Origin of the sequence: Limnohabitans sp. 2KL-17 (assembly GCF_003063415.1) — a bacterium.
In the GTDB taxonomy this organism is placed as follows: domain Bacteria; phylum Pseudomonadota; class Gammaproteobacteria; order Burkholderiales; family Burkholderiaceae_C; genus Limnohabitans_A.
Genome location: NZ_NESK01000019.1, coordinates 1 through 86634, shown reverse-complemented (window position 1 = coordinate 86634; position 86634 = coordinate 1). Strand labels below are relative to the sequence as shown.

The following is an 86634-nucleotide window of genomic DNA, read 5'->3' as shown; positions in this document are numbered from 1 at the left end:
GGCTTACAAGTGGGCCAAGGCGAACAAAAAACGAAGGGAATATCAGAATGCGAAAGGAAAATCAAAAAAATCAAAACCATGCGGGGCGAAATTGCGCTCGCGAATGGGGTATTTCAGCAGCCTGTTAAGCGCAAAATGCCTTTGCTCAAGGGGTTTGCCAACACAACCCGACAGCACTGCAAGCACGCCAATGTTGGTTTGTATGCTTCATCAAACGGCCTGCAAACCATGGAACCACTGATGGCGTTCCACACCCACTGAATGAACACTGTCCACAGCCTCGGCCCCCATCCATCCAGCCAAGAGGCAGGCACTGAAATACGTCCAGAAGATTACGTCATCAAAGCGGGGGCATTGCAAACTGCCATCTTCAACAGCGCCAACTTTTCCAGCATTGCTACCGATGCCAAGGGGGTGATCCAGATTTTCAATGTGGGTGCTGAGCGCATGCTGGGTTATTTGGCCGACGAAGTGATGAACACCATCACCCCGGCTGAAATCTCAGACCCCCAAGAACTGATCGCTCGAGCGCATGCCTTGAGTGTTGAGTTTGACACCCCCATCACGCCGGGCTTTGAAGCCCTGGTTTTCAAGGCTTCGCGAGGCATTGAAGACATTTACGAGCTGACCTACATCCGTAAAGACGGCAGCCGGTTTCCGGCGGTGGTTTCGGTCACCGCTTTGCGAGACATCGACAAAGTGATCATTGGTTATTTGTTGATCGGCACCGACAACACGGCACGCAAACAGGTTGAAGCCGAACAAAAGAAGCTGGACCAGCGCTTGCGCGACCAGCAGTTCTACACGCGGTCCCTGATCGAATCCAACATCGACGCCTTGATGACGACCGACCCTGCCGGCATCATCACCGACGTGAACAAGCAAATGGAGGCGCTCACGGGCTGCACCCGCGATGAGTTGATCGGTGCGCCCTTTAAAAGTTATTTCACCGATCGGGAACGGGCCGAGGCAGGCATCAAGCTGGTGTTGAGCGACAAGAAAGTCACCAATTACGAGCTGACCGCTTGTGCCCGTGACGGCAAGAAAACAGTGGTGTCGTACAACGCCACCACTTTTTATGACCGCGACCGAAACCTTCAAGGGGTGTTTGCAGCGGCGCGAGATGTGACCGAGCGAAAACGGTTTGAGCAAGCCTTGCAAGAAACCAATGTCGAAATGGAAAGTGCCAAATCTGCCGCCGAAAAGGCCAACTTGGCGAAATCCGACTTTTTGTCGGGCATGAGCCACGAGCTGCGTTCCCCTCTGAACGCCATTCTCGGCTTTGCGCAGCTGATGGCCACAGCCGCGCCGCCGCCTTCGGACGTTCAAAAGGAAAGCATCACCCAAATTCTTCAGGCCGGCTGGCACCTGTTGAAGCTGATCAACGAGATTTTGGATCTGTCGGTGGTCGAGTCTGGCAAAGTGTCTTTGTCGCTGGAACCGGTGGCTCTGTCCGATGTGTTGTCGGAATGCCAAGCCATGATGGAAGCGCAGGCGCAAGAACGGGGAATCACGCTGAGCTTTCCACATTTTGACCAACCCAGCTTTGTGTGGGCAGACCAGACGCGGCTCAAACAAATCGTGATCAACCTGCTGTCAAACGCGATCAAATACAACCACCTCCAAGGTCAAGTCACCGTGGATTGCAGTGCTGTCTCTTCTGAACGTGTTCGCATCAGTTTCAAAGACACCGGCGCTGGCTTACCCCCTGAAAAAATGGCCCAACTGTTTCAGCCTTTCAACCGCTTGGGCCAAGAAGGTGGCAGCGTGGCAGGGACTGGCATTGGTCTTGTGGTGACCAAACAGTTGGTTGAATTGATGGGCGGTGTGTTGGGTGTGGACAGCGCGGTGGGCCAGGGCAGTGTGTTTTGGGTGGAGCTGAGCAGCACCCCAGCGCCAGCGCTCAAAGCCAAAACGTTCGATCAGACATTGCCCAAGCCGGCCCTGGAGCCGATGGATGCACCAGTGCGGACCCTTTTGTACATTGAGGACAATCCGGCCAATATGACATTGGTCGAGCGCTTGATCGACCGTCGCCCCGATATTCATTTGCTGAAGGCGATCAACGGCACGCTGGGGATAGAGCTGGCGCGATTGTCTTTGCCAGACGTGATTCTGATGGACATCAACTTGCCGGGGATCAGTGGCATTGATGCTCTCAAGGCGTTGCGCGATGACCCCATAACAGCGCATATCCCAGTGGTCGCCCTGAGCGCCAACGCCATGTTGCGTGACATTGAGATGGGGAAAAAGCTGGGCTTCTTTCGCTACTTGACCAAGCCCATTGTGGTCGAAGAATTGCTGAACACATTGGACTTGGCACTTCAGTTGGCTCAGACAACCGCCAACTTATATCAAACAATCGATGAGCCCTTGGTCTAAGGCTGTCACCGCCCTCACCATCAGGCCAATAGGCGCGCATCACACCCGCTGCCGGAGTCTCGCATGATCCAACACTCTGACATCCTGAAAGCTAAGCTGCTCATCGTCGACGATCAAGCTGCCAACGTGCTCCTGTTGGAGCGCATGTTGAGCAGTGCGGGTTACAGCGCGATAACTTCAACGAAAAATTCGACCGAGGTGCTTGAGTTGCACCGCCAAAACGCTTACGACTTGATCCTTTTGGATCTGAATATGCCGCATATGGATGGCTTTGAAGTGATGGAAAGCCTCAAAGGAATTGAGGGCCAGGGCACGCTGCCCGTTTTGGTCATCACCGCCCAACCCAACGAAAAACTGCGTGCCTTGAAAGCCGGGGCCTTGGACTTTGTGAGCAAGCCCTTTGACATCGCAGAGGTTTTGGCCAGAGTTCAAAACTTGTTGCAGGTGCGCTTGCTGAATTTAGAGACCAAAAAGCTGTACGAGCAAGTATTGGCGGCGCAAGAACTGTCCGACATGTTGCTGCACAACGTCCTGCCCCATGCGATTGTGAAACGACTGAAAGGGCGGACTAAATTCACAGCCGATCACCTCAGTCAAGCCATTGTCGACAGTTACGCCAATGTGACGGTTTTGTTTGCAGACATTGTGGGTTTCACAAGCTTTTCTGAAGGTGTGAGCCCCGAGGTGTTGGTGGAGGTTTTGAACGACCTTTTCACGCGTTTTGACCACATTGCAGAGCACCGCGGGTTAGAGAAAATCAAGACGATTGGTGATTGCTACATGGCGGCTGCAGGCTTGCCCACGGTAGTGCCTGACCACGCCGACCGTGCCGCGCACATGGCGCTCGACATGCTGGACGCTATCCAGGACTTCAATTCAACACGTCAGCATCCGCTCAACGTCCGAATCGGCATCAGCACGGGCGCAGCAGTGGCGGGTGTCATAGGCAAGAGCAAATTTCTCTACGACCTTTGGGGTGATGTGGTCAATACGGCCAGCCGCATGGAGTCACACGGCATGACCGGCCGAATTCAGATGACCGATGCTACGCACCAAGCCCTGACCCATCCTTTCGTCTTTGAATATCGCGGAGTCATTGAGGTCAAAGGCAAGGGCGAAATGGCCACTTGGCTTTTAAATGGCCGCGCTTTGGGGTGACTGGCTGACTTCAATCAGTCGTCAAGCAGCACCATCTAGCCCCAGCCACCCACACTTGCCGCCACACGCTGTTGCCTTGCAGATCTCGCCACGTGATGGTCTTCGTGGATTGGGCGCTGTCGGCGCTTGGAGCTCTCGGTGCTGGGGTTCGGTCCTCGGCAACATCGGCACATGGTTAAGGGCCTTGGTTTACGAAGTAAAAAGCACTTTGGGATCCGCCGGCACTTGTCCAGGCAGCGTCACCGTCACCGCCAAACCGGGTGTCGCATTGCGCACAGAAAAAGTACCGCCATGAGACTGGGCCACAAGTTTGCACAAGTACAGCCCAAGGCCCACACCGCCTTGGGCGCGAGTGCGTGCGGTGTCGGGGCGAAAGAAGGGTTCTGCCAGATGCTGCAACTGGTCATCGGGTACACCCGGGCCATGGTCACGCACTTCAAGCTCAATGCCTTGTCCCGCTGCGCGAAGGTGCAATTCGGTCGGAAGTCGTGCATCAGCGCTATGGCGAATGGCATTTTCCAGCAGGTTGCGCAGCAACAGGCGCATGCGGGCTGGGTCCAGCGGTAGGAGCGGTAATCCGGGGTCTGCTTGCAAGCTGATGAGGGGCCAGGTGTCAGGGGGCACTGGGTGGTTCGCCAACACCTCTGCCATCACCTCTTGTGCAATTGGGGCCAAGGCCACCCGCTCGCGTTGCAATGCGGCGTGCTCGGAGGCCAGGCGCTCGCTTTCCAGTAAATCGGTGATGAGCTCAGCCATTTCCTTCAAGTCGCGCAGCAGGGCCTGTCGCTGAGGGCTCACCTGGGCGGTTTCGGGCAGCAGCTCGGTATTGAGCCGGGCCCGGGTGAGTGGGCTGCGCAGCTCGTGGCTGATGGCGAGCAGCAAGGCCCGTTTGCCTTCGAGCATGCGTTGGATGTCACGTCCCATGGTGTTAATGGTCAGGGCAAGCTCGCTCAACTCGTCGTGCGCCTTGCTGCTGCGTTCTGGAATGGGCTGGCTGAAGTCGCCCGAGCCAAATCGGCGTGCGCCTTCTCCAATCGCTTCCAGCGGCCTCAGCAGGCGTCGTACATACAGCCAGGCCAGCAGCGTCAACAAGAGCAGCGCCGCAAGCGCATAGCCAATGAGGTGGGGCCGGCGCTCAAAGCTGTCTTCGTTGATGCCGAACACAATCGTGTGGCCATCGGTTGTACGGCGCTTCAAGACGTGTTGCCAATCTTGTCCGTCGTCATCGCTTTTGCGCTGCCATGGGGGCTGGCGCTGATCGGGGTGTGAAGCCCAGCGCACCTGCGGACCATCGATCTGCACAGTGATCGGCAAACGCTCGGTGAGGGACAGAGCACGCGCTACGCTGGGCTGTCCATTGGGCGTGATGTCTCCCGCCAAGTGGTCGACATAGTCCATCAGCAGAGGGCGTGCTGCTTCGCGCCAACCCACTGAAAACGCTTTTTGTGCGCCCGTGAAAAATACAAAGCTCATGGCCGCTGCCAACAGCAAAAATACCAGGACCATGCGCAGCTTGATGGAGTGTGCCACCCGGTTTTTGGTGCGCGTCCAGGACGAAAAAGAGGTGTTCATGCAGTGGGGCTTGCGCTCAAGTCTTAAGGCGGGGCAGCGCGAGGGCATAGCCCGCATTGCGCAGGGTTTTGATGCAGTCCAGCGGCTCCAATTTTTTGCGCAGGCGGCTCACCACAATGTCTACCGCACGGGTGTAAAGGTCGGCCTCGTGACCACGCAGCTGGTTCAGGATGTCGTCTCGGCTGAACACTTTTCCAGGCTCGCGTGCAAGCACGAGCAGCAGCTCGAACTCTGTGCCGGTGAGCTCAAGCGCCTCGCCTGCCCGGGTCACACTGCGACGTGCAGTGTCGATGTCCAGACCTTCAAAATGCAAGCTGGGCAAGTCGCTGAGGTTGCTTGTTTGCGCCATGCCGTTGGACTTTTGGCGGCGCAGTACGGTTTGCAAGCGCGCCACCAGTTCACGCGGCTCAAAGGGTTTGGGCAGGTAATCGTCAGCACCCAGTTCCAGACCTACCACGCGGTCCATCACATCACCGCGCGCAGTGAGCATGACGATGGGTATATCGCTTTCTTTGCGGATGGTGCGGCAAAGTTCAAAGCCGTCCATCTCGGGCAGCATCACATCCAAAATCACTGCATCAAAAGACTGATTGCGCAACAGGGCCAAGCCCTCGCTGGGGCGCGTGGCGTGGGTGAGTTGCAGCTCAAAGCGCTGAAAATAAGTGGCCAGAGGTGGGCCGAGTTGCGTGTCGTCGTCGATCAACAAAATGCGGTTCATGGGCTTATTCTGACAGGCCTTAGCCATCCGAAGCTGCGCGGTTCGTCGCCTTCCAAGAAGGATGATCCGACGGCGCGCAGCCCGGTTGCAAGATTGTTTTCTCTGGGTTGCCGCTGCTTTCAGGCCCCAGCAGTCAGCCTCGGTTCCACCAAGCGTGGCCGCGTTTGTCCAAGCGCTCGCGCACTTGCTTTTGTTGCGTGGCGTTCAGACTGTCATAAAAGTCGCCAAAGGCCTTCAGGATTTTTGGGCCGTTGCCCTGCATCACTTGCATTTTTTGGTCCATCAGGGCTTGTGCCCTGGTGCGGTCAAATTTGTCACCAGCCATCAGCGCTTTGAGGTCAGTGCGCGGACCTGCACCCTCGCCCCGAAGGGCGTTGCTAGAAACAATCATCTCGTCTGCCAAAACACCTAACTTTTGCTTTTGATCGGCGTTGAGTTCGAGTTTGCTGCCGATCTTGTCCATGGCTTTGCCACGTACCTCGGTGATGCGCTCATCGCTCCAGCCCTTGGCATGCTCGCGGTGGCTGCCACAAGCGGCTAGACCACCCAAAATCAAGGTGACGGCTGTGATGCCAAAGAGGCTTCGTTTGATCCAGGGTTTCATGACAGTTGTCCTTTCAAAGACGTGTTGAACATGACTGTCATGATGTCCAGCCCAAGCGCCTTTGGGGTGTCAGTAAGGTTCCTGTTTGTGTCGTTTTGTATCGGCCAACCTTGATTTCCTACGTGCTCTGATGGATCAAATGATCTTCTCAGGACGGCTTGCAATGCTTGCTGGCGTGCCAACGATCATTGCCAAGGTATGGTCAAACCCAAGCTTGCCGCCACACGCTGTCGTCCAGCAGGTCACGCCAAGCCATAACCTGAGTAGCTTTTGAAAACTCTGATTCGATCTCCACCAACTCAATCGGTTCTTATGGCAAGTCAGGTCGGATAACGCATGTGACCCGATAGTCAGCTCAGATCCCGTTTGCGGGCCTCGAATTCGGCTTTATCAATCTCACCGCGTGCGTAGCGCTCCTTTAGGATTGCCACCGAGCGATCTTCGCCGCACGGGTCGGTTGGGGCCCTGCCAATGCGCCATCGGGTGGCCAACAGAACCACGACAACGGCAACAACGACCACGAGCACCCAACCAAGCAGCCCGAACCCGAACATGTGGCCGCCGCCCCAACCCATCATGTGTTCGTAAGCCATGATTTTCCGATCGCCAAATCAGCGGCTACGCCAGTGACGGTTCAGTTTTTCGCGCTGATCTTTCGTCAACACAGCTTCAAGCTTTTTGCGTGTGTTCAGTTGCAACTCGAACATCGCTTTCTGGGCATCAGCCATCGCTTGGAAAGACTTTCGTGTCTCAGCTTCGTCCAATGGGCCAAGTCCGAACATGCCTTGCATATGGTGACCGTGTCCGTGCACCGTTCCCATGAGCTGCCACATTGCCTTGGAGGCCTGCTCGTGGATGCCCGCGATGGCTTTGTGCTGCTCTGGGGTGAGGTCCAAACCTGCGTAGGCAGCGTTGTCGCAACCGGAGATCATGCCTGGGCCCATGCCGTAACCGCCACCGTAGCCGCCCATCATTGCGGCCCCCTTGCCGTAAGGCTGGGCCATTGCGGCACTGGTCAACATCACAATTGATGTAAGGCCCGCGAGAGCATGTTTCAGTTTCATCATTTACCCCTTTGTTGATCATCCGGAATCGACCCGTGCCCATGACCACGTAAATGTGACGAGATAGATCGACTTGATAGGACAACCGGAAAGGATGCCTTAACCATCAAAGCATCGTAGGATCAGAAAGGGGTGTGGTCAGTGAGCAAGCGTACATTTGGGCGTGCCGCATCAGATTTAAACGGTTCAAGACCGGGCCAAAAATTCTTGCAGTCAAGCCCCCGTACCCTTAAAACCTTTCAAACCCAACCCTGCTGCCTCACACTGAGATCCTGCAGATCTCGCCTTGCAATCTCATGCACAGTTGTTGAAAAAAACCGATTCAATTTTTACCCGTTCAATCGGATAGGCCGGCAAGTCGGGTTGAATCACTTTCGAAGAAGCTTTCAAAGTGCAAAAGAATTTTTGCCCAGTGCATGGCTTGGGTTGACATGGCTTGAGGTCAGGGGCTTGCGCGTTGGCAGTCATCGGTTTTTTTGGTTTTGGCGATCTAATTGCGTAAAACCTCAAATTCATTCAGACTGCAAGCTTGGGATGTCCTCGGGAAGTGGTGTTTCACGTCGCTTGATTTCCCTGACCGAACTGGTCGACCTGATTGCGAGCATGAAAATGAGCAAACAACACAAAATTGTCATCGTGGGTGGTGGCGCTGGCGGTCTGGAACTCGCGACCCGGTTGGGACATTCCTATGGCCGACGTCAGCGCGCGCTGATCACGCTGGTCGATAAAAATCGCACCCACATCTGGAAACCCAAGTTGCATGAAATCGCTTCGGGCAGCATGGACCTGGGCGACCACGAAGTGGATTACATGGCCCAGGCCCATTGGAACCACTTCACCTTTCGAATTGGAGAGATCAAGGGGCTTAACCGCTCCAACAAAACCATCGAGCTCGCGCCTTATATGGATGAGCAGGGCCGAGCTGTGACGCCCTCCCAAAGCATTCACTACGACACACTCGTGATTTGCATTGGCAGCTTGAGCAATGACTTTGGCACCCGGGGTGTCAAAGAGCACGCGTTGAAGTTGGAGACGCAGCATGATGCCAAGTCGTTTCATTCCAGGATGGTCAATGCCTGTATCCGCGCACACAACCAGGCTGGGGTGATTCACAAACGCCAATTGCATGTGGCCATCATCGGCGCGGGCGCAACGGGTGTGGAGTTGGCTGCAGAGCTGCACCGAACCACGCGCGAGGTGGTGGCTTTTGGCCTGGACCGCATTGATGTGGACAAGGACATCAAAGTCAGCTTGATTGAGGCGGCTGATCGCATTTTGCCGGCCTTGGTGCCACGCTTATCGCAAGCCACTGAGCAACTTCTCTCGCGTCTGGGTGTTCAAGTGCTCACCAACTCCAAAGTGATGGAGGTCATGCCCACGGGCATTCGCCTGGCCGATGGCCGCGAGATCGAGTCCGAACTGGTGGTGTGGGCCGCAGGCGTGAAAGCGCCTGATTTCTTGAAAGACTTTGGTGGGCTGGAAACCAACCGGATCAACCAGCTGGTGGTCCATGACACACTTCAAACCACACGCGACCCCGATATTTTTGCATTGGGTGATTGCGCAGCTTGCCCCTGCTCGGATGCCGATGGCGGCCGGGCAGGCATTGTGCCGCCGCGTGCGCAAGCAGCGCACCAGCAGGCCACCCATATGTGGCAGCAAATTCAACGTCGACTGGCCAACAAGCCCCTAAAGTCTTACCGTTACAGAGACTTTGGCTCACTGGTGTCGCTGGGCAAGTTCAGCACGGTGGGCAACATGATGGGTGGCTTGATCGGCAAGAGTCTGATGATCGAGGGTTATTTTGCCAAGCTCATGTACCTTTCTTTGTACAAACTGCACGAACTCGCCATTCACGGCATCCTCAAAACCACCCTCTTTACCCTATCGCGCATGATCACCAAACAAACCAACCCAACGGTGAAGTTGCATTGAGCTTCACCTCTTGCAACAATTCCATTCACCACCAGCGCTTGCGCACATGGGTTTGTTGCTGGCAGTTGCTGACGTGAAGTAAGACACTGTCACTGCTGCCGGCTTAGGGTCCGTCAAACCCAACCCTGCCGCCACACGCTGTCGTCCTGCAGCTCGCGCCAAGCGATGACTTGGGTGGCTTTGGAGAATACGGCTTCGATTTCCACCAGATCGATTGGGTCGGTGGGCTGCTCAGGTTGGATCACCCGACTGACCAAAAAGTGTTTTTGCTTGGCCACAGGTTTAACAGCAGTCCACTTGCTCAGCAGCAGTTTTTTGGGGTTCAGAGGGTTCATGACTATGTTGAGTGTGTGTCAGAGTAGCTGATGAAGGAAGATAAAAACGCCATGATGGTGATATCGATTGGGACATTGATCGTTCATGAGCCTGATTGGCAGTTTGCCTCACGCTGGGCCTGGAGGTTAGCTATAAATTTCAAGTTCAGGTTACCCCGGATGAGACATCCAATGGCTGAAGCTGCAGTAAACGGCTACTTACAAGCCGCTGCAAAGTGGGTGTGACACGTAAGCCATCTGCTTTAAAAAAGGGTGTGAAAATCTAAAGTATGCTGATTTCGTTGTGAAATCATGTGTTTGATTTGTCAATTTTGAGGTCCTCCATGCTCAACCGTCGCCAATTGATTCAAAGTGCCGTCGGCGTGGGATTGCCTGCCACCACGTTGTGGGCGCAGACCAGCTATCCCAGCAAACCCCTCAAGATCGTTGTACCGTTTGGTGCCGGCGGAGTGGCCGATCTGACCGCCAGGGCTGTGGCCCAGAAATTGGCCGAAGGCTTGGGCCAGCCCGTTGTGATCGACAATCGACCCAGTGCAGGAGGCATCGTGGCGGGCGAGATTGTGGCAAAGGCGGAACCCGATGGCTACACCTTGTTGCTGATGTCTAACGGCACCGCTGTGAGCGCAGGATTGTTCAAGACCTTGCCCTTCAATCCTCGAAGCGACTTTGCACCCGTCTCTTTGTTGGGCTTGTTCGACATGGCGGTGGTCGTGCCCGAAAATTCTCCTTTCAAAACCTTGTCTGATCTGATTGCGTTTGGCCGTGCCAACCCCGTTAAGCTGAACATAGGAACCATCAATATCGGCAGCACACAAAATTTGGCCGCAGAATTACTGCGCACGCAGGCCAACTTGATTGCTCAGATCGTGCCCTACAACGGCACACCCGCTGTCATCAACGCACTGCGCGGTGGTCAGATTGATGCGGCTGTGGAGATCTTGGGCCCTATGAAACCCCAAATCAACGCCAAAGCCGTTCGATTACTGGGCGTGATGGGTGAAAACCGACCCAAAGACATGCCACAGACTCCCACTGTTCGAGAACTGCCTGGCCTGAGTAACTTCAACGTGTCCTCTTGGAACGCGCTGGCGGCACCGGCCAAGACACCCAAAGCCGTAGTGGATCGCCTGAGCCAGGAAGTGGCCAAAGTGCTGGCCCAGCCTGAGATGGTGCAACGCCTTGCCGGGTTCAACGTGCAGGCCAAAGCCAGCAACCCCACTCAATTGGCGCAACTGTTGGACAGCGACATCAAGCGCTGGAGTGATGTGATCGCCAAGGCAGGGCTAACGCCGCAGTAAGTCGGCGGTGGCAACCCTCACAAGTCTCAAGTTGAGCACAGCCGTCAAACCTACACATATGCCTGCTGTCCATGTGCGGCGTAACAAAATGTCTCGACGCTTGTGTGAGCGGATAGAACTGGCCCGTGCACAGCAGGCTGGCAACGAATTTGCACCAGTCAAGCTGCGTTCGTATGTGGACAAAGACACGGGCTTTCGTCGGCAGGTGGAATCGACCAAACGAGTCAAGCTATGGTGGTTTACTGCTGACAACGGCAAGCTGACCATGAATGTTCGCTACGGTGCTCGCGTGATCGAACTGGCAAAAGGCAAAAATTCAATCGAGATCGGAAGCAATGATCAACTGGTGCCCACATTGGAGTTGATCTTAAAGGCAGTGGAAGCAGGGGAGTTGGACGCACAAATTGAAGCTGCCGCTATCAAGCTCCGCGAAGGCTTTGGCAAGTGACATGTGGTTGCACGGCAGCAATCAAGCTGTCGTGTGAGCATGAAATTCGAGCCTAGTTACTGACACCCAAGCCAATGCCTTATAGATCAAGCTTTTGACACAAAGCCATGACCAACAATCTTCAAGTCATCACAGACAACTACATCGATACACGCATCATCAAGCGGGTGGCCATCAACGGCGTGGAATTTGATGAAGAGCTCCTAGCTGGACTTGTTGCCAAGCACATGAGCCAGCGAGGACACCTCAAGCAGCCAACATTGACAACGGCGTTTGAGATCTACATGCATGAAAAGTCAGCGGCAAGTCGTAAGAAGTTCCGTGATAACGCCACGCGAGATTTCAATTACTTTCTGGCCCAGTTTGGTGACTTGACCTTGCAAGAGCTGCGGCATTCACATGCCACCAAGTATCGTGACGCACAGATAGCACGGGGGCTGAATCCCACATCTGTTCGCAAGCACTTTGCCACGCTGAATTCCATGCTGAACTTGTCCTTTAAACATTTGGACATTGATCGCCTGAGCCCATTTCGTGGTCTGCACATTCCAGGGGAGGGCGAGGTCAAACGCTATATGCGCAAGATCACTCCCGAGCTGCTGCAATCGGTCAAGAGCCGCTTGTTGAACCGCAGAACGCCATACAAGCTGCTGGCCTTGGTTCAGCTGAACACAGGATTTCGTTTGTCCGAGCCCTTGTTTGCCAGAAGAGATGACTTGGTGCTGGACCATGAAATTCCGCATTTGTGGATTCGCAGGAACAGTCTGTCCGACAGAAAAACCAAGTCCAGCGTCCGCGCAGTTCCGCTTGTGGGCGTGTCATTGCAAGCGGCTCGGGAATTGCATGACTTGTCAGTGTTGGCCAGCAGTGAATGGCTCGTGCCGCGATATGCCAAAGAGAACGGCAACGCCAGTTGTTCCGCTATCATCAACAAGCATCTTCGTGATTTGGAGTTTCGCAGTCACATGTTCAGGCACGCCTTGATCGACAGGCTCAAGGCCTGCAACGATGTTCCCACTCGCCTGGCGGAAAGTATTACTGGACACTCAAGCGGCGGGTCTGACTTCAACACATACGGCACAGTGGGTTACACGTTGGAGCAAAAGCGTGATGTGCTCATGCGAGTGTTGGTTTGAGGTATGTGTGGTTGCCTTGTAAGACACTTTCACGGCTGTTGAGCTAATCAAACCCAACCCTGCCGCCACACGCTGTCGTCCTGCAAGTCACGCCAGGCAATCTCCTGCACAGTCTTAGAAAACACCGACTCAATTTCCACCCGCTCAATCGGGTCGGTGGGCAACTCAGGTTGAATGACTCGGCTGACCAAAAAGTGCTTTTGCTTGGCCACGGGTTTGACCGCCGTCCACTTGGTCAGCAGCAGTTTTTTGGGGTTCAGCGGGTTCATGGCCTGCTTTGCATTTCCCGTGTCACCGCCTCGGCCAGATCAATCACCGCCATCGCGTAATAACTGCTCCAGTTATAGCGTGTGATGGCATAAAAGTTTTCGGTGCCCGCCACGTAGCTGGGCGCGTTGCTGCCGTTGCGCAACTCAATCAATGCCAGTGGCCCCTCGTGTTGCAGGGCCGCCCCCTCTAGCGCAGCACCTTTACCCACAAAACTGGCTACGCTGAAGGTGGGCAAGATGTCCGGGGCCATCAGACTGTCCATGTCGGTCTGGCCTGGGGTCAAGATCACAGGGTAATGCGTGGGCATGCCGGTGCGCCACTGGAAGGCCTTGAAGTAATTGGCCACCGAGCCGATGGCATCGGCGGGGCTGCCAAACAAGTCGATGCGGCCATCGCCATCAAAGTCGATGGCAAATTTGGTCCAGCTGGATGGCATGAACTGTGGCAGGCCCAAGGCACCAGCGTAACTGCCACGGATGGCCAAGGGGTCTACACCGCTGCGGGATGTCAATTGCAAAAATTGCTCCAACTCGCTGCGGAAAAAAGCCTGGCGTTCAGTGGCTCTGGGGTGGGCCAGTGGAAAATGAAAGGCCAAAGTGCCCAGTGCATCCACCACACGAAAGTTGCCCGTGTTTTGGCCATACAGCGTTTCGACGCCAATGATGCCGACGATGATCGATGCCGGCACGCCATATTCCCGTTCGGCGCGCTCGAGCGTTTTTCGGTGTCTGAGCCAGAACTGCAGTCCCGCCTGAATGCGCACCGGCTCAATAAAGCGTGCACTGTAAGCGCCCCAGTCCTTGGCCACAGGGCTGGCAGCTGGAAGCACCAGCTTTTCCACAAAGGGCAGGCGTTGGGCCTGGTCCATGGTTTTCTGTACCCAACCTGGGTCGAGTTGCAACCGACTCGCTGCATCCTGAGCCCACAGTGAGACTTCAGGGTTCTGGTTCAGGCGGGAACCCGGTGCCGCATGGATTTTTTTACTGGTTTGTTTGCGGCTGGCCGTTGATTGCGTGGTTTTTTTCTTGAGCTTCTTGTTCGCTTGCTGTGTCTGTTTGTCTGGCTTGGCTTGGGGGCTTTGCGCATGGGCAGTGGTCATATGTGCCAGTCCAAAAGCCAGACAGAGCAGACCATTCAAGATGGCCTTCAGACCTTGCAGATTGATTTTGTGCGAGGGGCGTAAGAAAAAATTCATGTGGCGTTTAGTTTAAGGGTGCCGGGGCCTGCGTGCTGCCGTGGTCTGCGTGCCTAGGGGTCTGTGCTTGCCGTGATAAGCTGAAACCCATCAATGGGCAGTAATTCTAAAAAATAACAAGGCTCACATTGAGCTGAGCATGCAGGAAGACAAACCGTATGGGTGCCACAGGTTATTTCACACATCCCACTTGCTGGAAGCACGAAATGGGCGCAGGGCATCCCGAATGCCCGGAGCGTCTGGGTGCCATCGAAGACCGGTTGCTGATCAGTGGCGTGGACATGGCTTTGCAGCGCAGAGAGCCGGGACCCGCGGCATTGGCTGACATCGAATTGGCCCATGGGCGCATGCACGTGGCGGCCTTGCGAGGCCTAGGTGATGTCTTGCGCGAAGACATGGCTGCAGGCGGCCCCTCGCACACCGCACTGGACCCCGACACGCTGATCAATGTCCACACCTGGGAAGCGGCTTTGTTGTCGGCAGGCGCTGCCATCGATGCCACCGACGCCGTGCTGGCAGGCGAGCTCGAAAACGCTTTTTGTGCTGTGCGCCCCCCTGGGCACCATGCCTGTCGAGACAAGGCTATGGGCTTTTGCTTTTTCAATAATGTGGCCATTGCCGCCAAATATGCGCTGGAGCGCCATGGCCTGAAAAGGGTGGCGATTGTGGACTTTGACGTCCACCACGGCAACGGTACCGAGGACATCGTCGCAGGCGACGACCGCATCCTGATGGTGAGTTTTTTCCAACATCCGTTTTACCCCGAAGGCGGCTCGCAATCAACAGCGGCCAACCTGGTTAACTTGCCCGTGCCGGCTTACACCAAGGGCATGGATATCCGAGAGCTGATCGACACGATGTGGATGCCCAGGCTGGAGGCGCACCGACCCGAGCTGATTTTCATCAGCGCTGGTTTTGACGCGCACCGCGAAGATGACATGGGGCAGATGGGCCTGGTGGAGCAGGATTACGCTTGGATCACCCGGCGAATCAAGGATGTGGCACTGCGCCACGCCCAGGGCCGCATCGTCAGTTGCTTGGAAGGCGGCTACAACCTCAGTGCCCTGGGGCGCAGTGTGGAGGCACACCTGCGTGTGCTGGCCGATGTTTGAAAAAATCACCCTTGTCTGCCTCTGAAAAGGGCGCCAGCCTTTGGGTTTGGGCACAATCAGGCGCATGACCGATTCCATTGCCCCAACCCCAACAGATTTGCTGTTGCACCAGCGTGATGCCCGCGGTGTGCACCGGCTGACCCTGAACAGCCCGACCAGCTTCAACACCCTGAGCGAAGCCTTGCTCGATGCGTTGCAGCAGGCCCTCAGTTCGATTGCGCAGGATCAACAAGCACGTGTGGTGGTGTTGGCCGCTACAGGCAAGGCCTTCTGTGCCGGGCACAACCTCAAGGAAATGCGCGCCAGCCCCGAGTTGGGGTATTACCAAAAGCTGTTTGCACAGTGCACCCGCATGATGCTGTCGATCCAGAATTTGCCTGTGCCCGTGATCGCCCGTGTGCAGGGCATTGCCACGGCAGCCGGTTGTCAGTTGGTGGCGCAATGCGATCTGGCGGTGTCGGCCGACAATGCCAGCTTTGGCGTCAACGGCATCGATGTGGGTTTGTTTTGTGCCACGCCCAGCGTGCCGCTTGTGCGCAACATGCACGCCAAGCAGGCCATGGAAATGCTGCTCACTGGTGGTTTCATCTCGGCTGAAGAGGCGCGAAGTCGGGGACTGGTCAACCGCGTGTGTGCAGCCGCCGAGCTGGATACGCAGGTCGATGGGCTGGTCAGTGCCATCCTGGCCAAGCCGCGAGAAGCGGTGCGACTGGGCAAAGCCCTGTTTTACAAACAGCGCGAAATGGGCACGGAAGCGGCTTACCAGTTGGCAGGGCAAACCATGGCCTGCAACATGATGGACGACGTGGCCCAAGAGGGCGTGCAGGCGTTCATCGACAAAAGGCCTCCCTCATGGCGAACATGAAATCCCTCAACATTGCTGACCCGCTGGCTTGGCTGGATGCCTTGGTCCGAGCTGAGTCCATACAGGTGCTGGCCGCATTTGCAGTCTGCGTGGCTTTGGCTTGGCTGGCCGTCTGGCTGGTTCGCCAGGCATTTGCAACACAAGAGCTGTCGGTTTTGCTGGGCAAGCGCTTGATCGATGGGGTTTTGTTTCCAGCCGTTTTGTTGGGCCTGACTTTTGCGGCTCGCACGCTGTTGACGGGTGACCACCCGGTGGCCTTGTTCGGTATTTTGTTACCTGTTTGCATTTCCTTGGCCTTGATCCGATTCGGGGTCAAGGTGCTGCAGGTGGCATTTGGTGCGGCCCCGTTTGTGCGTGTGCTGGAGCGCACCATTTCCTGGATCGCCTGGTTGGCCGTCGTGCTGTGGGTCACGGGCATCTTGCCTCTGGTGTTGGACGAGCTGGACCAGATTCGCTGGAAGATCGGGGGCAGCATGTTGTCGGTGCGCACCCTGATCGAAGGGGGGCTCACGGCTGTTGGTGTCTTGATCATCACGCTGTGGGTTTCTTCGGCACTCGAGTCGCGCTTGCTCAGGTCGGCCACGGGCAGTGACTTGTCTTTGCGCAAAGTCATCAGCAACACAGTGCGGGCCTTGCTGATGTTTGTGGGCTTGTTGCTGGCGCTGTCTTCTGCTGGTATTGACCTGACCGCCTTGTCGGTGCTGGGCGGCGCGGTGGGCGTGGGCATCGGTTTTGGCTTGCAAAAGCTGGCATCCAACTACGTCAGCGGCTTTGTGATTCTGGCCGAACGCAGCATGCGCATCGGGGACATGGTGCTGGTGGACGGATTTGAGGGCCGTATCACCGACATCAAGGCGCGTTACACCGTCATCCGGGCCTTCAATGGCCGCGAATCCATCGTGCCCAATGAAATCTTGATCATCAACCGGGTGGAAAACCTCTCCTTGATGGACCCCAAGCTGGCGCAGACCACCGTGGTGTCGGTGGCCTATGACAGCGATGTGGACCTTGTGCAGCGTTTGCTCATTGAAGCCTGTGAAAGCGAGGATCGGGTTCTGAAAGACCCCGCCCCGAATGCTTTTTTGAGCCAGTTTGGCGCCGATGGCCTGGAGTTCACAGTGAGTTACTGGATCGCCGACCCGGAAAACGGGCAGCTGGCTTTGCGCTCGGCCATCAACATCCTGATTTTGGCCGCACTGCGCCAGCACAAGATCGAGATCCCTTACCCGCAGCGGGTGATGCACATGGTCAATCCATCATAGAAGGCAACCACAGACTGATGGCCGGAAAGGCCAGCAAGATGCCCAAGGTGATGACCAGCACCAGCACCAGGGGCCAGACGCCACGGAAAATGGCACCCAGGCCAACGTGGGGCAGCAAAGTGTTGAGCACAAACAGGTTCATGCCCACGGGCGGCGATATGAGGCCTATCTGAATCACCATCACGATCAGCACGCCGAACCACACGGGGTCAAAACCCAGTTGAACCACAATGGGAAAGAACAGCGGAATGGTCAGTAAAACCATGGTCAGCTCCTCCATCACGGTGCCCAACAAAACATAGATGAGCATCATGGCGGCCACGATCATGATGGGCGAGAGGCCCAAGCCGGTGATCCAGTCCTTGAGCTCAAAAGGCAGGCTGGTGTAGTTGACGAAGTTGGCAAAAATCGTCGCTGCGATCAGAAGTGTGAACAGCATGGCCGTTGTTCGCGCCGACTCAACCAAGACCTGCATCAGTATTTTCAAGGACAGGGCTTTGCGTGCCAGTGCAAACAAAAAAGCGCCCATGGCCCCCATGCCTGCGCCTTCGGTGGCGGTGAAAAAGCCGCCATAAATCCCGCCCAGCACCAACACCACCAAGAGCAGTACGCCCCAGATGCCGCGTACGGCTTTGAGTCGTTCACTCCAGCTGAATTTCTCACCAGCGGGCGCATGTTCCGGGTCGTGCCAAGTCATCAACACCACCGCCAGCATCATCAGGCAGGCCGTCAAAATGCCTGGTAAAACACCGGCAGCAAACAGTTTGCCAATGTGAGTTTCGGTGATGATCCCGTAGATCACCAAAATCGTAGAGGGCGGAATCATGATGCCCAGTGTGCCGCCAGCAGCAATCACGCCGGTTGACATGGCGTCGCTGTAGCCCATTTTTTTCATGGATGGGTAAGCCACTTTGCTCATGGTTGCGGCCGTCGCGATGGACGAACCACAAATGGCACCGAAACCTGCACAGGCAGCGATGGTGGCGTGAGCCAGGCCGCCCTTGCGGTGCCCGATAAAGGTGTAGGCGGCATGAAAAAGCTCATGCGCCAAGCCCGCGCGAGCGACAAAATTACCCATCAAAATGAACAATGGAATCACCGACAAGGTGTAGGCAAAACCCGTTTCGTGCACGACCTGGGCGGTGCTGGCTAAAGCAGGTAGCCAGCCACGCGTCAATCCAATGCCCATGATGCCGACCAGACCCATGGAAAACGCCAAGGGCATGCGCATCAGGGCCAGTACGAAGATGGCCAAAAACCCAAGCAGTGCTTCGGTCATAAAGTGCCTCCCTCGGAAGATTCATCTTCAGTGGGCCAGAAAGCTTTGGCCAGGTGCACGAGACCTGTCAGGCCGCAAAGTACGCCCATGCCTTGAATGAATGGGGCTTTGGCAATTTTGAGTTGTGCAGTGGTTTCTCCGGCGGCGGCAAAGTCAGCGCCTGTGGACCACATCAAATAAGCCAAAGCGAGCATCAATGCAGCACAGGCCAATTGAATCAGCTCTTGCTGGATTTTTTGCACATAGCGGGGCAACAACACGTCCAAAGAGTCAAACACCACATGTTCCCCTTTGAGCGAGACCAAGGGCAAAGCGCCGAAGATGACGACCACCATGAGCAATTCGGTGACTTCCAATGAACCGGGGATCGACTGTGACCAGATTTTTCGGCCACTGACATCCAGAAAAGTCAGCACCATGATGGCAAACAAGGCCAGAGCAGAGAGCATTCCGCAAATGGTTTCAATTTTTTTTTCAACTTGCCGTCCATAAAAAAACGGTATTTGCTGGTTGGGCAAATACCGCTGGGGTTTCCCATTCACCAGGCGATTGACCTGGGGAATGCGCGATTACTTTTGCTTTTGCAACTTGGCAATTTCAGCACGGAATTCTGACAAGGTGCCAGATGGGTCTTTCAAACCTTTGGCTTTGGCACCTTGAGCCCAATCCCGCTCCAGTTTGCTGACACGAACGGTAACACCGCTGACGAAGTTGTTGTCGGCTTTGATGACTTTCACGCCATTTTTCTGCATGTTGGTCAAAGCCAGGTCATCCACACGGTCCCAGGCTTTGCCAAAGCGCCTGGCAACGGCTTCACCCGAAAGCTCGTCCACGATTTTTTTGTCTTCGGCCGAGAGGCTGTTGTATTTGGCCGGGTTCATCATGAAGACAAAACTGGTGTTGTACAGACCGCCAGGAAACTGGGTGGCGTGTTTGATGATCTTGTCGATCTTGAAAGAGTCTGTGGATTCGGCAGGGAACAGCGTGCCATCCATCACGCCGCTGGAGAGCAATTCGTAGGATTCGGGTGCAGGCTTAAGAGTGACGTTCATGTCAAGAGTTTTAGAGATCTCATTGACCATACCGCCGCCCACCCGGAACTTCAGGCCCGAGAGGTCTTCCACGCGGGTGATGGGTTTTTTGGTATTGAACACGATGCCTGGGCCGTGGGTGAAATATCCCAGAACTTTCACGCCTTGGTGCTCGGCAGCGAACTCGGGGTATTTGCTGGCAATGCGGTTGAAAGCCACCGACAAGGGTTCTGCCCGGTCACCCAGAAAAGGAAACTCAGCGATTTGCGAAAGAACAAATCGTCCTGGCGTATAGCCGTGGACGGTGAAAGACACATCAACCAATCCATTTTTCACAGCATCGAAAGTGCCTGGAGCAGGCGTGACAGCCCGGGGCAGGATGTTGCAACGAACACGGTTAGATGTTTTGGCTGCCAAGTCATCGCACCATTCTTTTTGAGACATCGACAGCCCGTGCGTGGGGGGCACCCAGCTTGACACGGTCAAGACTGTTTGTGCTTGAGCAAGTCCAGTGAAGCTTGCTAGGGCCATAGCGGCTGCGTAAACCAAAGAATTTCTCATCAGATTGCTCCAGTTAATTGTTACAAAACATCATCGTATTACGGATTTTTCGACGCCAAATTTAATGGTAATCCTGATTCACCTACCGATTGGTCGGTGAATTCCCGGGGGTAGGATGTTGTAAATCTAAAAAAGTACGTTGTAAAATTCGAACGACCGTGCTTTTTTGGTGCGTTTGTACCTTTTTAAAAGTCTTTTGATGCACAATTGACGTTTACGTAACGTCAACGAAATCGTGGCGTTTTAAGGCACTTGCGTTTTGATATCAATGGAGATGTTTTCATGAAAATTCTCGTTCCCGTCAAGCGGGTGGTGGACTACAACGTCAAGGTGCGCGTCAAGTCTGATGGGTCGGGCGTAGACATCGCCAACGTCAAGATGAGCATGAACCCTTTTGACGAAATCGCCGTGGAAGAAGCTGTGCGCCTGCGAGAAAAGGGTCTGGCCACCGAAGTCATCGCTGTGTCTTGTGGCGTGGCCCAGTGCCAGGAAACCCTGCGCACGGCCATGGCCATTGGTGCGGATCGCGGCATCCTGGTTGAAACCCCCGCTGACCTTGACTTGCAGCCCTTGGCAGTGGCCAAGTTGCTCAAGGCATTGGTGGACAAGGAGCAGCCCGGTCTGATCATCTTGGGCAAGCAAGCCATTGACGACGATTGCAACCAGACGGGCCAGATGCTGGCGGCGCTGGCTGACCTGCCGCAAGCCACCTTTGCCAGCAAGGTCGAGATCGTGGATGGCAAAGCCCAAGTCACTCGTGAAATCGATGGTGGCTTGGAGGTGCTGTCCATCAGCCTGCCCGCGGTGGTGACCACCGATTTGCGCTTGAATGAGCCGCGTTATGTGACGCTGCCCAACATCATGAAGGCCAAGAAAAAGCAGATCGACAACTACAAACCCGAAGACCTCGGCGTGGATGTGTCGCCCCGTATCAAGACCCTCAAAGTGGTGGAGCCTGCCAAGCGCAGCGCAGGCATCAAGGTGCCCGATGTGGCCACCCTGGTCGATAAATTAAAAAATGTTGCAAAGGTAATCTGACCATGACCGCACTCGTTATTGCAGAACACGACAACGCTTCGATCAAGGGCGCCACCTTGAACACCGTCACTGCCGCTGCCGCTTGCGGCGGAGATGTGCATGTGCTGGTGGCTGGACACAATGCTGCCGCTGCTGCCGCAGCCGCTTCCACCATCGTGGGCGTGTCCAAGGTGATCCACGCTGACAACGAAAGTTTGGCGCATGGCCTGGCCGAAAACGTCGCCGCACAAGTGTTGGCCATTGCTGGCAACTACAGCCACATCCTGTTCCCAGCCACAGCTGCGGGCAAAAACGTGGCGCCCCGCGTAGCTGCCAAGCTCGACGTAGGCCAGATCAGCGATGTGACCCAGGTCATCTCGACCGACACGTTCGAGCGCCCTATTTACGCAGGCAATGCGATGGCCACCGTGCAGAGCACCGATGCGACCAAAGTGATCACCGTGCGCACCACTGGTTTTGATCCCGCTGCCGCGAGCGGTGGCCATGCCACTGTGGAAGCTGTTGCGGCCCTGGCTGACAGCGGCAAGAGCGCGTTCACGCGCAGCGAGATCGCCAAGAACGACCGCCCTGAACTGACCGCAGCCAAGATCATCGTGTCTGGTGGCCGGGCCTTGGGCAGTTCGGAAAAATTCAATGAAATCATGACGCCGCTGGCCGACAAGCTGGGCGCTGCCATTGGTGCCAGTCGTGCGGCAGTCGATGCCGGATACGCTGCCAACGACCTGCAAGTGGGTCAGACCGGCAAGATTGTTGCGCCGCAACTGTATGTGGCTTGTGGCATCTCAGGTGCGATCCAGCACCTGGCGGGCATGAAGGATTCCAAGGTGATCGTGGCGATCAACAAAGACCCTGAGGCCCCGATCTTCAGCGTGGCCGACTTCGGCCTTGAAGCCGACTTGTTTGCTGCTGTGCCTGAGTTGACTCAGTCGCTCTGAGCTGTGCCGCAGGCCACCACCTGCATGGCGCATTCAACCTTTCATAAGACGCACGGAGATAAATCATGAGCTACATCGCACCCTTGAAAGACATGCTTTTCAACATCGAGCATCTGGCCCGCATTGATCAGATTGCGCAGATTCCCGGCTTTGAGGATGCCGGGCTGGAAACCGCGCAAGCCGTGCTCGAGGAGTGTGCAAAGCTCAACCAGGACGTGATCTCGCCCCTGAACTGGGAGGGTGACAAAAACCCTTCGTTTCACAACGGCAGCGGCGTGACCACCACACCCGGGTTTAAGGAGGCTTATCAGCAATATGCGCAAGGCGGCTGGCAAGGGCTGCAGCATCCCACTGACTTTGGCGGGCAGGGCTTGCCCAAAACGATTGGCGCGGCCTGCGGTGAAATGCTCAATTCGGCCAACATGGCTTTTGCCTTGTGCCCATTGCTCACCGATGGCGCGATCGAAGCCTTGATCACGGCGGGCTCGGACGAACTCAAAGCCATTTATCTGGAAAAATTGATCTCAGGCCAATGGACTGGCACCATGAACCTGACCGAGTCTCAAGCCGGATCCGACCTGGCCGCAGTAAGAACCCGGGCTGAACCGCAGCCCGACGGCACATTCAAAATTTTCGGCACCAAGATCTACATCACCTACGGTGAACACGATATGGCCGAAAACATTGTGCATTTGGTGCTGGCCCGGGTGCTGGGCGCACCCGAAGGCGTGAAGGGCATCAGCCTGTTTGTTGTCCCCAAGTTCATGGTCAAGTCCGATGGCTCGCTGGGCGATCGCAACGATGTGCATTGCGTGAGCATCGAACACAAGATGGGCATCAAGGCCAGTCCTACTGCCGTTTTGCAATTTGGTGACCACGGTGGTGGCGTTGGCTTTCTGGTGGGGCAGGAAAACCGTGGCCTTGAGTACATGTTCATCATGATGAACGCTGCCCGCTATGCGGTGGGTGTGCAGGGCATTGCGATTGCCCAGCGCTCGTACCAGCGTGCTGTGCAATACGCTCGCGACCGCGTGCAAAGCCGCCCGGTCGATGGCAGTTTGCCTGCCGCTGGCCCGATCATTCACCATCCGGATGTGCGCCGCATGCTGATGACCATGCGCGCCTACACCGAAGGCTGCCGCGCCATGGCTTCCACGGCGGCGGCTGCCTACGATGCTTCGCACCACCATCCCGATGCCGAGGTGCGTCAGCAAAACCTGGCCTTCTACGAATTCATGGTGCCACTGGTCAAGGGCTACAGCACCGAGATGAGCTTGGAAGTGACCAGTCTGGGCGTGCAGGTGCATGGCGGCATGGGCTTCATCGAAGAAACCGGTGCAGCCCAGTACTACCGAGACGCGAAGATCCTGACCATCTACGAAGGCACAACCGCCATCCAGGCCAATGACCTGGTAGGCCGCAAAACCTCCCGCGACGGGGGGCAGACCGCCAAAGCCCTGGCAGGCCAGGTGGCACAGACCGAGGCCAATTTGATGGCGTCGCCCAATGCCGATGCGCAGGCGGTGGCCAAACGCCTGAAAGCAGCCCGAGAAGCCTTCATCGATGTGGTCGAATTCGTGGCCGGCAACACCAAAGCCCATCCGAATGATGTGTTTGCAGGCAGCGTGCCCTACCTGATGCTGGCGGGAAATCTGATGGCGGGCTGGCAGATGGGCCGGGCCTTGCTGGTGGCGCTCACGCCTGAAGCGAAGGCACAAGACGCCGATTTCATGGCTGCCAAAGTGACCACAGCCCGTTTTTACGCTGACCACATCCTGTCCAAAGCCCCAGGCATCCGCGACAGCATTGTCGAAGGTGCGACCAGCGTGACAGCGATGGCGCTCGAGGCGTTCTGACCGAAGCTTGTTCAGACCTGCGTGTCGGCATTTTTGAGGTCGACACGCAGACCATTTCAGTCGCAGTGTCCCGATGCTGACAAGTATTTGCATATCGGCTCCAGACAATCACCCATCTCTCTGAGGTTAAACATGTCCAAGCTCCCTCCCGTTTTGTCGAATCTGCCATTTCCGGTCATCGCATCGCCCCTGTTCATCATCAGCAACCCCAAGCTGGTGATTGAACAATGCAAGGCGGGTGTGGTCGGCTCCATGCCTGGATTGAATGCACGTCCTGCTGCCCAATTGGACGAGTGGCTGGCCGAGATCACCGAAACCTTGGCCGCCTACAACAAGGCCAACCCTGACAAGCCCGCTGCGCCGTTTGCCATCAACCAGATCGTGCACAAGAGCAACGACCGTCTGGAGCACGACATGGCCATGTGCGTGAAGTACAAGGTGCCCATCATCATCACCTCGCTGGGTGCGCGTGAAGAAATCAATGCCGCAGCGCACAGCTATGGCGGCGTGGTGCTGCACGACATCATCAACAACAAGCACGCGCGCAAAGCGATTGAAAAAGGTGCTGACGGCTTGATCGCTGTGGCCGCAGGTGCAGGCGGTCATGCGGGTGTAAAAAGCCCGTTCGCGCTGATTCAGGAAATCCGTCAATGGTTCGATGGCCCGGTGGCTTTGTCAGGCTCTATTGCCTCAGGCGATGCCATTTTGGCGGCCCAAGCCATGGGTGCAGACTTTGCCTACATTGGTTCTGCCTTCATTGCCACCCTGGAGGCGCGGGCGGCAGAAGATTACAAGCAAGCCATTGTGGACAGCAATTCCGATGACATCGTCTACAGCAACTTGTTCACCGGCGTGCATGGCAATTACCTGGCACCGTCCATTCGAGCAGCAGGCCTCGACCCTGACAACTTGCCTGAATCCGACCCGACCAAGATGAACTTTGGCGGCGACGCCAAAAAAGCCTGGAAAGACATTTGGGGTTGTGGCCAGGGTATCGGTGCCATTACCGCCATACAGAGCACAGCAGAGCTTGTGGCCAAATTCAAGCGCGAGTACCAGGCAGCGCGTGCAAGGTTGGCACTTTGATGATCGGGTCGGGATCTGAAAACACTGGATTCCACGGTTGAGCAGCGCCCTTCGGGGCGCTCTTTTTTGCCGGATGCACTGAAGGCTGCAGGTTGCATCCTGATCGTTTTGCACCATTTGGCCTTTTACGGCCCCATGTCGGATGTGGTGATGCTGGCTTGGCCGACATTGATCGGCTGGTTTTATGACCACGGGCGATTGGCTGTCCAGGTGTTTCTGGTGTGCTCAGGCTTTTTGATGGCCGCTGCATTGACGCCCGCCCAATCACTCGGTTGGTCGCAGGCTAGGAAGATGGCTGGGTGGCGTTACATGCGGCTGGTGATCCCGCTGTTGGCCGCTTTGAGCGTGACGGTGCTCTTGTCTGAATACTTGCGGGCTGATCACGTGATTTCGCATCTCTCGGCGACACCCGACTGGCCCACTGCATTGGCCCATCTTTTGCTGCTCCAGCATGTGTTGGATATCGAGGCCCTGTCTGCTGGTATCTGGTATGTCGCGATAGATTTTCAGCTTTATTGCATCGCTTTGCTGACGATGCTTGGGGCCTCAAAAATGGTGCTGCGTTACCCAGGACTGAACCTGGACAACGTGCGTTGGCAACTTTGGCTGGGTTTGACCTTGGGGTCTTTGATTGTCTGGAATCTGAACGACGATCTGGATGACTACGGCGTGTATTTTTGGGGCTCTTACGGCATGGGCATGCTGGCGTACAGTGCTCGGCAAAGTCGCATGGTCCTCAAGGGTTGGTGGGTGTTGGTGGCGTTGGGTTTGTTTGTACTGTGGGTGGATCCACGTTGGCGGATTGCCGCAGCCTGGGGCTGTGCTTTGCTGCTGGCGGCAGCGCCACAACCGTGGTTTTCAGGTGAAAGGGTGACCCTGGGCATGCGCCTCGCCGTCCAGTGGCTTTCCAGGGTGTCTTATTCGGTGTTTCTCATCCATTACCCTGTCAGTCTGGTGGTCAGTGCCGTGGTCACGGCTTACTGGCCCGAGGCGCTGACAGCCAATGCAATGGGGATGGCTGTTTCTGTGCTGATGTCTGTCTGGGCAGGCTACATGCTCAACAGCTTGACAGAGCGCCAACCGCAAAATTTCAGGCACTTGTTTGTGTGGAGCCTGATCTTCATGGCCAGTGTGGCACTGGCCATGAGTGGGTCATGATGCTGCTTTGACCTTCTCGGTGATGTAGGCCAAAGCCTCTTCGACCTGGTCGATCAGAATCAGGCACAAATCGCCAGGCGACAAGCGGGACAGCGCTGTGTCGATCGCATTGAACTCCCCCTGAATGTCTTGTACATGGGTGGTTCTTGCAGCACCCTGCAAACCTTCGCGCAGCAATCGAATGACCTCGCCATCTGCGCGCCCACGTTGGCAGGCATCCTGGTAAAGCAAGACTTCGTCGAAAGCCTGACCCAGAATTTTGGTTTGGTCGCGTATGTCCTGATCGCGTCTGTCGCCAGCGCCGCTGATGACCACCAAGCGTTTGTGGGCCGGCATGTTGTCGACCGCTTGCACGAGGGCCTGTATGGCGTCCGGGTTGTGGCCATAGTCCGCGATCAAGGTAGCACCGCGGTAGTCAAACACGTTGAACCGACCCGGCACACCTCGAATGTCGCTGATGAAAGTGGCGACACCTTGGGCAATCGTATCCCACGGCACACCCACTGCCCAGGCAGCACCAATGGACGCCATTACGTTTTCAGTCTGAAAGCCGATTTGGCCTTGCCGGGTAATGGGCACCTGGGAAAGCGGAATGCGGAAAATCTGTTTGCCTTTTTGAGCCACGATCTGGCCGTCTTCTGTGAACACCACACGTTTGCCTTGGGCGCGGTGAGTCGCCAAAACGGGCTGGTTGGCATCCAGCGCAAAAAAGGTCACATCGCCAGGGCAGTGCGGTGCCATCATGGCCACGGCAGGATCTGCTGCGTTGAGCACGGCCATGCCGTTGTGCTCTACGTTGAGCACGATCACGCGTTTGAGAACAGACAAGTCTTCCAGCGTCGTGATGTAGTTCAGGCCCAGGTGATCACCGCCGCCCAGATTGGTCACGATGGCCACGTTGCATCGGTCAAAGGCCAAGCCTTCGCGCAGCAGGCCGCCACGGGCAGTCTCGAACACCGCAGCATCCACATCGGGGTGCATCAACACGTTACGTGCACTGCGGGGGCCGCTGCAGTCACCCGAGTCGGTCTGGCGGCCGTTCACATACACACCATCGGTGTTGGTCATGCCAACGCGCAAACCTTTGGCTTTCAGCAAATGGGCCGTCAGACGCACGGTGGTTGTTTTGCCGTTGGTGCCTGTGACTGCAATCACAGGAATACGGCCTGTTGCGCCGTTGGGGAACATCTGGTCGATCACGGCATTGCCCACATCGCGGCCCTTGCCATAAGAAGGACTGATGTGCATGCGCAAGCCCGGGGCCGCATTGACTTCGACGACGCCCCCGTTTTGGTCTTCCAGTGGGCGCAAAACGGATTCACACACCACGTCAACGCCACAAATATCCAGCCCTACCATCTGAGCCGCTTCAATGACTCTGGCGGCGACTTCAGGGTGCACATCGTCGGTCACATCTGTGGCACTGCCCCCCGTAGACAGGTTGGCGTTGTTGCGCAAGATGACCCGGCGCCCCTTCTCGGGCACCGATTCGGGTTCGAGATCCTGGGCATGCAAGCGGCCAATCGCAATGTCGTCAAACCTGATCTTGGTCAGCGAGGTGGAGTGACCCGTGCCGCGGCGGGGGTCAGCGTTGACCAGATCCACCAGTTGGCGCACCGTGTGTTTGCCATCGCCCACCACCAAGGGGGGCTCACGGCGAGCCGCAGCAATCAGTTTGTTGCCCACCACCAGCAGTCGGTAATCGTGGCCCGGCAAAAATTTCTCGACCATGACGGTGCCGTAACGCTCGGCAGTGGCATAGGCTTTGTCAAAAGCTTCACGCTCGGTGATATTGACGGTGACACCTTTGCCCTGGTTGCCATCCTGCGGCTTGACCACAACGGGAAAGCCCACTTCCTTGCCGATGGCCCAGGCTTCTTCGAGGGTCTGTGCTGGGCGGCCCAAGGGCACGGGCACCCCGGCTGCGTGCAGCAGCTTTTTGGTCAGGTCCTTGTCTTGGGCGATGGATTCGGCGATCGCACTGGAGGCGTCAATTTCAGCAGCTTGAATACGCCGTTGTTGAGAGCCCCAGCCAAATTGCACCAAGCTGCCATCGGTCAAGCGTCGCAAGGGAATCCCTCTGGCGACAGCTGCGTCTACGATCGAGCCTGTGGAGGGACCCAGGCGCACATCTTCGTCCAGTTCATGGAGTTTCGCCAATGCGCTTTCCAGATCAAAGCCTTGACCGACTGTGGCAGCCCTGCAAAGTTGTTCGGCCAGTTCAAGCGCCAAACGGCCTACAGCCTCCTCGGAATACTGCACAACGACTTGGTAGACGCCCGACTCTTCGGTGGCGGTGGTGCGACTGAAGGTGACAGGGCAGCCCGCGTGTGCTTGCAAAGCCAGTGTGACTTTTTCCAGAGCATGCGCCATCGACGGCGACTGTCCGGGACGGCTGCCGTCAATGGGCCCGACCTCCGGAAAGATGCGCCGCAGTCGCTGCTCGATGGGGTGGTTGGGCAAGAGGCTGCGTTCGGCCTCAGGACATGTGACGATCGCCTCCATGGCCGTGTGACGGCTCCACAAATTGGGGCCGCGCAGTGCGCGTATTCTTGACACTTCCATGAAGCATTGTTCCTGTGATGAGCTAAGGCCGAAGGGCTTGTCGAATATCAATGAGAGTTGTTCTGGCCAAAGCTTTTGACACCGGCACGGATCAAATCCATGCTGATGTCCAGGGCCCATGCAACGCTGGCGGCGACCAGCATGTCATCGGAAGTGAGCCGACCTTCCTGCAACAGGCGCGAAACTGCGGGGCGCTTGTTGGACAGGACGAGGGCTTCACGTTGACCTTCACTCAAAACCAACTGCCCATCACGCCAGAAGGCAATCCGTCCGCCTTCCGTCCAATGGGCCAAAAGGCGAGGGTTTTTTTCGTCGTCGGCATAAAAAATCACGCTGCCATCGCAATAGCGGCTCAGATCGGCCACTTGGGGGTCAGCGGCATTCAGCACGGCTGTGCCACTAGGCAGAACCACGTCAATTTGCGTGCGGACATAGTCCGGCATTTTTTCGTCATTACCGGGGTATAAATCCTCCAGACCCTGGGCCTTGGGCATGCGCGTGATCACGCCAACCTGGCAGCGGTCATAAGGAAAACCTTCGGTCAGCAAATGGCGGATATCGCTTTCAAAAACGGCTGTTTGAACCGACCGGTTGATCAGCAGTCGTTGGGCATTGTCCCAGTCCATGCCACCTTCGCTTTGCAGTTTGCGCTGGTTCATGAACAAGCCGTCTGCACAGGCCAGGCCGGTGTACAGACCCTTGAGGTGCAAAAGCCAAGCCACCAATTGGGCAGGGCGTGTGGTATCCCCATCGCCGATGAGACCAATCACCGGAATCCGCCCGGTGTCCGTGGGTTTGAACAAATGGTTGGCAATGGCTTGCCCAACAGGTCGCGGCTTGCCTACGGCGGGCTTCAGGTGCATCAGCAAACCCGGGCCTGCATTGACCTCGACAATCGCGCCCCCTTGCGCAGCCAGCGGCCGGGAAATGTCTTGTGCAACCAGATCGACACCGGCGATGTCCAGGCCCACCACGCGTGCAGCCAGCACGGCTTGCGCGGCCAATTCGGGATGCACTTCATCCGTGACATCCAGGGCCATATTGCCAGTGCGCATGATGAGCACGGACCGGCCTTTTTCTGGCACGCTGTCGGCCGTCAGGCCCTGGCGCTTGAGTTCCAGTACCGAGGTGGTGTGCTCTTCCAACCGGATGGTGTCAAGTGGGTAATCTTCTTCTTCGCCACGGCGGGGGTCGGAGTTGATCTGAAGCTCGATCAGCTGCGCAATGGTGTGATCACCATCGCCCACCACGCTGGCAGTCTCGCCTTTGTTGGCAGCAGCCACATGGTCACCCACCACCAACAGGCGGTGCTCTTCACCCAGGATGAATCGCTCCACCATGACTTCGCTGCCCTCTGCCAGGGCAATGCCGTAAGCGGCTTCGATGTCTTCTTGTTTAGTAAGCTCGAGTGAAACGCCACGCGCGTGGTTGCCATCGGTGGGTTTCACGCACACGGGCAAGCCAATGTCTTGCGCCGCCTCCCAGGCCGCAGCAGGGCTGTCTACGATTTGGCCTTGGGGTACGGGAACGCCGCACATGCTGAGCAACTTTTTGGTCAGGTCCTTGTCTTTGGAAATGCCTTCGGCAATCGCGCTGGTGCGGTCGGTTTCGGCTGTCCAGATGCGGCGCTGCTGGGCGCCATGGCCAAGTTGCACCAGGTTACCGTCGTTCAGACGGATGGCGGGGATGCCGCGGTCACTTGCTGCGTCCACGATGCTGGCCGTGCTGGGACCGATGCACAGGCTGTCGACCATTTGCTTGAGTCGGTTGACTTCGGCTTTGACGTCGAAGGGGCGGTCTTCGATGGCGGCCAGGATCAGGTCACGGGCGGTCTCCAGCGCGCTGCGGCTGACGGCTTCATGGCGCGTGCGGATCACCACTTTGTAGATGCCTCTGGGTCCTGCTTCGCGGGCTTTGCCAAACCCGGTTTGCATGCCGGCCTGGGTTTGCAACTCCAGGGCGACGTGTTCCAGAACGTGGCCAGACCAGGTGCCCTCTTCAAGGCGTTGCAAAAATCCCCCGCGTTCGCCCACGCTGCAGCGGTGCTCGATCATCCCCGGCAGCCATGCCGTCAAGCGTTGGTTAAACCCCGGTAAGGTGTTGGAGGGAAAGTCTTCCAGGGCACCAATGTCGATCAGCGCCTCTATGACAGGGCGGTATGTCCAAATGTTGGGCCCGCGCAAATGGGTCATGCGCAGAAATTGGATGGTTTTGGCGTTCATGAATGAAAAGGGCGGCTATACAATGATCGGCCCATCATGGCGCTGGTGGATTGCTCTGAATTCAAAAAATACATGGGCAGTTCATGTGCAGTCATGGGCTACATCAGTGGTTGTTTTTTGTCTCGTCGGCCGTCACGGTCGTTCGAGTCGTTTCCGGTTCATCCCTCATGACATCAACTTCTTCTTTGGCCTGTGCATCCCGTCAGGTGCTTCCCGACGCTTGGCAGGTTGAAGTCCATTCTTGTCTGCTGCCTGAAGAAAACGCAACAGCCTGGCTGGAGGTTGACCTTGACGGCAGTTTGCAATTCGCCAAAAGTGCCATCATTTTGACCGATCAGCGGGTCTTATCCCGGGCTGAGGGTGAAAAAAACTGGTCCAGCTGGGCTTTGCAGCCGGATTTGTCGCTCAAGCTCACTGACCATGCGGGTGTGGGTTGCCTGGCATTGACCTCCCCTCAGGGACAATTGGTGGTTTGGCGCTTCACTCTGGGGCTGCAGGCTGCGGTGGCCCGCTGGGCGGCGCAGTTTGAAAGTCAGATGGTGCAACTGGGTCAGCCATCAGAGGGCCGCCCTTTGCAAAATGTGCTGTCCGGCTCGATCTGTCCGGTTTGTCAGGCCGTGATGTCCGATGAAGATGAAGAATGCCCCAGCTGTGGTCGGGCAGATCTGGCGCCCCCATCGACCTGGACCCTGTTCAAGCTGTGGCGCTTTGCCAAGCCTTACCAAGGTTCGCTGCTGGCGGGATTCTTGCTGACTTTGGCAGCGACGGCAGCAACTTTGGTGCCGCCCTACCTGACCATGCCCCTGATGGATGACATCCTGATCCCTTACCAAAATGGCAAGACCATCGATCCGGGGCTTGTTTCTCTGTACCTTTTGGGGCTGCTGGGCTCTGCCTTGTTGGCATGGGGGCTGGGTTGGGCCAAAACTTACATATTGGCTTTGGTGTCGGAGCGCATTGGCGCCGATTTGCGCACAACCACTTACGAGCATTTGCTGAAACTCTCGCTGGAATATTTTGGTGGACGGCGTACAGGCGATCTGATTGCCCGAATCGGCAGCGAGACCGATCGAATCAACGTGTTCATATCGCTCCACCTGCTGGACTTTGCGACCGACGTGTTGATGATCTTGATGACAGCCATCATTTTGTTCACCATCAACCCGACCTTGGCCCTGGTCACCTTGTTGCCCTTGCCTTTCATCGCCTGGTTGATCCATGTGGTGCGCGAGAAGCTGCGGACCGGCTTCGAGAAGATTGACCGCGTCTGGGCTGAAGTGACCAACGTGCTGACCGACACCATTCCAGGCATCCGGGTGGTCAAGGCTTTTGCGCAGGAAGACCGCGAAGCCCAGCGTTTCAAGGACGCCAACCAACACAACCTGCTGGTCAACGACCGCTTGAACCGGGTGTGGTCGCTGTTTTCTCCCACGGTGACCTTGATGACCGAGATCGGTTTGCTGGTGGTCTGGGGCTTCGGCATCTGGCTGGTCTCGGACGACCAGATCACGGTGGGTGTGCTGACCGCTTTTCTGGCCTATATCGGCCGCTTTTACGGCCGCCTTGATTCAATGAGCCGGATTGTCTCGAACACTCAAAAGGCGGCTTCTGGCGCCAAGCGGATTTTTGACATCCTCGACCACGTCTCCAGCGTGCCCGAGCCCCTCAAACCCGTGGCTTTACCCACCCCAGTGCAAGGCCACATCACGGTGCGCGATGCAGGCTTTCGCTACGGCAACCGCGCGGTGATCCGGCAACTCAACCTCGATATACAACCCGGGCAGATGATTGGGCTGGTTGGCCACAGTGGTTCGGGCAAGAGCACGCTGGTCAATTTGATCTGCCGTTTTTACGACCTGACTGAAGGCACGATTGAGCTGGACGGAACCGACATCCGGCAATTGAAAGTGGCCGATTACCGCCGACAAATTGGCTTGGTGCTGCAAGAACCTTTCTTGTTCTTTGGCACGATCGCCGACAACATCGCTTACGGCAAACCCGAGGCGAGCCGTGAAGACATTGTGGCGGCCGCACGTGCCGCCCATGCCCACGAATTCATCTTGCGCATGCCACAGGGCTACGACTCGCTGGTGGGTGAGCGTGGACAGGGTTTGTCGGGTGGTGAGCGCCAACGCATTTCGATTGCAAGGGCTTTGCTGATCAACCCGCGCATTCTGATTCTGGACGAGGCGACTTCGGCCGTGGACACCGAAACCGAAAAGGAAATTCAAAGGGCCTTGGACAACCTGGTGCGTGGGCGCACCACGATTGCGATTGCGCACCGGCTGTCTACCTTGCGCAAGGCCGATCGCCTGGTTGTCATGGACAAAGGGGTGGTGGTGGAAGAGGGCACACACGATGCGTTGATCGAGGCGCAAGGCGCTTATTGGCGTCTGTATGAAGCCCAACAACGGCAAGCTGAAACCGAAGCGGTTTTGGGTGGCAGCATCGAAGTCACAGCGCAAAAGGTGAGTGTATGAACCCGTTTGATCTGCAACGCGATGCCTTTGGCCGCTGGGTTCTGCAAATGCCCGATGGCACTCGCCATGTCCCGGTCACGGCTTTGCGCGCTTATCCCGTGTCAGCACCTGACGCAGGTGTGGCACTGATGGACGCTGAAGGTCATGAAATTGTCTGGATCGAGTCGCTGACCCAGCTCGATCCGCCATTGCGTTTGCAGGTTCTTCAAGCCTTGAACGAGCGCGAATTTTTGCCCGAAATTCTTCAGTTGACCGATGTCAGCAGCTTTGCCACACCTTGCACCTGGACGGTCGTCACCGATCGGGGTGTCACACAGTTCTTGCTCAAGGGCGAAGAAGACATACGGCGCCTAACAGGCACCGTGCTCTTGGTCAACGATGCCAATGGGGTTCAATTCATGATCCGCGACCTGGCGGCCATGGACAAAAACTCGCGCAAACTGCTCGACCGATTCCTCTGAATTGCTTGGAACAGCGGTTCAAAGCGGCCAGACTGAGCCGTGCTCGGGCACCAGTGCACGCCACTTGATTTCGTGCTCGATGCGCTGGCGCAGCATGTCCGAGCCCTCGCGCTCGCCATGCACCACATACACCTGCCCCGGGGCACTGGGCATTTTGTGCAGCCAGCTCAACAACTGGTTGGCATCGGCATGTGCGGATGCCGATTCGATCTGCACCACTTCGGCCCGCACGGTCACGTCTTGCGCATGAATCCGAATGGTGCTGTGACCACTGGCCAGCGCCGCGCCACGGGTGCCTGGAGCCTGATAGCCGGTCAGGATGACCATGTTGCGGTGATCGCCGGCGTATTGCATCAGATGGTGCAATACCCGCCCACCCGTGGCCATGCCACTGGCCGCCAGGATGACCATGGGGCCGTGTCGGTGCAGCAATGACTTGGACTGCTCGGGCGTCTCCAACATGGTGGCCACATAGTCCATATTGCGGACTTCTTGCACACTCAGGCGGTGTTCGCCGGGATGGCGCTCAAACAAGGCCGTGGAATGAATGGCCATGGGGCTGTCCAGAAAAATGGGCAGGCCCTTGGGAATTTGCCCGGCAGCCTTGAGCTGCGCAATGGTGTGCAGCACAGCTTGCGCCCGCCCTACGGCAAACACCGGCACCACCGCCACGCCGCCGCGTGCGGCCAGCTTGTGCAAAAGGGGGCCGAGTTCTTCAAACAGTTTTTCCTTGGGGTGCTGGCGATCGCCATAAGTCGATTCGATCAAGACGGTATCTGCCTGAGGTGGCGGCTCTGGCGGGTTCATCAAAGGGTCGTCAGGACGGCCCAGATCACCCGAAAACAAAACGCGCCGACCGCCTATATCGAGCAGCAAACTTGCTGCCCCCAGAATGTGTCCCGCCGACTGAAAGCGCGCCTTCCAGCCGCGAATCGGCTCAAACCACTGGCCTTGTTTTTCAGCGTGCAATTGTTTCAAGCTGTGGATGGCCTCTTGCTTTGTGTACAGCGGCAGGGCCGGGGCGTGTTTGGAGAAGCCGTGACGGTTGGCAAAAAATGCGTCTTCTTCTTGAATGTGCCCACTGTCTGGCAGCAAGATGCTGGCCAGATCGCAAGTGCCCGATGTGGCATGCACCCGGCCCCTAAAGCCGTTTTTGATCAGCAAGGGCAGGTAGCCGCTGTGGTCCAGATGCGCATGGGTCAGGACCACGGCCTGAATGTCGCCAGGCACCACGGGCAAGGGGTTCCAGTTGCGCAAACGCAGTTGTTTGTAGCCCTGAAACAAGCCGCAATCCACCAGCAAGCGCTGGTGATTGTGTTCGATCAGGTACTTGGAGCCGGTCACGGTGTCGGCTCCGCCCAGGAAGGTGATGGTGGCGCTCATGTTTGCATGTTGCACCTCAATCAAAAAGGCGGTTTGACGCAAGTCAAACCGCCTTTCAGTAAACGCCCGGCTTTACGCGCCGAAGAACCCTTTGAGTTTGTCGGTCCAGCTTTCGCCGCTGGGCTGGTGCTTTCCACCGCCTTTGCTCAGCGAGTCATCAAATTCCTTGAGCAGTTTTTTCTGGTGTTCGGTGAGCTTGACGGGCGTTTCCACCGTGATGTGGCAATACAAATCACCCGGGTAACTGCCCCGCACGCCTTTGATGCCTTTGCCGCGCAATCGGAATTGTTTGCCCGTCTGGGTGCCTTCCGGAATGTCGATGGCTGCTTTTCCGCCCAAAGTGGGCACGTCAATTTCACCACCCAAAGCCGCTTTGGTGAAGCCGATGGGCACAGCACAGTGCAAGTCATCACCATCGCGTTCAAAAATTGCATGTTTCTTGAGGCGGATCTCGATGAACAGATCACCCGGTGGCCCGCCATTGGTGCCCGGTTCGCCGTTGCCTGCACTGCGGATGCGCATGCCATCGTCGATACCCGCCGGGATTTTGACTTCGAGTGTTTTTTGTTTTTTGACCTTGCCTTGGCCTTGGCATGTGCCGCAGGGCTCTGGAATGATCTTGCCGGTGCCACGGCAATGTGGGCAGGTCTGCTGCACGCTGAAAAACCCTTGGCGCATTTGCACCTGGCCCTGACCATGGCAGGTTGCGCATGTTTTTGCGCTGGTACCCGGCTTGGCGCCAGAACCACTGCAGGTGTCGCAGGCATCCCAGCTCGGTATGCGCAATTGCGAATCCTTGCCATGGGCGGCCTCTTCGAGCGTGATCTCCATGGCATAGCTCAGGTCAGCACCACGGAAAACCTGGCGTCCGCCGCCACGCCCACCACGGGCCTGGCCACCAAAGATGTCGCCAAAGATGTCACCAAATGCATCACCAAAACCGCCAAAGCCTTCGGCGCCACCGCGCATATTGGGGTCGACACCGGCGTGACCGTGCTGGTCATAGGCGGCGCGCTTTTGCGCGTCCGACAGCATTTCGTAGGCTTCTTTGACTTCCTTGAATTTGGCCTCGGCTTCTTTGGCTTTCGCATCCTCACCCTGGTTGCGGTCAGGGTGGTACTTCATCGCCAATTTGCGATAAGCCTTTTTGATGTCTTCGTCTGAGGCGTTTTTGGCAACGCCCAGCACTTCGTAAAAATCTCGTTTGGCCATGGGGCAATCCAACCGTTAGAACAAGAACGCCGCGAAGGCAATTCAGTCACCTGAATCAGCTTGCGCGGCGGGACTGCGGGAAACCCGCAGAGGGGTGGGGTATTAGCCCTTTTTGACTTCCTTGACCTCAGCGTCCACCACGTTGTCGTCTTGTGGTTTGGCCTCGGCGGCACCGCCAGCGGCTGCGCCCGCAGCAGCTTGCTGCGCTTGCATGTCGGCATAGACTTTTTCGCCCAGCTTTTGGCTGGCCGTCATCAGAGCTTCGGTTTTGGCTTCGATGGCGTCTTTGTCCTCGCCCTTCAAAGCTTCTTCCAGTGATTTGGCGGCTGCTTCGATCGCTTCTTTTTCAGCCGCTTCGATCTTGTCGCCATGCTCGGTCAGGCTTTTCCTGACACTGTGGACAGCAGCTTCACCGGCGTTGCGAGCTTGTACCAACGCCAGCTTTTTCTTGTCTTCTTCGGCGTTCAGCTCGGCGTCTTTTACCATTTGCTGAATTTCGGCTTCAGACAAGCCCGAGTTGGCCTTGATCGTGATCTTGTTTTCTTTGCCGGTGCCTTTGTCTTTGGCACCCACGTGCAAGATGCCGTTGGCATCAATGTCAAAAGACACTTCGATTTGCGGTGTACCGCGCGGTGATGGTGGGATGCCTTCGAGGTTGAATTCACCCAATGCTTTGTTGCCGCTGGCGATCTCACGCTCACCCTGGAACACCTTGATCGTCACTGCCGGCTGGTTGTCCTCTGCGGTCGAGAAGGTCTGTGCAAACTTGGTCGGGATGGTGGTGTTCTTGGTGATCATCTTGGTCATGACACCGCCCATGGTTTCAATGCCCAATGACAGGGGGGTCACATCAAGCAGCAGCACGTCGGTGCGATCGCCCGACAAAACCTGGCCCTGAATCGCTGCGCCAACGGCCACGGCTTCATCGGGGTTCACATCCTTGCGTGGCTCTTTGCCAAAAAACTCTTTGACCTTTTCTTGCACTTTGGGCATGCGTGACATGCCACCGACCAGAATGATGTCGTCGATGTCGCCAACCGACACACCTGCGTCCTTGATCGCTGTACGGCAAGGGGCAATGGTGCGCTCGATCAGCTCTTCTACCAACTGCTCCAACTTGGCGCGGGTCAGCTTGATGTTCAGGTGCTTGGGGCCTGTGGCATCTGCCGTGATGTACGGCAGGTTGATGTCGGTCGAGGCCGAGCTAGACAATTCGATCTTGGCTTTTTCTGCAGACTCTTTCAGACGCTGCAGAGCCAGCACGTCTTTGGCCAGATCAACGCCGGATTCTTTTTTGAACTCGGTGATGATGAAGTCGATGATGCGCTGGTCGAAGTCTTCGCCGCCCAGAAACGTGTCGCCGTTGGTTGAAAGCACTTCGAACTGCTTTTCACCATCGATGTCGGCGATTTCGATGATGGACACGTCGAAAGTGCCGCCACCCAGGTCATACACGGCAATCTTGCGATCGCCTTTTTCGGTTTTATCCAGACCGAACGCCAAGGCAGCAGCCGTGGGTTCGTTGATGATGCGTTTGACGTCCAAGCCAGCAATCCGGCCCGCGTCTTTGGTGGCTTGGCGCTGCGCATCGTTGAAGTAAGCGGGCACCGTGATCACGGCCTCGGTCACTTCTTCGCCGAGGTAGTCTTCGGCGGTTTTCTTCATCTTGCGCAGGATCTCGGCGCTGATCTGAGGAGGGGCCAGTTTTTGACCACGCACTTCCACCCAGGCGTCGCCGTTGTCGGCTTTGGCGATGGTGTAAGGCATCAGGTCGATGTCTTTTTGGACTTCTTTTTCTGCGAACTTACGACCGATCAGGCGCTTGACTGCGTAAAGAGTGTTCCGGGGGTTTGTGACGGCCTGGCGCTTGGCCGAAGCGCCGACCAGGATTTCGCCGTCTTCTTGGTACGCAATGATCGACGGGGTGGTGCGAGCGCCTTCGGCGTTTTCGATCACTTTGGTCGTGTTGCCTTCCATGATGGCCACGCACGAGTTGGTGGTGCCCAAGTCAATACCGATGATTCTTCCCATTTTTATACTCCGAAATTGATTGAAATGCAGATGATTCGCAAGTGGGGCAGTGGGGAAACTTTTCAAGTCCCCCTGCTCCAAAAAAGGTTTTAGGTGAAAGCCTGTGCTTACTTGGGGGCTGTGACCGTCACCAAAGCAGGGCGAAGCACGCGGTCAGCGATGGAGTAGCCCTTTTGCAGCACCGATACCACGGTGTTGGCCTCCTGTTCGGCGGGCACCACGCTGATGGCTTGGTGGTGGTGTGGGTCGAACTTGGTTCCGGCAGGGGGGGCTATTTCGAGCACTTTGTTGCGTTCCATGGCACTTTTGAGTTGGCGCAAGGTGGCTTCAGACCCTTCCCGGATTTGCTCGATGGTGACGTTTGGGATGGCCAGCCCGGCTTCCAGGCTGTCCAGAACGGGCAACAGGCTGTCTGCAAATCCTTCGACGGCGAACTTGCGGGCCTTGGCGATTTCATCATCGGCTCGGCGGCGAGCGTTTTGCACATCGGCCTGGGCACGCAGGAATTGATCGGCCAGATCGGCGTTTTGCGCCTTCAGATTGGCCAGTTCAGCTTGGGCATCACCCAGCAGGTCAGGGGGGGAGGAGGCCGAATTTGTGGCTTCAGCGGCCAGTTCTTCGTTGCTCAAGGGGCTGTTATTGGGGTTTTGTGTGGCTTCTGACATGAACAATGTCCGGAAAAAAATGAATACCCCCATTAAATAGGGGCGTTGTCTCAGGCTTCAAGAGGTCAAGAAAAAACCCGCCAGAGTGGCGGGCAGAGTCCAGGGGGTAAGCGACAGGCTCAGCTCAGGGCCAGCAATTCCACGTCGAACTTCAAGGTGGCGTTGGCTGGAATCACGCCGCCAGCGCCGCGGGCGCCATAACCCAGCTCGGAGGGGATGATCAGGGTGCGCTGACCGCCCACCTTCATGCCGGCAACACCTTCGTCCCAGCCCTTGATGACCATGCCAGCGCCCAGACCGAACACAAAGGGATCGCGGCGGTCACGGCTGGAGTCGAACTTGGCGCCTTGCCCCCCTTCGTTGTAGAGCCAGCCGGTGTAGTGCACCGTCACGTCTTGACCTGGGGTGGCTTCTGCGCCTTCGCCCACAACGGTGTCTTCGTATTGCAGGCCGGAGGGTGTCGTGTTCATGGGTGAGCTTTCAGGAGGAAGTGGCCCGGGGCAGCCATGTGGCAAACCCGGGTGTAGAAAACCCAAAATTATGCCAGCACAGAGGGCCGGGCGCCATGGGGCTGGCTGATGCGCGAGTCGTTGATCAGGCCAAAAGCCCCCGGCGTGCCAAGTCGCGCATCAGGGCACGCGCGCCATATGTCCAAGGCTTGGCTTGGTCGGAGGTGGTGACCTGGTTGACCAAGGTGCCCAGCAGAGGGGTTGAGACGCTGACCACATCGCCCGCCACATGCGTGAAGCCCTGGCCTGGGCCGTGGCGGTCTTGGGTGGGGGCGAACATGGTGCCCAGAAACAGCATCATGCCGTCGGGGTATTGGTGGTATTTGCCCATGGCTTGCCCGACCAGGTCCAGCGGATCCCGGCTGATTTGCGACAGGGAACTGCTGCCTTGCATGACAAAACCCTCGGGGCCTTGAACTTTCAGACTCAGTTCACATTGGCGGACATCGTCGATGCCAAAGTGCGCGTCAAACAGGCGAATGAAAGGGCCAATGGCGCAACTGGCGTTGTTGTCCTTGGCCTTGCCCAACAGCAAAGCGCTGCGGCCTTCAAAGTCGCGCAGGTTCACATCGTTGCCCAGGGTTGCGCCCACCACTTCGCCGCGCGAATTGGCCGCCAGCACAATTTCGGGCTCGGGGTTGTTCCACTGGCTGCCTGGGTGGATGCCAACCATGGCCCCGGTGCCCACAGCGCTCATGGGCTGCGCTTTGGTGAAGATCTCAGCATCCGGCCCGATCCCGACTTCAAGATACTGAGACCACATGCCTTGGGCCAGCAGCACCTCTTTGAGTTTGACTGATTCGGGCGAACCAGGGACCACGCTGCGCAAGTTGTCACCGATCACGGCCACCACCGCCTGCCGCACGGCCTCGGCCCGGCTGGCATCGCCCCGGGCTTGTTCTTCGATCACGCGCTCAAGCATGCTGGCCACAAAAGTCACACCTGCAGCTTTGATAGCTTGTAAATCGCAGGGTGCCATGAACCATGGCAACGCGGGGTCACGGTCAGTTTCGGTGCTGTTGACCAGGATCGCGGCCGTGTCGCCCAGCCGATGGGCCTGGCCGGATGCCATGAACTGTTGAACGCGAACGGCCACCTGGTCTTGTTCCAGCAAGTCGCTGCAAGTTGCCGCCAAAGGGGACAGGTCAAGAACCGCTTCGGGCGTGACCGCGACCAGGACTGGCCCCGTGTTGGGTTGCCATACGCGACCGATCAAAGGGGCATGGTCGCAAGGCTGGGGCAAGGTGGTGGCGTTCATGGTCGATTTTGTTGTTTATCAATGTGAATATCTTGCCAGAAGGCCAAAGCCATGGATGTCTCGGACAGGCCTGCAAATTCTGCCTGCTGGCGACATCAAATGCCATGGGCTGCAAGCGGGTGCGTTACCGCACCGATACGCCTGAGCATCGACATTAGAGTGGTTTGCATGAACCAAAGGATCTTTCAGATGAAGACAAGTCATGCATTCAAAGCTGCTGGCAGTTGGACCAGTGCTCTGGCCATATTGCTCACGGGTTGCGCCACCGCCACACCAGAGCAAAAAGCCGCAGGTACGGGCGCCTTGATTGGTGCGGTGGCCGGTCAGATATTGGGGCGCGACAGCCAATCCACTGCCATTGGCGCGGGCCTGGGAGCTTTGGGCGGCTATGTCTGGTCCAAAAACATGGAAGACAAAAAGCGCGCCATGGAAACCGCCACAGCGGGCACGGGCACGGTGGTCACCCAAACCGCAGACAACCAGCTCAAGCTGAGCATCCCGAATGACATTTCTTTTGACACGGGGCGGTCTGACATCAAGCCGAATTTGCGCCCGATCCTGGACCAGTTCGCCCAAGGCTTGGGTCAGCAGCCCGGCATGGAAGTGCGCATCGTGGGCCACACCGACAACACTGGCAGCGATGCCATCAACAACCCCTTGTCGGTCAACCGCGCCCAAAGTGCGCGTGATTATTTGGTCTCTTGCGGCGTGAGCAGCAGCCGCATCGCGATTGATGGACGCGGTTCACGCGAACCCATTGCCGACAACGCCACAGAAGCTGGCCGGGCACGCAACCGCCGCATAGACATCTTTTTGGCCGAGCGAAGTCAAAGGTAAATTTTTTGCAGCAGCGTTAGCAGGGTTTGGCGTTGAGAGGGCGTGAGCTTGGCAGTTTTCTCGATTTCCAGCTCGCTGGCGGCTTGCTCGGCTTGCACCATCAGGGCCTGGCCCTTTGGGGAGGCATGCAAACCGACCGCCCGTCCATCGTGGGGGTGGGGTTTGCGCTCAATCAGACCGCGGGATTCCAGTGACTGGATCAGGCCCACCAGGTTGGGGGGCAGCAGGTTGAGGGTCGCACAAAGTTGCCGGGAGGTCACGCCGGGGTTGTGCTGGATGGTGGACATGACAGAAAAATCCACCGGCTTGAGCCCATAGGGCGCGAGGCGCTCCAGAAACAACTCGATGATGCTCAGTGCCGCCCGGCGAGCGTTGTAGCCCATCAGGGTTTGCAGGAAGCTGGTGTCCACCTTGTCGATGGCCGTCGACGGCTTGTCTTTGGGTGGGCTGGTGGAAACTTTGACTGGATTTTTAGCAGTCAGACCCTTGGCAGCACCCTTGACCAGACGGGCTGGCACTTTGACCGGCACTTTTGGTTTTTTCAGCTCGCCTGTGCCGGGCGCTGGGGTTTTGGTTTTAGGCATGGCAGCGTGATTATGTGGCCACAGCGGCGCACTGCGACACGATGATGAAGGTGCGCATCTGGAACTCGGGCAGCACCCAGTCGCGCAGGGCTTTGGCCGGGGCACGCCAGCGGGTGTCAGCATTGGGTGTGTCGGCTTCGATACCGGCTTCGATGCGCAACCAGGCCCAGTCCATCAGCACCAGTGCCACGGCACGCAGGTAGTCGTCGGCGACGCGAAACGCCAGCGCCGCGTCTTGCGGTGCGGTCTTGACGACCTGCGCTGTCACAGCGCGGAGCGTCTGAATGCGAGCGTGCGCCTGTGTGCTGGCTTTGTGCTTATCTGGCAAGTCGGCTTGGACAGTGTCCAGCAGGGCATACATGCCTGCACCGCCGTCGGGCAGTATTTTGCGAACCAGCAGGTCGATCGCCTGAATTTCGTTGGTGCCTTCGTAAATCATGGCCACACGCGCATCGCGCACGATTTGCTCAATGCCCCACTCGCGCACATAGCCGTGGCCACCGAACACCTGCAGACAATCACTGCCGCCATGAAAGGCCTGGTGGGTGAAGACCGATTTCATCACTGGTGTGACCAGCGCGCACCAGCGCTGGGCGGCGGCCTGTTTGTCGGCATCAGGACTGTGCTTGATCAAGTCGAGTTCGAGCGCTGTGCGGTAGGCCAACACGCGACCCGCATCGACCCAGGCGCGTTGTGTGTCCAGGATGCGGCGCATGGCTGGGTGCTCGCCGATCAGGTCGGCCTCACCTGCCGATTTGCCTTTGCCAGGCGCCCGCATCTGGCGTCGCTCTTGCGCATAGGCATCGGCCTTTTGCCAGGCCGCATCCAAAAGGCCAATGCCTTGCAGGGCCACATGCAGGCGGGCTGCGTTCATCATCACAAACATGGCGCCCAGGCCTTTGCCAGGCTCGCCCACGATGGCACACAAGGCTTCGTCAAAACGCATCACGCAAGTGGGACTGCCGTGCAGGCCCATTTTCTCTTCGATCCGGTCGCAGTGCACGCGGCTTCTTGTGCCGTCCGGGTAAAACTTGGGGACCAGAAACAGTGACAGGCCTTTGGGGCCGGGGGGCGCATCGGGCAAACGCGCCAGCACCAAGTGAACGATGTTGTCGGTCAGGTCGTGGTCGCCACCCGAGATGAAAATTTTGGTGCCACTGACCGCATAGCGGCCGTCGGGCATGGGGACAGCCTTGGTGCGGGCCAGGCCCAGGTCGGAGCCTGCGTGTGGCTCGGTCATGCACATCGTGGCCAGCCATTCGCCGCTGGCCACTTTGTCGAGGTATTGCGCTTTGAGTTCATCACTGGCGTGGTGCTTGATGCATTCGTATGCACCGTGCAGAAGGACTGGTAAGCCTTCTTGAAGCCTGGCGGCATGGTGACTGCGCCATCTTTCCATTGGGCCCCGATTTCGTCGCCATCTCGGTTGAGGGGGGCGATGACTTCGCTCACGAACTTGCCCGCCTCGTCCAGCACTTGCTGCATCAGATTCGCGTCTACCTCGGCAAAGGCGGGCAGGGCTTTCAGTTGGGTGTGCGCATTCAAAACGCGGGACAACACAAACTGCATGTCTTCGGTGCGGGGCTGGTAGGTGTTCATGGCGAGTTCAGTCAATCAAAAAATCCGGAGCGCCGTCAGGGTGCTCCGGACCGTGGCAGCCCAGCGGCAGATCAGGAGTCGACGCTGAAGCCGATGCGCTTGATCAGCGGGCCCCAACGCTCGAGCTCCACTTGTGAGCTTTTCAGTTGGTCTGCCGTTGTGCCGCCAAAGGGAATCAAGCCGACCACGGTCAAGGCGTCTTGCACGCCTTTGTCTTTCAGGGCAGCGTTGATGGCTGCGTTGGCGACCTGGATCACATTCGCGGGGGTTTTGGCGGGTGCATAAAAACCAAACCATTCTTCCACGGTCAATTCCGGAAAGCCTTGTTCGGCAAACGTGGCCACATCAGGAACAAAAGGCGAACGGGTCTTGCCGGACGTGGCCAGCAGGCGCATTTTGCCGGCTTTGTGGTTGGCAATGAAATCACCGTGGGGTGTGAACATACAGGCGATCTGGCCTCCGACCACGTCGGTCACGCCAGGCACTGAGCCACGGTAGGGAACATGCTTGAACTCAAAATTCTGGTTCAGGCCCAACAAGGCGCCAATGAAGTGAGGTGTTGAACCGGCAGCAGGGGATCCGTAGCTCGCTTGCGCGGGGTTGGCTTTGGCCCAGACCACAAAGTCTTTCACGTTCTTGACACTGGCCGGCACCATGGGGCCCACGGCAAAGCCGTGGTGAATCATGGAGGCGGTGCCCACCGGGGTGAAGTCTTCAAAGGGCTTGTATTGCAGGTTTTTGAAAATGTGGGGGTAAAGCGAAATGGCCGAAAAAGGGGTCATGGCCAGCACCGAGCCATCGGCTGGCGCGCTTTTCAGCAAATTCAGGGCGATTTGTCCCCCAGCACCCGGACGGCTGTCGATCACGCCAGAGTTTTTGCTGTAAGGGGTGCCGCCAAATTTTTCGGCCACGCGTCGGGCGCAAATGTCGCCCGAACTGCCAGGCGGGAAACCGTAGAGCACTTTGACTTGCTCGATGGGCAAGCCGCTTTGTGCCCAAACGTGCTGGAAAGCAGTGCTGCCAAATAGGGCTGTAGTGACAGTGGTTTGAATGAATTCACGGCGATTGCTCATGCTTGTCTCCTCTAAGGGGTGGTTGGAAAACGGGTTAAAAAATCAGTGTTTTGGGCGGTTTGGGTTGGGATCAGTGGGACGATGCTGCCTTGAATGCCTTGTCCGCAGACCCTTCCAAACCCGCCAACAAGGCTTTGCTGTTACCAGGAATGACCATTTGAAATTTCTTGTCTACAAATGTGTAGTCGTAGTAACCCATGCGCGCCAGCGGCTGGATCTTGAGCACATCCACCAAGCCTTGGGTATCAATGACCTCGTCATCGATGTGGATGGCCACGACGCGGCCAAAAACCACATCGGCACTGCCCATGGGGGGCTTTCCCGGAAAGCGAAGGCTGTTGAGGTAGACGCACTCGAACTGTATGGGTGAGCCCTTGACCCGCATGGGTTTGACAAGCCGACTGGCCAGTTTTTCCAGGCCAGCAAGTTCAAATTCGTCCACGCCAGGGGGAACCTCTTGGGCAGAAAGATTGACGGCATCGCGCAGTTCATAGGTGGCCATGTTCCAGACAAATTCACCGGTCTGTTCGGCGTTTCGCACAGAGTCCTTGCGCTCGCCTTGGGTGGTCTGGTTGGCACTGAACATGACGATGGGCGGATCAAATGTCACGTTCTGAAACTGGCTGTAAGGCGCCAGGTTGTGACGGCCTTGTGCATCAACGGTCGAGATCCAGCCAATGGGACGCGGGATCACGCATGACTTGAACGGGTCGTGCGGCAGGCCATGGGGGGTGATGCCAGGTTCGTAATACATGCTTCGGTTCTGTTCTCTTCGGGGTGTACGTTGCGTGCAAGAAAGGCTTTGTGCAGCTTTTTAGCTGCACAAAACCTTGATGTCCTCGGGCACGGGAATGGCTTTGATGCGGTCGGGGTCTTCGGGGTGCTTGATGCAAAATGCCCGAACTTCGGTGCCTTCGCACAGCACAGTGTCGCCACGCATCACCACATGCTTGTGTACAAAGACTTTGTCACGCCACTCCTGCACGCTGGTTTGCACCTGCAGGGTCTCGCCATAGGTGGCGGGACGGATGAATTTGGTGTTGATCTCCAGCAGCGGGGTGCCGATGATGCCGCGCGTCTTGACCAACTCCCGCCAAGGCAGAACGCCACACTTGACGAAAAAGTTCAATGACGAAGCGTCCATCCATTTGGAAAAATTAGGGAAGAACACGATGCCCGCGGGGTCGCAGTCCCCGAACATCACTTGCACTTCGTAAACAACAGTCTTGCTCATTCGGGGTCTTTCAGCGGGGGGCCATGCGAAGGGCGCCATCCAGACGAATGACTTCGCCGTTCAGGTGGTTGTTGTGCACGATGTGTACGGCCAGTTCGGCAAATTCTTCCGGCTTGCCCAAGCGTGCTGGAAAGGGAATGCTGGCAGCCAAAGACTGCTGTACGGGCTCAGGCAAGCTGGCCAAAAGCGGGGTCTTGAACAGGCCGGGGGCGATGGTGCACACGCGGATCCCATGTTGCGCCAGGTCTCGCGCCATGGGCAGCGTCATGCCCACCACGCCGGCTTTGGAGGCGCTGTAGGCTTGCTGGCCGACCTGACCATCAAAAGCAGCAACCGATGCGGTGAAGACCATCACGCCGCGGGCACCAGCTTCCATTGGATCGAGTTTGGCGCATGCCGCAGCAAAAAGGCGTGCCGCGTTGTAAGTGCCGATCAGGTTGACGTTGATCACTTTGGCAAAGTCTTCCAGCGGTGCGGCGTTGCCGTCCTTGCCGACCACGCGCTTGGCGCTGCCAATGCCTGCAATTTGCATCAGAATTCGGGCGGGGCCGTGTGCAGCGGCTGCGCTTTCAATGGCTTGAGCCATGCTGTCCGGATCGCTCACATTGCATTTGACGGCATGCCACCGATGTCCTTGGCCACGCGCTCGGCGTTGTCCATGTTCAGGTCGAGCACCACAACCTTGGCGCCCAGCCGGGCCAGTTCGCGTGCAGTGGCTTCGCCCAGACCGGAGCCGCCGCCGGTGACCAGTGCTGCTTGTCCTTGGATGTTCATTTGGGTTCCTTGGTCGAAAGAGGAGGGTAAATGCTTCAGGTGCGATCAGGCTGCAGCATCTGGGTTTTCAATCAACAGTGCAATGCCCTGACCGCCACCCACACAGGCACTTGAGATGCCGTAGCGCAGACCTGAACGTTTCAGTTCACGCGCCAGCGTGAGGGTCAGGCGCACGCCAGTGGCCGCCAGCGGGTGGCCCAGCGCAATCGCGCCGCCATTCACGTTGAGCTTGGACAGGTCGAGGCCCAATTCGCGGCCCACAGCCAGTGTTTGCGCGCCTTGGGCTTCGTTGATCTCGAAGCGGCCAATGTCTGACAGCTTCAGGCCCGTGCGCTCCAGCAGAAGGCGAATCGCCGGTGCCGGGCCGATGCCCATTATTTCGGGCGGAACGCCCACGGCGGCCGCTGCAAGCAAGCGGGCCAGAGGTTTTTTGCCGTGGGCTTTGGCATACACTCCGGAAGTGACCACACAAGCGGCGGCACCATCGACCAAGGCTGAGCTGTTGCCACCGGTTTGAACGCCGCCTTCGTAAACGGACCTGAGCTTGGCCAACACTTCGGGTGGCGAAATGCGTGGGTGGGTGTCGGCACTGACTTGGGTGACTTTGCCTTGCAACTTGATGCCGCGGGCGTTGTAGCCTTCGAGTTCAAATTTTTCAGTGACCACAGGGACGATTTCACCCGCATGAAAACCCGATTCCTGGGCAGCCACGGCTTTGGCAAAAGAGTCTGAGGCGAACTGGTCCACCTCTTCGCGGGTGATGTTGTATTTTTTGGCCAGGTTTTCGGCGGTCTGGATCATGTTGATGCCTGCAGCCGGATCCTTCAGGGCCTCCCACATGAAGTCCTTGAAGCCCACGGGTGCGCCCAGCTTGAAACCGGTGCGGTGGTCAAAGGCGGCAATCGGATTGCGCGTCATGCTTTCGGTACCAACAACCAGCGCAGCCTCGCAAACGCCCGATTCAATCTGCTCGCCTGCCTGGCGAAAGAGTTCAAAGCCGGTGCCGCAAATGCGCTGCACCATGATGGCGGGCACCTCTTGTGGCACGCCGGCATACAGGCCAATATGGCGCGGCAATACAAACTGGTCAAAGTCGCCAGGGGCCATGTTGCCCGTGATGACCGAGCCGATCTCGGTGGGGGCAATGCCTGCGCGCTTTAAGGCTTCGCGGGCGGCCTTGATGCCCAGGTCCGTGGGGGAGATGTGGCCGAGTGCGCCGCAGTAATCGACCATGGGCGTGCGCACGCCTTCGTGCATCCACACATCGGCAAAAGCGTTGAAGAAACCTTTGGAAGCCATGTTGTTCTTTCTTTAAGTTCAAGCCTGGGGCTTGATGATGTAGTGCAGCGTTTCGCCATGCAAAGCTGCGACGGTGTCGGCGCGGTGGGTCAGCACTGAGCGTTGGTTGATGGAGCCCTTGTCGGTGATTTCGCCTTTGTCGATGGTGGGCGGCTCTGACAACAAGCACAGGCGAGCGATGCGGTTGGCGCTGCCCGTGCCGCTTTTGGCCAACTCGTTGACGATTTCCTGGAACTTGGCCAGTACAGTGGCAGACGCGAGCACCTCGGACAGCGGCACGTCGGCAGCCAGGCCGCTCAAGGCGCGCACGGCGGGCGTCGGAAAAATCATCGCGCCGACTTCTTTCATGTTCAGGCCTGTGAGCACCGCGTCCTGAATGTAGGGTGCGCCTGCTGCAATGATCTTGCTGCGCAGCGGACCCACGCTCACAAAAGTGCCGGTGGCCAGTTTGAAGTCTTCGGCAATACGGCCATCGAATTTCAGGCCCAAATGGACATCGATTTCGTCGATCCACTTGACGGCATCGCCCGTCTTGAAGAAGCCTTCTTCGTCAAAAGCACCAGCAGTTTCTTCGGCGTTACGCCAGTAGCCGGGCGTGATGTTGGGTCCACGGTAGCGCACCTCGGTTTTGCCCTGCATGTCCACCAGTTTGAGTTCCAGGCCGGGCGTCGGGACGCCCAAATCACCGGCGTGCACAAAGGGGTTGGTCACGAAGATGCCGAACGGACCCGACTCGGTCATGCCCAAGCCCGTGCCCATCACGATGCGTTCACCCACTTCGCGCTCTTGCGATTCATAAAGGCTGTCCCAGATGGGCTGGGCCAATGCAGCACCGGCATAAAAGAACATCTGCACGCGCGACAAAAGTGTCTTGCGCAGGGCATCGTCGGTCTTCATCGCGTTGGCAATGGCTTCAAAGCCGGTGGGCACGTTGAAGTACACCGTGGGGGCGATTTCGCGCAAGTTGCGCAGAGTCTCGTTGATGAGCGCCGGTGTGGGCTTGCCGTCGTCGATGTACAGCGTGCCGCCGTGATAGATCACCATGCCCACGTTGTGGTTGCCGCCAAAGGTGTGGTTCCATGGTAGCCAGTCGACCAATACAAGTTCTTTTTCGGCCAACACGGGCATAGACTGCGCCATCTGCTGCTGGTTGGCACACCAAAGGCGCTGGGTGTTGATGACGGCTTTGGGTAGCTTGGTTGAACCGCTGGTGAACAGAAACTTGACGATGGTGTCCGGGCCCGTGGCGGCAATGGCTGCCTCCACTGCAGGCGTTGCAGCCGTGGCGCACAGGCTCTCGAATGTGGTGACGGGGCGGCCTTCCACAGCGCCTTCGGCCATCACCACTTCCATGTCGTTGCTGACCGTAGTAGCAATGGCTTTGGCGTAACGGGCATCAGAGGCAAACACCATGCCGGGTGTGACTGTTTTGAGTACGTGCTTGAGCTTGTCGTAGTCCACGCTGACCAGTGAATAAGGTGGCGATGTGGGCACAAATGGCACACCGGCCACCATGGCGCCCAAGGCCAGCAGGGCGTGTTCCAAGCTGTTCTCACTCAAGATGACAACGGGGCGCTCGGCGTTCAAGCCCCGGTTGATCAGACCTTGCGCAATATTGCGTGCGGTGGCCCAAGCCTGCGCATAGGTGATGTGTTTCCAGTCACCCAGCGTGCCATCGGCTTGCTTGACACGGCGGGCCATGAAGCTGTGGTCTGGCTTGGTTTGTGCCCAGTGTTGCAGGCGGTCTGTCATGCGCTCGGCAAAGGGCTGCAAAGGCTGCTCGGCTGTCAGGTAATGCGTGCCTGGCACGCCATCGCGCAGGGTGACGCGGGTGACGCCGAACTTCAGGGGGCGGAATTTGAGCGGGCTCATGCTTGTCTCCTTTATTTTTTTGATGCCTACTCAACCCTTTTGTACTTTGGGGGCCTTGCCCTCAAGGAATGCACGTACTCGGGCTTTCGCTTCAGGCGCTGCCTGCGCAATCGAAGAAATCAGGGCTTCCGTGAACAGGCCGTGGTCGGCGGGTTGCTCTGCAATGCGGGGCAGGGCATGCATGAGTGCAAAGTTGGTCAATGGCGCGTTGGTGGCAATTCGGTTGGCCAGTTCGATGGCCTTGTCCAGTGCATCGCCTTTGGCAACCAAGTACTGCGCCAAACCCACGCGTTCACCCTCTTTGGCGTCGTAAACGCGGCCGGTCAGCATCATGTCGGTCATTCGCGCCGCGCCAATCAGTTTGGGAATTCGCACCGAACCACCACCGCCCACAAAAATGCCCCGAGTGCCTTCTGGCAAGGCGAAGAAAGTGCTGTCATCGGCCACTCGGATGTGGCTGGCGCTGGCCAACTCAAGCCCGCCACCGACCACGGCGCCATGCAGCGCCGCGACCACGGGCACGCGCCCTTGCTCAACCGCGTTCAAGGCCACGTGCCAGCTGCGTGAGTGGTGAATGCCTTCGCCAGCATCGCGTTCTTTGAGTTCGGACAAATCAAGGCCGGCGCAAAAATGGTCACCTTCGCCGTGAATCACCGCTGCACCGGCTTCAGGGGGCAGATTTTGGAAGACATCGCGCAGTGCTTCGATCAGGCCGTCGTTCAGGGCATTGCGCTTGCCCGGACGGCACAAACGCACCAGGGCCACAGCGCCGCGCATTTCAAGCGCTATGCCGTTGGCCGCTGCGCGTTCGAGGATCGGATTGCTGGTTTGTGTCATCGGAGGTCCTGGGAATGGCTTGATCAAAAGATCAATAAGGTTATTTTTGATAACCATATTGTGCTCGGATGGTGCGCTTGTGCCCTTGGTGTTTTCCCTGATTTTTGGGAAAAAAGGACAAACTACTGCCATCCTGATTTTGGAAATGATCAGGCAGGCACCGATGCCATCGGCGTTCCCCCAGGTGCTCAGTCTTTCGGACCCCAGGGCGTGAACCAGACAGCTGCTGCTGTCACCACCCCATACAGCAGCATGGCCACGGCCACCAGTGTGTAAAAGCTCTCGGCTGTGGCGTGGTTTTGCGCCAGCCAATAGCCCACGCCTGCCACCAGAACCAGTCGCACGGTGCCCGCCAGAACGGGGCCGACCACCTGACCCGCACCTTGCGATGCGAAGTACAGCGTCAAGCCCAGACCAAAGAACGGGAAGGCCGGGCCAGCGGTGACCAGGTACTGCCGGGCATGGCTCAGCACGGTTTCGTCTTGTGTGAACAGACGAGCCCACAAGTCTGGTGCGAGGGTGACCACCAAACCGATCAAGCCCAGGTTGAAGGCAGATACGCCACCCGCCACCCAAGCCACACGCCTTGCCCGAACTACATTGCCTGCGCCCATGGCCATGCCCACCATGGGCACCGAGGCCACGCCAATGCCAAAGGCAATCGGGATCAACATGAACTCAAGCCGCTGACCAATGCCATAACCCGCCAGAGCTTCGGTGCCCAGTTGTGCCACCAGGCCCGTAAAAATCAGAATGGCCAGCACAGATTGCACAGGCGACAAGCAAGCGATAGCCCCCACTTTGAGGATGTCCGCAAACATCTCCCTTTGCATTTCAAAGGCATTCAGCTTCAGCGTCAGCTGGCCCTTACCAGCCATCAGATACCAGAGGAAATAAACCACCCCGAAGGCTGTGGCGACGATGTGCCCCCAGGCCACGCCCACCATGCCCATGGCAGGCAAAGGGCCTGCGCCCAACGACAGAACGCCCCCCAAAATGATTTGTAAAACTGCTGTGGCGACCAGCGCCACTGAAGGGACGCGCATGTTGCCCGTTCCCCGCAAAACAGAGGCCAGCGTGTTCATGAGCCAGACCAGCAAAGCACCGGTAAAGAGCACGGCTGAATAGCGAACAGCTTCTTCGAGAACCGCGTCCTTGCCCCCGAGAAGATTGTAAAAGTCGGGCCCAAAGGCCAGAAAAATGGCGCTGTAAAGTCCACCCGCACCCACACCGATCACCAAGGCGTGCAGCAGCAAGCTCTGGGCGCGTGCTGTGTCGGAAGCGCCCAGCGCACGGCTGATGGCGGCAGACACACCACCCCCCATGGCACCCGCTGACATCATTTGCGTGAGCATGGCAAATGGAAATACCAGCGCCATGGCGGCCAGGGGCGCTGTGCCCAGGCGGCCAACATAGTAAGTCTCGGCAATGCCCACCAGCACGGTCATGGCCATGGCCAGCACATTGGGCAATGACAGTCTGAGCAAGGTGGTCAAAATGGCGCCTTTGAGCAGGCGATCCAAAGGGTTGTGCGGTCGGGTCATGGGCGCATCTTTTCGGTGGGGTAAGCGACCGAGGTGACTCAGACGACAGGGTCGCTTGTCGGTGGGACCTGAAGCAGTTGGTCCATCGGCCAGTTCAGCAACTCCGCCAGGCGGCAGACCACCCACCGGGCTTCAAGGGCGGAGAAAACGGAGGGGTCGGCCAACAGTCCCTGCTCACATTGCTGCAGCACCAGGTCTTCGGTGATGCCGAGGGTGAACTGCATGTTGGCGGCTTTTTCCGTCAGCAAGTTGGCCAGGTCTTCGCACAGCTCATAGCGCTGGGCCATGTCTCGCTGACCCATGGTGGGCTTGATCTTGCCCGGGGGCACGAACAGCGCCATGAAAGATGGCGGGATATGGATCTGGAATTCGTCGGTCATGGTTGTCAATGGCTTCAGCGCTGAATTAACGCACAGACGCCTGGGCGAGGATTTTTTAAATTGCCAACAGCACTCCCAAGCTGAAGTTGGGTCCGTGTTGATCAGGATTTTTTGACGAACTCGGTTTTGAGTTGCATCGGACCGAAGCCCTCAATCTTGCAGTCGATGTCGTGGTCCCCTTCAATCAGGCGGATGTTTTTGACTTTGGTGCCGACCTTGACGACAGCGGATGATCCCTTGATCTTCAGGTCCTTGATCAGGGTCACAGCGTCGCCGTCTTGCAGAACATTGCCGTTGGCGTCTTTCCAGACCTTGACAGCTTCGATAGCGGGGACATCTGCAGGGTTCCACTCATGCCCGCAGCTGGGGCACACCATGAACTCGCCCTCCTGGTAGGTGTATTTGTCGTGGCATTGGGGGCAGGGGGGAAGTGCGTTCATTGGTTTCTGACCAGACAAAAACCGGATTGTCGTCTCCAAACACCTTGAAATCCGGTGCTTGCTTTTACCGTTATGCTTGCTGCGACTCTTTTCGGATTACTTTTGTCGATGGCTGCAACTCCCAAATCGCTCACGGGCTTGGTCCCTTTTTTGAAACCCTACCGCATGGCTTTGGGTTTCGCTGCTTTGTTTTTGCTGCTGGCGGCTGGCACCACGCTGGCCTTTCCGTGGGTCCTGCGCCAGCTGATCGACCAGGGCCTGTCCACAGGGGCTTCAGCCGAACAGTTGTCAGGGAACTTCTTGCAGCTGTTTGGGGTGGCAGCGGCTTTGGCGGTTTTTTCTTCAGGTCGGTATTACACCGTCAGCTGGTTGGGCGAGCGCATCACCGGTGACCTTCGCAATGCGGTTTACGGCCATGTGCTCAAGCAAAGCCCGGCCTTTTTTGAAACCACGCAGTCGGGGGAGGTGCTGTCGCGCCTGACCAACGACACCACGCTGGTGCAAACCGTGGTGGGTTCGTCTTTTTCGATGGGCTTGCGCAACCTGGTGATGGGTGCGGGGGCTCTCTTGATGCTGGTCTGGACCAACCCGGTCTTGATGCTGCAGGTGGTGGCAGTGCTGGTGGCCGTGATATTCCCCAGCGTCTACCTGGGTCGTCGGGTGCGTCGACTTTCGCGTGCCAGTCAGGACCGGGTGGCTGACTCCAGTGCCATCGCCTCAGAGGTGCTGAACGCCATCACAGTGGTGCAAAGTTACACCGCCGAAGGCCGCGAGACCCGCCGCTTCATCGACTCAACGGCGCGTGCACTGGGAACAGCCCTGGGCCGCATCCGAGCACGAGCGGTGCTTGTGGGCTTCATCATCATGGCCTCCAGTGCGGTTTTGCTCTGGGGTTTGTACATGGGCACCTTGGCTGTGCGAGCCGGTACCAGCACGGCCGGCCAGTTGGGCGAAACGGTGTTTTACGTGATCTTGCTGGCCAGCGCCTTCGCGGTGTTGGGCGAGGTCTATGGCGATATGTTGCGCGCTGCAGGCGCCACCGAGCGCCTGATGGAATTGCTGCACACCGAGTCAAACCTCAAGATCACAGACCAGCCACAAAAATCGCCCTGGCCTCAAGGCGGTTCATCGCTGCAGTTGGAGGCGGTGTGCTTTCACTATCCGTCACGCCCCGACACCTGGGCGCTGAACCAGCTGAGTGGCCAGATTCAACCCGGTCAGACTGTGGCCGTGGTGGGCCCCAGCGGCGCCGGCAAAACCACGGTGTTCGATTTGCTGATGCGCTTTCATGACCCTCAGTCGGGCCGCATCGTGCTGGATGGCGTGCCCATTGACCAGATGAATTTGAATGATCTGCGTGAGCGCATGGCCATCGTGCCCCAAGAGCCGGTGATTTTTTCGGGCACAGTGATCGAGAACATCCGTTACGGCCGCCCCGATGCCAGCTTGGAAGAAGTGCACGCGGCTGCCGAAGCGGCTTATGCACAAGAGTTCATCCGGGAATTGCCCGAGGGCTTTGACACTTATCTGGGGGACCGGGGCGTTCGTTTGTCGGGCGGGCAGAGGCAACGCATCGCCATTGCGCGTGCGATCCTCAAGAACCCGCCGCTTTTGCTGCTCGATGAGGCCACGAGCGCGCTCGATGCGCAAAGTGAAAAAATGGTGCAGGCCGCTTTGGACAAAGCCATGGTGGGCCGCACCACGCTGGTGATTGCCCACCGCCTGGCCACAGTGCAACGTGCTGATGTGATCTGGGTCCTGGAGCGGGGTCGCCTGATGGAGCAGGGCACCCACGCCGAGTTGCAGGCCAAAGGCGGGCTTTACGCCAGCCTGGCGGCCCTGCAGTTCAACGGATCAAACTGACTCCTTTTTGTCGTCGGCGGTTGGGCATTCAGCTTCTTGCTGTGCTTTTTCCCGCGCCCGCTGCTGGCGAGTTTGTTCTTGCGCCCGGCGCACATCGTGCATTTGCCAAAAGGCAAACACAAACACCAGTCCGAAAATGCCCAGCTCTAACCAGATGCCCATGCTATTTCTCCTGCTCACTTATTGACCAGCACATCCTAGCGTCTGTTGCCCGTGCGGTGGGTTTGAAGGCCTATCAGCAGCTTGGATGCCTGCGCAAGTCTTGCAGTGGATCGTGCGTCCGGGTGTCAACAAGGGTTGACAGTTATTGAAATAAGGCTATATTGACACTCATGCCCGTCAGTTTGGACAGACGGGTCTTCCTTTCGGAGGTTCCATGAGTCTGTTGACACGCGCTGAGCAAGCCTTGAACACCCATTTTGAGCAAGCGGCTGGCGTGGGAGCGCCCCCCCGCCTGGTCGCTGCCATGCGGCACGCGGTATTTTCGGGGGGTGCCCGCATCCGCCCACAACTCTGCATGGCCGTGGCCACGGCTTGTGGCGATGATTTGCCCCAACTGACCAACGCCGCCGCTGTCGCCTTGGAGTTGATGCATTGCGCCTCACTGGTGCACGACGACATGCCGGCCTTTGACAATGCCGACACCCGGCGTGGCCGCCCCACGGTGCACAAAGCCTTCAGTGAACCTCTGGCGCTGCTGGCGGGCGACGGCTTGATCGTCATGGCCTACCGGGTTTTGCTTCAATCCGGTGCTCAGCGGCCAGACCGGCTGATTCGACTGATGGACAACATGACCACCGGTGTGGGTTTGCCGGATGGCATCGTGGCCGGGCAGGCTTGGGAGTGCGAGACCAGTGCCGATCTGGGCCAATACCAGCGCGCCAAGACGGGTGCCTTGTTCGTCTCGGCCACCTGTGCCGGTGCGCTCAGCTGCGGCTTAGAACCCGAACCCTGGGCGCCGTTGGGGGCTTTTCTGGGCGAGGCTTACCAGGTCGCCGATGACATCCGGGATGTGATTGCGGATGCCGCCAGCCTGGGCAAACCTGTTGGGCAAGACATCCTGCACGCCCGGCCCAGCTCAGCCCAAGCCTTGGGCTTGGACGGGGCCATTGCCCATTTTGACCACCTGATCGACCAGGCCGCAGCCTCGATTCCGGTGTGCTCGTGCCGAGACATGTTGCGTCAACTGGTGCAACTTGAAGCCGAGCGCCTGGTGCCCAAGGCCTTGTGCGAAGGCTATTTCAAGGCCCACCCCGGCGTGGCTGCCAGCCGCATCAGCGCAACGCATTGAGCGCTTTCTCCTGCTCTTGAGACCGCGAAAGAATCAACATGTCACAGCACCTGGATCTGGCCGCCATTGCGACCCATGCCGTTCCCACCTCGTTCAAAGATGCCTTGCAAGCCCGACTTGAACGCTGGTACGCACACCCCGGTCTTTACCGCTGGTCTCTGGGCAATCCGTTGACGCGTTGGCTTACGCGTCGCCGCACCCGTAAATTGTTTGATTTGATGGCTGGTTTTGTTCACAGCCAGGTACTGCTCGGCTGTGTCCGGCTGGACCTGTTCCGTGCGCTGCACCATGCGCCCGCCTCTTTGACCGAGCTGGCCCGCCGCACAGGTCTGGCCCCTGTTGTCTTGCAGCGCTTGCTGCTTTCGGCCGTGGCCCTGGGACTTCTGGAGCACCGCAGTCAGGGCCGGTTTGGCCTGGGCCCGCTGGGAGTTCCGCTGGCGCAGCACGAGGGCATTGCTCAAATGATCGAGCACAACCATTTGCTGTACCAGGACATGCAAGACCCTTTGCAGTTCCTGAACAACGCCTGGAGTGGCGGCATGGCCGAGTACTGGCCCTACGCCCATGAGAAGCCCGTACCAGCCCCGCCTGACCTGGACAAGTTCACTCGCTATTCACAACTGATGGCGGCATCGCAAGGCTTTGTGGTGCAGGAAATCCTGTCGTCCTACTTTTTCGATGAACACCGTTGCGTTCTGGATGTCGGTGCCGGCCAAGGGCGATTTGTAGGCGAATTGGCTGTGCACGCCCCGCACCTGAAGTTCAAGATGTTTGACCTTCCCCCTGTGCTCGATCTGGCCCGTGAAGGACTGAAAGCCAAGGGTCTGAGCGAGCGTGTGACGCTTCACCCGGGCAGCTTTCTGGACGACCCCTTGCCTGAAGGCGCGGACCTGATCACTCTGGTGCGTGTGGCCCATGACCACCCCGATGCAGTGGTTCGCCAGATTTTGCTAAAGGCCCATGCCGCCTTGCCTGTGGGCGGGGTCTTGTTGCTGGCCGAACCCATGGCCCAGCCCGACGAAGAGCCCGGACAGCCCAGCGCATCGGCTGACGCGTATTTCCATTTTTACCTGTTGGCCATGGGGGCAGGTCGTCTGCGCACCCCGAAAGAGCTGCAAAGCCTGATGGAAGAAGCCGGATTTACCCACGTGGAACGAGTGCCCAACGCCATGCCGATCCATGCCCGGATCCTTTTGGGACGCAAATCTCAGTGTTTACCCTCTGTTTCGCCGAATAGTGTCAATTAACTTTGACATGTTGTGATGTAAAGCAAAGAATACAAGCATGAAATCCCAAGCCGTTGTCTTCAACAGTCCCAGGCACCTGTCCTTACAGGCCCTGGACTTGCCAGAGCTGCAAGCCGGCCAGCTGGAAGTGGCTGTCGAGTTCAGTGGCATCAGCACCGGTACAGAGCGCATGCTCTGGGACGGCAGCATGCCGCCTTTCCCGGGCATGGGTTATCCGCTGGTGCCGGGCTATGAAACGGTGGGTCGCGTGGTCCGCGCTGCATCAGATTCGGGTTTACAGGCCGGTCAGCGGGTTTTTGTGCCGGGCGCCAACTGTTTCACCGGGGTCAAAAGCCTGTTCGGGGGCACGGCCTCGCGCCTCGTGGTAAACGAACAAAAAGTCATGCCGGTTGCAGAGCACCTGGGCGCCCAGGCGGTGCTGTTGGCCTTGGCTGCCACGGCCTACCACGCTGTGTCGGGCGGGGGTCAGCAAGACCCCTTTGCCCCGCCGGAACTGATCATTGGCCACGGCGTCATGGGCCGTTTGCTGGCTCGACTCACCGTGGCTGCAGGCTTGCCTGCCCCCACGGTGTGGGAAACCCAGACCGACCGTTTCGCCGGTGCACACGGCTACACCGTGGTGCGGCCGCAAGACGACCCGCGGCGCGACTACGGCACGATTTACGACGTGAGCGGCGATGGCAGTCTGCTCGATACCCTGATCCAGCGCCTGCGCCCCGGTGGCGAGCTGGTGTTGGCGGGCTTTTACAAACAAGACCTGAAATTTGCTTACGCCCCGGCCTTCATGCGCGAAGTGCGCATGCGCATTGCGGCCGAGTGGAAGCGCCCTGACCTGCTTGCTGTCAACGAGCTGGTGCACACCGGCCGCTTGTCCCTTGACGGTTTGATCACCCACACCCAGCCATCGACACAAGCTGGTTCCGCCTACGAGACCGCCTTCGGAGATGCGAGCTGTCTCAAGATGATCATTGATTGGAGTGCCACTGCATGAACACCGAAACCACCGCCCAGCCCATCAAATTTGTCGAGTTGCTGCGCCGCGAGGCCGATGTGGAGCCCGATGCCGTCAGCACCAGCGAGGTGACCAAAGAAACCCAAATCATTGCCATTTACGGCAAGGGTGGCATTGGCAAAAGCTTCACCCTGGCTAACCTGTCTTACATGATGGCGCAGCAGGGCAAAAAAGTCCTGTTGATCGGCTGTGACCCCAAGAGTGACACCACCAGTTTGTTGTTTGGTGGCAAGGCTTGCCCCACCATCATCGAAACCTCTTCACGCCTGAAGCTGTCAGGCCAGGCTGTGAGCATTGGCGATGTCTGCTTCAAGCGCGATGGCGTGTTCGCCATGGAACTGGGTGGCCCCGAAGTGGGGCGTGGCTGCGGTGGTCGCGGGATCATCCATGGTTTCGAGACTCTCGAGAAACTGGGTTTCCATGACTGGGGTTTTGACTTTGTGCTGCTCGACTTTCTGGGCGACGTGGTGTGCGGCGGCTTCGGTCTGCCCATCGCCCGTGACATGTGCCAGAAGGTGATCGTGGTAGCCAGCAACGACTTGCAGTCCCTGTATGTAGCCAACAACGTTTGCTCGGCAGTGGAGTATTTCCGAAAGCTCGGCGGTAACGTCGGCGTGGCAGGCATGGTCATCAACAAGGACGATGGCACGGGAGAAGCTCAGGCCTTTGCCACCAATGCCGGCATTCCTGTGTTGGCCGCCATTCCGGCCAACGAAGATATTCGGCGCAAAAGTGCCAGTTACGAAATCATCGGCCGCCCAGATGGCGAGTGGGGTCCATTGTTTGCGGAGCTGGCCAAGAACGTCGCAGAAGCCCCCCCGATGCGTCCGAAACCTCAGACCCAAGACCAATTGCTGGGCTTGTTCAGTGCCGATGTGGTCGGTCGCAACGTGGTGCTTGAACCAGCCACTTTGTTCGACATGGTGGGTAAAAACGAAGACATCAAGCCATCGCTTGAAGTCGTCTACGACGCCGCCTGATTGCAGCACCTGAAGACATCGAACAGGAACTGGCCATGACACGCACCATCCCGATCCATCCCAGCCCACAGCCGAGCAATCCTGCAGGCTTGCAAGGCGATGGCATGGGTTGCCACGCCGGGACCGAGACCATGGTGGCCGCAGCCAAACAAGCCGGCAAGTCCGAGGTGCTCGACCAGTATGCCAGAGACTATCCGCGCCAGCCCGATGCGGGTCCGCACGACCAGCCGCAAAGCATGTGCCCTGCGTTTGGCTCGCTGCGTGTGGGTTTGCGCATGAAGCGCACTGCCACCATCTTGTCGGGTTCAGCGTGTTGTGTATACGGCCTGACCTTTACCTCGCATTTTTATGGCGCACGCCGCAGCGTGGGTTATGTGCCTTTCAATTCGGAGTCACTGGTCACTGGCAAGTTGTTTGAAGACATCCGCGAAGCGGTACACGCTGAGGCCGATCCGGCCAAGTTCGACACGATCATCATCATTAACCTGTGCGTGCCGACTGCCAGTGGGGTGCCGCTGCAACTGCTGCCCAAAGAAATCAATGGGGTGCGCATCATCGGCATTGATGTGCCAGGTTTTGGCGTGCCCACCCACGCTGAAGCCAAAGATGTGTTGGCCGGGGCGATGCTGAAATACGCCCGTGAAGAAATCATGAGTGGCCCGGTGGCCGCACCAAAGGCTGGACGGGGGGATAAACCCACTGTGGCCTTGCTCGGAGAGATGTTCCCCGCTGATCCGGTCATCATTGGTCAGATGCTGGCACCCATGGGGCTGGCTGCCGGCCCGGTGGTGCCTACCCGTGAATGGCGCGAACTCTATGCCGCGCTTGACTGCTCGGTGGCCGCTGCCATTCACCCTTTTTATACCGCCAGTGTGCGCGAATTCAAGGCTGCAGGCCGCCCTGTGGTGGGTTCGGCCCCGGTAGGCCTAGAGGGTACACAGGACTGGCTGCAAAACATTGGCCAGGCTGCGGGCATTGCGCAATCGCAGATCGACCTGGCGCGCAACCAGGCGCTGACACAAATGCGCGGGTTGCTCATGCAAAAGCCGATCTCGGGCCGCATCACCCTGAGCGGTTACGAAGGCTCCGAATTGCTGGTGGGCCGCTTGCTGATTGAGTGTGGTGCCGACTTGCGTTATGTGGGCTCTGCTTGTCCGGCGACCGACTGGAACGCCCAGGATATCGCTTGGCTGAAGGCCAAAGGCGTGCAGGTGCAAATGCGTGCCTCGCTGGAGCAAGACCTCAACGCCATGTATGAATACCGCCCCCAGTTGGCCATTGGCACCACCCCGGTGGTTCAAATTGCCAAGCAAAACAGCGTGCCCTCGTTGTACTTCACCAACCTGATTTCGGCCCGGCCGCTCATGGGCGTGGCGGGTGCTGGATCACTGGTGCATGTGGTGCAGGCGGCCATGGGCAACCAGGCCCGCTTTGACGCCATGAAATCCTTTTTTGGTGATGTCGGCGTGGGCCATGCGGCAGGCGTCTGGGAATCGGTGCCCAAAGACCGACCCGAATTCAAGGCCGAAACACGCCGCCAGATGGAAAAGATTCTCAAAAAGCGCAAAGCCGAGGAGATGGGATCATGAGCGACACGACTCAAAGCCCAGCGCCCAACACTTTGCCCAAAGCGAAGTCGCCTTTGATCTTGGACCATGACCGCGCAGGCGGCTACTGGGGGGCGGTCTATGTCTTCACCGCCATCAAGGGTTTGCAAGTGGTCATCGATGGCCCTGTGGGTTGTGAAAACCTGCCCGTGACCTCGGTGCTGCATTACACCGATGCACTGCCTCCGCACGAATTGCCCATTGTGGTCACCGGGCTGGCAGAAGAACAACTGGGTCGCGAAGGCACCGAAGGCACCATGAAACGTGCCCACGCCACCCTGGACCCCGAGTTGCCAGCCGTGGTGGTGACAGGCTCGATTGCCGAAATGATCGGCGGCGGCGTCACACCCGAGGGCACCAACATCGCGCGCTTTTTGCCACGCACCATCGACGAAGACCAGTGGCAGTGTGCCAACCGTGCGATGTATTGGCTGTGGAGTGAATACGGCCTGCGCAAAGTGCCTGCGCGCAAGCCCTTTGATGAACGACCAGCCGGTGAAAAACCGCGTGTCAACATCATTGGCCCCTGTTATGGCACCTTCAACAGTGCCAGCGACCTGGCCGAGATCCGTCGTCTGGTGCAGGGCATTGGTGCCGAGGTCAACATGGTCTTTCCGCTGGGCAGCCACCTGGCCGATGTGTCGCGCCTGGTGGAAGCCGATGTCAACATTTGCATGTACCGCGAGTTTGGCCGCATGCTGTGTGAGGCGCTGGAGCGACCTTACCTGCAGGCACCCATCGGGCTGCACAGCACCACCAACTTCCTTCGCAAGTTGGGTGAGTTGCTGAACCTCGATCCCGAGCCTTTCATTGAGCGTGAAAAGCACACCACCCTCAAGCCCATGTGGGATCTGTGGCGCTCGGTGACACAAGACTTTTTTGCCACAGCAAGCTTTGCCGTGGTGGCGGGTGAGACCTATGCGCGCGGCTTGAAAAATTTCCTCGAAACCGAAATGGGCTTGCCTTGTCGCTTCAGCGTTTCGCGCACGGCAGGCAATAAGACAGACAACGTGACTGTGCGTGAACTGGTCAAGACCCAAACCCCGTTGATCATGTTTGGCAGCTACAACGAGCGCATGTACCTGAGTGAAATTTCTGGCGGTAGCCCGATGCGGGCAGCCTTCATTCCGGCTTCGTTTCCAGGTGCCATCATCCGCCGCCATACCGGCACGCCATTCATGGGTTACAGCGGCGCCACTTATGTGGTGCAAGAAGTTTGCAACGCACTGTTTGACGCCTTGTTTCACATCCTGCCGCTGGGCACCGAGATGGACAAGGTCGAAGCCACGGCAGCGCGTGGTGTGGTGGCCCCCAATGCCAGCTGGCAAGACCAGGCCCATCAGCGCCTGCGCGATGTGGTGCAAAGCCAGCCGGTGTTGGTGCAGATTTCTGCGGCCAAGCGCTTGCGCGATCAGGCCGAGCAACTGTCGCAGGCCGCAGGCCAAGACGAAGTCACTGAAGCCCATGTGAATGCCGCCAGCCGAGAACTGGGGATGGGGGTCGTAGCATGAAAACTTTGCGGCCATTGAATAAACACGCAGGTGCCGACCCGGTCGTTGCCCTGCACAAGATGTCGTGGCCTTTGGCTGCGGATGCCCATCTGCGCGGGCTGTGCGCACCCCGGGTCGCAAGGCCTCGTTAACAGGAGCAAAAAATGTCAACCAAGACATCAATTTCCGGACTTACCGATGAGGAAGCCCAGGAGTTCCACCACTACTGGATGCAAGGCACCGTAGGCTTTACAGCGGTCGCTGTACTGGCCCACATCCTGGTCTGGGCGTGGCGTCCCTGGTTCTGATTCAGAGCCTGTTTTTTCACCCATAGATTGACGGAGTCACTGTCATGCAAAACACAACTCACCTCAACGAGGACCATTCGCGTGCGGATGAATCCCCGGCATTTTGGTCCATCTTCCTCATCGGTTTTGGATGTCTGTTCGTGGTCGTCGTACTGGCCAAGCTGGTCGGCGTTCACTGGCGGGATCTGTTGCCCGGCGCTGAAGATGCCAAAAGCATGAGCCAAGGCGTGAATGCTGCGGTGTACACCTTCATGTCCCACATCATTTAGGAGATTCACCATGTGGAGAATTTGGCGACTGTACGACCCTTTGCGTGCCATGGTACTGCAGGGTATTTTCTTGTTCGGGCTGGCCGCGATGATTCACCTCATCTTGCTCAGTACCAACAAATTCAACTGGCTCGACGGTGCGAAAAAACCGGTAGCGGCATCGGCGCAAAACTCGCCGCTGCCGACGTCGGTGGCTTCGCTGGCCGCGCCCAAGTCCTGATTCAGGACTTGTCATCCAGATGCTGTCATTGAACCCGTTTCAATGCGGCATCTGTTTATCCACACAAGCAGGAGGACCAAGCCATGGCCATGCTGAGTTTTGAGAAAAAGTACCGCGTTCGCGGTGGTACCCTGCTGGGTGGCGATTTGTTCGACTTCTGGGTCGGTCCTTTTTACGTCGGGTTTTTCGGCGTCACAACCTTGTTTTTTTCGTTCCTGGGTACGGCCCTGATTTTGTGGGGCGCCTCACAAGGCCCAACCTGGAACATCTGGCAAATCAGCATCGCACCGCCTGATCTGTCGTATGGCCTGCGCTTTGCGCCCCTGATGGAGGGGGGCCTGTGGCAGCTCATCACGGTCTGCGCGATTGGGGCGTTCGGCTCGTGGATGATGCGCGAGGTCGAGATCTGCCGAAAACTGGGCATGGGTTTCCATGTGCCTGTGGCTTTCGGTGTGGCCATCTCTGCTTACGTCACTTTGGTGGTCGTGCGGCCAGTGCTGATGGGCGCCTGGGGACATGGCTTCCCCTACGGCATCTACAGCCACCTTGACTGGGTGTCCAACGTGGGCTATCAGTACCTGCACTTTCACTACAACCCGGCACACATGATTGCCGTGAGCTTCTTCTTTGCCAGTGTGTTTGCCTTGTCGCTGCACGGTGGCCTGATTTTGTCGTCCACCAACCCTGCACCGGGCCATGTCGTCAAGACACCTGAGCATGAAGACACGTTCTTCCGCGACATCATTGGTTATTCGATCGGCACCCTTGGCATCCACCGTTTGGGCTTGTTTCTTGCACTGGCTGCTGTGTTGTTCAGCGCCCTGTGCATCGTGCTCAGTGGCCCCTTCTGGAGCCGTGGCTGGCCCGAGTGGTGGAGCTGGTGGCTGAACATGCCGATCTGGTCCCAGTGGCCCGTCTGAGTCGGACTGCAAGCACAGCCCGAATCCAAAGAATTGAGGAGTACAGCGAATGGCCGACTATCAAAACCTGTTTACCACGGTGCAAGCTGTGGGTCCGGTGCACCTAGGGGTAGAACTTGGACACGGCAACAGTCCGCGAACCGGGCAACCCCTGATCAATTACTGGATCGGCAAGCTGGGCAATGCCCAGCTGGGACCCATCTATCTGGGGGGGCTGGGGCTGGCCTCGCTCGTGTTCGGCATGATCGCTTTTACCCTGATCGGCATGAACATGCTGGCCTCGGTCAACTACGACCCGATCCAGTTTGTGCGCCAGTTGTTCTGGCTGTCACTGGAGCCACCGCCGCCCAGTTATGGGTTGAGTATTCCGCCACTGAACCAAGGCGGATGGTTTTTGATCGTGGGCTTGTTTCTCACGGCATCCATCATGTTCTGGTGGGTCCGCACTTACCGCCGTGCGGTCGAGTTGGGCATGGGCACACATGTTGCCTGGGCGTTTGCGGCAGCTATTTGGCTTTTCCTGGTGTTGGGCTTGTTTCGCCCAATCCTGATGGGCTCTTGGGGTGAGGCAGTGCCCTACGGCATCTTCTCCCATCTCGACTGGACCGCTGCGTTCTCTTTGCGCTACGGCAACCTTTTCTACAACCCGTTCCATGCGTTGTCCATCGTGTTCCTTTATGGCTCTGCCCTGTTGTTTGCGATGCACGGTGCCACCATTTTGGCGGTGACCCGTTTTGGTGGAGAGCGCGAGATCGAGCAGATCACCGACCGCGGGACAGCCTCCGAGCGGGCCGCCTTGTTTTGGCGCTGGACCATGGGCTTCAATGCGACCATGGAATCGATTCACCGCTGGGCCTGGTGGTTTGCCGTGTTGTGCCCCATCACCGGTGGCATTGGCATCTTGCTGACGGGCACCGTGGTGGACAACTGGTACCTTTGGGCCATCAAACATGGCGTGGCACACCCTTACCCAGAAATTTTCCCAGCGATGGTTGACCCCGCGCTGAGCACAGGAGCCAAGCCATGAGCCTGCACACGCTGAACACCAATACGGTGGACCTGAACCCCGCTTGGGCTGGCCGTTTGCTTAAATCCCTGGGCCTGGCAGTCATGGGCCTTTTGCTGGCCGGCTGCGAGCGCCCCAGTCCGGAATCTGTGCAAAGCGGTTATCGGGGCACGGGCATGGTGCAGGTCTACAACGCCCGTCTGCTTGAAGTTAAAACCGAAAAAAACCAACCGCCCGTGGTGATCCCTTCGCCAGGCTCGGATGGTCCCAAGGCATCGCAGGTTTACAAGAACGTCAAGGTGCTGGGTGATCTGAGTGTGGGCGAATTCAACCGGCTCATGGTCTCCATGACCAACTGGGTAGCACCCCAGGAAGGCTGCGCCTATTGCCATCAATTGCCCAATTTTGAAGACGACAGCAAATACACCAAGGTGGTGGCGCGTCGCATGGTCGAGATGACGCAGCACATCAATGCCGACTGGCAGCCCCATGTGGCCCAGACTGGCGTGACCTGCTACACCTGCCACCGCGGAGAGCCCGTGCCCAATGCGATCTGGTTCAAGTCTGACCCGCAACCCTATGGTTCGAACTTCATGGGCGATAAGGCTGGCCAAAACGAACCCTCGCCAGTGGTCAATCTGTCCTCGCTGCCCAACGACCCCTTCACGCCGTTTTTGCTTGGCGACCAGAAAATCCGTGTGAACGGGCCCACTGCCTTGCCTTCTGGTAACCGGCAGTCGATCAAGCAAGCCGAATGGACTTATGGATTGATGACGCACATGTCGACATCGTTGGGCGTGAACTGCACCTATTGCCACAACACCCAGTCGTTCCAGAACTGGGAAAACAGCCCGCCCCAACGTGTAACGGCCTGGCATGGTATCCGCATGGCGCGAGACCTGAACCTGACCTACATGGAGCCCTTGACCGAGGTCTTTCCAGCGCACCGCAAGGGGCCGACAGGTGATGTGGCCAAGCTCAATTGCGCCACTTGCCACCAGGGCGCCTACAAGCCTCTCAATGGCGCACCGATGGCCAAAGACTTTCCTGAATTGCTGAAACCCGCTTTGGCAGCTGCCAAAGTCGCGTCCAAGTAGTTGGCAATAGCCTGTCCAAATTGCCGGACCTTCAGTCATGGAAGCCGTCGTCCCTGTTCATGACCCGCTGTCCGGGGTGGTGGTGGTTTTGCTGGCCGACTTTTTGCGACAGCATCAGGGATGGGGATGGCTGCGGCTGGTGGCGGGTGCCACACCCTACAAGGATGTACCGGGACTGACCACGGTCAAGGTCATGGGCAGCGGCCATGGCGGTGGGTTCAGCCTGCGCCCCAGTGCGACCCACCAAGGCCTGATCTGCACCTTCAGTCACCTTGACCTGGCGTTGAAGTTTCTGGACAGCCCGGCTGTGCAGGCCTACCGAAGCCGAGCCCGTGAGTGCTGGACAGGCGTGATGGCGGTGCAATCGGCCAGGGGCCACTGGGATAAACAAGCCTGGCAAGCCAGCAGCGCGCAAGCGCTGGGCGAGCAGGAAGAAATAAATTTGCAGGCCAAGGGGCCCTTTGCCGTGCTGACTCGCGCCAGCATCGTCCCTTCCAAAGCCATGGCGTTTTGGCGTTATGCCCCGGCGGCTCAGGCCGACCTCGACCAAGCCACCGGTTGCCTGCTGGCCATGGGCTTGGGCGAAGCACCTTTGGTTCGCCAATGTACTTTCAGCTTGTGGCAAGACACAGAGGCCATGCGCCAGTACGCGCAAAAGGGTGCGCACCAGGTGGCCAGTGCGGCAGCCCACAAGCACCAGTTCTTTTCAGAGTCAATGTTCGTGCGCATGCAGGTGCTGCAGATGGCCGGGGTTTGGCAAGGCAAGCCCTTCCATTTGCAAAACACCCGGCCCTTGGGCGAAGAGCCGGCTTTGCGAAGTGCAACCAGCCTGGTGATGCCCACCCCGGAGGCCAGCCATGTCTGAAAACAAGGTGGTCATTGTGGGCGCAGGCATGGGGGGCTTGAGCAGCGCCATGCTGTTGGCGCATCAAGGCCTGGATGTGACCGTGGTTGAAGCCGCAGGCGTACCGGGAGGCAAGGTGCACAGCCGTGAAGTCGCAGGCGTTCATATCGACAGCGGCCCCACGGTGTTCACCATGCGCTGGGTGTTTGATGCCTTGCTGCAAAGTGTGGGCACTAGTGTTGAAGCCGAAATGCAGATCAGCCCATTGAAGGTGCTGGCGCGGCATTTCTGGCCCGATGGCAGCCAGCTTGATTTGTCGGCCGACGCGCAAGAAAGCGAATCGGCCATTGCCGCTTGGTCGGGTGGTGATGAGGCACGGCGCTTTGGGGATTTTTGCAAAACCACCCGTCAACTTTATGCCACCCTCGAAGGCCCGATGATCCGGGTACAACGCCCGAACATGGGCGGTTTCATGGCCGATCTGGGCATGGGCGGTTTGGGTGTGTTGGCTCGGCTGGGGCCGATGCGCAGCTTGTGGCAACAACTGGGTCACCAGTTCACGGACCCGCGCCTGCGCCAGTTGTTTGCACGTTACGCCACTTATTGCGGCTCCTCGCCCTGGCAGTCGCCCGCCACACTCATGTTGATCGCCCAGGTCGAGATGGACGGGGTCTGGTCGGTGGAGGGCGGCATGGTCGGCATGGCCCAGTCGCTGGCGCGTGTGGCTCGGCGCCATGGCGCTGCATTTCGCTACAACAGCACTGTCCGATGCATCGAAAAGCGCCATGGTCGGGTGTGCGGTGTGCAGTTGCAGTCGGGCGAATTTTTGCCTGCAGACCGAGTGATTTTCAATGGTGATGCCGCCGCCTTGCGGCAAGGCTTGCTGGGCGATGCCGCTCGCGACGCGATTCCAAAGGCTGCGCCGCCTCGTTCTCTGTCGGCCCTGACCTGGTCGATGCACACGCCTGCCGAAGGTGTGGCGCTGGACCGTCACAACGTGTTTTTTCAAAATACTTATGCCAGCGAGTTCGAAGACATCTTTGACCGCCAACGCTTGCCGCAGCAGCCCACGGTGTATGTCTGCGCACAAGACCGACCTGCCGAGGTGACCCCTGGCATGGCCGAAAGAATTTTTTGTCTGGTCAACGCCCCCGCCTGTGGTGATGGCAACGGCATCACCGAGGAGGCCCTGGAGCAATGCCAAACACATACCTTCAACCATTTGCGCCAGTTGGGCCTGCACCTGCAGCCAACGCAGAACCAATTCGTCAGGACCACGCCGCAGGACTTTCATCAGCGATTCCCGGCGAGCGGGGGAGCTCTTTACGGGCAGGCGACACACGGCTGGACGAGCATCTTCTCCAGACCTGGCTCCACAACGCCCCTGCAGGGCCTGTATCTGGCAGGGGGCAGCGTGCACCCGGGACCGGGGGTACCGATGGCCGCGCTGTCCGGGCAGCGGGCGGCCGAGGCCGTGATGGCGAGCCTCGTTTCGACCAGCACGTTCCCGATGGGGGCTACCTTTGGTGGTATGTCGACGCCATGAGTGACGACGGACAGCACGGCATCACACTCATCGCCTTTGTCGGCAGTGTGTTCTCGCCTTATTACGCCTGGGCCAGAAAGCGTGGCCGCGCTGACCCGGAAAACCATTGCGCACTCAATGTGGCGATTTACAGCAAAGGCCAGCGTCGCTGGGCCATGACCGAGCGGGGCCAGCGACACTGCGCCCGCAGCGCCGACCAATTCACCATTGGCCCGAGCCAGTTGTCCTGGGATGGCGATTGCCTCAGCATTGACATCAACGAAGTGTGTGTGCCCTTTCCGCACCGCATTCAAGGACGCATCAAACTCTGGCCGCAGCAGTTGTTTGCTTATTCAACGCCGCTGGATGCCGCAGAAAAGCACCGCTGGGGACCGCTGTCGCCGGCATCGCGCATTGAGGTTGATCTGAATGCGCCCGACCTGCAGTGGCAAGGCCACGCCTACCTCGACTCGAACGAAGGTACTGAACCGGTAGAGCGGGGCTTTCACACCTGGGACTGGTCGCGCGCGCGCATGCGCGATGGCAGCACCCTGGTGTTCTATGACATGCAAGCCCCTGGCGCAGATGACCGCGTTTTGTCGCTTCGTTTCACACCGAAAGGCACGGTTGAGCCGATCGCAACTCCTCCGGTTCAGGCCTTGCCAAAAACCGCTTGGCGCATCAATCGCCGGATGCGCAGCGCGCAAGCTGTGAAGGTGCAAGAACAATTGGAAGACACGCCTTTTTACCAACGTGCCTTGCTGCAATTTGATTACGCAGGCGAGCCTTTGGTCGCCTTTCACGAAACCCTGTCGGTGCCGCGTTTGGTGTCACCGTTGGTTCAAGCCATGCTGCCCTGGCGCATGCCACGGCGGGCTTGAAATGATTTGCCTGAAACTTGTTCAACCCGGGCGCTGCTGCCTGGGTGCGCGCGGTTTCAGTGCTTCCCCATTCCTGGCCATGGTGGCCATGAATAGCCCTCGTGCGGGCCGTGCACGTCTTCTGCAAGGAGAAAACTATGTCTAACTCAGACAAAGTCTGGCCAACGGGACTGACCGAGGCCGAATCGGAAGAGATTCACCGCAATCTCATCCAGGGTACGCAGATATTCGGCATGATTGCCGCGTTTGCCCATCTGCTGGCCTACATCTATTCACCCTGGCTCAAGTAAAGGAGGCGCAACATGATCTATTCGAAAATGTGGTGCGTGGTGAAGCCTTCGGTCGGCATTCCGGTGTTCATTGCAGCAGTGGCCATTGCGTCATTCAGCGTGCACCTGGCCTTGACGATGAACACCACTTGGGTGAAAAACTTCCTCAACGGCAGCGCCAAAGTCGTCGCCACGGCACCTGCGGATGCTGCGGTGAAGAAGTAACGGGTGCAACCCGCCGAACGACCAGACGCGCAAGCGTCTGGTCCTTCTCTCATGAATAAATCACGCTCCAATTGGGCGACGTCCCTGGCCAGCCTGGGACCCCGCTTTTTGCCGTTTGCCGACGCTGCCAGCGAAGACCTGCCGCTGTCTCGCCTGCTGCGCTTGTCGCTTTTCCAAATTTCTGTCGGCATGGCCATGGTCATGCTGGTGGGCACCCTCAACCGCGTGATGATCGTGGAGCTGAAAGTTCCAGCCACGCTGGTGTCTCTCATGGTGGCCTTGCCTTTGCTGGTGGCGCCTTTTCGGGCGTTGATCGGTTTCCGCTCTGACAACCACCGGTCTCAACTGGGCTGGCGCCGCGTGCCCTACATCTGGATGGGCAGCTTGCTGCAATTCGGCGGGTTTTCCATCATGCCGTTTGCGCTGCTGGTGTTGGCCGGGGCAGGGCAGTCCAGCCAAGCGCCAGCCTGGGTGGGGTTGGTCGGTGCGGCCGGAGCCTTCATTTTGGTGGGCATTGGCATGCACACTGTGCAAACTGCCGGACTGGCCCTGGCCACCGATCTGGCGCCGGTCGAAAGCCAGCCCAAAGTGGTTGGGCTCATGTACGTCATGCAGTTGCTGGGCATGATCGGCAGCGCATTGATGCTGGGCCATTTGCTGCACGACTACAGCCCGGGGCAGCTCATCCGGGTGGTGCAAGCCGTGGCCGTGATGACCTTGGCGCTGAACGTGATCGCTTTATGGAAGCAAGAGCCGCGAAGCCGGTTGCGCAAGCCGGGCACACCCCTTGAGCAAAATTTTCAGCAGGCCTGGCAAACCTTTTGCAAAGGCCCGAACACCCTGCGCCGATTGTTGGCGGTAGGTCTGGGCACCATGGCTTTCACCATGGAAGATGTCCTGCTGGAGCCTTATGGTGGAGAAATTCTGCACCTCAGCGTGTCGACAACCACCATGCTCACCGCGACCCTGGCCTTGGGTGGTTTGATCGGTTTTGTATGGGCATCGCGTGTGCTGGGTCGGGGGGGCGATGCCTACCGCATGTCCGGTTGGGGTGCTTGGGTGGGTGTGCCTGCATTTGTGGCGGTGATCGCCTCGGCCCCCTTGGTCTCCCCAGTGCTTTTTTCTGTGGGCATTTTTCTGATCGGTCTCGGGGGCGGCTTGTTTGCCCACGGCACACTGACAGCCACCATGCAAATGGCCCCGCCCGAGCAAACCGGTCTGGCCATGGGCGCCTGGGGCGCGGTACAGGCCACCGCAGCAGGCGTGGGCATGGCGCTGGGCGGCGTTGTGCGCGATGGGGTGGCGCTGGTCAGCAGCTCTGTGATGGGTTACTCGGCCGTTTACACACTCGAAATTGTGTTGTTGGGGCTGACCCTTTTGGCCATGGGTCCTTTGATGCGACCTGTACGACCGGTGGGCATCTCTGCATAATCGCATTCAGCGTTGATTGATCATTTACCCCAAAGCAAAGGAAAAACCATGGAAATCAAACATATCCTCATCATCATGTTCGTGGTCTTTGGCCTGTTCATGCTGGCCAACTGGTTCAACCGACCCAAAGGCCCACGCAAGTGATTTGCGGATAGTCTTGCTCCAAAAAACCGCTGCAAAGCGGTTTTTTCTTGTCCAGAGGGCTTTTACAGATGGGCTGCAGGCACATGACCCCAGACGGTCGAGATGGCCTGCGCCTGTCTGACCGCATCAACCGTAGCCAACGCCGTGGCATGTGCCGCCATCACCGTGAGCAGCATCAAGTCTGCAGGGCTGTTTTCGGTGCAAGTGGCCATGGCAAACAGTGTGTCTCCGTCCAGGGTGGTGTGGGCGGGTCGGATGCTTCGTGCGAGACCATCATGGGCACTCATGGCCATGCGTTTGGCCTGGGCTTTGTTCAAGGTGGCGTTGGTTGCAACCACACCAATGGTGGTGTTGGTGCCGGGCAGGGGGCGGTTGCTGCTCTCGCCGTTCAGCAAAGCACGCTGGGTGTCGATCATGGTTTTTCCATCGGCTGATCGGGCCCCTGCGATGACTTGGCCAGTCGCTGGGTCGATGACATCACCTACGGCGTTGCAGGCCACCAAGGCGCCTACCACCCAAGGGCCCACGCGCACACTGGCGTTGCCGATGCCTCCTTTCATGCAGCGTTGCAGGCCAAACAGTTTGCCCACACAGGCGCCTGCGCCTGCACCCACGTTGCCCGCTGTCGGTTTGTTGCGCGTTGCGGCCAGACATGCGGCATAACCTGCATCAGCGCCTGGCCTGGCTTTGGGGTCGTTGCCAGGGCAGGTTACAGGAAGGTCAAATAACACGGCAGCCGGCACAATCGGAACCCGGCCGTATCCCGTTTCGAAACCAATGCCTTGCTCGTCCAGCCAGCGCATCACACCCGTGGCTGCATCCAGACCAAAAGCACTCCCACCGCTCAGCGCCACGGCATGTACTTTGTCCACCAGGTTGGAAGGGTCCAGTAAATCGGTTTCCCGAGTGCCAGGTGCGGCACCCCGAACATCCACAGCCCCCACAGCGCCGTCCACTGCCAACACCACCGAGCAACCGGTCAGTCGCTCGCTCAGCGTGAAGTGCCCAACTTGCAAGCCGTCGACATCGACTATGCTGCCAAGCTCAATGCCTCTGGCGCTGTTTACAATCATTTCGTATGCCATTTAAAACCTTTTTCATTGTGGCTCATTGATCCGAGAATAGCTTGTGCCCCTGTTTTTAATCAAAAGACTGCTGAGCTTTATTTTGACCCTGCTGGCCACATCGGTCGTGGTGTTTGCCGTGCTTGAGTTCTTGCCCGGAAACGCAGCACAGGTGATTTTGGGGGAAACCGCGACGGCCGAGTCGATTGCTGCGATGGAAACCAAGATGGGCTTGAACCAGCCCGCCAGCACCCGTTACCTGAACTGGATTGGCGGCTTGTTGAAAGGGCAGACAGTCCTGAGCATTTCTTATGACACAAGCACAGCCCAGTTGATGGCCGAACGCATGCAGGTCTCGATTCCCCTGGCGGTGATGGCCATGTTCCTGACGGTGGCGCTGGCTTTGACACTTGGCATTTATGCCGCTTCGCAACAAAACAAAGCAGGCGATGTCAGCGTCATGATGTTCAGCCAGGTCGGATTGGCCGTCCCTAATTTCTGGTTGGCGATCTTGCTGATTTTGCTGTTCGCGGTGCACCTAGAGTGGCTCAGTGCCGGCGGGTTTCCGGGCTGGTCAGCCGATGACGGTGGCGGCGTGGGGGAGGCCCTGAAGGCCTTGCTGCTACCGGCATTGGCTTTGGCTGCGGTACAAACAGCCATCTTGACGCGGGTCACTCGCTCTGCGGTACTGGACACCCTTCGTGAAGATTTTGTACGCACTGCGCGTGCCAAGGGGTTGTCTCGCCGTCAGATGCTTTGGGGCCATGTGCTGCGCAACGCCATGATTCCCGTGCTCACCGTGATGGGCTTGCAGTTTGGCAACCTGATTACTGGCGCCATCGTGATTGAAAACGTTTTCGTGCTGCCAGGCATTGGTCGGCTGATTTTCCAGGCTATTGCAAACCGCGATCTCATCGTGGTGCGCGATGTGGTCATGTTGCTGTCGGCCTTGGTGGTGCTGATCAACTTTTTTATCGATGTTCTGTATGCGTTGATCGATCCGCGTGTGAAGGCAGGCCATGCAGGATAAAAATATGGCGTGGCGCCGTGCCTTGAGGCACCCCAGTTTTGTGCTGGGTGGTGCCATGGTCTTGCTGCTGTTGTTCTGTGCGGGCTTGTCCTTGTTCTGGTCGCCATACCCGGTGGGCGACATAGACATCCCCAACAAGCTGGCTTTGCCCAGCGCCGCCCACTGGCTGGGCACAGACAGCCTGGGGCGTGACATCGGCGCTTTGTTGCTGGCGGGCTGCCAGAATTCCCTGCTCGTCGGATTCATTGCGGTTGGCATTGGTTTGGGGATCGGTGTGCCGCTGGGTTTGTTGGCTTCGGCCCGCAGGGGTTGGGTGGAAGAAGTCATCATGCGGGCATCGGACTTTACATTTGCTTTTCCAGCCCTGTTGTCGGCCATCATGTTGACTGCGATTTACGGGCCGGGTCTGGTCATCAGCATTGTGGCGATAGGGATTTTCAACATACCGGTGTTCACACGCATCACGCGTGGTGCAGCCAATGCGGTCTGGTCGCGTGACTTCACGGCCGCTGCACGGGCTTCGGGCAAGGGGCCCTTGTCCATCACCCTGTCGCATGTATTGCCCAACATCGCGAGCGTTCTGATCGTTCAGTCAAGCATTCAGTTTTCGATCGCAATCCTGGCTGAGGCGGCTTTGTCGTATCTGGGATTGGGGACGCAGCCACCGCAGCCCAGTTGGGGCCGCATGCTCAATGAGGCGCAGTCCCAGATTTTTCAAGCTCCGATGCTCGCGGTTTATCCCGGCGCAGCGATTGCGCTGGCGGTGCTGGGCCTGAACCTCATGGGGGATGGTCTGCGGGATGTGCTCGACCCCCGGTTGGCAAGGCAGCGGTAAATAGCGATGACTGAAATGACCAAGCAAGCCCCTCTGCTGCAAGTGACCGATTTGCGGGTGACTTTGCCAACAGCCCGCGGGTGGGCCCAGGCTTTGAGGGGCGTATCTTTGCGCATGGAACGCGGTGATACGGTAGGTCTGATTGGCGAAAGCGGCTGTGGCAAATCGCTCACGGCCCTGGCCCTGATGGGCTTGTTGCCCGAGCGTGCGCAAGTCAGTGGTTCGATTCAATTGCAAGGCCAGGAGTTGGTTCACTTGCCCGATCCACAACTGTGTCGGCTGAGAGGGTCGCGGATAGCCATGATTTTTCAGGAGCCGATGACTGCGCTCAACCCACTGCACCCGATATGGAAGCAAATTGCAGAGCCTTTGCGATTGCATCAGAACATGGGTGTGACCGAGGCCAAAGCCCGTGCGCTGGAATTGCTGGAGAGGGTGCAATTGCCCCGCGCACGCGAACGGCTGGAGGCCTACCCGCACCAGTTGTCTGGCGGCCAGCGGCAGCGCGTCATGATCTCGATCGCGTTGGCTTGCAGCCCCGACTTGTTGATTGCTGATGAGCCCACCACCGCGCTCGATGTCAGCGTGCAAAAAGAAGTGCTGACACTGATCAAGCAATTGGTGAACGAAGATGGCATGGGCCTTTTGTTGATCAGCCATGACTTGGGACTCATGCAAGACCAGGTTGATCGGGTCATGGTGATGTACGGCGGGTCGGTGGTGGAAAGCGCCTCCACATCGGCGCTGTTTGCGCATCGGGCGCACCCTTACACCCGAGGACTTTTTGCAGCACGTCCGCGCCTGGGGTTGGCGCGGGGAACCCGCTTGACCACCATTTCTGGCAGCGTGCCCGAGTTGATGGACTTTCCTGCGGGCTGTGCATTTTGTGACCGATGTGCCTGGGCTGTGGCTGACTGTCGGCAAACGCCCCCGATGCCCGAAAGTATTGCGCCGAACAGTCAGGCATCCGCACCACACGAGGTGAGTTGTCCCCGTTGGAGCCTGACTTGATGATGCCACTTCAAGTGCCGGATATTCCGTTGTTGCAAGTGCAGCATCTGGGGCGGCGTTTCGAGATGCCCCGTTCCCGTTTGTGGGGACCTGCCGCCAGCCTGCAGGCTTTGTCCGATGTGAGTTTTTGCTTGCAGGCGGGTAAAAGTCTGGGCATTGTTGGCGAATCGGGCTCAGGCAAGTCCACGCTGGCGCGTTTGGTCATGGCCTTGGACCAAGCTTCGCAGGGGCAGGTCTTGTTCAAGGGTGTGGATGTGCATCAGACCCGGGGGGAGGCGCTTCGGCATTTGCGCAGCGGTTTCCAGATGATTTTCCAGGACCCCTACGGATCGCTAGACCCAAGACAGAAAATATTCAACGTAGTGACCGAACCAATCCAGACCTTGCGCAAGCCCTCGGATGGCCGATCTGAATTGCGTGATCGCGCGGCACAGGCCTTGAACGAAGTGGGCCTGAGAACCCCTGATCTCGACAAATACCCGCATGAATTTTCAGGCGGGCAACGACAACGCATAGCCATTGCACGTGCCCTGATCACACGCCCAGCCCTGATCGTGGCCGATGAGCCGGTAAGCGCTCTGGATGTATCGGTGCAGGCGCAGGTACTGAATCTGATGATGGACTTGCAAGATCGGCATGGCCTGAGCTATTTGTTGGTCAGCCATGACCTGGCTGTTGTCAACCTGATGTGTGACGATGTGTTGGTGCTGCAATCGGGCTGTGTGGTAGAAAAAGGCCCGGCGCAGCAGGTTTTTCAGCATGCGGTGCACCCTTACACCCGGAAGCTGGTTTCAGCTGTCCCCGGTCAGCGAGATCATTTTTGAAGCAGGAAAAAAATATGAGCATTCAATTCCCCATGAAACGTCAATCGATCCCTTGGTGCATTGCCGCGTTGTTGGCGGCAAGCCTCAGCTTGGCGCCCTGGCAGACTCAGGCCCAGTCGCGCAAGGACAGCGTGATTTTGGGCATGATTCTGGAGCCCACCAGCCTGGATCCAACCATGGCCCCTGCGGCTGCCATCGGAGAAGTGGTGCACTACAACATCCTGGAAGGACTGACCAAGATCAATGTGGATGGGTCCATCAGCCCCTTGCTGGCAGAGGGATGGAAAATGGACGCCGATGGCAAGGCCTACACCTTCAAGTTGCGCAAAGGGGTCAAGTTTCAGGACGGTACACATTTTGATTCTGCAGCGGTCAAGTTCAGCTTTGACCGTGCCAAAGACCCCAAAAGCACCAACAAGGCCAAAGGGGCCGTCTTCAACAACATTAGCCACATCGCCACCCCTGACGTACACACGGTGGTGCTGGTGCTGAACAACCCCGATGGCAACTTCCTATTCAGGATGGGTGAAAACACAGCGGTTATTTTGCACCCTGACAGTGCGGGCAGTGCCGCCACCAAACCCATTGGCACGGGGCCCTACAAACTGGACAACTGGGCCAAAGGCACGGCGGTGACTTTGTCCAAATGGGATGGCTTTCGCGATGCCAGCGCCATCAAGCTGAAGAAGGTCACTTTCCGTTTCATCAATGATTCGGCCGCTCAGGTGGCTGCCTTGTTGGCGGGTGACATTGATGGCATGCCCCGGTTTCAATCACCACAGAGCCTTAAGCAATTTCAGGCCAATAAGCGTTTTGTGGTGGAGATGGGCAGCACGGCAGGCAAAGGCATCATGACCATCAACAACCGCAAAAAACCATTTGACGATGTGCGTGTGCGCCGGGCCCTTTCGCATGCTGTCGATAAAAGAGCGTTCATTGACGGCGTATTTGAAGGTCTCGCAAAACCCATTGGCAGTCACATGGCGCCCACCGATGCTGGTTATGTTGAATTGAGTGGTTTGTATGCCTACGACCCCGAAAAAGCGAAAGCCCTGCTGAAGGAAGCAGGCGTCCAGACCCCCTTGAATGTCACATTGACCTTGCCGCCACCCCCCTATGCGCGCAAGGGGGGCGAGATCCTGGCTGCGCAACTGGCCAAGGTCGGCATTGTTGCCAAGATCGAAAACGTGGAATGGGCCCAGTGGCTGGGGGGCACCTTCAAGGGCAACTTTGACCTCACGGTCATCAACCATGTGGAGCCGCTTGATTACATGAACTATGCCAACGCACAATATTACTGGGGCTATGACAGCAAGGCCTTTCGCGATCTGGCGGCCAAGCATTCGTCTACAACAGCGGCCAAAGAGAGAACCCAACTGTTTGGCGATATGCAGAGGATGATCGCCAAGGATGCCGTGAACGTGTTTTTGTTCAATGCTTCCAATACGGCGGTCTACCGCAAAGGCCTGAAAGGGCTATGGTCAAGCTCGCCAATTTTTGCAAACGACATGGCAGCGGCATCCTGGCAATAAATCTGGAGCGGCTCAAACTGCCTCAAAAAGCTTGCTATAATTGTTCCCATGTTGCGGCTGTAGCTCAGTTGGATAGAGTACTTGGCTACGAACCAAGGGGTCGTGGGTTCAATTCCTGCCAGCCGCACCAAAAGTCAGAAAGCCCACAACGAAAGTTGTGGGCTTTTTCTATTTTTGGCAAGCTCATTTCACAAGCCAAGTTCACGCATCTGAACCCCACGAGCCTCTAATCCCATCATTCAACCGCACCTTTGAGCATCACGATATGAGCAAAGCATTCACCAAAGAAACTGACGACGGTGTTGAGGATGATGAGCTGGAGTTGCCTGCCATTCCCACGGGTGCGCGCAACTACATGACGCCAGCAGGCTACGCCCGTTTGAAGGCCGAACTGTTCTCTCTAATCGATGATGAACGGCCCAAAGTGGTTGAGATCGTGCATTGGGCCGCCAGCAATGGCGATCGCTCGGAAAATGGCGATTACATCTACGGCAAAAAGCGTTTGCGTCAGATTGATCGGCGTATCCGGTTCCTGACCAAGCGACTGGAAGTGGCGCAAGTGGTGGACCCTTCATTGAACCATGGCAGTGATCAGGTGTTTTTTGGTGCGACCGTCACGTATGTCGAATCATCCGGCACAAAGCGCACGGTGACCATCATGGGCATCGATGAAGTCGACACTTCACAAGCGCAGGTCAGTTGGGTTTCGCCGATTGCGCGCACTTTGCTCAAATCGCATGAAGGTGACGAACTCAAATTGGTCACACCAGCAGGCGTTCTGGACATTGAGGTTTTGCAGGTCTGCTACCCATCCCCCGTTTAAGCAAGTCCTGAGCTCAAGAGGCTGAGTTGCCTTTGTTGGTTTGGCGATCCGCCAAGATAACCGAGGGTGTGCGTTTGAGTTGCCGAAGCACTTGTTCCAGATGGGCTGCGTCGCGCACGGCGATCAAGAACTTCAACTCGGCCGTGTCCTGTGGCAGTTCTTGTCCCATGTCGATGTGAACAATGTCCGTCTCGCAATTGGCCAGTGCGCCAGCCACTCTGGCCAACACGCCTTTGCCATTGATCACCGTGACATTGATGACGGTTTCAAAATTGCGCTGCAATTCATCCGACCATTCGACGCCGATGAAGCGCTCGCGGTCCTTGTGTTCGAGTTTCTTGGCGATGGCACAGTCACGGGTGTGAACAGCGAGGCCTTCACCACGGCCCAGGTATCCCACAATATCGTCTCCTGGCAAGGGGCGGCAGCACCGTGAATAGACGACCGATGCGTTTTCGTTGCCGTCCAGGGTGATGGTGCCTTGAGAGATGGATTCGTGGGCTGTAAAACGCTCACGGGTCATCAGCAGTGCATCGGGTTTTTGGCCAAGTTCCGACAACAAGGCGGCCAAGCGTTTGGCCACAATGGTCGCTATGCGTTTGCCCAAGCCGATGTCCATCAACAAATCCTGTTGGTTGCGGTTGCCGGTAAAGCGCAATAGTTTTTCCCACAATACATGACCTGCGGCATCGTCTGCAGGCAGTTTGTCGATGCCCTCTGCTCGAAGCGATTGCGTGAGCAGTTTTTCGCCCAATTCCACCGACTCGCTTTGTGCCATGGTTTTGAGGTGATGGCGGATTTTGGACCGGGCCCGGCCGGTGCGCACAAAACCCAGCCAAGCCGGATTGGGGGCAGACACTGGGGCAGTGATCACCTCGATCACGTCGCCATTTTTGAGCTCGGTGCGCAGCGGCACCTGATCGCCATTGATGCGTGCGGCCATGGCATGGTCGCCCACCCGGCTGTGGATGGCATAAGCAAAGTCCACTACCGTGGCACCCCGAGGCAAAGCCATGATCTGGCTCTTGGGTGTGAAGACATAAACCGCATCAGGAAACAGATCAACCTTGACATGGTCCCAGAACTCGGCGGCATCGCGGGTTTCTGTTTGAATATCCAGCAGCGATTGAAGCCACTGAGTGCCCAAGCGTTTCGATTGGGCACTGGCTGAGGCATGTTCTTTGTAAAGCCAATGTGCTGCCACCCCCGATTCCGCCACCAGATGCATGGCTTCGGTGCGCATCTGGAACTCGACGTTGACGCCCGATGGCCCCACCAGGGTCGTGTGCAAGGACTGGTAACCGTTGACCTTGGCGATCGCGATGTGGTCTTTGAACTTGCCGGGAACAGGCTTGTAAATCTGGTGTAACCATCCCAATGCGGTGTAGCAATCGATCACCGAAGGCACGATGATTCGAAAGCCATAAATGTCGGTCACCTGGGCAAAGCTCAGGTGCTTTTCGTCCATCTTCTTGTATATTGAACAGAGCGTTTTTTCGCGACCGCTGATGCGGACATCCAACTTGGCGTGAACAAAAACGGCTTCCACATCCGACTTGACTTTTTGAATCAGATCGCGTCGGCGGTTGCGTGCCCGAGCCACGGCCTTGGTCAGCACCGCGTAGCGCCAGGGCAGCAAGTGTTTGAAAGACAGGTCTTGCAGTTCCCGGTAAATCTGGTTCAAACCCAGGCGGTGGGCTATGGGGGCGTAGATTTCCAGGGTTTCTGAGGCAATGCGGCCCCATTTGCTGCGCGGCATGTCGGACATGGTGCGCATGTTGTGGGTGCGATCGGCCAGCTTGATGAGGATGACCCGCACATCACGCGCCATGGCCAGGAGCATTTTGCGAAACGATTCAGCCTGGTTTTCTTCGCGGGTATTGAACTCCAACTTGTCCAACTTGGTCAGGCCATCCACCAACTCGGCCACTGGAGAACCAAAGCGCTGGATCAGCTCGGGCTTGGTTACGCCACAGTCCTCCATGGCGTCGTGCAACAAGGCAGCAGCCAGAGCCTGGGCATCCAACTTCCATTCGGTGCACAAAACAGCCACAGCGATCGGGTGGGTGATGTAGGGCTCGCCACTTTTGCGCATTTGGCCCAGATGGGCCTCATCGGCAAATTTGTAAGCCTTGCGCACCATGGTGGTCTCGGCTTCGTTCAGGTAACCGAGTTGAGCCTCCAGCACCGCAAAGCTGGCCGCCGCCGCATTGGCCGCAGCAGGAGCCATCGCCTTGGGGTGGCGGGGGCTCGCTTGTGAGGGGGGGGACGTGGCACTGCTCATGACATCAATGTAACGCAAGCTGTTGCAGGCATTTATCGCGGACAAAAAAAACCCCCATGAGTGGGGCTTTTGTGGATTCGGCAAGGGCCGAACAGGATGTGGTTCAGGAAACGCGTTTGAGCATTTCGATACCTACTTTACCTGCAGCGATTTCGCGCAAAGCAGTCACGCCAGGTTTGTTTTTGCTTTCGATGCGGGGGGTGTGACCCTGGCTCAGCATGCGTGCACGGTAAGTGGCAGCCAAAACCAGCTGGAAACGGTTCGGGATCTTTTCCAGGCAATCTTCAACAGTGATGCGGGCCATGATGTTTTCCTTGAAAATTTCTGCGCGTGACTCAAGCAATTTTGAGTGCTTGGAAGGTGTCAGGCCGTGTTCGGCGCTGGACGTGGTACTTGAGACGCTGAGCGTGAACGACCGCTTTGAGGTCAAACAGGGCTCGGTCAAAGACTTCGTTGATTATAACGAAGTCAAATTCCTTGGCCTGAGACATCTCGATGGCCGCATTTTGGAGGCGTAACTCGATGATTTCGGGGCTGTCCTCGCCACGGCGCTCCAGGCGAGAGCGCAACTCTTCCCAACTGGGTGGCAAGATGAAGATCAGCACCGCGTTGGCATACATCTTTTTGATCTGCAGTGCACCTTGGTAATCGATTTCAAGCACCACGTCGGTGCCTTGGGCCATGCGGTCCTCGATCGTCTTTTTGGAGGTTCCATAGCGCTGACCATGCACATGGGCCCACTCGACAAACGCATCGGCCAGCACCATCGCGTCAAATTCCTGAACTGATACAAAAAAGTATTCGCGACCGTGCTTTTCCTGACCGCGAGGGGCCCGCGTGGTGTGTGACACGGTGGGTTGGACGCGCGAGTCCAGTTCCATCAATGCCTTGACCAGGCTGGATTTGCCAGCCCCGCTGGGAGCCGCCACGACAAATAGGTTTCCGGGGTAATCCATGGGCTGATTCTTTATTCGATGTTCTGGACTTGTTCTCGCATTTGCTCAATCAGCACTTTCATGTCCACTGAAATACGGGTCATTTCAAGTGTTGCCGATTTGGAGCCCAGGGTGTTGGCTTCACGGTGCAGTTCCTGGATCAAAAAATCCAGACGTTTGCCGATATCCCCCCCCTTTTTCAGCAAGCGGGAAATTTCTTCCAGGTGCGAACGCAGGCGGGTTAATTCTTCAGCCACGTCAATGCGAATGGCAAAGGCCGTAGCCTCGGTCAGTGCGCGGTCTTGCGCTGCTTCGGGCAGGTGACTCCCATCTGCCAGCGCCATGGCGTCTTTCCAGCGCTCCAAAAAACGCTGACGCTGTTGCTCGACCAATTGCGGAACCAATGGAACAGCCTGCTCGCTCAAGCGCAGCAGTTGGACGATGTGCCCTTGCAGCATGTCGGTCAAGCGAGCGCCTTCACGCGCACGGGCTTCGCTCAGGGCCTTGACCACCTGGGCGGCGAGGTTCAGCCAGGCCGCTTCATCGGGAACGGCCTGTCCGGAGCTTCCAGCGGTCATGCGCAGCACATCGGACACGCTCAAGGCGGGAGCATTTGGCAGCCAGTCGTGAATTTTGTCTTGCAGCGCCGCGACTTTTTGCAGAGTCTGGTGACCGGGTGCCTGCAGTGTGGCGCCGTCACCGGCGTCCTGACTGGCACGCACTTCGACTTTGCCGCGCTTGATCTGTCGGGTGATCAATTCGCGCAAGCCAGGTTCGAGCTGTCGCAGCTCTTCAGGCAATCGAAAGCTCAAGTCCAAAAAACGGCTGTTGACCGAGCGGATTTCAAGGCCCAATCGCGCGGTTGGGCTGGTGCTGGCAGGGCTCTCACCAGAGGTGGCCTGCGGGCTGTGCTGCACGCTGGCGTACCCGGTCATACTGTAAACTGGCATCGGTCAAATTCCTTGGAACAGCACGCCCTTCTTCGATTCCAAGAATGAGGCTTGAGCGCTGCATAGGGGCCGCACAAGGTGCGAACACCAAACCGTGGATTATCGCAAACTCTCTGGCTTGCCCTCAGACCCTGCAAGCTGCCAACACACTCTTACACACCATGAACACCACGACTGCCTCTTATGTCCGCTCCGGTCGCGCCCATGACGCTTTGCGCCCCGTCCGCATCACCCGGGGCTATACCGTCCACGCCGAGGGCTCGGTTCTGATTGAATTTGGCCAGACCCGCGTGCTGTGCACCGCCTCGGTCGAAGAAAAAGTGCCGGGTCACAAAAAAGGCAGCGGTGAAGGCTGGGTGACCGCCGAATACGGCATGCTGCCCCGTGCCACACACACCCGTGGCGACCGAGAAGCTGCCCGGGGAAAGCAAAGCGGTCGTACGCAGGAAATCCAGCGCCTGATCGGACGGTCACTGCGTGCTGTGTTTGATTTGAAGAAGCTGGGTGAGCGCACCATTCACCTGGATTGCGATGTCCTGCAAGCCGATGGGGGCACGCGGACTGCCAGCATCACGGGTGCTTTTGTGGCAGCGCAAGATGCCGTCAATTGGCTGATGACCACGGGCAAACTCACTCAATCCCCCATTCTTGACCGCGTGGCGGCCATTTCTGTAGGGTTGAAAAACGGCACAGCCTTGCTTGACCTTGACTACCCCGAAGACTCGGCTTGTGACACCGACATGAACGTGGTCATGACCGGCGCTGGCAACTTTGTGGAAGTGCAGGGTACCGCCGAAGGCGTGGCTTTTACCCGTGTCGAGATGGATCGCATGCTGGCGTTGGCCGAAAATGGGATTGCGCAGTTGGTGAAGTTGCAAAAGCAAGCGCACGATGAGCCCAAGACCCTGATCTTCAGCGCCTGAAACCGAGTTCATGAAAATCGTTCTTGCATCCAACAACGCCGGTAAGTTGGCGGAGCTGCAAACCCTGTTTGCTCCGCTGCAAATGACACTGGTGCGGCAGTCCGAGCTGGATATTCCCGAGGCCGAAGAACCCTACAAAACCTTTGTTGAAAACGCACTGACCAAAGCGCGCCATGCAGCGCATCTCAGCGGCTTGCCCGCCCTGGCCGATGACGCTGGTTTGTGCGTGGATGCTTTTGGGGGACAGCCCGGTGTGGACACGGCTTATTACGCCACGCGCTTTGGCTACCCCAAGGGCGACGATTACAACGTGACGGCGCTGCTCGAGCAGATGCAGGGCATCACCAACCGCCGTGCAGCCATGGTCAGCACTTTGGTGGCCTTGCGCAGCGCCGATGACCCGGAGCCCCTGATCGCTATGGGCCGTGTGGTGGGTGAGATCACGCGAGAGCGTCAAGGCATCAATGGCTTTGGTTTTGACCCAGTCATCTACCTGCCCCAGTTTGGCAAGACTTTCGCCGAGCTACCGGTTGAAGTGAAAAACGCCAACAGCCACAGGGGCCGGGCCGCACAGGCCATGCTGGCGCTGATGCGTGAACGCTGGCTGGACACCACCCCAGCATGAACCCCACCCTGGATCTGGTGCACGCCATGCGCCCGGGCTTGTTGCAGCTCAGTGCCTTGCCCCCTTTGTCACTTTATGTGCATTTGCCCTGGTGCATCAAGAAATGTCCTTATTGCGACTTCAACTCGCACGAGTTTCGTGAAGGCGCCGATCCCTTGTCCACGCAAGACGCGTACATCAGTGCCCTGTTTGCTGACCTTGAAGCCAGTTTGCCCATGGTCTGGGGCCGAAGTGTCCAGACGGTATTTTTGGGTGGCGGCACACCCAGTCTGTTTTCGACAGAAGCGATTGACCGACTCTTGAGCGGCATCCGCGCCCGGTTACGGCTGGCGCCTGATGCCGAAATCACCATGGAAGCGAATCCTGGCACCTTTGAAAAAGACCGTTTCAGGGCATTCCGCCAGGCTGGCATCACCCGCTTGTCTATTGGGGTGCAAAGCTTTGACAATGCGCACCTCAAGGCCCTGGGCCGTGTGCACGACCGCGATCAGGCGCTGGCAGCCGTCACAGAAGCCGCGCAGGTGTTCGATACCTTCAATCTGGATTTGATGTACGCCTTGCCGGGACAGACGCTCGAGGGCTTGACCCAAGACATTCAGACCGCGCTGGCTTTTGCGCCACCGCACATCTCGATCTACCACCTGACGATCGAGCCCAACACGGTGTTTGCCAAGTTCCCGCCGACCCTGCCCGAAGACGATCTGGCTTACGACATGATGGACCGCATCACCGAGTTGACCATGGCCAAGGGCTTGGCACGTTACGAAGTATCGGCCTATGCCAAAGATGGCCATCAGTGTGCCCATAACCTGAATTACTGGCAGTTTGGTGATTACTTGGGCATTGGCGCCGGGGCACACAGCAAGCTCAGTTTTGCGCACCGTGTGATACGACAGGTGCGGTACCGCGAACCTGGCCTGTATATGCAACAAGCCAGCAAGGGCGAGCCGGTCACGCAAAGCACTGAGGTCTCACGCCAGGACCTGCCGTTTGAGTTCATGCTCAATGCCCTGCGCTTGCGCGGTGGTTTTGACCTCGCCGATTATGTAGACCGCACAGGGCTGGCCATGACCAGCGTGCAAAAGGCTTTGCAAGAAGCCGAAAAAATGGGTTTGATTGGCCGAGATCTGCACCGCGTTTGGCCGACAGAAAAGGGCTTTGATTTTTTGAGCGATTTGCAGGCGCTTTTTTTGTCTGAGCCAGACTGACACGTTCAACCTGCAGCAGGACTCAAACTTGTTTGATGTGGAGTCGGGAGAGCACCAGTTTAAAACCGTAGAGCATCAACAAAGCGCCCAGGGTGTCGCCAATGAACATGGGCCAAACATCGGCCAAGATGTTGACAGTGGACCCCTGATGCAGCGCCCAGACCAGTTGATGGACGACCGAATTGGCGGCTGAAAAAATAAGGGTGAAATTGAGCAAACGGTGTGCGGTCAACTCTTGCATCAGTTGGTTTAACAGGCTGCTGAAATACTCCCATGTTTAGGTCCACGCCGAGCCCCTGAGAAACGTTAATTGTTGAGCAACTACACGGACACATGATGCGCGGCGCTGACACCTTCACCGAGAGCCTTTTCACGATGCGTCATTTGGACGATTTCGTACCAGC

General features: G+C 57.8%; 82 protein-coding genes, 1 tRNA gene and 2 pseudogenes. 47 read left to right on the top strand and 38 right to left on the bottom strand.

The features are described from left to right. The 3 genes from B9Z45_RS17055 to B9Z45_RS11070 form a co-directional block, all read left to right on the top strand. Positions 1–261 (top strand): hypothetical protein (locus B9Z45_RS17055; RefSeq protein WP_158270416.1); only part of this gene is annotated, 261 nt, incomplete at its 5' end. Beyond that, on the top strand, positions 262–2382 hold the full coding sequence (locus B9Z45_RS11075; protein ID WP_108407277.1) for a PAS domain S-box protein: 2121 nt from the start codon (positions 262–264) through the stop codon (positions 2380–2382). It begins immediately after the preceding gene. Between the two features lie 63 nt (positions 2383–2445). Then, the gene (locus B9Z45_RS11070) at positions 2446–3540 is read left to right on the top strand and encodes an adenylate/guanylate cyclase domain-containing protein (RefSeq protein WP_108407276.1); all 1095 of its coding nucleotides are present in this window, start codon (positions 2446–2448) and stop codon (positions 3538–3540) included. Positions 3541–3729: 189 nt separating this feature from the next. Here the strand turns inward: B9Z45_RS11070 and B9Z45_RS11065 are convergent, their stop codons facing one another. From B9Z45_RS11065 to B9Z45_RS11045, 5 genes are all read right to left on the bottom strand, one after another. Continuing rightward, positions 3730–5112, bottom strand: a complete 1383-nt coding sequence (locus B9Z45_RS11065) for a HAMP domain-containing sensor histidine kinase (protein ID WP_108407275.1) — start codon at positions 5110–5112, stop codon at positions 3730–3732. Positions 5113–5128: 16 nt separating this feature from the next. Then, positions 5129–5830 (bottom strand): response regulator transcription factor, encoded by a 702-nt coding sequence (locus B9Z45_RS11060; protein WP_108407274.1) that lies wholly within the window; start codon positions 5828–5830, stop codon positions 5129–5131. A 133-nt stretch (positions 5831–5963) separates the two neighbouring features. Beyond that, a complete protein-coding gene (locus B9Z45_RS11055; RefSeq protein ID WP_108407273.1) occupies positions 5964–6434 on the bottom strand; it encodes a Spy/CpxP family protein refolding chaperone in 471 nt (156 codons plus the stop codon). A gap of 350 nt (positions 6435–6784) precedes the next feature. Next, positions 6785–7027, bottom strand: a complete 243-nt coding sequence (locus B9Z45_RS11050; RefSeq protein ID WP_199221890.1) for an SHOCT domain-containing protein — start codon at positions 7025–7027, stop codon at positions 6785–6787. A gap of 18 nt (positions 7028–7045) precedes the next feature. Next, positions 7046–7498 (bottom strand): Spy/CpxP family protein refolding chaperone, encoded by a 453-nt coding sequence (locus B9Z45_RS11045; protein WP_158270415.1) that lies wholly within the window; start codon positions 7496–7498, stop codon positions 7046–7048. Between the two features lie 609 nt (positions 7499–8107). On the opposite strand from B9Z45_RS11045, the gene B9Z45_RS11040 reads away from it, so the two are divergent. Further along, a complete protein-coding gene (locus B9Z45_RS11040) occupies positions 8108–9433 on the top strand; it encodes an NAD(P)/FAD-dependent oxidoreductase (RefSeq protein WP_108407284.1) in 1326 nt (441 codons plus the stop codon). 113 nt (positions 9434–9546) lie between these two features. Here B9Z45_RS11040 and B9Z45_RS11035 read toward each other — a convergent pair whose 3' ends face one another. Next, the gene (locus B9Z45_RS11035; RefSeq protein ID WP_108407271.1) at positions 9547–9768 is read right to left on the bottom strand and encodes a TIGR02450 family Trp-rich protein; all 222 of its coding nucleotides are present in this window, start codon (positions 9766–9768) and stop codon (positions 9547–9549) included. Positions 9769–10091: 323 nt separating this feature from the next. Here B9Z45_RS11035 and B9Z45_RS11025 point away from each other — a divergent pair, with 323 nt between their 5' ends. The 3 genes from B9Z45_RS11025 to B9Z45_RS11015 all read left to right on the top strand — a co-directional run bounded on the left by B9Z45_RS11025 (position 10092) and on the right by B9Z45_RS11015 (position 12650). Continuing rightward, complete coding sequence (locus tag B9Z45_RS11025) at positions 10092–11066, top strand: tripartite tricarboxylate transporter substrate binding protein (protein WP_108407269.1); 975 nt, start codon at positions 10092–10094, stop codon at positions 11064–11066. 31 nt (positions 11067–11097) lie between these two features. Beyond that, a complete protein-coding gene (locus tag B9Z45_RS11020; protein ID WP_370445831.1) occupies positions 11098–11514 on the top strand; it encodes a DUF6641 family protein in 417 nt (138 codons plus the stop codon). Positions 11515–11681: 167 nt separating this feature from the next. Next, positions 11682–12650, top strand: a complete 969-nt coding sequence (locus B9Z45_RS11015) for a tyrosine-type recombinase/integrase (protein ID WP_158270414.1) — start codon at positions 11682–11684, stop codon at positions 12648–12650. Positions 12651–12697: 47 nt separating this feature from the next. Here the strand turns inward: B9Z45_RS11015 and B9Z45_RS11010 are convergent, their stop codons facing one another. Together B9Z45_RS11010 and mltB are read right to left on the bottom strand one after the other, a co-directional pair. Further along, positions 12698–12919: a TIGR02450 family Trp-rich protein gene (locus tag B9Z45_RS11010; protein WP_108407266.1), complete on the bottom strand. Its 222-nt coding sequence runs from the start codon at positions 12917–12919 to the stop codon at positions 12698–12700. Next, positions 12916–14019 (bottom strand): lytic murein transglycosylase B, encoded by a 1104-nt coding sequence (gene mltB, locus B9Z45_RS11005; RefSeq protein WP_108407283.1) that lies wholly within the window; start codon positions 14017–14019, stop codon positions 12916–12918. Before mltB ends, B9Z45_RS11010 begins: the two co-directional genes overlap by 4 nt. A 254-nt stretch (positions 14020–14273) precedes the next feature. On the opposite strand from mltB, the gene B9Z45_RS11000 reads away from it, so the two are divergent. The 3 genes from B9Z45_RS11000 to B9Z45_RS10990 all read left to right on the top strand — a co-directional run bounded on the left by B9Z45_RS11000 (position 14274) and on the right by B9Z45_RS10990 (position 17354). Further along, positions 14274–15227, top strand: a complete 954-nt coding sequence (locus B9Z45_RS11000; RefSeq protein ID WP_108407265.1) for a histone deacetylase family protein — start codon at positions 14274–14276, stop codon at positions 15225–15227. A 64-nt stretch (positions 15228–15291) separates the two neighbouring features. Next, on the top strand, positions 15292–16092 hold the full coding sequence (locus tag B9Z45_RS10995) for an enoyl-CoA hydratase (protein ID WP_108407264.1): 801 nt from the start codon (positions 15292–15294) through the stop codon (positions 16090–16092). Continuing rightward, positions 16080–17354, top strand: a complete 1275-nt coding sequence (locus B9Z45_RS10990; protein WP_108407263.1) for a mechanosensitive ion channel family protein — start codon at positions 16080–16082, stop codon at positions 17352–17354. Before B9Z45_RS10995 ends, B9Z45_RS10990 begins: the two co-directional genes overlap by 13 nt. On the opposite strand, the gene B9Z45_RS10985 is transcribed toward B9Z45_RS10990, so the two are convergent. The 3 genes from B9Z45_RS10985 to B9Z45_RS10975 form a co-directional block, all read right to left on the bottom strand. Next, a complete protein-coding gene (locus B9Z45_RS10985; RefSeq protein WP_108407262.1) occupies positions 17341–18633 on the bottom strand; it encodes a TRAP transporter large permease in 1293 nt (430 codons plus the stop codon). The genes B9Z45_RS10990 and B9Z45_RS10985 overlap by 14 nt on opposite strands. Continuing rightward, complete coding sequence (locus B9Z45_RS10980; RefSeq protein WP_108407261.1) at positions 18630–19082, bottom strand: TRAP transporter small permease; 453 nt, start codon at positions 19080–19082, stop codon at positions 18630–18632. Before B9Z45_RS10980 ends, B9Z45_RS10985 begins: the two co-directional genes overlap by 4 nt. 120 nt (positions 19083–19202) lie before the next feature. Then, positions 19203–20195: a TRAP transporter substrate-binding protein gene (locus B9Z45_RS10975; RefSeq protein WP_255562006.1), complete on the bottom strand. Its 993-nt coding sequence runs from the start codon at positions 20193–20195 to the stop codon at positions 19203–19205. Between the two features lie 312 nt (positions 20196–20507). Between B9Z45_RS10975 and B9Z45_RS10970 the strand changes: the two genes are divergently transcribed. The 5 genes from B9Z45_RS10970 (at position 20508) to B9Z45_RS10950 (ending at position 26298) form a co-directional block, all read left to right on the top strand. Next, positions 20508–21263, top strand: a complete 756-nt coding sequence (locus B9Z45_RS10970; protein WP_108407259.1) for an electron transfer flavoprotein subunit beta/FixA family protein — start codon at positions 20508–20510, stop codon at positions 21261–21263. A gap of 2 nt (positions 21264–21265) precedes the next feature. Next, positions 21266–22198, top strand: coding sequence for an electron transfer flavoprotein subunit alpha/FixB family protein (locus B9Z45_RS10965; RefSeq protein ID WP_108407258.1), 933 nt, complete (start codon positions 21266–21268; stop codon positions 22196–22198). A 65-nt stretch (positions 22199–22263) separates the two neighbouring features. Then, positions 22264–24054, top strand: coding sequence for an acyl-CoA dehydrogenase (locus B9Z45_RS10960; RefSeq protein ID WP_108407257.1), 1791 nt, complete (start codon positions 22264–22266; stop codon positions 24052–24054). Positions 24055–24186: 132 nt separating this feature from the next. Further along, positions 24187–25140 carry a nitronate monooxygenase family protein gene (locus tag B9Z45_RS10955; protein ID WP_108407256.1) on the top strand — a complete coding sequence of 318 codons (954 nt, stop codon included), beginning with the start codon at positions 24187–24189 and terminating at the stop codon, positions 25138–25140. A 66-nt stretch (positions 25141–25206) separates the two neighbouring features. Then, positions 25207–26298, top strand: coding sequence for an acyltransferase (locus tag B9Z45_RS10950; RefSeq protein ID WP_158270413.1), 1092 nt, complete (start codon positions 25207–25209; stop codon positions 26296–26298). Here the strand turns inward: B9Z45_RS10950 and cphA (B9Z45_RS10945) are convergent. Further along, a complete protein-coding gene (gene cphA / locus B9Z45_RS10945; RefSeq protein WP_108407254.1) occupies positions 26293–28863 on the bottom strand; it encodes a cyanophycin synthetase in 2571 nt (856 codons plus the stop codon). The two genes, B9Z45_RS10950 and cphA (B9Z45_RS10945), sit on opposite strands and share 6 nt — an antisense overlap. A gap of 47 nt (positions 28864–28910) precedes the next feature. Beyond that, positions 28911–31085 carry a cyanophycin synthetase gene (gene cphA, locus B9Z45_RS10940; RefSeq protein ID WP_108407253.1) on the bottom strand — a complete coding sequence of 725 codons (2175 nt, stop codon included), beginning with the start codon at positions 31083–31085 and terminating at the stop codon, positions 28911–28913. A 167-nt stretch (positions 31086–31252) separates the two neighbouring features. Here cphA (B9Z45_RS10940) and B9Z45_RS10935 point away from each other — a divergent pair, with 167 nt between their 5' ends. Then, positions 31253–33565, top strand: a complete 2313-nt coding sequence (locus B9Z45_RS10935; protein WP_108407252.1) for an ABC transporter ATP-binding protein — start codon at positions 31253–31255, stop codon at positions 33563–33565. After that, positions 33562–34026 (top strand): DUF1854 domain-containing protein, encoded by a 465-nt coding sequence (locus B9Z45_RS10930; RefSeq protein ID WP_108407251.1) that lies wholly within the window; start codon positions 33562–33564, stop codon positions 34024–34026. The genes B9Z45_RS10935 and B9Z45_RS10930 overlap by 4 nt, the downstream gene beginning before the upstream one ends. An 18-nt stretch (positions 34027–34044) precedes the next feature. Here the strand turns inward: B9Z45_RS10930 and B9Z45_RS10925 are convergent, their stop codons facing one another. The 6 genes from B9Z45_RS10925 to B9Z45_RS10900 form a co-directional block, all read right to left on the bottom strand. After that, positions 34045–35409 (bottom strand): MBL fold metallo-hydrolase RNA specificity domain-containing protein, encoded by a 1365-nt coding sequence (locus B9Z45_RS10925; protein WP_108407282.1) that lies wholly within the window; start codon positions 35407–35409, stop codon positions 34045–34047. A 72-nt stretch (positions 35410–35481) separates the two neighbouring features. Next, positions 35482–36621 (bottom strand): molecular chaperone DnaJ, encoded by a 1140-nt coding sequence (dnaJ, locus tag B9Z45_RS10920; RefSeq protein WP_108407250.1) that lies wholly within the window; start codon positions 36619–36621, stop codon positions 35482–35484. A gap of 102 nt (positions 36622–36723) precedes the next feature. After that, the gene (gene dnaK, locus B9Z45_RS10915) at positions 36724–38652 is read right to left on the bottom strand and encodes a molecular chaperone DnaK (RefSeq protein ID WP_108407249.1); all 1929 of its coding nucleotides are present in this window, start codon (positions 38650–38652) and stop codon (positions 36724–36726) included. 107 nt (positions 38653–38759) lie between these two features. After that, a complete protein-coding gene (gene grpE, locus B9Z45_RS10910) occupies positions 38760–39317 on the bottom strand; it encodes a nucleotide exchange factor GrpE (RefSeq protein WP_108407281.1) in 558 nt (185 codons plus the stop codon). A 119-nt stretch (positions 39318–39436) separates the two neighbouring features. Further along, positions 39437–39787 (bottom strand): FKBP-type peptidyl-prolyl cis-trans isomerase, encoded by a 351-nt coding sequence (locus B9Z45_RS10905; protein WP_108407248.1) that lies wholly within the window; start codon positions 39785–39787, stop codon positions 39437–39439. Positions 39788–39911: 124 nt separating this feature from the next. Next, positions 39912–41084 carry a fumarylacetoacetate hydrolase family protein gene (locus B9Z45_RS10900; protein WP_108407247.1) on the bottom strand — a complete coding sequence of 391 codons (1173 nt, stop codon included), beginning with the start codon at positions 41082–41084 and terminating at the stop codon, positions 39912–39914. A gap of 189 nt (positions 41085–41273) precedes the next feature. Here B9Z45_RS10900 and B9Z45_RS10895 point away from each other — a divergent pair, with 189 nt between their 5' ends. Next, complete coding sequence (locus B9Z45_RS10895; protein ID WP_108407246.1) at positions 41274–41921, top strand: OmpA family protein; 648 nt, start codon at positions 41274–41276, stop codon at positions 41919–41921. Here the strand turns inward: B9Z45_RS10895 and B9Z45_RS10890 are convergent. The 12 genes and pseudogenes from B9Z45_RS10890 to B9Z45_RS10835 form a co-directional block, all read right to left on the bottom strand. After that, positions 41912–42505, bottom strand: coding sequence for a MarR family winged helix-turn-helix transcriptional regulator (locus B9Z45_RS10890; RefSeq protein WP_370445830.1), 594 nt, complete (start codon positions 42503–42505; stop codon positions 41912–41914). The two genes, B9Z45_RS10895 and B9Z45_RS10890, sit on opposite strands and share 10 nt — an antisense overlap. Positions 42506–42515: 10 nt before the next feature. Continuing rightward, a pseudogene (locus B9Z45_RS10885) lies at positions 42516–44104 on the bottom strand (acyl-CoA dehydrogenase family protein). A gap of 71 nt (positions 44105–44175) precedes the next feature. After that, entirely contained in the window at positions 44176–45177 is a 1002-nt protein-coding gene (locus B9Z45_RS10880; RefSeq protein ID WP_108407245.1) for a Bug family tripartite tricarboxylate transporter substrate binding protein, read from the bottom strand. Positions 45178–45247: 70 nt separating this feature from the next. Continuing rightward, complete coding sequence (locus tag B9Z45_RS10875; RefSeq protein ID WP_108407244.1) at positions 45248–45931, bottom strand: flavin reductase family protein; 684 nt, start codon at positions 45929–45931, stop codon at positions 45248–45250. Positions 45932–45991: 60 nt separating this feature from the next. Next, complete coding sequence (locus tag B9Z45_RS10870; protein ID WP_108407243.1) at positions 45992–46411, bottom strand: thioesterase family protein; 420 nt, start codon at positions 46409–46411, stop codon at positions 45992–45994. Between the two features lie 10 nt (positions 46412–46421). Next, positions 46422–47185, bottom strand: a pseudogene (locus B9Z45_RS10865) (SDR family NAD(P)-dependent oxidoreductase). Positions 47186–47230: 45 nt separating this feature from the next. Beyond that, positions 47231–48484, bottom strand: a complete 1254-nt coding sequence (locus B9Z45_RS10860) for a thiolase family protein (protein ID WP_108407242.1) — start codon at positions 48482–48484, stop codon at positions 47231–47233. 18 nt (positions 48485–48502) lie between these two features. Further along, entirely contained in the window at positions 48503–50356 is a 1854-nt protein-coding gene (locus tag B9Z45_RS10855; protein WP_108407241.1) for a feruloyl-CoA synthase, read from the bottom strand. A gap of 30 nt (positions 50357–50386) precedes the next feature. Continuing rightward, positions 50387–51133 carry a crotonase/enoyl-CoA hydratase family protein gene (locus B9Z45_RS10850; protein WP_370445833.1) on the bottom strand — a complete coding sequence of 249 codons (747 nt, stop codon included), beginning with the start codon at positions 51131–51133 and terminating at the stop codon, positions 50387–50389. A gap of 248 nt (positions 51134–51381) precedes the next feature. After that, positions 51382–52737, bottom strand: coding sequence for an MATE family efflux transporter (locus B9Z45_RS10845; protein WP_108407239.1), 1356 nt, complete (start codon positions 52735–52737; stop codon positions 51382–51384). A 38-nt stretch (positions 52738–52775) separates the two neighbouring features. Continuing rightward, the gene (locus B9Z45_RS10840; RefSeq protein WP_108407238.1) at positions 52776–53117 is read right to left on the bottom strand and encodes an ATPase with chaperone activity; all 342 of its coding nucleotides are present in this window, start codon (positions 53115–53117) and stop codon (positions 52776–52778) included. 101 nt (positions 53118–53218) lie between these two features. Beyond that, positions 53219–53557, bottom strand: a complete 339-nt coding sequence (locus B9Z45_RS10835) for a zinc ribbon domain-containing protein YjdM (protein ID WP_108407237.1) — start codon at positions 53555–53557, stop codon at positions 53219–53221. Between the two features lie 108 nt (positions 53558–53665). Here B9Z45_RS10835 and B9Z45_RS10830 point away from each other — a divergent pair, with 108 nt between their 5' ends. Next, the gene (locus B9Z45_RS10830) at positions 53666–55420 is read left to right on the top strand and encodes an ABC transporter transmembrane domain-containing protein (RefSeq protein WP_108407236.1); all 1755 of its coding nucleotides are present in this window, start codon (positions 53666–53668) and stop codon (positions 55418–55420) included. On the opposite strand, the gene B9Z45_RS17265 is transcribed toward B9Z45_RS10830, so the two are convergent. After that, entirely contained in the window at positions 55412–55582 is a 171-nt protein-coding gene (locus B9Z45_RS17265) for a hypothetical protein (RefSeq protein ID WP_199221889.1), read from the bottom strand. The genes B9Z45_RS10830 and B9Z45_RS17265 overlap by 9 nt on opposite strands. A gap of 214 nt (positions 55583–55796) precedes the next feature. Here B9Z45_RS17265 and B9Z45_RS10825 point away from each other — a divergent pair, with 214 nt between their 5' ends. The 18 genes from B9Z45_RS10825 to B9Z45_RS10740 all read left to right on the top strand — a co-directional run bounded on the left by B9Z45_RS10825 (position 55797) and on the right by B9Z45_RS10740 (position 72042). Beyond that, the gene (locus B9Z45_RS10825; protein WP_108407235.1) at positions 55797–56711 is read left to right on the top strand and encodes a polyprenyl synthetase family protein; all 915 of its coding nucleotides are present in this window, start codon (positions 55797–55799) and stop codon (positions 56709–56711) included. Positions 56712–56749: 38 nt separating this feature from the next. Next, the gene (locus tag B9Z45_RS10820) at positions 56750–57958 is read left to right on the top strand and encodes a methyltransferase (protein WP_108407234.1); all 1209 of its coding nucleotides are present in this window, start codon (positions 56750–56752) and stop codon (positions 57956–57958) included. 37 nt (positions 57959–57995) lie between these two features. Beyond that, positions 57996–58949, top strand: a complete 954-nt coding sequence (gene bchC / locus B9Z45_RS10815; RefSeq protein WP_108407233.1) for a chlorophyll synthesis pathway protein BchC — start codon at positions 57996–57998, stop codon at positions 58947–58949. After that, positions 58946–59950, top strand: a complete 1005-nt coding sequence (locus tag B9Z45_RS10810) for a chlorophyllide a reductase iron protein subunit X (protein ID WP_108407232.1) — start codon at positions 58946–58948, stop codon at positions 59948–59950. The genes bchC and B9Z45_RS10810 overlap by 4 nt, the downstream gene beginning before the upstream one ends. A 35-nt stretch (positions 59951–59985) precedes the next feature. Further along, on the top strand, positions 59986–61539 hold the full coding sequence (gene bchY, locus B9Z45_RS10805; RefSeq protein ID WP_108407231.1) for a chlorophyllide a reductase subunit Y: 1554 nt from the start codon (positions 59986–59988) through the stop codon (positions 61537–61539). Continuing rightward, positions 61536–63068: a chlorophyllide a reductase subunit Z gene (gene bchZ, locus B9Z45_RS10800; RefSeq protein WP_108407230.1), complete on the top strand. Its 1533-nt coding sequence runs from the start codon at positions 61536–61538 to the stop codon at positions 63066–63068. Before bchY ends, bchZ begins: the two co-directional genes overlap by 4 nt. A 143-nt stretch (positions 63069–63211) precedes the next feature. Further along, positions 63212–63355 (top strand): light-harvesting antenna LH1, beta subunit, encoded by a 144-nt coding sequence (gene pufB / locus B9Z45_RS10795; protein WP_019425952.1) that lies wholly within the window; start codon positions 63212–63214, stop codon positions 63353–63355. Between the two features lie 44 nt (positions 63356–63399). After that, a complete protein-coding gene (locus B9Z45_RS10790) occupies positions 63400–63624 on the top strand; it encodes a hypothetical protein (RefSeq protein ID WP_108407229.1) in 225 nt (74 codons plus the stop codon). Positions 63625–63634: 10 nt separating this feature from the next. Then, complete coding sequence (gene pufA, locus B9Z45_RS10785) at positions 63635–63844, top strand: light-harvesting antenna LH1, alpha subunit (protein WP_108332385.1); 210 nt, start codon at positions 63635–63637, stop codon at positions 63842–63844. A gap of 83 nt (positions 63845–63927) precedes the next feature. After that, positions 63928–64764, top strand: coding sequence for a photosynthetic reaction center subunit L (gene pufL / locus B9Z45_RS10780; protein WP_108407228.1), 837 nt, complete (start codon positions 63928–63930; stop codon positions 64762–64764). Between the two features lie 49 nt (positions 64765–64813). After that, positions 64814–65791, top strand: coding sequence for a photosynthetic reaction center subunit M (gene pufM, locus B9Z45_RS10775; RefSeq protein ID WP_108407227.1), 978 nt, complete (start codon positions 64814–64816; stop codon positions 65789–65791). After that, on the top strand, positions 65788–66867 hold the full coding sequence (pufC, locus tag B9Z45_RS10770; protein WP_108407226.1) for a photosynthetic reaction center cytochrome PufC: 1080 nt from the start codon (positions 65788–65790) through the stop codon (positions 66865–66867). Before pufM ends, pufC begins: the two co-directional genes overlap by 4 nt. A 37-nt stretch (positions 66868–66904) precedes the next feature. Further along, positions 66905–67732, top strand: a complete 828-nt coding sequence (locus tag B9Z45_RS10765; protein ID WP_233252174.1) for a hypothetical protein — start codon at positions 66905–66907, stop codon at positions 67730–67732. After that, positions 67725–69257 (top strand): 1-hydroxycarotenoid 3,4-desaturase CrtD, encoded by a 1533-nt coding sequence (gene crtD, locus B9Z45_RS10760; RefSeq protein ID WP_108407225.1) that lies wholly within the window; start codon positions 67725–67727, stop codon positions 69255–69257. The genes B9Z45_RS10765 and crtD overlap by 8 nt, the downstream gene beginning before the upstream one ends. After that, positions 69254–70117: a carotenoid 1,2-hydratase gene (locus B9Z45_RS10755; protein WP_108407224.1), complete on the top strand. Its 864-nt coding sequence runs from the start codon at positions 69254–69256 to the stop codon at positions 70115–70117. Before crtD ends, B9Z45_RS10755 begins: the two co-directional genes overlap by 4 nt. 137 nt (positions 70118–70254) lie before the next feature. Then, the gene (pufB, locus tag B9Z45_RS10750; RefSeq protein ID WP_019429105.1) at positions 70255–70407 is read left to right on the top strand and encodes a light-harvesting antenna LH1, beta subunit; all 153 of its coding nucleotides are present in this window, start codon (positions 70255–70257) and stop codon (positions 70405–70407) included. A 12-nt stretch (positions 70408–70419) separates the two neighbouring features. Continuing rightward, the gene (locus B9Z45_RS10745; protein ID WP_108407223.1) at positions 70420–70611 is read left to right on the top strand and encodes a light-harvesting protein; all 192 of its coding nucleotides are present in this window, start codon (positions 70420–70422) and stop codon (positions 70609–70611) included. A gap of 51 nt (positions 70612–70662) precedes the next feature. Further along, positions 70663–72042, top strand: coding sequence for a PucC family protein (locus B9Z45_RS10740; protein ID WP_108407222.1), 1380 nt, complete (start codon positions 70663–70665; stop codon positions 72040–72042). A 206-nt stretch (positions 72043–72248) separates the two neighbouring features. Here the strand turns inward: B9Z45_RS10740 and B9Z45_RS10735 are convergent, their stop codons facing one another. Beyond that, positions 72249–73259 carry a P1 family peptidase gene (locus B9Z45_RS10735; protein WP_233252173.1) on the bottom strand — a complete coding sequence of 337 codons (1011 nt, stop codon included), beginning with the start codon at positions 73257–73259 and terminating at the stop codon, positions 72249–72251. Positions 73260–73314: 55 nt separating this feature from the next. On the opposite strand from B9Z45_RS10735, the gene B9Z45_RS10730 reads away from it, so the two are divergent. From B9Z45_RS10730 to greB, 7 genes are all read left to right on the top strand, one after another. Continuing rightward, the gene (locus tag B9Z45_RS10730) at positions 73315–74280 is read left to right on the top strand and encodes an ABC transporter permease (protein ID WP_108407220.1); all 966 of its coding nucleotides are present in this window, start codon (positions 73315–73317) and stop codon (positions 74278–74280) included. Further along, the gene (locus B9Z45_RS10725; RefSeq protein WP_108407219.1) at positions 74270–75115 is read left to right on the top strand and encodes an ABC transporter permease; all 846 of its coding nucleotides are present in this window, start codon (positions 74270–74272) and stop codon (positions 75113–75115) included. The genes B9Z45_RS10730 and B9Z45_RS10725 overlap by 11 nt, the downstream gene beginning before the upstream one ends. A 15-nt stretch (positions 75116–75130) precedes the next feature. Next, positions 75131–76126: an ABC transporter ATP-binding protein gene (locus tag B9Z45_RS10720; protein WP_370445832.1), complete on the top strand. Its 996-nt coding sequence runs from the start codon at positions 75131–75133 to the stop codon at positions 76124–76126. Next, positions 76126–76950, top strand: a complete 825-nt coding sequence (locus B9Z45_RS10715; RefSeq protein ID WP_108407217.1) for an ATP-binding cassette domain-containing protein — start codon at positions 76126–76128, stop codon at positions 76948–76950. The genes B9Z45_RS10720 and B9Z45_RS10715 overlap by 1 nt, the downstream gene beginning before the upstream one ends. A gap of 14 nt (positions 76951–76964) precedes the next feature. Then, the gene (locus B9Z45_RS10710; RefSeq protein WP_108407216.1) at positions 76965–78482 is read left to right on the top strand and encodes an ABC transporter substrate-binding protein; all 1518 of its coding nucleotides are present in this window, start codon (positions 76965–76967) and stop codon (positions 78480–78482) included. A gap of 53 nt (positions 78483–78535) precedes the next feature. Then, a tRNA-Arg gene (locus B9Z45_RS10705) sits at positions 78536–78612 on the top strand. Positions 78613–78747: 135 nt separating this feature from the next. Then, positions 78748–79305: a transcription elongation factor GreB gene (greB, locus tag B9Z45_RS10700; RefSeq protein WP_108407215.1), complete on the top strand. Its 558-nt coding sequence runs from the start codon at positions 78748–78750 to the stop codon at positions 79303–79305. 13 nt (positions 79306–79318) lie between these two features. On the opposite strand, the gene B9Z45_RS10695 is transcribed toward greB, so the two are convergent. The 4 genes from B9Z45_RS10695 to B9Z45_RS10680 form a co-directional block, all read right to left on the bottom strand. Continuing rightward, entirely contained in the window at positions 79319–81589 is a 2271-nt protein-coding gene (locus B9Z45_RS10695) for a bifunctional (p)ppGpp synthetase/guanosine-3',5'-bis(diphosphate) 3'-pyrophosphohydrolase (protein WP_108407214.1), read from the bottom strand. 103 nt (positions 81590–81692) lie between these two features. Further along, positions 81693–81893: a DNA-directed RNA polymerase subunit omega gene (gene rpoZ / locus B9Z45_RS10690; RefSeq protein WP_108407279.1), complete on the bottom strand. Its 201-nt coding sequence runs from the start codon at positions 81891–81893 to the stop codon at positions 81693–81695. A gap of 31 nt (positions 81894–81924) precedes the next feature. Next, a complete protein-coding gene (gene gmk, locus B9Z45_RS10685; protein ID WP_108407213.1) occupies positions 81925–82545 on the bottom strand; it encodes a guanylate kinase in 621 nt (206 codons plus the stop codon). Between the two features lie 11 nt (positions 82546–82556). Next, the gene (locus B9Z45_RS10680; RefSeq protein ID WP_108407212.1) at positions 82557–83459 is read right to left on the bottom strand and encodes a YicC/YloC family endoribonuclease; all 903 of its coding nucleotides are present in this window, start codon (positions 83457–83459) and stop codon (positions 82557–82559) included. 176 nt (positions 83460–83635) lie between these two features. Between B9Z45_RS10680 and rph the strand changes: the two genes are divergently transcribed. The 3 genes from rph to hemW are packed head-to-tail and all read left to right on the top strand — an operon-like array spanning position 83636 to position 86230. Then, complete coding sequence (gene rph / locus B9Z45_RS10675; RefSeq protein ID WP_108407211.1) at positions 83636–84397, top strand: ribonuclease PH; 762 nt, start codon at positions 83636–83638, stop codon at positions 84395–84397. Positions 84398–84407: 10 nt separating this feature from the next. Beyond that, the gene (gene rdgB / locus B9Z45_RS10670) at positions 84408–85022 is read left to right on the top strand and encodes an RdgB/HAM1 family non-canonical purine NTP pyrophosphatase (protein WP_108407210.1); all 615 of its coding nucleotides are present in this window, start codon (positions 84408–84410) and stop codon (positions 85020–85022) included. Beyond that, positions 85019–86230 (top strand): radical SAM family heme chaperone HemW, encoded by a 1212-nt coding sequence (gene hemW, locus B9Z45_RS10665; RefSeq protein WP_108407209.1) that lies wholly within the window; start codon positions 85019–85021, stop codon positions 86228–86230. Before rdgB ends, hemW begins: the two co-directional genes overlap by 4 nt. Before the next feature lie 22 nt (positions 86231–86252). Here the strand turns inward: hemW and B9Z45_RS10660 are convergent, their stop codons facing one another. After that, complete coding sequence (locus B9Z45_RS10660) at positions 86253–86471, bottom strand: hypothetical protein (protein WP_108407208.1); 219 nt, start codon at positions 86469–86471, stop codon at positions 86253–86255. Between the last annotated feature and the right edge of the window lie 163 nt (positions 86472–86634).

Coding starts and splice junctions, on each gene's coding strand:
- B9Z45_RS11075 (WP_108407277.1), top strand. CDS start 262: ATGAACACTGTCCACAGCCTCGGCCCCCATCCATCCAGCCAAGAGGCA.
- B9Z45_RS11070 (WP_108407276.1), top strand. CDS start 2,446: ATGATCCAACACTCTGACATCCTGAAAGCTAAGCTGCTCATCGTCGAC.
- B9Z45_RS11065 (WP_108407275.1), bottom strand. CDS start 5,112: ATGAACACCTCTTTTTCGTCCTGGACGCGCACCAAAAACCGGGTGGCA.
- B9Z45_RS11060 (WP_108407274.1), bottom strand. CDS start 5,830: ATGAACCGCATTTTGTTGATCGACGACGACACGCAACTCGGCCCACCT.
- B9Z45_RS11055 (WP_108407273.1), bottom strand. CDS start 6,434: ATGAAACCCTGGATCAAACGAAGCCTCTTTGGCATCACAGCCGTCACC.
- B9Z45_RS11050 (WP_199221890.1), bottom strand. CDS start 7,027: ATGGCTTACGAACACATGATGGGTTGGGGCGGCGGCCACATGTTCGGG.
- B9Z45_RS11045 (WP_158270415.1), bottom strand. CDS start 7,498: ATGAAACTGAAACATGCTCTCGCGGGCCTTACATCAATTGTGATGTTG.
- B9Z45_RS11040 (WP_108407284.1), top strand. CDS start 8,108: ATGAGCAAACAACACAAAATTGTCATCGTGGGTGGTGGCGCTGGCGGT.
- B9Z45_RS11035 (WP_108407271.1), bottom strand. CDS start 9,768: ATGAACCCTCTGAACCCCAAAAAACTGCTGCTGAGCAAGTGGACTGCT.
- B9Z45_RS11025 (WP_108407269.1), top strand. CDS start 10,092: ATGCTCAACCGTCGCCAATTGATTCAAAGTGCCGTCGGCGTGGGATTG.
- B9Z45_RS11010 (WP_108407266.1), bottom strand. CDS start 12,919: ATGAACCCGCTGAACCCCAAAAAACTGCTGCTGACCAAGTGGACGGCG.
- mltB (WP_108407283.1), bottom strand. CDS start 14,019: ATGACCACTGCCCATGCGCAAAGCCCCCAAGCCAAGCCAGACAAACAG.
- B9Z45_RS11000 (WP_108407265.1), top strand. CDS start 14,274: ATGGGTGCCACAGGTTATTTCACACATCCCACTTGCTGGAAGCACGAA.
- B9Z45_RS10995 (WP_108407264.1), top strand. CDS start 15,292: ATGACCGATTCCATTGCCCCAACCCCAACAGATTTGCTGTTGCACCAG.
- B9Z45_RS10990 (WP_108407263.1), top strand. CDS start 16,080: ATGGCGAACATGAAATCCCTCAACATTGCTGACCCGCTGGCTTGGCTG.
- B9Z45_RS10985 (WP_108407262.1), bottom strand. CDS start 18,633: ATGACCGAAGCACTGCTTGGGTTTTTGGCCATCTTCGTACTGGCCCTG.
- B9Z45_RS10980 (WP_108407261.1), bottom strand. CDS start 19,082: ATGCTCTCTGCTCTGGCCTTGTTTGCCATCATGGTGCTGACTTTTCTG.
- B9Z45_RS10975 (WP_255562006.1), bottom strand. CDS start 20,195: ATGGCCCTAGCAAGCTTCACTGGACTTGCTCAAGCACAAACAGTCTTG.
- B9Z45_RS10970 (WP_108407259.1), top strand. CDS start 20,508: ATGAAAATTCTCGTTCCCGTCAAGCGGGTGGTGGACTACAACGTCAAG.
- B9Z45_RS10965 (WP_108407258.1), top strand. CDS start 21,266: ATGACCGCACTCGTTATTGCAGAACACGACAACGCTTCGATCAAGGGC.
- B9Z45_RS10960 (WP_108407257.1), top strand. CDS start 22,264: ATGAGCTACATCGCACCCTTGAAAGACATGCTTTTCAACATCGAGCAT.
- B9Z45_RS10955 (WP_108407256.1), top strand. CDS start 24,187: ATGTCCAAGCTCCCTCCCGTTTTGTCGAATCTGCCATTTCCGGTCATC.
- cphA (WP_108407254.1), bottom strand. CDS start 28,863: ATGGAAGTGTCAAGAATACGCGCACTGCGCGGCCCCAATTTGTGGAGC.
- cphA (WP_108407253.1), bottom strand. CDS start 31,085: ATGAACGCCAAAACCATCCAATTTCTGCGCATGACCCATTTGCGCGGG.
- B9Z45_RS10935 (WP_108407252.1), top strand. CDS start 31,253: ATGACATCAACTTCTTCTTTGGCCTGTGCATCCCGTCAGGTGCTTCCC.
- B9Z45_RS10930 (WP_108407251.1), top strand. CDS start 33,562: ATGAACCCGTTTGATCTGCAACGCGATGCCTTTGGCCGCTGGGTTCTG.
- B9Z45_RS10925 (WP_108407282.1), bottom strand. CDS start 35,409: ATGAGCGCCACCATCACCTTCCTGGGCGGAGCCGACACCGTGACCGGC.
- dnaJ (WP_108407250.1), bottom strand. CDS start 36,621: ATGGCCAAACGAGATTTTTACGAAGTGCTGGGCGTTGCCAAAAACGCC.
- dnaK (WP_108407249.1), bottom strand. CDS start 38,652: ATGGGAAGAATCATCGGTATTGACTTGGGCACCACCAACTCGTGCGTG.
- grpE (WP_108407281.1), bottom strand. CDS start 39,317: ATGTCAGAAGCCACACAAAACCCCAATAACAGCCCCTTGAGCAACGAA.
- B9Z45_RS10905 (WP_108407248.1), bottom strand. CDS start 39,787: ATGAACACGACACCCTCCGGCCTGCAATACGAAGACACCGTTGTGGGC.
- B9Z45_RS10900 (WP_108407247.1), bottom strand. CDS start 41,084: ATGAACGCCACCACCTTGCCCCAGCCTTGCGACCATGCCCCTTTGATC.
- B9Z45_RS10895 (WP_108407246.1), top strand. CDS start 41,274: ATGAAGACAAGTCATGCATTCAAAGCTGCTGGCAGTTGGACCAGTGCT.
- B9Z45_RS10890 (WP_370445830.1), bottom strand. CDS start 42,505: ATGCCTAAAACCAAAACCCCAGCGCCCGGCACAGGCGAGCTGAAAAAA.
- B9Z45_RS10880 (WP_108407245.1), bottom strand. CDS start 45,177: ATGAGCAATCGCCGTGAATTCATTCAAACCACTGTCACTACAGCCCTA.
- B9Z45_RS10875 (WP_108407244.1), bottom strand. CDS start 45,931: ATGTATTACGAACCTGGCATCACCCCCCATGGCCTGCCGCACGACCCG.
- B9Z45_RS10870 (WP_108407243.1), bottom strand. CDS start 46,411: ATGAGCAAGACTGTTGTTTACGAAGTGCAAGTGATGTTCGGGGACTGC.
- B9Z45_RS10860 (WP_108407242.1), bottom strand. CDS start 48,484: ATGGCTTCCAAAGGTTTCTTCAACGCTTTTGCCGATGTGTGGATGCAC.
- B9Z45_RS10855 (WP_108407241.1), bottom strand. CDS start 50,356: ATGAGCCCGCTCAAATTCCGCCCCCTGAAGTTCGGCGTCACCCGCGTC.
- B9Z45_RS10850 (WP_370445833.1), bottom strand. CDS start 51,133: ATGCGCGGCGCTGTGGCCCTGGTGCGTTTGTGCCGTCCGGGCAAGCGC.
- B9Z45_RS10845 (WP_108407239.1), bottom strand. CDS start 52,737: ATGACCCGACCGCACAACCCTTTGGATCGCCTGCTCAAAGGCGCCATT.
- B9Z45_RS10840 (WP_108407238.1), bottom strand. CDS start 53,117: ATGACCGACGAATTCCAGATCCATATCCCGCCATCTTTCATGGCGCTG.
- B9Z45_RS10835 (WP_108407237.1), bottom strand. CDS start 53,557: ATGAACGCACTTCCCCCCTGCCCCCAATGCCACGACAAATACACCTAC.
- B9Z45_RS10830 (WP_108407236.1), top strand. CDS start 53,666: ATGGCTGCAACTCCCAAATCGCTCACGGGCTTGGTCCCTTTTTTGAAA.
- B9Z45_RS17265 (WP_199221889.1), bottom strand. CDS start 55,582: ATGGGCATCTGGTTAGAGCTGGGCATTTTCGGACTGGTGTTTGTGTTT.
- B9Z45_RS10825 (WP_108407235.1), top strand. CDS start 55,797: ATGAGTCTGTTGACACGCGCTGAGCAAGCCTTGAACACCCATTTTGAG.
- B9Z45_RS10820 (WP_108407234.1), top strand. CDS start 56,750: ATGTCACAGCACCTGGATCTGGCCGCCATTGCGACCCATGCCGTTCCC.
- bchC (WP_108407233.1), top strand. CDS start 57,996: ATGAAATCCCAAGCCGTTGTCTTCAACAGTCCCAGGCACCTGTCCTTA.
- B9Z45_RS10810 (WP_108407232.1), top strand. CDS start 58,946: ATGAACACCGAAACCACCGCCCAGCCCATCAAATTTGTCGAGTTGCTG.
- bchY (WP_108407231.1), top strand. CDS start 59,986: ATGACACGCACCATCCCGATCCATCCCAGCCCACAGCCGAGCAATCCT.
- bchZ (WP_108407230.1), top strand. CDS start 61,536: ATGAGCGACACGACTCAAAGCCCAGCGCCCAACACTTTGCCCAAAGCG.
- pufB (WP_019425952.1), top strand. CDS start 63,212: ATGTCAACCAAGACATCAATTTCCGGACTTACCGATGAGGAAGCCCAG.
- B9Z45_RS10790 (WP_108407229.1), top strand. CDS start 63,400: ATGCAAAACACAACTCACCTCAACGAGGACCATTCGCGTGCGGATGAA.
- pufA (WP_108332385.1), top strand. CDS start 63,635: ATGTGGAGAATTTGGCGACTGTACGACCCTTTGCGTGCCATGGTACTG.
- pufL (WP_108407228.1), top strand. CDS start 63,928: ATGGCCATGCTGAGTTTTGAGAAAAAGTACCGCGTTCGCGGTGGTACC.
- pufM (WP_108407227.1), top strand. CDS start 64,814: ATGGCCGACTATCAAAACCTGTTTACCACGGTGCAAGCTGTGGGTCCG.
- pufC (WP_108407226.1), top strand. CDS start 65,788: ATGAGCCTGCACACGCTGAACACCAATACGGTGGACCTGAACCCCGCT.
- B9Z45_RS10765 (WP_233252174.1), top strand. CDS start 66,905: ATGGAAGCCGTCGTCCCTGTTCATGACCCGCTGTCCGGGGTGGTGGTG.
- crtD (WP_108407225.1), top strand. CDS start 67,725: ATGTCTGAAAACAAGGTGGTCATTGTGGGCGCAGGCATGGGGGGCTTG.
- B9Z45_RS10755 (WP_108407224.1), top strand. CDS start 69,254: ATGAGTGACGACGGACAGCACGGCATCACACTCATCGCCTTTGTCGGC.
- pufB (WP_019429105.1), top strand. CDS start 70,255: ATGTCTAACTCAGACAAAGTCTGGCCAACGGGACTGACCGAGGCCGAA.
- B9Z45_RS10745 (WP_108407223.1), top strand. CDS start 70,420: ATGATCTATTCGAAAATGTGGTGCGTGGTGAAGCCTTCGGTCGGCATT.
- B9Z45_RS10740 (WP_108407222.1), top strand. CDS start 70,663: ATGAATAAATCACGCTCCAATTGGGCGACGTCCCTGGCCAGCCTGGGA.
- B9Z45_RS10735 (WP_233252173.1), bottom strand. CDS start 73,259: ATGATTGTAAACAGCGCCAGAGGCATTGAGCTTGGCAGCATAGTCGAT.
- B9Z45_RS10725 (WP_108407219.1), top strand. CDS start 74,270: ATGCAGGATAAAAATATGGCGTGGCGCCGTGCCTTGAGGCACCCCAGT.
- B9Z45_RS10720 (WP_370445832.1), top strand. CDS start 75,131: ATGACCAAGCAAGCCCCTCTGCTGCAAGTGACCGATTTGCGGGTGACT.
- B9Z45_RS10715 (WP_108407217.1), top strand. CDS start 76,126: ATGATGCCACTTCAAGTGCCGGATATTCCGTTGTTGCAAGTGCAGCAT.
- B9Z45_RS10710 (WP_108407216.1), top strand. CDS start 76,965: ATGAGCATTCAATTCCCCATGAAACGTCAATCGATCCCTTGGTGCATT.
- greB (WP_108407215.1), top strand. CDS start 78,748: ATGAGCAAAGCATTCACCAAAGAAACTGACGACGGTGTTGAGGATGAT.
- B9Z45_RS10695 (WP_108407214.1), bottom strand. CDS start 81,589: ATGAGCAGTGCCACGTCCCCCCCCTCACAAGCGAGCCCCCGCCACCCC.
- rpoZ (WP_108407279.1), bottom strand. CDS start 81,893: ATGGCCCGCATCACTGTTGAAGATTGCCTGGAAAAGATCCCGAACCGT.
- gmk (WP_108407213.1), bottom strand. CDS start 82,545: ATGGATTACCCCGGAAACCTATTTGTCGTGGCGGCTCCCAGCGGGGCT.
- B9Z45_RS10680 (WP_108407212.1), bottom strand. CDS start 83,459: ATGACCGGGTACGCCAGCGTGCAGCACAGCCCGCAGGCCACCTCTGGT.
- rph (WP_108407211.1), top strand. CDS start 83,636: ATGAACACCACGACTGCCTCTTATGTCCGCTCCGGTCGCGCCCATGAC.
- rdgB (WP_108407210.1), top strand. CDS start 84,408: ATGAAAATCGTTCTTGCATCCAACAACGCCGGTAAGTTGGCGGAGCTG.
- hemW (WP_108407209.1), top strand. CDS start 85,019: ATGAACCCCACCCTGGATCTGGTGCACGCCATGCGCCCGGGCTTGTTG.
- B9Z45_RS10660 (WP_108407208.1), bottom strand. CDS start 86,471: ATGCAAGAGTTGACCGCACACCGTTTGCTCAATTTCACCCTTATTTTT.